Below are 90,580 nucleotides of genomic sequence, written 5' to 3' on the forward strand. Positions count from 1 at the left end.
TCGAACCCCCGATACGTTGCCGTATACACACTTTCCAGGCGTGCTCCTTCAGCCACTCGGACACCTCACCATATTGTTTTGCTGCCTGACCGCGTGGGGGGCAACGGGGCGCTACTATAGGGAGTTGCGCTGACACGGTCAAGCAGATTTTCAGCTTTAGTGCCTGTTCGGTTAAGCAATAATCAGCTCCACGGTTTTTACGCCGCGGAGCAGGGGATTAACGCTGTGAATCGAGCACTTCGCTGTTTTTAACCACTTCCTGTGCTTTGCTGTAGCTTTCGATCAGCAGCTGATAAGCCGGGAAGATGTGGGTGTACACTTCCGCCCACTCCGCCGCATCTTCACGGTTCCAGGTACGCTGGATCTCAGAGGCCACCGCCGCCGTATCCATCGGGACCACACCGGCCTGTACAACGCGCGCCAGCGTGATCTCCTGCGCCATTTTGCTGTAGGTGCCGGAGGCATCAATCACCGCAAACACCTTATACCCGTCCGCCACCGCGCTGATCGACGGGAAGGCCATGCAGACGCTGGTAATGGTACCCGCAATGATCAACGTCTTACGCCCGGTGGCTTTTACCGCCGCCACGAATTCCGGGTTATCCCAGGCGTTGATCTCGCCTTTACGGGCAACATATTGCGCATGCGGCGCGTTGGCGTGGATCTCCGGGATAAGCGGTCCGTTCGGCCCTTGCGGGACGGATGCGGTGGTGATCACCGGGATCTTCGCCAGGGTAGCGATTTTTGCCAGCGCTGCCGCACGGGCACGCAGTTCCGGCATTGGCATATCACCAACGGTCTGGAACAGACCGCTCTGGTGATCGATAAGGAGCATCACAGCATCGTTCACATCGATGACCGGACGGGTTCCATTAAAGTTCGCAGGTGTAGACATGTTCTTCTCCTTTATTACGTTCAGAGCTGGCCGAAGCGGCCGGAATTGAAATCACGAATGGCTTCGTTGATTTCGGTTTTACTGTTCATCACAAACGGGCCATAGCCCACGATCGGTTCATTCAGCGGCTCGCCGGCCATCAGCAGCACTTTTGCATCGCTGTTCGCTTCCAGGTGCAGTTTGTCGCCTTCCTGACTTAACACGACCAGCTGGGCTTCACCCGCCTGAGCGGTACCGTTTACCGTGATGCTGCCTTCAAGCACGACCAGCGCCGTGCTCCAGCCTTCCGGCTGAGCGAGCGTCAGATGGCTTCCCTGGTTCAGCGCGATGTCCCAGACGTTGAGCGGCGAGAAGGTGTGCGCCGGGCCGGTCACCGTGTCGTAGCGACCGGCAATAACCCGCAGCGTTCCACCGTCGTCAGGCAGCGTCACTACCGGGATGTCGGCTTTCGTGATGCTCTGGTAGCCCGGTGCGGCCATCTTGTCTTTCGCCGGCAGGTTGACCCAAAGCTGCATCATTTTGAGTTCTCCGCCTTTTTGCGAGAACGCGCTGGAGTGGAACTCCTCGTGCAAAATGCCTGCGCCGGCGGTCATCCACTGCACGTCGCCGGGGCCAATGACGCCGCCTTTCCCCGTGGAGTCGCGATGCTCCACTTCACCGGCATAGACGAGAGTGACCGTCTCAAAACCCCGGTGAGGGTGTTGGCCGACGCCGCGTTTCGCACCGTCTGCCGGAAAGGTGTACGGGCCCGCGTAGTCCAGCAGCAGGAACGGGCTGAGCGGCTCGCCGTGCGTCTGATAAGAGAACATTGAACGGACCGGGAAACCGTCGCCCACCCAGTGCTGACGTGGCGCGGTATAAACGCCAGTGATGTTTTTCATGATTAACTCCTGATGTTCTGTTGATGTAATTAGCTTATATTCAGGGTTAATATCCCGGTAGATAGTGAAAATGGCATTCACTGTTCTGAAAATAGAACGATGAGGATTTATGCAGGATCTCAATGACTTCGTCTGGTTTGTGAAGGTGGTGGAGTACGGGGGGTTTGCGGCGGCGGGAAGGGCGCTTGACCAACCCAAGTCCAAACTGAGCCGCAGGATTGCGCAGCTGGAGGAGCGGCTTGGCGTACGGTTGATACAGCGCACGACGCGGCAGTTTACGGTGACGGAAGTGGGGCACACTTTCTATCAGCACTGTAAGGCAATGCTGATAGAAGCAGAAGCGGCAGAGGAGGCCGTTGCTGCGCTGCAGGCTGAGCCGCGCGGCGTCGTCAGGATCACCTGTCCCGTCACGTTACTGCACGTCCACGTGGGACCGATGCTGGCGCGGTTTATGGCGCGCTACCCCGGGATTAATCTCCAGCTTGAGGCCACCAATCGTCGGGTCGATCTTGTTGGCGAAGGTATTGATGTGGCTATCCGCGTGCGTCCGCGTCCGTTTGATGACAGCGATCTGGTGTTAAGGGTGCTGGCTGACAGGGGGCATTGCCTGGTGGCAAGTCCGCAGTTGATTGAATGTATGGGTAAACCGCGAATGCCTTCCGAGCTCAGTGAATGGCCTGGATTAAGTATGGGGGCCGGTAAACAGGTGCATAAATGGGAGCTCAGTGGTCCAGAAGGGGCGAAAGCGGAGATCCACTACGCACCGCGCTTTATTACCACCGACATGCTGGCATTGCGGGAAGCAGCGATGGCGGGCGTGGGCGTTGTACAGTTGCCGATATTGATGGTGAAGGATCAGCTTGCGTCAGGGGAACTGGTACGGGTGCTGGACGCGTGGGAACCCCGACGGGAAGTGATTCACGCGGTTTATCCTTCGCGGCGCGGCATGCTGCCGTCGGTCAGGACGCTGGTGGATTTTCTGACTGAAGAGTATGCGAAGATGGTGGAGGAGTAGCTTTTTGTAGGTTGGGTAAGCGCAGCGCCACCCGACATAAAGAGCGCAGGGAGTTTCAAGGTTCGAATTCCCCCCTTTCGGAGAATATAAAAGAAAAAAGCCCGTACTTTCGTACGAGCTCTCATCTCAAATATGGCGGTGAGGGGGGGATTGACTCGCTTCGCTCGCCCTGCGGGCAGCCTGTTCGCGACGCTCACAGTCTGTCCAACTGGCTGTCGCCAGTTGTCGAACCCCGGTCGGGGATTCTCATCCCCCCTGCATGCGTGCAATATGCGAAAAAAAAGCCCGCATTTTCATGCGAGCTCTTCTTTAAATATGGCGGTGAGGGGGGGATTGACTCGCTTCGCTCGCCCTGCGGGCAGCCTGTTCGCGACGCTCACAGTCTGTCCAACTGGCTGTCGCCAGTTGTCGAACCCCGGTCGGGGATTCTCATCCCCCCTGCATGCGTGCAATATGCGAAAAAAAAGCCCGCATTTTCATGCGAGCTCTTCTTTAAATATGGCGGTGAGGGGGGGATTCGAACCCCCGATACGTTGCCGTATACACACTTTCCAGGCGTGCTCCTTCAGCCACTCGGACACCTCACCATATTGTCATCCCGTTGTTGACGGGACGGGCGCTAATGTAAGGAAAAGCCGAACTGCCGTCAACTCACTTTTTCAGTAAATTAGCGCGTTTAGACAAACTTCAGGCAACATGATTCTTAATTGTGCTGAAAGCGTCTTTTTTATCAGCAACACAGCCGCGCAATAAATTTGTTATGCTGACAACCTCGTTAAAAAGCAAAATAAATCAGCGCAATAAAAGGCAGGAATGACTATGGATATACTTTTCTATCACCCCACGTTTGATACGGCCTACTGGATCGAGGCGCTCACGGCAGCTTTACCCGGCGCACGCGTTCGCGAGTGGAAGCGTGGAGATAACGAACATGCTGACTATGCGCTGGTCTGGCATCCGCCGGTAGAAATGCTCCAGGGCCGTAAGCTGAAGGCCGTTTTTGCCCTGGGGGCGGGCGTGGATTCCATTCTGAGCAAGCTGAAGGCGCACCCTGACATGCTGCCGGAAGCGATTCCCCTGTTCCGCCTGGAAGATACCGGCATGGGCCAGCAGATGCAGGAATATGCCGTCAGCCAGGTGCTGCACTGGTTCCGCCGCTTTGATGACTATCAGGCCTTTAAACAGCAGGCCCACTGGGAGCCGCTGCCGGATTACCGTCGCGAAGACTTTACGATCGGCATCCTCGGTGCGGGCGTGCTGGGCTCAAAAGTGGCTGAAGCCCTCGCTCCGTGGGGCTTCCCGCTGCGCTGCTGGAGCCGCAGCCGTAAGGACTATCCGGGCGTAGAGAGCTTTGCCGGAACGGATGAGCTTCCGGCCTTTCTGAACGGCACGCGCGTGCTGATCAACCTGCTGCCCAACACGGCGGAAACGGTAGGGATCATCAATGAAACCTTGCTCAACCAGTTAGCCGATCAGAGCTACCTGATGAACCTGGCGCGCGGGGTGCATCTGGTCGAGCCCGATCTGCTGAAGGCGCTGGACAGCGGAAAGCTAAAAGGCGCCATGCTGGATGTCTATAGCCGTGAGCCGCTGCCGGTGGAAAGCCCACTGTGGGCACATCCGCGCGTGGCGATGACCCCGCACGTGGCCGCCGTGACGCGTCCGGCAGAAGCGGTGGCGTACATATCTCATACCATCAGCGAAATGGAAAAGGGTAACGCGGTCACCGGCCAGGTTGACAGACAGCGCGGCTACTGAGAGAAACCCGGCGTTCGCCGGGTTTTTGCTAATATTCGCCGCTGATAACTGCTATCCTTTGGAAAAACCGCAGAGGAGAGAGAGATGTATCCCGTTGACCTGCATATGCACACCGTCGCCAGTACCCACGCGTATAGTAACCTCCATGATTATATTGCCCAGGCGAAGCTGAAAGGCATTAAGCTGTTCGCGATCACCGATCATGGTCCGGACATGGCGGATGCGCCGCACTACTGGCATTTTGTGAATATGCGGATCTGGCCACGTCTGGTGGACGGCATTGGGATACTGCGCGGCATCGAGGCGAATATCAAAAATACCGACGGTGAGATCGACTGCACCGGGCCGATGCTGACGTCTCTGGATCTTATCCTCGCCGGTTTCCACGAGCCGGTTTTTGCACCTCAGGATAAAGAGACCAACACCGCGGCGATGATTGCCACCATTGCCAGCGGCAATGTGCACATTATCAGCCACCCCGGCAACCCGAAGTACCCGATTGATATTCAGGCTGTCGCGCAGGCGGCAGCGAAGCACCGCGTGGCGCTGGAGATTAACAACTCCTCCTTTGTTCACTCGCGCAAGGGCAGTGAAGCCAACTGCCGCGAAGTGGCCGCCGCCGTACGCGATGCGGGCGGCATGGTGGCGTTGGGTTCGGATTCCCATACCGCCTTTACGCTGGGTGATTTCAGCGAGTGCCTGAAAGTGCTCAATGACGTTAACTTCCCGGAAGCGCAAATCCTGAACGTGACTCCGCGCCGCATGCTCGATTTCCTCGAATCGCGCGGCATGGAGCCGATTGCCGAATTTGCCGATCTTTAATTGTGTAATGGAATAATAAAAATGAACGAGTTTTCCATCCTTTGCCGCGTGCTGGGTACGCTCTATTATCGCCAGCCGCAAGACCCGCTGTTGGTTCCGCTCTTTACGTTGATTCGTGAAGGTAAGCTGGCGGAGAACTGGCCGCTGGAACAGGATGATTTACTGGCGCGTCTGCAAAAAAGCTGCGACATGCAGCAGATTGCGTCCGATTACAATGCGCTGTTCGTCGGCGATGAGTGCCGCGTTTCGCCATACCGTTCTGCCTGGCAGGAAGGGGCGACGGAAGCGGAAGTCCGTGCTTTCCTCTCCACGCGCGGTATGCCGCTGAGCGATACGCCTGCGGATCATATCGGTACGCTGCTGCTGGCCGCTTCCTGGATTGAAGATAACGCCGGGGATGATGAGAACGAAGCCATCGAAACGCTTTTCGAAACGTACCTGCTGCCGTGGGTCGGAACATTCCTTGGGAAAGTCGAAGCCCACGCCGCCTCGCCATTCTGGAGAACGCTGGCACCGCTGACCCGCGACGCAATTGCGGCGATGTGGGATGAGCTGGAAGAAGAGAACGAAGAGTGATTTAGATCACATAAATCCTGCAACGCCGCATTTCAATTTGCACATAATGTGCTTCTGATCGCATTTCTATGGTGCGCTTCTGCTAAGATGCGCGCCATGAACATATTACTTTGTATCGCAATAACAACAGGCATTCTCTCCGGGCTCTGGGGATGGGTGGCCGTGTCTCTCGGATTGCTCAGCTGGGCTGGATTCCTTGGCTGTACGGCCTATTTCGCCTGCCCGCAGGGGGGCGTCAAAGGGCTCTTTATCTCAGGCTGCACGCTAATGAGCGGGGTTATCTGGGCGCTGGTGATCATGAAAGGCAGCGCGCTGGCGCCGCATCTGGAGATGCTGGGGTACATTATGACGGGCGTTGTTGCCTTCCTGATGTGTATTCAGGCTAAGCATCTCCTGCTTTCGTTTGTGCCGGGCACCTTTATCGGGGCGTGCGCGACCTTTGCAGGGCAGGGTGACTGGAAGCTGGTGGTGCCTTCCCTGGCGCTGGGGTTGCTGTTTGGCTATGCCATGAAAAACAGCGGTCTTTGGCTGGCGTCGCGGCGGGAAAAAGCGCAAGACATCACGGCGGTGAGCGAATAAAAAAAGGCGAGATAATCATCTCGCCTTTTTTATGCGCTTCCTGTCAGGATTCCGGAGGGACTGACATATCGCGGTATTTCACCAGTATCGGGTTCTGCACGTCTGCTTTGTTTTGCAGATCCCACAGCCCGCGGTCAATACCGTCGTTGATTAAGAAGATCACGCCGGTTTCAATGGCCGACATCAGACACATCATGACCGGCTCGTTAGAGGTGTAGCCAATTTCACCCTCCAGCAAACGCTGGTAATCGATGAAGCGGAATACCCCTGCCTGAACTTCATAAGACAGGATGGTTTTGCTGGTGTTCACCGAAGAGAGCACTTCGCCTGTACTGACGTTGACCACACGCAGGTTAACGGCGATTTGGTCGAGCTGGTACTGGGTATCCGCACCGATACCGAAGTACCGCGCGCCCGCACCACCCGATTTAACGTTACTTTCGTAACCAATAATCGATCCTTCAATCATCACGTTCGCTGCCGCCAGAGATTCCAGAGGCGTGCGGTTATTGGCCGCGACGGTACCATTCTCCTGTGCGGCACGAATGATTTTCCGTTCATTCAACAGGTTCTGAAGACCCTGACGTTCCAGCGGAATAAACCAGTGCGAATCCTTGAGCGCGGTAACCAGCATCGCGGTGGCACTTTGCGGCACGGCCGTGGAGAAGTTACTTGCCGGGTAAGGCTTAAATTGCCCGGTTTCATCCTGAATGTTGTATACGGAGACAAATATTTTCCCCGTTGGAGCAGGTAAATGCGTTAAATCACGATAACTCTGGGCCCGAGGCATTAATGTTGGTTTTGCAGCTTCTTTAGGTGGAGCAGTTAAACAACCGCTCAATAAGCACACTGCAACAAATATCAGGAAGCGCTGCATGATCGTTGTCCTTATTTAGCTATTGTTTAAAAGTCAGTTGAATTACTTTGTAGACCGGAAACCTGAATAGTGGAGATCCTTCCGGTTTTACGATCGGTCACGTTCAGCTGAAGCTGTCCATCAGTGTTGGCGATATCAACGATAAAATCGTTGGTCACCATCCGGCCGGGTTTGCCGGTATTAATGTTGGTCAGTAACCCGCCTAAAATCTGCGACTGGATAGCCTGAGTGAAGTTGTCCAGTGCGGATGGGGTATCAACGCTAAAATCCTTTAAGCTTGGGTCCTTATAGGAGTTTTGCGCCTGCGCTTCATTCAGCAGAAAGGCGCCGTTGTTAGGGTTACCGCCAAAGTTAGGGTTACGGAACTGAAACGTCATATTTCCGGCCCAGCTTATAGGTGTTATTAGCATTATCGAAACAACTGCATATGCAATACGCATGACAGCCTCCGCATATCGGTTCGCTAGAACTCGTCTTTAGCTAAATCGCTGGTGCTTAATAGGGCTTTATCTATTTGCAGGCGATTAATAGCGTCTTCTGATTGGGCCAGTGCCAGGGCTACGTTTTTATCGAAGTCCATTTTAGTGGGGAATAAAAACGTTTGATAAATAACGTACTGATTGGCCGTTATTGTTATCCAACTTCCCCATCGTGCACTGGGCCGCTCGTTGATTGTTATATTTCCGGTATAAGTACTGTCCCATTTGTCACTGAAGGCTCGATAAAAACTGTGCCCGACCGATGAGACAGTGTGGTCTGTTAACAATCCGGGAACTTCGACCTCGACGGCCTTCAGATTCCCGGCAGCGAGCAGGAAACTCGCTGCGGCGATCCAACTCAACGTGCGCTTCATGTGATTAACGCCTGAGGTTATCGTTTGCCCACGAAACTGCCTGAGTTCGGTTTTTTACAGCTATCTTCTTGAAAAGATTATAAAGGTGCGTCTTTACCGTATTTTCGCTGATAAATAACGAACGGGCGATTTCAATATTTGAAGCACCAATGCGTAACTTATTCAGGATCTCTTTCTCACGGTGCGTGAGCAGTGCTGACTCTGAGCTGTTATAGCGATAATTTCCGGAGTGCGTGATGAGGTAGCTGGCCAGCTTTTGCGAAAAATAACACTCTCCGCGCAATATGCCTTGCAGACCCTCAACTACCCGGTCTTCTTCTTCCGTGACGTAGAACACGCCATTGATATGCGGCCAGCTTTCAATATCCCTGAAAGGATATTCATCAGGCGTATTCAATAATAGCACGCGGATATTATTGTTTTTCCTGCTTAAAATATCTTGCCAGTAATGGATGAGCTTTTTATCAGCCTCCATCATATCGAACAGAATGATGCTGCCAGGTGCAATATCATCAAAAGAACGTTGAATATTATGCAATTTCCCGTTCAGTGATAAAGATTGCTTTAAATGTTGTAATAACGCTGTCGCTTGCAAAGAAGGTTTTGTGATCAACAGTAATGTATGACCATGTAAACTATGGACTTCATTATACATGATGAAACCCCACTTTTTTTTGGCACCTGGCAGCTGTCCTCCTGTTTAATAGAGGACACCAGAAGTACTGACAGATGTTGCACTGCTGTGTGTAGAATCAGACCATAACCTCCACGGGGAGGTAAATATAAAACCAATTTCGTACATCTAATTTCAATCTAGCTTTTACGAAGTTTAAAGCAAGTGTTAAACATGTAACCGAATGTAAAAATCAATATTAATTTGTGAAAATCACTTGTGATGAATGGCGAGAAATGATGAGAAAGTTGTACATCTAAATAGAGATGCACAGTTTTTAAAAATCATACAAATATTTATATATCATTGATTCTTAGGTATATTTATTATTTTATGCGAACGATAAAACAGTATGAGGTACAGATTATTTCTAAGCCCATAAATGCGCGGTTGTCTGGCTTAAGAAAACGGGCTTCGTGTCACGACTGTGAAAAAGTGTCCTTCTGCCGTTACGTTTAAACAACGCGAGAAGACGCGTGGACAGCCTTCGCCTCGTTGTACAACCTGATTGTTGGACAGGGGAAATAAAAAATATAAGCTGGCCTGAGTAAAGTGATTTTTGTCGTAAATTACGACTTTGTGGTGATCCGAAAAATAAAAATAAGCCGCGCGGGTGAGATATTTAAAATGTTTCAGCGGACATACTCTTCACCGTAACGACGCGTTAACACAATACGCATCGTTTTTACAAGTAACACGGTTATAGGTTATGGCGTGATTAAATAACCAGGTCCAGGGTGACAACATGAAATACACATCGTTATTTATGGTGTTTACATTACTGGGTGCGCCTGGATTTGTAACCGCAGCGAATTCAGATTTAGCCAATGCTGAATATAATTTTGCGGTTAACGAATTAAGTCTTTCATCACTCAATCAGGCAGCCATTATTGGTCAACAGGGTGTTTTTAATGACGCTCAGGTTCGCCAGGAAGGTTCAAAACTCTTGTCCATTGTTTCACAGGATGGGGCGGGCAACAGAGCAAGAGTTGATCAATCAGGGAGTTACAATATAGCCTGGATCGATCAGAGCGGTACCGCGAATGATGCAGGTATTACGCAAGAGGGATACGGTAATAGCGCGAAAATTATCCAGAAAGGGTCGGGTAATAGAGCAAATATTACGCAGTACGGTACGCAGAAAACCGCAGTTGTAGTGCAGAAACAGTCGCAAATGGCGATTAACGTTATTCAACATTAGCGCATTCGCGACGATTTTAATCAATCCGATGGGGGTTTACCATGAAATTTCTCAAAGTGGCAGCGCTTGCAGCAATCGTAGTTTCTGGTAGTGCTATGGCGGGTTCTATTAATCAGGGCGGCTGGGGCCATGGGCATGGTCATGGCGGATACAGTGGCCCAAATTCAACCCTGAATATTTATCAGGACGGTGGCGGTAACTCCGCGGTTGCTCTGCAGACAGACGCCAGAAATTCCGTGCTGAATATTACCCAGAAAGGTGGCGGTAACGGCGCTGACGTTGGTCAGGGTTCTGATGACAGTAAAATCAACCTGACCCAGAAAGGATTTGGCAACAGTGCAACACTGGATCAGTGGAACAGCAAAAAATCTGTTATGAACGTTAGCCAGTCCGGCGGCTTTAACGGCGCCCTCGTCGACCAGACTGCCTCTAACTCTACTGTCAACGTTACCCAGATTGGCTTTGGTAACCACGCGACAGCTCATCAGTACTGATACTGAAATCTGTGCTACAAAAAAACAGGGCTGATGCCCTGTTTTTTTTCGGGAGTTCATCATGAATACCTTAATTCTTCTTGCCGCGCTTTCCAGCCAGATAACTTTCAAAACGTCGCAGCAGGAAAATATGACCACCATTATTCCTCAGGTCACCCTGGCGCAGCCGTGTGATTGTCAGGTTCAGATTGTTTCCGTTCGGGAAGGGCAGGGGGGACAAAGTTCGTCCCGACAGCAAAATACCCTTTTTATACCCGCTAATCAGACGATTGATTTAATGCGCCTGAGTTTAAATATTAATGCGGGAGACACGGTAAAAATCGTTGTCACCGTTTCAGACGGTAAATCGCTTCATTTATCACAGCAGTGGTCGCCAGCGGAACGTTCGCTTTAATCATTCATGAAATCAATGTGTTGCGAATGTGGCGGGTCTGTGCCGTTGAGCTATGCTGATATCAGGGATCAGGTCATTATGTTCCTTAACGTGAGACTTCGTTTGTCATAATGAAGTGCGTTTACCCCTCAAGGACGATTTTCATTGAGGAGTACCGATAATGAACCACTCTTTCGCTCGACTCGTGACGGGTCTGGGCCTGATTGTTTCTGTTTTTAGCCTCCCGGTTTATTCGGCTACCATTGTGAACGGTGGCGTTATTCATTTTCGCGGTGCCATTGTTGCAGACCCCTGTGAAGTTACGCCGCAGCAAAGACAGTTTGCTATGTCCTGTCCGGATAATAATCGTATGCAAACGCGCATGGTCAGTTATGAAGAGGCGCTTAATGGCAAAGTGTCCGATTCAGATCTGGTGTCGCTCCGCATGAAATACCTTAACCCTGAAAAAACGCTCGCGGTTGTCGAAATCCAGTATCGATAGCGTTCTCTCTTCCGCTTTGTGCGGAAGAGGATTTTTTCTGATAGTTTTTTCTCCCGGGCAGCCCTGCGATACACTTAATAAAAAGGCGGGTTGCAGAGGGGCTTTATGAAACCGCAAATTGAAGTTATTCATGGTGATATTACGACCATGCACGTCGACGTCATCGTCAATGCGGCCAATTCCTCCCTGATGGGGGGAGGCGGTGTGGACGGCGCTATCCACCGGGCTGCCGGACCGCAGCTGCTGGAAGCCTGCAAAACCGTACGGCAACAGCAGGGCGAATGTCCTCCCGGCCATGCGGTCATTACGCTTGCGGGCGATCTGCCTGCCAAAGCGGTGATCCACGCCGTAGGGCCTGTCTGGCATGGTGGCGATCGGCACGAGGCGAGTATTCTGGAAGAGGCTTACCGGAACTGTCTGCGGCTGGCTGCCGACAACGGCTATAAAACAATGGCGTTCCCGGCCATCAGTACCGGGGTGTATGGCTATCCTAAGGCGGCTGCCGCTACGATCGCCGTCGACACCGTTTACCGCTATCTGTCGCTAAAACCGATGCCTGAGAAAGTTATCTTTGTCTGTTTCGATGAAGAAACCACCCACCTTTATCAACGGTTGCTGACCCAGCGCGGGCAGGAACTGGACACCTGAAGCAACCGCGGCGCACTGAGTGCGCCGCGGTTGTTTATGAGGCTTTTACCTGAGGTTTTCCTGAGAAGAGGAAACGCAAAAGCGGGATCCGCAGGTGGATTTCATAGAGCACGATCGCAATCCCCACGACAAACACCAGACCGGTAAAGAAGCCCAGCGTGTTAGAGGCGATATGCGGGGTGATGTAAGCCCCGAAGAAGAGCGTGAGCGGGTGATGCACCAGATAAATAAACAGCGACGCATTCACGAAGTAGGTCACGCGGCTGGACTTAAAGTTCAGCAGGCGGTGGCCGAGCGCGAATACTACGTTCACCATCCATAAACCCAGCAGCATGGTGATCACGCTTTCCGTTTCGTACATCCAGGCGTCACCGCTCCCGTAGCGCTGGTTCAGCAGATAGGCCGCGAACGCGATGGCCGCACCTACAGCACACCACGGTGACGGGGTAGTAAACAGCGCTTTCAGCTTCGGGTAAATAAACGCCAGCGCGCCAATTAAAAAGAACGGAATGTAGAAAAGGGACTGCATCACCACAAAATTAAACAGGCCGTCGCTCAGTATCGGTGGATAGACGATAAACAGGATGCGTCTCACCGCGGCGTAAGCGATACCCAACAGCAAGAAGAGCACCGACAGTTTGCCCAGCGTAACGGTGGCGAAAAAGGCGTCAGCTCTCGAACTCAGGTGGTGACGCAGGCGGCTGAAAATGAACAGGCTCACCGTAGTGAGCACCACCAGGACCAGCAGGAACCACAGGTGAGACACCAGCTCCCAGACCAGCGTATTGTACTTTTCATACAGTGACAGATTCGGCCAGTTTTCCGCTTTGCCTTTGACGTACTGCAGCATAATGAACTGAGGCAGCGTCAGTAGCGGAATCGCGGTCAGCATGGGGATCCCCACGCGCTCGACGCGCACCTTCCACCAGCGTTTAAGCGGGTATCGCAGAAACAGCATGTAAGAGAAATAGCCGGAGATGACAAAAAACACCTGCATACGGAAGGCGTGAATAAAGTCATTAAACAGCGTCAGCCACCAGGAGGGCATCTGGCTATTCACATGCCAGGTGTGGCTGGAGTAAATCAGTGATATGTGAAAAGGGATCCCCAATAGCATCAGCCATGCCCGGATCGAGTCGAGGAAATATTCACGTTCTGTTGGTGTTGTGCTCATATAACGTTGTGCATTCTCAGACTTTTCGTCTTATCCCTAAGACTCATAATGGTTACATTCGAAAGCAACCCTACACCAAGACCGACACCCTGTCTCCAGGATAAGCACGCAAAGTGAATAATGGGTTCTTTCATTTGCTTAATCCATGAGCCAGCAGCTGAACAAAGCAGTGATAATGTTGTCGGATTGCCTGAGTTTCCATTAAAATGGATCGGATCGATATAAGCACACAAAGGGGGAAGTGCTTACTTATTATGAAACATAAACCACAGATGATGAAAATGCGTTGGTTAGGTGCTGCAGTGGTGTTATCACTGTATACCTCATCGGCACTGGCCTTTAACATCGACGATGTCGCAAAACAGGCAAAATCGATGGCTGGCAAGAGCTACGAAGCGCCGAAAAGTAACTTGCCCTCCGTTTTCCGCGATATGAAATATGCGGACTATCAGCAGATCCAGTTCAATCACGACAAAGCCTACTGGAGCAACATCAAGACCCCGTTCAAGCTTGAGTTTTATCATCAGGGTATGTATTTCGACACGCCTGTTGCCATCAACGAAGTGACGGCCACAGCGGTACGTAAGATCAAATACAGCCCGGATTACTTCAATTTTGGCAATGTGCAACACGATAAAGATACGGTGAAAGACCTGGGCTTCGCAGGCTTTAAGGTGCTTTACCCGATCAACAGCAAAGATAAAAACGACGAAATCGTCAGCATGCTTGGTGCCAGCTATTTCCGCGTGATTGGCGCGGGGCAGGTATACGGGCTTTCTGCGCGCGGACTGGCGATTGATACCGCGCTGCCATCAGGTGAAGAATTCCCACGTTTCCGTGAGTTCTGGATTGAACGTCCAAAACCAACGGATAAACGTCTGACCATTTACGCGCTGCTGGATTCACCGCGTGCGACCGGCGCCTATCGCTTTGTGATTATGCCGGGTCGTGACACCGTGGTTGACGTGCAGTCCAAGGTTTACCTGCGTGATAAAGTGGGCAAACTGGGCGTTGCACCACTGACCAGCATGTTCCTGTTTGGGCCGAACCAGCCGTCTCCGGCCACTAACTTCCGCCCGGAACTGCACGACTCCAACGGTCTGTCTATTCATGCCGGTAACGGAGAGTGGATCTGGCGTCCGCTTAACAACCCGAAACATCTGGCGGTGAGCAGCTTCGCGATGGAAAACCCGCAAGGTTTTGGCCTGCTGCAGCGTGGCCGTCAGTTCTCCCGCTTTGAAGATTTGGACGACCGCTATGACCAGCGTCCAAGCGCCTGGGTCACGCCAAACGGTGACTGGGGTAAAGGTAAGGTTGAGCTGGTTGAGATTCCAACCAACGACGAAACCAACGATAACATCGTGGCTTACTGGACGCCGGATCAGCTGCCGGAAGCCGGTAAAGAGATGAACTTCAAGTACACCATCACCTTCAGCCGCGACGAAGATAAGCTGCATGCGCCGGATAACGCGTATGTGATGCAGACTCGCCGTTCAACGGGTGATGTGAAGCAGTCTAATCTTATCCGTCAGCCTGACGGTACCGTGGCCTTTGTCGTGGACTTTACAGGCCAGGATATGAAGAAACTGTCACCGGACACCGCCGTTGCCGCTCAGGCCAGCATCGGTGATAACGGTGAAATCGTTGAAAATACCGTGCGTTACAACCCGGTAACCAAAGGCTGGCGTCTGACCCTGCGCGTGAAAGTGAAAGATCCGAAACAGACCACTGAAATGCGTGCTGCGCTGGTCAGTAACGATCAGCCGCTGAGTGAAACCTGGAGCTATCAGCTACCTGCCAATGAATAATACATCTGAATATATTGATGCCATGCCGCTGACGGATATCGAAAAAGCGGCACTGCCTAAGAGCGACATCCGCGCGGTTCACACCGCGCTGGATGGTGAACATCGTCAGTTTTCCCGTGATGATGATACGCCGCTGGGGTCAGTAAAGGCACGTCTGGAGCAGGCCTGGCCGGACTCGCTGGCAGAAGGGCAATTGATTAAAGACGACGAAGGGCGCGATCAGCTTCAGGCGATGCCGAAGGCCACGCGTTCCTCAATGTTCCCCGATCCGTGGCGCACCAACCCGGTGGGCCGCTTCTGGGATCGCCTGCGCGGGCGTGATGTGACGCCGCGCTATCTGTCACGCCTGACGAAAGAAGAGCAGGCTTCCGAACAGAAATGGCGTACCGTGGGGACCCTCCGTCGCTACATCCTGCTGCTGTTGACGCTGGCGCAGACGGTCGTCGCGACCTGGTATATGAAAACCATCCTGCCGTATCAGGGCTGGGCGTTCATCAACCCGATGGACATGATGGGCCAGGATCTCTGGGTCTCCTTCATGCAGCTGCTGCCGTATATCCTGCAGAGCGGCATCCTTCTGCTGTTCGCGGTTCTCTTCTGCTGGGTCTCGGCCGGTTTCTGGACCGCGCTGATGGGCTTCCTGCAGCTGCTGATGGGGCGTGACAAATACAGCATTTCGGCGTCAACGGTCGGGGATGAACCCCTCAATCCTGAGCACCGTACCGCGCTGATTATGCCTATCTGTAACGAAGACGTTGACCGCGTGTTTGCGGGCCTGCGTGCCACCTGGGAGTCCGTGAAGGCGACCGGCAACGCGGAGCATTTTGACGTTTACATCCTGAGCGACAGTTACAACCCGGATATCTGCGTGGCAGAACAAAAAGCGTGGATGGAGCTGATTGCAGAAGTGCAGGGCGAAGGGCAGATCTTCTACCGTCGCCGCCGCCGTCGCGTGAAGCGTAAAAGCGGTAACATCGATGACTTCTGCCGCCGCTGGGGTAACCAGTACAGCTACATGGTGGTGCTGGATGCTGACTCCGTCATGAGCGGTGACTGCCTGAGCGGTCTGGTGCGTCTGATGGAAGCCAACCCGAACGCGGGTATCATTCAGTCTTCACCAAAAGCGTCGGGAATGGACACGCTCTATGCGCGCTGTCAGCAGTTCGCCACCCGTGTTTACGGGCCGCTGTTCACGGCAGGTCTGCACTTCTGGCAGCTGGGTGAATCCCACTACTGGGGTCACAACGCCATCATCCGCGTGAAGCCGTTCATTGAGCACTGTGCGCTGGCGCCGCTGCCGGGCGAGGGTTCGTTTGCCGGTTCTATTCTGTCACATGACTTCGTGGAAGCGGCGCTGATGCGTCGTGCTGGCTGGGGCGTCTGGATTGCCTACGACCTGCCGGGATCGTACGAAGAGCTGCCGCCGAACCTGCTGGACGAGCTCAAGCGTGACCGCCGCTGGTGTCACGGTAACCTGATGAACTTCCGCCTGTTCCTGGTGAAAGGGATGCACCCGGTTCACCGCGCGGTGTTCCTGACGGGCGTGATGTCGTATCTCTCCGCACCGCTGTGGTTTATGTTCCTTGCGCTCTCCACAGCGCTGCAGGTCGTCCATGCCCTGACGGAGCCGCAATACTTCCTGCAGCCGCGCCAGCTGTTCCCGGTGTGGCCGCAGTGGCGTCCGGAACTGGCGATTGCGCTGTTTGCCTCCACCATGGTGCTGCTGTTCCTGCCTAAGCTGCTCAGCATCATCCTGATCTGGTGCAAAGGCTCGAAAGAGTACGGCGGTTTCTTCCGCGTGACCCTTTCACTGCTGCTGGAAGTGCTGTTCTCCGTGCTGCTGGCACCGGTGCGTATGCTGTTCCACACCGTTTTCGTGGTCAGTGCGTTCCTGGGCTGGGAAGTGGTCTGGAACTCACCGCAGCGTGATGACGACTCCACGCCGTGGAGCGAAGCCTTTATGCGCCATGGTTCTCAGCTGCTGCTGGGTCTGGTGTGGGCGGCAGGGATGGCGTGGCTGGATCTGCGCTTCCTGTTCTGGCTGGCGCCGATTGTCTTCTCGCTGATCCTGTCGCCGTTTGTCTCCGTCATCTCCAGCCGTTCGACGGTGGGGCTGCGGACCAAACGCTGGAAGCTGTTCCTGATCCCGGAAGAGTATTCCCCGCCGCAGGTGCTGGTAGACACCGATCGTTATCTCGAGCAGAACCGCAATCGCACGCTGGATGACGGCTTTATGCACGCCGTGTTTAACCCGTCATTCAACGCCCTGGCGACGGCAATGGCGACGGCGCGTCACCGTGCCAGCCAGGTGCTGGAGATTGCCCGCGATCGTCACGTTGAGCAGGCGCTGAACGAGACCCCGGAAAAACTCAACCGTGACCGTCGTCTGGTCCTGTTGAGCGACCCGGTTACGATGGCGCGTCTTCACTACCGCGTATGGTCCGCTCCGGAGAGATACTCTTCGTGGGTAAACTACTATAAAGAACTGAAGCTGAACCCGCTGGCGTTGAAGGCGAAGTAAGTGGTTAAGTAGGGCAGGTAAGCGAAGCACCTCCCGCCAACTAAAATACCGGCATAATCGCCGGTATTTTTTTAGAGGTTACTCATGAGAATCATCATCGTCGTTCTGATGGCATGCCTGCTCAGCGGCTGCGGCAGCATCATCAGCCGCACCATTCCAGGGCAGGGCCACGGGAATCAGTATTACCCGGGTGTGAAATGGGATCTCCGAGACTCCGCATGGCGCTACCTCACCGTGCTGGATCTGCCATTCTCGCTAATTTTCGACACGCTGCTGCTGCCGATCGATGCCAGCCACGGCCCTTACGAGTAGCGTAAATTAACGCTCGTCCCACTCATCGGCTGCGGTTTGACCTTCTTCCGTATCCAGCGGTGGCTCGAGCTGAAATTCGCCCTCATCCCACTCGTGCAATGTATTCTCTTCCAGCCATTCCTGCCGCAGTTCGATTTCATCATAGTCGCCATCAAAGACGGCCTGCGCACCATCACCGCTCAGGACCGGCAGGCATTCCCCTTCTTCACCTTCATCGGCAAAGAATTCGGCCTGCCACATAATATCCCCATCCTGCAGAACGTATTTCTGGATATTAAGTTGTTGCACGTCAGCATCTTCTTCTTCAACGCCGGGGTTGTCGGCGAGGAACTCTTCACGAGCGGCATCAATAGCTTCTTCCAGCGTGGCGTACATGGTCATTGGTGTCTCCCTGTTTTCCAGAAGGTTTCAGGGAAAGAATAGCTTAATATCCGATTCTGCAAGTATGAATGCGAAAATAAGCGTCAGGCGTTCGTCTTATTCCGCCACTGGCCGTAGCGCGCGGGATAAACTGAACCACGAATAAATTGCATTAAACAGTACCACGCCCGCCGTCACGATAAAGACGGCGCGAAAACCGAAGCTGGCGGAGATGCTCGCCCCGAGAAGCGGTCCGGTGACGTTACCGATGTCGCGAAATGACTGGTTATAGCTGAAGATCCGCCCGGCAATCTGGTTCGTGGAGTTGTAAACCAGCAGGGTCTGTACGGCGGGCAGCAAGGCCCCGTCTGCGGCACCAAGCAAAAAGCGAAGTAAGCCCAGCTGCCACGGAGAGTGCACCATCGACATGGGGATCAGCAGCAGGACGGAGATCACCAGCGCACAGATCAGAATTTTTTCCGGACCGACGCGGTCCCCCAGTTTCCCCAGCCTCGGCGCGCTAAGCAGCGCCGCCACCCCGGGGACGGACGCAATCAGCCCGCTAATAAACGCGATATTGCTGACGTTGCCCGCCAGATCGCGGATGTACAGCGTGAGGATAGGGGCAATCGATCCGGTTGCGACCTGAATAATCAGGGTCGTCACGAACAGGCTTAGCACCAGTCTGGGATTTTTAAGCGAGGTCAGCACCTCCCTGGCGTGTAGCATCTCTTTCTTCGCAACGGGGGTGAAGTTTTCCCGAATACAGAGCAGGGTGACAACAAAGCACAGGAACAGCACGCAGGCGGTGATAAAGAACACCGGACGCAGGCCATAACTATCGGCCATGAGTCCGCCGGCCAGTGGCCCCAGCAGGGCACCGCTTACGCCGCCGGTTGAGAGTGTGCCCAGCGCCCAGCCGCTCTTATGGCGAGGAATTTGCGTGGCAATCAGGGCATTGGCATTGGGAATAAATCCTCCCAGCAAACCCAGCAACGCACGCAAAATCAGGAACTGCCAGACGTTCTGCGCCACGCCCATCAGCGCCATGATAATGGCCATCCCCAGCGCCGAGCGCAGCAGCATGATTTTACGCCCCTTGCGGTCGGCAAGGCCGCCCCAGAAGGGCGAGGCTATCGCGGAGAACAGGAACGTGATGCTGAATACCAGGCCGGACCACATATTGAGCGCGCTATGGCCCGTCACGCCCAGCTGTTCAACATAGAGCGGCAGAAAAGGCATGACCAGGCTAAACGCCGCGCCGGTGAGAAAACAGCCAAGCCACGCAACCGTGAGGTTACGCTTCCAGTTTATGGGGGCATCTGAAGGTGACATAACAATCCGCATAATGAGGTGCTGGGCACCTGAAGCAAGAAGTAATAAGCCTGCTAATTATGCGCCTGGGTTATGATTGCCGCAATGAGGGGGAGCTTTTAAAGCTAAAACAGGATGCGACCCTGAGGATCGCATCCTGAAAATCAATAGCGGGACGGCGTGCCTTTTGGCCGCGTTTTAAAGCGGCGGTGCAACCACATGTACTGCTCGGGTGCGAGCATGATGCATTTCTCTACGATACCGTTCATCCAGCGCGCGGTGGTTTCTGCATCGTCAAGCGGCGGCGCGAGTTCCGGTTCCAGCATCATCAACTCGTAGCCCGAACCGTCAGGCTTGCGGCGGGGAACAAAGGGTACGATGGCGGCTTTGGACATCCGCGCCAGCATCCAGGTGCCGGTAGTTGTGGCGGCCTCTTCAACGGCGAAGAAGGGGACAAAAACGCTGGCCTGTGGGCCATAGTCGTGGTCGGGGGCATACCAGACCACTTCGCCGGATTTCAGCGCACGGATCATTCCCTTCAGATCTTTACGGTCGATCATGCTTTTGTTGGAGCGCATGCGGCCGTTGGTCTGGATTAAATCGATGACCGGGTTATCGTTAGGGCGATAAACGCCAATGCCGGGCGCCTGCATGCCGAACATACGCGCCCCGATTTCCAGCGTCAGAAAATGGACGCCGATCAGCAGAACGCCCGTCTGGTTGGCCTGAAGCGTATGTACAGGATCCATGCCGGTTCCCGTTACCTCGCTCCAGCGGGCCATGCGTTTGTCCGGCCAGAACCACGCCATGCCGGTTTCCATAAGGCCCATCCCAACGGATTCGAAGTTCTTCGCGACCATATTGTGACGCTCTGAGTCGCTCATCTGCGGAAAACACAGCTCAAGGTTGCGGTACGCGATTCTGGCGCGACGCTTCATAAACAGTTGTGCGAATCGGCCCAGAAATTTACCCAACCGAAAAATAACAGGGTAGGGAAGCTGTACCAGAAGCCATAAAAAGCCGATGCCAAGCCAGGTCAACCAATAGCGGGGATGCAAAAGGGCGGCAGTAAATTTTGGTAACTGGGTCATGTCTTTCCTGTGTTCAAACGTCCTGTTTCGCTAGTGTCTCATTTTTTGAGGCGTAGCCAAAATATCTGCTTTCGAAGCGTGCACGAATACAGCAATTGTTAATCCTGATTAATCAGGGTGTGTGAAATGTAGCGTAAATTGTGTGGATGTAAATTGGTTTTGTTTGCTATATGATGCCGACCGATTTTTCATTCTCTCTAACGACTCCAGGACTGTACACCATGCCAGTGTTACACAACCGCGTTTCGAACGAGATGTTAAAAGCGCGTATGTTGGCTGAAACCGAACCGCGCACAACCATCTCATTCTATAAATACTTCACGATCGACGATCCGCAGGCGACCCGAGATGCGCTTTATCAGGCGTTCACGGCGCTGAACGTCTTCGGCCGCGTCTACCTTGCCCGTGAAGGCATCAACGCGCAGATTAGCGTACCGGAAAGCAAAGTCAGCGCCTTCCGCGACGTACTTTATCAATTTGACCCGGCCCTTAACGGCTTACGCCTGAACATTGCCCTGGATGATGACGGGAAATCCTTCTGGGTGCTGCGCATGAAGGTGCGTGAACGCATCGTGGCGGACGGTATCGACGATCCGGAGTTTAACCCGGCGGACGTCGGTGAATATCTGAAGGCGGCGGAAGTGAATGCGATGCTGGACGATCCGGATGCCGTGTTCATCGATATGCGTAACCACTATGAGTATGAAGTGGGGCATTTCGAGAATGCGATGGAGATTCCGGCTGATACCTTCCGCGAGCAGTTGCCGAAAGCGGTTGAGATGATGCAGGAGCATAAAGATAAAAAGATCGTTATGTACTGCACCGGCGGTATCCGCTGTGAGAAAGCCAGCGCGTGGATGAAGCACAACGGCTTCAATAAAGTCTGGCACATTGAAGGCGGCATTATTGAGTACGCTCGCCGCGCCCGTGAACAGGGGCTGCCGGTACGCTTTATCGGGAAAAACTTTGTCTTTGACGAGCGTATGGGTGAACGTATTTCGGATGACGTCATCGCCCAGTGCCACCAGTGCGGCGCGCCGTGCGATACCCACACCAACTGCAAAAACGACGGTTGTCATCTGCTGTTCATTCAGTGCCCGGCCTGTGCCGAGAAGTTTAACGGTTGCTGTAGCGAGCTGTGCAGTGAAGAGAGCATCCTGCCGGAAGAAGAGCAGCGTCGCCGTCGCGCAGGACGTGAAAACGGCAACAAGATTTTCAATAAATCTCGCGGTCGTCTGAATACCAAACTGGGTATCCCTGACCCGGAATGATAATAACGCCCGGCACGGCAAAAGCCTGCCGGGCGACGTTATTATGATTTCTGCTGTACACCTTCAACGGATATAATCAGCTCCACGTCCTGAGACGCCGGGCCTAAATCCGTTGTGATATTAAAATCTTTCAGGTGAATTTTCCCTGCCGCTTCGAAGCCTGCGCGTTTACCGCCCCACGGATCGTCACCCTGGCCCAGTAATTTCGCATCAAGCGTAACCGGTTTGGTTACGCCGTTAAGCGTCAGGTTGCCGGTAATATTCAGCTTATCACCCTCTTTCTTCACCTCAGTAGAAGTGAAGGTCGCCTGCGGGAATTTCGCGACGTTGAGGAATTCCCCACTGCGCAGGTGTTTATCGCGCTCTGCGTGGTTCGTGTCGACGCTGTTCGTATTAATGGTCACATTGACTTTATCGGCTGCGGGATTTTTTTCGTCAAAGGTGAATGTGCCGTCAAAATCCTTAAAGGTGCCGTACAGCCAGCTATATCCCAGGTGCTGAATACGGAAATTGACGAAAGCGTGCTGGCCCTCTTTATCTATTTTATAATCCGCCGCCACGGCGGAGCCGGCGGTGAATAACAGAGAACCCAGTGCGATACCCAGCAGGTGTTTTTTCATTTTATGCTCCAGAGTCAACTGACGAGCGGCCAAGCATGCGCTTTAGCGTATCGTCTTTATCAATAAAATGGTGTTTGAGGGCGGCAAGCCCGTGCAGCACGGACAGAATCACCACGCTCCAGGCGAGCCAGAGGTGAACAACCCCCGCCGTGTCGGCCTGAACGCCGGCATCGCTAAGGGTTGCCGGAACCTCGAACAGGCCAAAAACGTTAATCGGCTTACCGTCAGCCGTCGAAATGAGATAGCCGCTAATCAGGATGGCAAACAGCAGCGCATAAAGGGCAATATGCGCGGCGACTGCACTGACGCGGGTAAATTTGCTGTGAGTCTTTTGCGCGGCGGGCGGCGGGGAAATGTGCCGCCAGATCACGCGGAAAACCAGCCCCAGCATCAGCAGGACACCAATGCTTTTATGCAACTCCGGCGCCTGGTGATACCAGCCATCGTAATAGCTGAGCGTGACCATCCAGAGTCCAAGTCCAAACATACCGTAGACGGCAAGAGCAAATATCCAGTGCAAACCTATGGATATTATTCCGTAGCGCCGGGAGGAGTTACGCCATTGCATCAGAATGTCCATTTTCAAATTAACCGGAAAGTAAAAATGAACGGGAAGGCGGGATATTGCAACTGAAATAATTGTCTATTGATTTTTATTTTGTTTATTTCAGCAATTTTGAAAAGGATCGCTAGCGCTAATTCAATCTCTTCGTGCAAGATGAAATTATGAGTTTCAATAAAGATAAATTAACGTCAATTATTGTCAGTAAGGCTTTTCAGTAAAATACAATGTAAACAAAATCAATAATGGCCAGCAGCGCCCACAATAAGAGATAGAGCATAAAATGCTCGCGAATATTATTCATCAGAAAGCTAACGATCTTGCGCATAAAGCCCCAACATGCGGTGTGAATGAAGCGGGCCCCGTGACCTCCGGAGCCCGTGCGGATTATCCGTTAAAACGCGAGAGGGAGAAGGGCGTCAGATCAAACTGCGGCGCAATGCCCTGGGCAAACTGCGCGGCGATTTCACCCAGCACGGAAGCAAACTTAAAGCCGTGGCCGCTCAGTCCGGTGATGAGCAGGGTGTTGTCATGCCCCGGCAGTGTATCAATGATAAAGTCTTCATCCGGCGTATTGTCGTAGGTACAGGCCGCGCCATACAGCAAGCCGCCAATGCCCGGAAGAATAGTGCGCAGGAACGAGAAGGCCTCTGAACCATCCTGTGGGAAGGCGCCGAAAGGTTTACGCTCTTCAGGGGAGGAGATCGCCTGGCCGCCGTTGTGTTTACCGATTTTCAGCGCGTCTTTTTCTGACGGGAAGCCGTAGAACTGGTCCCCGTTGGGTAATTCGCCGGTGAAGGCCGGGAATTTATTCTGGGCGCTGTAACGACCATCCGACTGGAACCAGGAGAAGACCTTGCGCACCGGCTGGATCGGCAGATCGGGCAGCAGGCGGGTAACCCAGGTACCTGCGCTGACCAGCAGGCGGGACGCTGAATAATCGCCGTCAATAGTGGTGACCGTGACGCCATTATCATCATGGGTGATGGCCTCTACCGGACAGTTGAACAGCTGCGCGCAGCCTGCCTTCGCAGCAAGCTCGATCCATGTTTTGATCGCCGTTTCGCAATGGAGCACCCCAGAGTGGGCTTCAAAGAGGCCAATATAATCGTCCGGGACGGTAATTTCGGGCCAGCGTGCGGTAATGCCCGTCGCATCCAGCTTCTCAACGTCCAGATTAAACGCTTTCGCGCTGCGTTCGACGCCAGCGAGAAACGCAGAATGTGCCGGACCCAGGTTGATGACGCCCGTACGCTCGAAAATACGATCTTCGGTCTGTTTCGCCAGTTCATCCCACAGCGTCTGGGCGCGAAGCACCAGCGGAACGTAGCGTTCACCTTCACCGTACGCATGGCGGATGAGGCGGGTATCGCCGTGATGGCTGCCTTCCGCATGAGGAGGCAGATGGCTATCGATCATCAGAACCTTCAGACCAGCCTGTGTTGCGTAATAGCCTGCGGCAGATCCTACGGAGCCGCTGCCAATAATGATTAAGTCGTATCTCATATGCATCTCATAAACTGATGTTTTGTTAGCAGAGTAATTAACAACGCGGGGTTAGACAAGGGAGAAATAAATAAGGCACCGCGAGGGTGCCTGTAGAGAGAAAAGTGGGCATAAGCTTAGTGCCGTTTATACTCATTTTCCTGGTAGTCGCCAGATTCTATTTTTGCAATACCTGCTTCTAAAATAGAAATAAACTGACGGGCGACGTCTGTTGTTAGCCACAGCGTCTGTCCAACTTCCGCTTCTTCACGGTTGAGTTGATTTGGGGTCTGGTAGTGCAAACGCAGCATCAGCGCATCGTAGCTATCTACGGTACTGATATCCCAGCCAACGAGTGGATGGGTCTGGATGACTTCACTATTCTTTTCCATTATAACCCCCTTAATGCGTGTTAGAAGACAACGGCTTTGAGGTTCAATGCATGTTTTTCTGAAAGCAACTTCAGTATACCAAGTAATAAGGGTTCCGAAGGGAAAAATAAACAGGTGGCAACACATTTTTCTGCTTTTTAGGATTGTTCGAACAATAAAACACCATCTCGTTCACGATTTTTAAAGAAGATGCCGAATTAATTTGAACTTACGGGATTTTAGGCAAAAAAAAGCCGGGGCGACCCGGCAAAAAACACAATGAGGGAGCAGTGTTAATCCGTGATGAACCAGTCGTCAGCGCTTTCCCACGTTTCCTGCAGGATTTCGCTGATGCGATCTTTGTCTTCTTTTGCGGCACCAATAACGGAAAGGTTGTTTGCCGCGGCGTAACGCACCGTGACGGCACCTGCGTTGTCAGGAAAGGTATTGTTAATACGACGGGATAATTCGCCTGCCAGTGCATCAAGCGCGCCGGCAGGCAGAACGGTAGTTTTGGCTATGGTGACTTCAATACGCATAAATGCCCCCTGTGTAATATACTGTTTATTTATACAGGTATATTGTCAGTTTGACAACAAGGGGCATTGATTTTTTAACGTTTTACCGTCCAGCTTACGGTTTCACCCGCCAGGAATGGGATCAGCGTGTCATCCGTCAGGGCAATGGACTCCTCAACGTGGCTCGCTTTACGCTCCAGTTCGATGAAGGTGTCATTGACCGGCAGGCCGTAGAAGCGCGGGCCGTTAAGAGAGCAGAATGCTTCGAAATGTTCCAGAGCGTTCATCTCTTCAAATACAGTTGCGTAGCTGGCAAGCGCCGTTGGGGCGTTGAAGCAGCCTGCACAGCCGCAGCTTGCCTCTTTACGATGGCGGGCGTGAGGCGCGGAATCGGTACCGAGGAACGCGCGGGAGAACCCGCTGGCGACCAGCTCACGCAGCGCCTGCTGGTGGATGTTGCGCTTGAGGATAGGCAGACAGTAGAGGTGAGGGCGCACCCCGCCCACCAGCATGTGGTTACGGTTAAACATCAGGTGTTGTGGCGTAATGGTGGCGGCGATGAGATCGTTGCCGTCACGCACGTACTCTGCCGCGTCTTTGGTGGTGATATGCTCAAAGACCACCTTCAGCGCGGGCAGGCGCTGGCGCAGAGGCTCCATCACGGTCTCGATAAAACGGGCTTCACGGTCGAAGATGTCAATGTCAGCATGCGTCACTTCACCGTGAACCAGCAGCGGCATACCCAGTTTCTGCATGCGTTCCAGAACCGGCATGATGGCATCAATGCTGGTGACGCCGTGGCTGGAGTTGGTGGTGGCATTTGCCGGGTAGAGTTTCGCTGCCGTAAACACGCCTTCGTTAAAGCCGCGCTCCACTTCGTTCGGATCCAGTGAATCGGTCAGGTAGCAGGTCATCAACGGGGTAAAATCGTGTCCCGCAGGAACGGCGTCGAGGATGCGCTGGCGATAGGCTATCGCGGCATCGACGGTGGTGACTGGTGGCACCAGGTTAGGCATGACAATCGCGCGGCCATAAATTTCGCTGGTATAAGGCACGACGGTTTTCAGCATATCACCATCACGCAGATGAATATGCCAGTCGTCAGGGCGGCGGATTTTAAGAACCTGGGGTTGTGCAGTCATGGAAGCTCCGGCTTGTCAGGAATCAGTCATAAGGATGGCTGTTTTTGCCGGACACAAATCATAAGCGGAAACGTTTTCGTTTGCACACTTTTCCGTGAAAAAAAAGGGCGCCGCAGCGCCCTTCAGATTAATCGGTGAAAGGAATGATAATTTCGCCCGGTTTCACCTCTATGCCTTTTGCATATTTTTTCGCCAGAGCTTCACCCTTGCTTTTGTCTTCGCTTAAGACGTACGCGGGCTGCTGGTTAAAGTAATTCCGCAGCGACTGATTCAGATAGGGCATCAGGGTTTGCAGAACCGGCGCCATCTTGTCCGGAGACACCTTCGCGTCGACCACTTCCATCTCCTGCAGGAAAATCGCCCCTTTCTCTTTGTTGAAAACAGGCAGTGCCTTCAGCTTGAGCTTGATGTTGGCTTTCTGATTGCCAAAGAGGGAGGACATATCGAGGTCCGCATCACCGGCCAGGGTGACTTTGTTTGGCTCTTCACGTCCGATTTGACTGGTGAGGTTTGTGAGCACGATATGCGCATCGGCAAGACCCGGTACGCCAATGTCTTTCGAGAAATTGTTATGTTTTTCCAGCGCCTGATTAATTTCCTGTTCACTGACGGTGTATTGCGTGAGCTGGTTACAGCCAACCAGCAGGCCGCTGACAATCAATGCCGCGGCTAAGACAATTTTCTTCATAGTGTTCCTCAACGAAAAATCGGCGCTTCTGTCCTGTTACGCCAGTATGTCAGCGTGAATGGGCAGAAACCAGCAGAAAAAACTGAGAAGTGGGGCGGGAAGGGCTCCCGCCCGAGGGAAAGGCTACGCGCCAGGCTCGAGCATGCCGCTCGCGCTGCGTTTCTGGCTGAACTGCCACCACAGGGCGAGTAGCGTCATAAAGCCCACCACGCCCAGCATCATCCACGGAAGTTCAGGTTGATTTAACGCTTTGCCAGCATCAAACAACCAGCCGCCGCCGGCGTAACCTAATGCCCCGCCAAGCGCCAGCCCCAGTCGGCTGAACCCCATATAGCTGCCGCGTGCACGCGCATCCGCAAGCGAGGCGCTTAGCGTTTCGCGGGCAGGCTCGGCGATGATCGAGCCAATATAGAACGTGCAAATCAACGTAAACAGCTGCTGGAGCGTGTTCACCAGGCCGATCGGCATCATGCTCAGCGTCATCAGGAACAGTCCGGCCATCAGGCGATGCTCCAGGCGAAAACGCCGCTCGCTCCAGCGGGCAATCGGATAGAGGAGCGTTAACGACAGGCAGGCTTCGATGGCGTACATCCATTTCACCGCCGCAGGGGTACCGGCAATGTCGTTAACCATGATCGGCAGCATCAGCATGACCTGCACGGCCAGCATGTAATATCCCGTCAGGGTCAACACATAGGTGACAAAACGTCTGTCGCGCAGGACGCGGCCCAGCCCTTCGCGAACCGGCGCTTTCACCGTTGACAGTTTCCACGCCGGCAGGAACAGGCCATTAAACAGCGCGCACAGCATAAAGAGCACCGCCCCAGCCGCGCAGACCAGACGGAAATCATACTGCAGCAGCCAGCTTCCCAGCAGGGCGCCGATAACCGCCCCGGCACTGTCCTGCATCATCAGAATCGAGAAGAAACGGCCGCGGTGCTGCGGGCGAATCAGCTTTACCACCAGCGCGGTGCGTGGCGGATCGAACAGCGTGCCCCCGATACCGGAGAGGAAACAGGAGAACCAGAGCAGCCAGGGCTCCTGGGCGACCGCCATCGTGGCAAACCCTGCCGCGCGCAGCAGCATACCGGTGACGATCATCGGTTTCGCGCCAAAGCGGTCGGCGATAGCCCCGCCAAAGACGCCCAGGCCCTGCTGGACAAACTGGCGTAGCCCCAGGGCAATGCCGACCATTAATGCCGCCCAGCCCATCTGATCGACAAAGCGGATCGAAATAAGCGGAAAAACGACAAAAAAGCCGAGCACGACCAGCATGTTATCGACGAGCAGGAAATATTTACCCAGGCTCCTGGCCTGTGATACGCGGGACATTTTCCCTCCAGGGAAAATAAGATGGTGAGCACGCTAACATTCTGCGGTGTCGCCGCGTTTTTTCCCACCCCTGCACGTGACAATATTTTTTTATCAAAAGGGTGCTTTGATAGAGAGTTCTCATCGAAAAATGTGAAAAGAGGTGAAAATGGTATGTCACTGTTTTCACAGACGGCGCAGGCGCAGGTATAGTAAAGCTAATGGGCAAGCTGAAGTGACGGGAAGGAGTGGTATCGATGTTTGGCTATCGCAGTAATGTGCCAAAAGTGCGTCTGACAACGGACAGGCTGGTCGTTCGTCTGGTGCATGAGCGTGATGCCTGGCGTCTGGCGGATTATTACGCCGAGAATCGCCAGTTTTTAAAACCCTGGGAACCCGTTCGGGATGAGAGCCATTGTTACCCTTCCGGCTGGCAGGCGCGCCTCAGCATGATTACGGAATTTCACAAGCAGGGCAGCGCGTTTTATTTCGCGCTGCTGGATCCTGAAGAGAAAGAGATTATCGGGATCGCCAATTTTTCAAACGTGGTGCGGGGATCGTTTCACGCCTGCTATCTGGGCTACTCCATCGGCCAGAAGTGGCAGGGGCAGGGGCTGATGTACGAGGCGCTGACGGTAGCGATCCGCTATATGCAACGCACCCAGCACATTCATCGCATTATGGCGAACTATATGCCGCATAACCAGCGCAGCGGAAATCTGCTGGCGCGTTTAGGGTTCGAGAAAGAGGGTTACGCCAAAGACTATCTGCTGATAGACGGAGAGTGGCGCGACCACGTTCTGACGGCATTAACCACCCGGGACTGGACTGCAGGTCGTTAAGGAGAAAAGATGAAGTATCAGCTAAACGGTACAGAAGCGCGCGTGATTGGGTGCTTACTCGAAAAACAGGTCACCACGCCGGAGCAGTATCCGCTGTCCGTCAACGCCGTGACCATGGCCTGCAACCAGAAGACCAACCACGAGCCGGTGATGAACCTCAGCGAGCATGAGGTTCAGGACGTGCTGGATGCGCTGGTCAAACGCCACTATCTGCGCACCGTCAGCGGCTTCGGCAACCGCGTGACCAAATACGAACAGCGCTTCTGTAACTCCGAATTTGGTGACCTGAAGCTGAGCAGTGCGGAAGTGGCGGTCATCACCACGCTGTTGCTGCGCGGGGCGCAAACGCCGGGAGAACTGCGCACGCGCGCTTCCCGTATGCATGAGTTCAGCGATATGCAGGAGGTCGAGCAGACCCTCGAAGGGCTGGCCGCGCGTGAAGACGGTCCTTACGTGGTGCGTCTGGCGCGCGAGCCGGGCAAGCGTGAAAGCCGCTATATGCACCTGTTCAGCGGTGACGTTGATAGTTCAGTTAAATCCAGCGCAACTGACATAACGGCCGTAGATGATGATTTGGTTGCCCGCGTAGCGGCGCTGGAAGACGAGGTCGCCGGGCTGAAACAGCGTCTGGATGCCCTGCTGGCACATTTGGGAGACTGACGGTGAAAAAATTACGCATTGGCGTAGTAGGGCTGGGCGGTATTGCACAAAAAGCCTGGCTGCCGGTTCTGGGGGCAGCGACGGACTGGACGCTGCAAGGGGCATGGTCACCCACGCGCGAGAAGGCCGAGAGGATCTGCGAAACCTGGCGTATGCCGTATGCGGCGTCGCTTCAGGATCTGGCCCGCGAGTGCGATGCGGTCTTTGTGCATACCTCAACGTCTACCCACTATCAGGTCGTGAGCGAACTGCTCAATGCGGGCGTTCACGTTTGCGTGGATAAACCGCTGGCGGAAAATGTTCCGGACGCGGAACGCCTGATTGAACTGGCGGCGCGTAAAAAACTGACGCTGATGGTCGGCTTCAACCGCCGCTTCGCGCCCCTTTACCAGCAGCTTAAGGCACAGTCGGGCACGCTTGCCTCGCTGCGGATGGATAAACACCGCACGGACAGCATCGGGCCAAACGATCTGCGCTTCACGCTGCTGGATGATTATCTCCACGTTGTGGATACGGCGCTGTGGCTCGCCGGTAGCAACGCGCAGCTGCAAAGTGGCACGCTGCTCACGAACGAGCAGGGTGAAATGGTCTACGCAGAACACCATTTCGCGATTGACCATCTGCAGATCACGACCAGCATGCATCGTCGTGCCGGCAGCCAGCGAGAATGCGTCCAGGCCGTCACCGACGGGGCGTTGTACGACATTACCGACATGCGTGAATGGCGGGAAGAGAAGGGCAGCGGCGTGGTGACGCTCCCCGCGCCTGGCTGGCAGAGCACGCTTGAACAGCGCGGTTTTGCCGGCTGTGCCCGCCACTTCATCACCTGCGTGCAAAATCAGACGGTTCCTGAAACGTCCGGCGAGCAGGCCATCATGGCGCAGCGCATTGTGGAAAGGCTCTGGCGCGAGGCCATGAGTGAATAACTCGCTGTAACATCTGCGGATAGTAATTCGTTGAAATCCGGGTAGACTAAGCGCCGCTTGTAGGCTTTGCCGGGTGGCGCTTACGCTTGCCCGTCCTGGAAATCCGTATGGTTCTGGAAATTCACGTTAATGAACTTATTAAAATCGCTGGCGGCCGTCAGCTCGATGACCATGTTTTCCCGCGTGCTGGGTTTTGCGCGCGACGCCATTGTGGCAAGGGTATTTGGTGCAGGGATGGCCACGGACGCCTTTTTCGTCGCGTTCAAATTACCGAACCTGCTGCGTCGTATTTTTGCGGAGGGGGCGTTTTCTCAGGCATTCGTCCCGATCCTGGCGGAATATAAAAGCAAGCAGGGCGAGGACGCCACGCGCGTCTTTGTGTCTTATGTCTCCGGCCTGCTGACGCTGGCGCTGGCGGTGGTGACCGTCCTCGGGATGCTGGCCGCGCCCTGGGTGATTATGGTGACCGCGCCCGGCTTTGCCGATACGGCCGACAAGTTTGCCCTGACCTCGCAGCTGTTGCGCATTACTTTCCCCTATATTCTGCTGATCTCGCTGGCCTCGCTGGTGGGGGCGATCCTCAATACCTGGAACCGCTTCTCTGTACCGGCGTTTGCGCCGACGTTTCTTAACGTCAGCATGATCGGCTTTGCCCTGTTCGCCGCCCCGCACTTCAACCCGCCGGTGCTGGCGCTGGCCTGGGCGGTCACCGTCGGCGGCGTGCTGCAGCTGGCGTATCAGCTGCCGCACCTGAAAAAAATCGGCATGCTGGTGCTGCCGCGCATCAACTTCAAAGATGCCGGGGCGATGCGCGTCATCAAGCAGATGGGGCCCGCCATTCTCGGCGTCTCCGTCAGCCAGATCTCGCTGATTATCAACACCATCTTTGCCTCGTTCCTGGTGTCCGGCTCGGTTTCCTGGATGTACTATGCCGACCGCCTGATGGAGTTTCCGTCCGGGGTGCTGGGCGTGGCGCTGGGGACCATCCTGCTGCCGTCGCTGTCGAAAAGTTTTGCCAGCGGCAATCATGATGAGTATTGCCGCCTGATGGACTGGGGCCTGCGTCTCTGCTTCCTGCTGGCCCTGCCAAGCGCGGTGGCGCTGGGTCTTCTGGCCAAACCGCTGACGGTGTCGCTCTTCCAGTACGGGAAATTCACCGCCTTCGATGCCGCCATGACCCAGCGCGCGCTGATTGCCTACTCGGTGGGACTGATGGGGCTGATCGTGGTGAAAGTGCTGGCGCCGGGCTTTTACTCGCGTCAGGACATCAAAACGCCGGTAAAAATTGCCATCGTGACGCTGATTATGACGCAGCTGATGAACCTGGCGTTTATTGGTCCGCTGAAACATGCCGGCCTGTCATTATCGATTGGTCTCGCGGCCTGTCTGAATGCCGGGCTGCTGTACTGGCAGCTGCGCAAGCAGGATATTTTCACGCCGCAGCCGGGGTGGGGCAGTTTCCTGGTGCGTCTGATCGTTGCGGTATTGGTGATGTCTGCCGCGCTGCTTGGCATGATGCACGTGATGCCGGAGTGGTCCCTGGGCACGATGCCTTATCGTCTGATGCGCCTGATGGCCGTGGTGTGCGTTGGTGTGGTGGCGTACTTTGCCACGCTCGCGGTGCTGGGTTTCAAAGTCAAAGAGTTTGCCCGCCGGACGGCATAAACGCCAAAAGGGGAGTTCACCTCATGGTGCTCCCCACTGCATGATGAGTCGCTTATGCGTCAAATCGAAATCTTTTTCACACCTGCAATACGCGCCGTCGCCGTCTGACCATCCGCACCGTACAGTCCGGTTTCTTTATGCGGTTTCAACACCTCAAGCGCCTGCTGATTACGCTCAATCTGCCCTTCCAGTAGCCAGCCGTTATGCTGGTTAAGATCGCGCAGGTGCTGAGTTTTTTCGGTAATGGTCTGCCAGCGCTCAATAATATCGTCATTGGCGCTGCGCTTAGGATCTTGCTCAGCGCGTCGCTGCTGCTCCAGATAATCCAGCGTTGCCAGAAGCGAACTTTTGTCTTCAGTAATACGCTGCAGCGCGCTGCCGTTGATGTGACCGGAAGAGAGATGCTGCTGTTCAGCGTCCATTACCGTTTTCAGGTCGTTCAGGACAACCGTCATTTGATCCAGTATTTCTGACAGTCGACTCATACGGTTAGTTACTCTGTAAGAAACTCTGTGCTTCCTGAATCAGGGCGTCAGCGATCTTGCTGGTATCCATTTTCAGCTCACCGTTACGAATAGCCGTTTTCAGCGCTTCAACACGTTCCATATTGATATCGTTGCTGCCCGGCTGCATCAGTTTTGCCTGCGCGTCGCTCAGGGTCACGCTGGTGCTGTTGGACGTTGACGGTTTCTCCAGACGCGTTTTCTGCGCCGTTGCGTCATTCGTTTCGCGAGGTTGTACAGCGCTTACCGGCTTCAGGGCTGATGTACGATCAATGCTCATAGTGTTGTCCTCATCGAGGGTTCGCGGCGTTTGCGCCTGACATCATCATTAGTGGAATATTTATCGGCACGCGCCGCGAAATCTTTAAAAAGATTATAGGTTAATCAGAATATTCCCATCAGCATCGACGGTTCCGCTCACCACCTGGCCTGAGGACATTCTGACGCGGGCGTTTTGCGCCACCGCGGCATTGTTCAACGCTTTCCCTTCACTGTTGATGCTAAAGCCATCTCCGTTGGCCACCACCATCACCTGTTGGCCTGCTTTTACCCGCCATGCCTGACGCAGCATGGAGATCTGTATCGGCTGGCCTGGCGCGACGTCGCGCAGGCTGACGGCGTCCTGTGCCTGGTTGATATCCAGCATGGTGCGTGGCGGCAGCTGATCCAGACGGCCGCGCTTCAAGGTCAAGCTGTTTGTCTGCAGTACGCTGCCGCGCGCAATGGGCACGGCGGCGACAACATAATTGCCCGTCGCCTGAACGGCAACCTGTAAATAGCGTTTTTCGTTGGCGCAGCGTGCCAGCACGTTCACATTCCCCCAGAGCTTTGTGAACCCTACCACGCTGAAGGACGGCTGGTCGCACGTCGGGTACAGATTCGGTGGCGTGCGCACGGTAACGGTCACGTCATCGCTAAAGCCTGCCAGTTTTTCGGCAAAAAAAGCCGTTAGCCGATCCTGTAACCCATCAGCCTGCGCCAGAGGGCTTAACAGCAAGAGCGCCGCCACCAGACCACGTTTTAACGTTTGCATCGCAAGTTCCACCGTTTCCAGAGTTGAACGAATTCTACCTGCAGTGGTTTTGCATCAACGGAATAAATAGCGACGCATTTTGCGCTTATTCCGTCGATAGGGGAGACCGGGTGAGATTTAAGCTGTGAACTGAAATTTTGCCATCAGCGGAGGAGACATGCTCGATAAACTCGACGCCGCGTTACGTTTTCAGCAGGAAGCGCTCAACTTACGCGCCCAGCGGCAGGAGATTTTAGCCGCCAATATCGCTAACGCCGATACCCCGGGGTATCAGGCGCGCGATATTGATTTTTCCAGTGAACTCAAAAAGGTGATGGAGCGTGGACGTGCCGAAGGAACGGGTGTTGCACTTGCCATGACATCCTCTCGCCATATTCCTGCTCAGGCGATGACCGCGCCAGCGACTGATTTACTTTATCGCATTCCCGATCAGCCCTCACTCGACGGTAACACCGTGGATATGGACCGGGAGCGTACCCAGTTTGCCGACAACAGCCTGAAATACCAGACGGGCCTGACCGTACTCGGCGGACAAATCAAAGGCATGATGAACGTCCTGCAGGGGGGGAACTGATAGATGGCCTTGCTGAATATTTTTGATATCGCCGGTTCGGCGTTAACCGCACAGTCCAAGCGCCTGAACGTGGCCGCCAGTAACCTGGCGAACGCCGACAGCGTCACCGGACCCGACGGCCAGCCTTATCGTGCCAAACAGGTTGTCTTTCAGGTCGATGCTGCACCAGGCGCGGCGACGGGCGGCGTGAAGGTCTCGGATGTGGTGGAGAGCCAGGCCCCGGACAGGCTGGTGTATGAGCCGGGTAACCCACTGGCGGATGCCAGCGGATACGTGAAGATGCCAAACGTGGATGTGGTGGGTGAGATGGTGAACTCCATGTCGGCTTCCCGTAGCTACCAGGCCAACGTCGAAGTGCTTAATACCGTGAAGAGCATGATGCTCAAAACACTCACTCTCGGCCAGTAAAGGAGACATGCATGTCCATCGCCGTAAATGTGAATGATCCGACGAACTCGGGTGTTAACAACACAAAGAGTACGACGGGTTCTAACTCCCTGACGGGGAGTAACGCCGCCGATCTTCAGGGCAGCTTTCTGACGCTGCTGGTGGCGCAGCTTAAGAACCAGGATCCCACTAACCCGATGCAGAACAACGAACTGACCACGCAGCTTGCGCAGATCAGCACCGTTAGCGGCATTGAGAAACTCAACACCACCCTTGGTTCCGTCTCTGGACAGATTAATAGCGCCCAGTCTCTGCAGGCGGCAAGCCTGATTGGCCACGGGGTGATGATCCCGGGAACCACGATTCTGGCAGGCACCAGCACTACCGACGGTACATCGACCACCACCACTACGCCGTTCGGCGTTGAATTGCAGCAGGCGGCTGACAAAGTGACGGCGACGATCACCGACTCAACCGGCGCCGTGGTTCGCACCATCGACATCGGCGAGCTGAAGGCGGGCGTTCACACCTTTACCTGGGACGGCAGCCTGACCGACGGCACGAAAGCACCAAACGGTGCTTACAAAGTCGCGATCAGCGCCAGCAACGGGACGACCCAGCTGGTGGCGCAGCCGCTGCAGTTCGCGCTGGTCCAGGGCGTGATTAAAGGAAGCGACGGCAACAAACTGGATTTGGGAACCTCTGGTTCCACCACACTCGACGAAGTTCGGCAGATTATCTAAGCCTTAACACTTATCAGGAGTAAGTCATGGCCTTTTCTCAAGCGGTCAGCGGCCTGAATGCTGCGGCCACCAACCTGGACGTCATTGGCAACAACATCGCCAACTCCGCGACCTATGGTTTTAAATCCGGTTCTGCTTCCTTTGCAGACATGTTTGCCGGTTCCAAAGTCGGCCTGGGCGTGAAAGTTGCGGGCATCACGCAGGACTTTAGCGACGGCACCACCACCAACACCGGTCGTGGCCTGGACGTTGCCATCAGCCAGAACGGTTTCTTCCGTATGGTCGACTCCAACGGCTCTGTATTCTACAGCCGTAACGGCCAGTTCAAGCTGGATGAAAACCGTAACCTGGTGAACATGCAGGGGATGCAGTTAACGGGGTATCCGGTTGCCGGGACGCCATCAACGGTTCAGACCGGGGCGAACCCACAGGTCATTAATATCCCAACCACGTTAATGGCCGCGAAGTCCACCACCACGGCTTCCCAGCAGATTAACCTGAATTCCACCGATACCGCGCCGACCACCGCCTTTGATCCGGCTAACCCGGACACGTACAACAAAAAAGGTACGGTGACCGTCTTTGATAGCCAGGGTAATGCGCACAACATGAACCTGTTTTATGTCAAAGATGCGACCCCGGCTAACTCCTGGAAAGTGTATGCCCAGGACGGTAGCGTCGCAGGCAGCACGGCGGCACTGGCCACCACGCTGACCTTCGATAATAACGGTACGCTGACCGGTGGTGGAAATATCAACATCACTACCGCGACCATCCCAGGTGCGACGCCAGCGACCTTCGCCATGAGTTTTGCTAACTCCATGCAGCAGAACACCGGTGCGAACAATATCGTCGCGACCAGCCAGAATGGTTTTAAACCAGGCGACCTGGTGAGCTACCAAATCAATGACGACGGCACTGTGGTCGGTAACTATTCCAACGAACAGACCCAGGTTCTGGGCCAGATCGTGCTGGCAAACTTCGCCAACAACGAAGGTCTGAAATCGGAAGGCGACAACGTCTGGTCTGCCACCCAGTCCTCCGGCGTGGCGCTGCTGGGTACTGCCGGAAGCGGTAACTTCGGCACGCTGACCAACGGTGCGCTGGAAGCCTCTAACGTCGATCTGAGTAAAGAGCTGGTGAACATGATCGTCGCGCAGCGTAATTATCAGTCGAACGCGCAGACCATCAAAACCCAGGACCAGATCCTCAACACGCTGGTTAACCTGCGTTAAGCGGCTAACAGGAAAGCGCAATGGATCACGCAATATATACCGCGATGGGCGCGGCAAGTCAGACGCTCAATCAGCAGGCCGTTACCGCCAGCAACCTTGCAAACGCCTCAACGCCGGGCTTTCGCGCGCAGCTTAATGCGCTGCGCGCGGTGCCGGTAGAAGGGCTTTCCCTGCCGACCCGTACGCTGGTGACGGCATCAACCCCTGGCGCCGATATGACGCCAGGGCAGATGGATTACACCTCACGCCCGCTGGACGTGGCTCTGCAGCAGGACGGCTGGCTGGCGGTGCAAACGGCGGACGGTAGCGAAGGCTATACCCGTAACGGGAACATCCAGGTGAGCGCGACGGGCCAGCTGACGATTCAGGGGCATCCGGTGATGGGGGAAGCGGGTCCGCTGACCGTACCAGAAGGTTCTGAGCTGACTATCGCTGCGGACGGCACCATTTCGGCGCTCAACCCGGGCGACCCGGCCAATACCGTTGCGCCCGTCGGTCGTCTGAAGCTGGTCAAGGCGGAAGGCAAAGAGGTGCAGCGTGGCGACGACGGTATGTTCCGTCTGACCCAGGCGGCGCAGGCGACGCGGGGTGCCACCTTACAGGCCGATCCGAGCATCCGCGTGATGTCCGGTGTTCTGGAAGGCAGTAACGTCAAGCCGGTCGAAGCCATGACCGACATGATCGCCAGCGCCCGTCGTTTTGAAATGCAGATGAAGATCATCAGCAGCGTCGATGAAAACGCGGGCAAGGCTAACCAACTTCTGGCTATGAGTTAACAGGATTCCTTATGATCAGTTCTTTATGGATCGCGAAAACTGGCCTGGACGCCCAGCAAACCAATATGGACGTGATTGCCAACAACCTGGCAAACGTGAGCACCAATGGTTTCAAGCGTCAGCGCGCCGTTTTCGAAGATTTGCTTTATCAAACCATCCGTCAGCCGGGCGCGCAGTCTTCTGAACAGACGACGCTGCCATCGGGCCTGCAGATCGGTACCGGTGTTCGTCCGGTGGCGACCGAGCGTCTGCACAGCCAGGGCAACCTGTCTCAGACCAACAACAGCAAAGACGTGGCGATCAAAGGCCAGGGCTTCTTCCAGGTGCAGCTGCCTGACGGGACTTCTGCCTACACCCGCGACGGCTCGTTCCAGGTCGATCAGAACGGCCAGCTGGTGACGGCGGGCGGTTTCCAGGTTCAGCCTGCGATTACCATCCCGGCGAACGCCCTGAGCATTACCATCGGACGTGACGGTGTGGTCAGCGTAACCCAGCAGGGGCAGGCTGCGCCGGTTCAGGTTGGGCAGCTCAACCTGACCACCTTCATGAACGATACCGGTCTGGAAAGCATTGGTGAGAACCTCTACACCGAGACGCAATCCTCCGGTACGCCAAATGAGAGCACCCCGGGCCTGAACGGCGCGGGCCTGCTGTATCAGGGCTATGTTGAAACCTCCAACGTGAACGTGGCGGAAGAGCTGGTGAATATGATCCAGGTTCAGCGCGCGTATGAAATTAACAGTAAAGCAGTGTCGACGACCGACCAGATGCTGCAGAAACTGACGCAACTCTAAGGTGTAGCCCGGTGCGGTAAACGCCGCGCCGGCTCCCTGTTTTCGAAGATGAAGGCAATGCAAAAAAACGCGGCGTTTCGTTATCCGATTCTGACTGTTCTGGCCGTCACCCTCAGCGGGTGTGCCTGGATCCCGTCTAAACCTTTGGTCCAGGGTGCGACGACTGCCCAACCCGTTCCTGGCCCTGCGCCAGTAGTCAACGGCTCCATTTTCCAGACCGCGCAGCCGATTAATTACGGCTATCAGCCGCTGTTTGAAGATCGCCGCCCGCGTAACGTCGGCGATACATTGACCATTGTGCTGCAGGAAAACGTCAGCGCGAGCAAGAGCTCGTCGGCGAACGCCAGCCGTGATGGCAAAACGAATTTTGGCTTCGATACCGTCCCGCGCTACCTGCAGGGACTGTTCGGCAACGCGCGTGCTGATGTCGATGCCTCTGGCGGCAACACCTTTAACGGTAAAGGTGGCGCGAACGCCAGCAACACCTTCAGCGGCACGCTGACGGTCACGGTTGACCAGGTACTGGTTAACGGCAACTTACACGTTGTGGGTGAAAAACAGATCGCCATCAACCAGGGCACTGAATTCATTCGCTTCTCGGGCGTGGTTAACCCTCGCACCATCAGCGGCACCAACACCGTTCCGTCCACCCAGGTGGCGGATGCGCGCATTGAGTACGTCGGTAACGGCTACATTAATGAAGCGCAAAATATGGGTTGGCTGCAGCGCTTCTTCCTTAACTTATCGCCGATGTAAGCGAGGTGACCCATGTTTAAATCGATCTTCGCCGTGGCGCTCGCGCTGGTGGCTACCTTTGCCCAGGCTGACCGTATTCGCGATCTCACCAGCGTACAGGGCGTGCGTGAAAACTCGCTGATTGGCTATGGCCTGGTGGTGGGGCTGGACGGTACCGGTGACCAGACGACCCAGACCCCCTTTACCACCCAAAGTCTGAACAACATGCTTTCCCAGCTCGGCATTACCGTGCCGGCGGGAACTAACATGCAGCTGAAAAACGTGGCGGCAGTAATGGTCACCGCATCCTACCCGGCGTTTGCGCGTCAGGGACAGACCATTGACGTGGTAGTCTCCTCAATGGGTAACGCCAAAAGCCTGCGCGGCGGTACGCTGCTGATGACTCCGCTGAAAGGCGTCGACAGCCAGGTTTATGCGCTGGCGCAGGGAAACATTCTGGTCGGCGGTGCGGGTGCATCCGCAGGCGGAAGCAGCGTGCAGGTAAACCAGCTCAACGGCGGACGGATTACCAACGGGGCGATCATTGAGCGTGAACTGCCGACCCAGTTTGGCGCGGGCAACACCATTAACCTGCAGCTCAATAATGAAGACTTCACGATGGCGCAGCAGATTGCCGATACCATCAACCGCAGCCGTGGCTACGGTAATGCCACGGCACTCGATGCGCGCACCGTGCAGATCCGTACCTCCACCGGCAGCAGCAACCAGGTGCGCATGCTGGCCGATATCCAGAATATGGAAGTGAACGTTCCGGTCCAGGATGCGAAGGTGATCATCAACTCCCGTACCGGCTCGGTGGTGATGAACCGGGAAGTGTCGCTCGACAGCTGTGCCGTAGCGCAGGGGAACCTGTCGGTGACGGTGAACCGCTCCGCTAACGTCAGCCAGCCGGACACGCCGTTTGGCGGTGGTCAGACGGTGGTAACCCCGCAAACGCAGATTGATTTACGTCAGAGCGGTGGGTCTTTACAGAGCGTGCGATCAAGCGCCAACCTGAACAGCGTGGTGCGCGCCCTGAACGCCCTGGGCGCAACGCCGATGGATCTGATGTCCATCCTGCAATCGATGCAAAGCGCGGGCTGCCTGCGCGCCAAACTGGAAATCATTTAATGCTGACCGATAGCAAATTGTTGACCAGTGCAGCCTGGGACGCCCAGTCGCTCAACGAACTGAAAACCAAAGCAGGTAAAGACCCGGCGGCGAATATCCGCCCGGTCGCCCGCCAGGTGGAAGGGATGTTTGTACAGATGATGCTGAAGAGCATGCGTGAAACCTTGCCGAAAGACGGGATGTTCAGCAGTGATTCAACACGTCTCTACACCAGCATGTATGACCAGCAGATTGCGCAGCAGATGACCGCCGGGAAAGGCCTCGGTCTGGCTGACATGATTGTCAAGCAGACCGAAGCGGCGCAGGGCATTCAGCCTCAGGATCAGCCGCAGCAGGTACCGATGAAGTTCGACCTGGAAACGGTGACCAGCTATCAGAACCAGGCCCTGACGCAAATGGTGCGTAAAGCGATGCCGAAAGCCACGGGCAGCGGCGATGAGCCGCTCTCCGGTGACAGTAAAGACTTCCTGGCGCAGCTTTCTCTGCCTGCGCGCCTTGCCAGCGAACAAAGCGGCGTGCCGCATCACCTGATTCTGGCGCAGGCCGCGCTGGAGTCGGGCTGGGGTCAGCGCCAGATCCGCAAGGAAAACGGCGAGCCGAGCTTCAACATCTTCGGCGTGAAAGCCACCTCCAGCTGGAAGGGGCCAACAACGGAGATCACGACCACCGAATACGAGAACGGTGCGGCGGTTAAGGTGAAAGCCAAATTCCGCGTCTACAGCTCGTATCTGGAAGCCTTGTCCGATTATGTTGGCCTGCTGAGCCGAAATCCGCGCTATACCGCCGTGACGCAGGCGGCGACGGCGGAGCAGGGCGCTCAGGCGCTGCAAAACGCGGGCTACGCGACCGACCCGAACTATGCGCGTAAGCTCACCAGCATGATCCAGCAGCTGAAATCCATGGGCGAGAAGGTCAGCAAAGCCTATAGCACAGATATTGAAAATCTGTTCTGAAAGTTCTCAAGTCCCGGTGGAGGTTGCCGATAACCTTCATCAGGACTCGTGTCTGAACGTATAAAAGGAACCCCCATGTCCAGTTTGATTAACAGCGCCATGAGTGGCCTCAGTGCTGCGCAGTCGGCACTCAATACCGTCAGTAATAATATTTCAAGCTATAACGTGGCAGGCTATACCCGCCAGACCACGGTGCTGGGCGCATCTAACAGCACGCTGACCGGCGGTGGCTGGGTGGGTAACGGGGTGTATGTCTCCGGTGTCCAGCGTGAGTATGACGCCTTCATCACCAATCAGCTGCGCGCCGCGCAGACGCAGAGCAGCGGCCTGACGACGCGCTATCAGCAGATGTCAAAAATCGACGATGTGCTCTCCGATACCACCAACTCGCTTTCCACCACGCTGCAGGACTTCTTCAAAAGTCTGCAAACCCTGGTGAGCAACGCGGAAGATCCGGCGGCGCGTCAGACGGTGCTGGGTAAAGCGGGCGGTCTGGTCAATCAGTTCAAAACCAACGATCAGTATCTTCGTGACCAGGATACGCAGGTGAATACCGCGATTTCAACCAGCGTGTCGCAGATCAACAACTATGCCAAACAGATTGCCAATCTGAACGATCAGATTTCCCGTCTGACCGGCGTCGGTGCGGGCGCATCGCCTAACGATCTGCTTGACCAGCGCGATCAGCTCGTCACTGAGCTGAACAAAATCGTCGGCGTGGAAGTGTCTGTTCAGGATAGCGGCACGTATAACATCTCTTTCGGCAACGGTTACAGCCTGGTGCAGGGCAGCAAAGCTAACCAGCTGGCGGCCGTGAAGTCCAGCGCCGATCCGTCCCGTACCACCGTGGCCTATGTCGATGACGTGGCCGGGAACGTAGAGATCCCGGAAAAGATGATCACCACCGGTTCTTTGGGCGGTTTACTGACCTTCCGCACGGAAGATCTGGATAAAGCTCGTAACACCCTGAACCAGATGGCGCTGGCCTTTGCCGATTCGATGAACACGCAGCATGAAGCCGGCTTTGACGCTAACGGTGATGCGGGCGGTAAGCTGTTCAACTTTGGTTCTCCGGCGGTGCTGTCCAACAGCAAGAACGGCGGATCGGCGGTTGTTACGGCCTCTGTGACCGACAGCAAACAGGTCCAGGCGACAGACTATAAGCTGCAGTTCAACGGCACTGACTGGACGATCACCCGTACATCAGACAAAACCAGCTTTACGATGAGCCCGGATGCCAGCGGCAACCTGTCGTTTGATGGTCTTAACGTCAACGTGAGCGGCACGGCAAATACCAAAGACAGCTTTACCGTGAAGCCGGTTTCCGACGTCATCATGAACATGGATCTGGCGATCAGCGACGAGTCCAAACTGGCGATGGCGTCAGTGCAGAACGGCGGCGAAAGTGATAACCGTAATGGCCAGAAACTGCTTGATCTTCAAAACGCGAAAGTTGTGGGTGGGAATAAAACCTTTAACGATGCGTATGCCTCTCTCGTCAGTACAGTCGGTAGCTCAACGGCGTCACTGAAGGTGAGCAGCCAGACGAAAGCGAATGTGGAAACACAGTTAACCAAACAACAGCAGTCCATCTCAGGGGTAAACCTCGACGAAGAGTATGGCAATTTGCAGCGTTATCAGCAGTATTACCTTGCCAACGCGCAGGTGTTACAAACTGCCAGTACGCTCTTCGACGCAATTATCAATATTCGCTAAGGTTGAGGTGAACAATGCGTATTAGCACCCAAATGATGTACGACCAGAACATGCGTGGGATCACCGATTCCCAAAGCAAATGGCTAAATTACGGGGAACAAATGTCCACCGGTAAGCGCGTTAATCGTCCGTCGGACGATCCTATCGCGGCGTCTCAGGCGATTGTTCTATCACAGGCTCAGGCGCAGAATAGCCAATTCGATCTTGCGCGTACCTTTGCAACGCAGAAAGTATCGCTTGAGGAGAGTGTCCTTTCACAGGTTACAACGGCCATTCAGAGCGCTCAGGAAAAAGTCGTTTATGCGAGGAATGGGACATTAAGTGACAGCGATCGGGCATCTCTGGCGACAGACCTGCAAGGCATACGCGATCAGCTTATGAACCTCGCCAACAGCACTGACGGTAATGGACGATATATCTTCGCAGGGTATAAGACGGAGAATGTCGCTTTTGACCAAACCAGCGGCAATTATATCGGTGGTACTACCCCAGTTAACCAACAGGTGGATTCTGCACGAAATATGCAAATCAGCCACACTGGCACAGAGGTTTTCGCCACGTTTACCAGCAATGCAACACCGGAGCCGGGTGGTGGAACACCTGAAAAGAATTTATTCAAGATACTGGATAATGCTATCACCTCGTTGAACACACCGGTCGGTGACGATCAAGCGAAGGTCGATCAGGAAAATGCAGCCATTGATGCTGCGAACCGGGGGTTGCGTAACTCGCTTGATAATGTATTAACTGTACGGGCCGATTTGGGTACCAAACTTAACGAACTGGATAAACTGAACACACTGAGTAACGACCGGTCACTCGCACAGACTTCGCAAATGAGTGACCTTGTGGACGTTGACTGGAATGCGGCAATTTCCTCTTACACCATGCAGCAGGCGGCCTTGCAGGCGTCTTATAAAGCGTTTAGCGATATGCAGGGCATGTCTCTGTTTCAGCTGAACAAATAGCATCTTGACCTCTTAGAACATGTCTTGAAACTGGGCATGTTTTGCTGCCCAATCCGTCTGGATTGGGCATTTTTTTTATGCGACTTCTGCCGTTACTGAGGCGACACGCGCGCTTTCTATCAGACGGATGACCAGCGCAATGACGCCACAGACGGTGGCCAGTGCGACCACACCCGTCCAGCCAGCCAGCGAGTAGATATTGCTGCCTAACGCGGACCCCAGCGCCATCCCGATAAAGACGACCGTAAAGAGCAGGGCGTTGAGACGACCACGCGCCTGCGGTTCAAGGCTGTACACCAGGTTCTGATGGGCGACCAGGCTGGACTGCAGGCCCAGGTCGAACCCGACGGCAGAGATGGCGATCAGCATCAGCTGTCCATGAACGCCCAGCGCGGGCATCAGGAACATCAGGGCGAAAGAGACGGTCACAAGAACGGCACCAAGCTGCGTGACTTTTCCTGCCCCCAGTTTGTCCGCCAGACCCCCCGCCAGTGGGGCAGCTAACGCACCCGCGGCACCGGCAATACCAAAACCACCTGCGACGGCACTACCCAGGTGATAGCGTTCCAGCAGCATGACCGCAAGCGTTGACCAGAAGGCGCTAAAGGCAATCGACAGGAAACCCTGAGCCAGCGCCGCGCGGCGCAGCGCCGGGTAGCGACGCCACAGGTGTTCCATCGAGCGCATCAGCGCGGGGTAGCTCAGCGTGGAGTGAATGGCAAAACGGGGAAGTACAAACCACATCATTACCCCGATGAACGCAATGCTCGCCGCTGCCAGCTGGTACATGACGCGCCAGCCAAACGCTTCGCCCACCACGCCGCTCACGGTTCTGGATAATAAGATACCCATCAGCAGCCCGGTCATTACTGTACCTACGGTTTTTCCCTGTTTGCCTTCCGGCGCAAGAATGGCCGCGGCAGGGACGATATCCTGTGCCATGGTGGCGGCCATGCCGATAAGCAGGCTTGCCAGCAGCAGGGAATGGATCTGCCCGGTCAGGCTACAGCCGAGAAGAAACAGCGCAAGCGCCGCGCTTTTGATCAAAATTAACGTCCTGCGGTCGTGGCGATCGCCCAGAGGAAGCAGGAACAGGATGCCAAGCGCGTAGCCTGCCTGCGTTAATGTTGGCACCAGGCCCATACCTTCAATACTCAAATGCAGGTCGGCACCCATCAGCGGCAGCAGGGGCTGCGCGTAATAGATTGATGCCACGCTGAAACCAGCCCCCAGAGCCAGCATAAAGATCACCCAGCGGCTTACAGCATGGGGAGTCGTTGTTGTGTTCATAAGTTGTTCCTCATTCATCGTGTGCGGCTATTTTTTATCAGCACGCCTTGCGACGGTAGCGGGCCCGGTGGTAAAACGCTTATACGTTGAACGTATAAGTGAAAATGCGATGAAAAGAGCTGAGCGTATAGACAGGGTAGAGCTCATGCGGACGTTTGTCCGCATTGTCGAGGCGGGTTCGCTCTCAGCGGCGGCGCGGCAGCTGGCAACAACCCAGGCCACGGTAAGCCGACGGCTGCAGTCGCTTGAAACCATGCTGGGCGTGCGCCTGTTGTTGCGCACCACCCACACGACGCGGCTAACGGATGACGGCGAGCGCTGCTATCAGCACGCCCGTCGGGTGATTGACAGCTGGCTGGCGCTGGAGGATGAGGTGGGGCAGACGGAAGATGAGCCGGTAGGCGTGCTGCGGGTGCGGGCGCCGCACGCGTTTGGTCAGGATCAGCTTCTGAAACCCGTAACCGAATTTTTGCAACGCTATCCGCAGCTTTCGATTGAGTGGATGCTCAACGATCGGTCGGCGGATTTCCTCGGCGACAACCTTGACTGTGCTATTCGGGTGGGCGTGGAGGTCGATCCGGCAACCGTATCCGTACTGCTGGCGGAGGTGCCGCGCTCGGTGGTGGCTTCTCCGGCACTGCTGGCCCGCTTCCCGGCGGTGAATACGCCGGAGGATTTGCAGCAGTTTCCCTGGATAGCCATCAGCTCTTTCTACCAGCGCCACGTGGAGCTTTTTCACGATGCCACGTCCGCCACCGCGCGGATTGCTATTACGCCACGGCTCAGCACCGACAGCCTGTATGTCGCACGCAATACGGCACTTACCGGCCTTGGCGTGGCCGTGGTATCCAGCTGGACGGTACAGGACGATATTCGGGAAGGGCGGCTGGTGCATTTGCTGCCCGAGTGGCAGCCCGCGGCGCTACCGGTACATCTGGTTTATCCCTGGTCCCGTTATTATCCAGCACGCTTGCGGCGATTTCTGGAGTTGATGCGGCAGGTCATGCCGGAGGTGACCGGGATGAGAAAGCCTGTTCAGCAGCCATAAAAAAGCCGACCCAAGGGTCGGCTTTTTACTTCAGTGTCGTTTGTCGTTATTCGACAGACTGTGGACGCGTTGCCGGTGCAGTCGCCTGATGCGTTGCACTGTGACCACCGGCTGCGCCTTTCCCTTCGAAGCTGAAGGCCGGGCGAACCCAGTCGCTGTGACGCGGCGCTTCAGGCACGTAATCCGGCGCCGGGGCGCGGGTCATTGGTGCTGTCGCTACGTGGGCAGCGGCTGGCGCAGAAACAACCGGCTCAGGCTTCACTTCTGGCGCTTTCGGCTCTTCAACAACCGGTTCAACCTGAATCTCAACGTCCTGAACGACCTCTTCAGCGGTGGTTTCGTCGAGAGTTTCAGCGGCTTCTTCTACCGCGGCTACAGGTTCAGCCTCTTCAGCAATTTCCTCAGCCACCACGACATCTTCTTCAGCAATAAGCTGCGGTGCGGCATCAACCTGCGCGGCAATCACTTCCGGATGCGTGGTTTCGACGTCCGCGGCCTGAGGTGCTTCAGTTTCAACAACCTGAGGTTCAACCACGGTTGCCGTTTCAGTCACGACCTCTTCTACCGCTGCTACAGGTGCAATGACCTCTTCCGTTACCGGCTGTTCTTCAACAACCTGCTCCGGGCGAGCAACAGGGTAGCGGATCCAGACTTTGCCGGAAGCCATTTCTGGTGAAGCACAGGCAACGGTCAGCGGCATTGGAGACTGAGTCGGGTACCGCTCGTCACGATAGCGACGACGGCGCTGACCGCTGACGCGCAGATGACGTGGGGAACGACGTGAACGGCGCGGCATACCGGCGTTATCACGGTTTTCACCGTTTTCATCCTGCTCAATATTGTTATCAACGACCGCTGGCAGGTCAACTTTTGCCAGCTGCGTACCGGTTGCGCTCTCGCGAGTTTCAACCGCAACGTTTGCTGTCTCTTCGGTTGCTTCAGAGGCGAAGCGGACTTTCTGAGCAAGCTGGCGCTGCTTACGGCGCGGCATGACCTGAGTACGTTCTTCCTGCTCGCCGTCCTGCTGCTCTACAGGCTCTTCGCGGTTCAGGTTTTTGACTTCCTGCTGTGCCTGACGCTTCTCGTCGTTACGACGACGGTTGCGTTCACGGCGCGGCTGCTGGTCGTCACGCTGTTTGCTCTTCTCAGACTCATCGCCCGCCTGCTGGCGAATTTCACGATCTTCAACATTCTGCTGCTGTTTCTCGCGACGGTTGCGACGGTTGTCTTCGCGTTGCTCACGGCCTTCGTTATTGTCAGAGCGGTTGTCACGGTTGTCACGACGCTCGTTGCGCTCATTACGATCGCTACGGTCATTACGGTCGCGGCGGTTGTTCTGACGCTTACGGCGGTCCTGCTGACGTTCAGGCTTGGCCGCTTTTGGCTCTTCTTTCGGCTGCTCTGGCTGAACTTCCTCACCGGCAAACATCTTCTTCAGCGCGCCGAAGAAGCGGCTCAGCAGACCCGGCTGCGCTGGCTGTGCTTTCGCTGCCGTCGCTTCTGGTTTCTGCGCCGCAGGTTTGGCCGCTGGTTTTTCCAGGGCGGCTTCCGGTGGGGCTTCTGGCATGATGAAGGTCGCTAACGCAGGCTGCTCTGGCAGCTTACGCTCTGCTGGCTCGTCATCAGATGGCAGGGCCATCTCTTCTTCGTGCAGCTTCGGCAGCAGGTAGCTGAGCGTTGACGTCTCTTCACCTTTACGGACACGCAGTACGTGGTAGTGCGGGGTTTCCATCTGATCGTTTGGCACGATGATGCAGCGAACGCCGCCCTGACGCGCTTCAATGGCACTGACCGCAGCACGTTTTTCGTTCAACAGGTAGGACGCAATTGGCACAGGCACAATCGCGTGAACCTCTTTGGTATTCTCTTTCAGCGCTTCTTCTTCAATCAGACGCAGGATAGAGAGGGACAGCGATTCGTTATCACGCACGGTACCGGTGCCGGAGCAGCGTGGGCAGACGTGATGGCTGGACTCACCCAGCGATGGGCTCAGACGCTGACGGGACATCTCCAGCAGGCCAAAGCGTGAGATATGGCTAATCTGAATACGCGCACGATCCTGACGCACCGCTTCGCGCAGACGGTTTTCTACCGCACGCTGGTGACGTACAGGGGTCATGTCGATGAAGTCGATAACAATCAGACCACCCAGGTCGCGCAGGCGGAGCTGGCGGGCGATTTCATCAGCGGCTTCAAGGTTGGTGTTGAAGGCGGTCTCTTCGATGTCGCCGCCGCGGGTTGCACGCGCGGAGTTGATGTCGATAGCGGTCAGCGCTTCAGTGGTATCGATAACGATAGAACCGCCGGATGGCAGACGCACTTCACGCTGGAAGGCGGACTCAATCTGGGATTCGATCTGATAGTGGCTGAACAGCGGGATTTCACCGGTGTAGAGCTTAATTTTGCTGGTGAAATCCGGACGGCCCAGCGCGGCGATGTGCTGGCGCGCCAGCTCAAGCACTTTCGGGTTATCGATCAGAATCTCACCGATGTCCTGACGCAGGTAGTCACGGAAGGCACGCACGATCACGTTGCTTTCCTGGTGGATCAGGAACGGAGCAGGGCGGCTTTCCGCTGCTTTCTGGATGGCTTCCCAGTGCTTCAGACGGAAGCTGAGGTCCCACTGCAGCGCTTCGGCGGATTTCCCGACGCCTGCGGTACGCACGATAAGCCCCATGCCGTCAGGCAGTTCAAGGCTTGCCAGCGCTTCTTTCAGCTCGGTACGGTCATCACCTTCGATACGGCGAGAGATACCACCCGCACGCGGGTTGTTTGGCATCAGCACCAGATAGCTCCCCGCCAGGCTGATAAAGGTTGTCAGTGCGGCACCTTTGTTGCCACGCTCTTCTTTATCAATCTGAACGATAACTTCCTGACCTTCACGCAGAACATCTTTGATGTTTGGGCGGCCATGGGCGTTGTAGTTTGCAGGGAAATATTCGCGGGCGATTTCTTTCAGAGGGAGGAAACCATGACGCTCAGCACCGTAATCGACAAATGCAGCTTCAAGGCTTGGTTCAATGCGGGTGATTTTGCCTTTGTAAATGTTCGCTTTTTTCTGTTCGTGTCCAGGACTTTCGATATCCAGATCGTACAGGCGCTGCCCATCCACAAGGGCGACACGCAACTCTTCTTGCTGAGTTGCGTTGATTAACATTCTTTTCATCGTAACTTACTCGTTATTCTTACATTGACGACAAAGCTGCGGGCAAGGTGACGCTTTCCGGGGTATGAACCGATGGCCTCGTGTCTGTTCACGTCGCCAACCTCACGGTTGTCGCTCGCTTAAGAGGCGCAGAGTGTCGGTTGCCTGTGTTTCATACGGAAACACAGCGCAATTATCAGGGGAATTGCCTGGGTAGAACTCTCCAGAGAACAATCCTTATACCGGGAAGTACTGCAACCCGCAGCCCGCTAACTGCCTGAAAGATCAATACGTCTTACGCCATTGCTGCGTGGATGATCGGTCAGACAAAATTGGTCATTCCGTCGACATCCTTACAAAACCCGGATTTAACGCGGAAAACGACCTCATTATTCCACTGCTCGCCGGGTTATAGCAAGATGACTTTTACCAATTATCACCCGGTTACTCACAGTTTCTTCACCTCAAGGTGGTGATTGGTTTAATAACCACCAAATCGATTGCGTGAAACGGGGCGCAGGCCGGATAAAAGTAAATATAAGCATAGAAAAATGAGTGGCGCTAATGGCTGACGATATTTAGAATCGCCAACCATGAAAACAGAGACTCCAGCCGTAAAAATGGTTGCCATCGCCGAAGATGAAGCGGGGCAACGTATCGATAACTTCTTGCGCACCCAGTTGAAAGGGGTGCCAAAGAGCATGATTTACCGCATCCTGCGTAAGGGCGAAGTGCGGGTGAACAAAAAACGCGTGAAGCCCGAGTACAAACTCGAGGCGGGCGATGAAGTGCGTATTCCGCCGGTGCGCGTGGCAGAGCGTGAAGAAGAGACCGTTTCACCGAAGCTACAGAAAGTGGCGGCCCTGAGCGATGTCATCCTTTACGAAGATGACCACATTCTGGTGCTGAATAAACCGTCAGGAACGGCAGTCCATGGCGGTAGCGGCCTGAGCTTCGGTGTGATTGAAGGGCTCCGCGCCCTGCGCCCGGAAGCGCGTTTCCTTGAACTGGTGCACCGTCTTGACCGTGACACCTCTGGCGTGCTGCTGGTAGCGAAAAAACGTTCTGCGCTGCGTTCCCTGCATGAACAGCTGCGTGAAAAAGGGATGCAGAAAGACTACCTGGCGCTGGTGCGCGGCCAGTGGCAGTCCCATGTAAAAGTGGTGCAGGCGCCGCTGCTGAAGAACATTCTGCAAAGCGGCGAGCGTATTGTCCGCGTCAGCCAGGAAGGGAAACCGTCTGAGACGCGGTTTAAGGTTGAAGAGCGCTATGAGTTTGCCACGCTGGTGCGCTGCAGTCCGGTGACCGGTCGTACCCACCAGATCCGCGTACATACGCAGTTTGCAGGGCACCCCATCGCGTTTGATGACCGCTATGGCGACCGCGAGTTTGATAAGCAGCTGGCGGGGACGGGGCTATCGCGTCTGTTCCTGCATGCGGCAGCGCTGAAATTTACCCACCCAAATACCGGTGAAGTCATCCGTATTGAAGCGCCGCTGGATGAGCAGTTGAAACGCTGCCTGAAGGTTCTGCGCGGCTGATTTTGCCCGGCGGCGCTGCGCTTGCACGGGCCTACGGTTTTGTAGGCCGGGTCAGCGCAGCGCCACCCGGCGAAGGTCACATCGTCAGCGGATTACACTCTTCTCGCCGTAACAACTGACACAAGGCAATCAGCGGTAACCCCACCAGGGTGTTCGGATCCCGACCGTCCAGCTTGTCGAACAGCGCAATCCCCAGCCCCTCACTTTTAAAGCTCCCCGCGCAGTTCAGCGGACGCTCACGACGCACATAATCCATAATCTCTTGCTCGCTGAGATGACGGAAGTGTACGTCGAACGGCTCGCACTCGGTTTGCAGATGGCCTGACGCGGCGTTATAGAGGGCGAGGCCCGTATAGAAGGTCACGATAGTACCGCGCGCGCGCAGAAGCTGCTGGCAGGCATTTTCCTCTGTATGCGGCTTGCCGGTGATTTCGCCGTCCAGCACGCAAACCTGATCGGAGCCTATAATCAAATGCGAAGGATAGCGTGCGGCCAGCGACTGCGCCTTCTCCTTAGCAAGACGCGTCACCAGATGGCGCGGTGACTCGCCCGGCTGTGGCGTCTCATCCACGTCTGGTGCAGCGCATTCAAACGGGATCCCGAGCTTTTCCAGCAGCATTCGGCGGTAGGGAGACGTGGAAGCAAGGACGAGATTTGGCATATTTTTATCACCAGATATAGCGTATCGATGCCAGCCATTTTAAACTACAGGCCGCAATGTGTGCGAATAATTGGCAAAAGGCAGCTCTGGTTGCCTTTTTCTTTGACTCTATGACGTTACAAAGTTAATATGCGCGCCCTATGCAAAAGGTAAAATTACCCCTGACTCTTGATCCGGTACGTACGGCTCAAAAACGCCTCGATTACGAAGGTATCTATACTTCCGATCAGGCTGAGCGTATTGCCGAATCCGTAGTCAGTGTGGACAGTGATGTAGAATGCTCCATGTCGTTCGCTATCGACAATCAGCGCCTCGCCGTGTTAACCGGTGATGCAAAGGTGACGGTAACGCTCGAGTGTCAGCGTTGCGGGAAACCGTTTGTACAGCATGTTCACACAACGTATTGTTTCAGTCCGGTTCGTTCTGACGAACAGGCTGAAGCACTCCCGGAAGCGTATGAGCCGATTGAGGTTAACGAATTCGGTGAAATCGATCTTCTGGCTCTGGTTGAAGATGAAATCATCCTCTCCTTGCCAGTCGTTCCGGTGCATGATTCTGAACACTGTGAAGTGTCCGAGGCGGACATGGTCTTTGGGGAACTGCCTGATGAAGCGCAAAAACCAAACCCATTTGCCGTATTAGCCAGCTTAAAGCGTAAGTAATTGAGGAGTAAGGTCCATGGCCGTACAACAGAATAAACCAACCCGTTCCAAACGTGGCATGCGTCGTTCCCATGACGCGCTGACTGCAGTTACCAGCCTGTCTGTAGACAAGACTTCTGGTGAGAAACACCTGCGTCACCACATCACCGCTGACGGTTTCTACCGCGGCCGCAAGGTTATCACTAAGTAATCACGCGTCAGCGTGATTAGGCTTAGTGAGGAGCTCCCCGTGCAAACGGGGAACTTACCGAACCAGGCTGCGACGATACCTTGACACGTCTAACCCTGGCGTTAGATGTCATGGGGGGAGATTTTGGCCCTTCCGTGACAGTGCCTGCAGCATTGCAGGCACTGAATTCTAATTCGCAACTCACTCTTCTTTTAGTCGGCAATCCCGACGCAATCACGCCATTACTTGCAAAAGCTGACTTTGAACAACGTTCACGTCTGCAGATTATTCCTGCGCAGTCAGTTATTGCCAGTGATGCCCGACCCTCGCAGGCGATTCGCAATAGCCGCGGCAGCTCGATGCGGATAGCGCTGGAGCTGGTGAAAGAAGGACGAGCCCAGGCTTGCGTCAGCGCGGGTAATACCGGCGCGCTGATGGGACTGGCGAAATTGTTGCTCAAACCGATTGACGGTATTGAGCGCCCGGCGCTGGTGACGGTGTTGCCGCATCAGCAGAAGGGCAAGACGGTGGTGCTCGATTTGGGCGCGAACGTCGATTGTGATAGTACAATGCTGGCTCAGTTTGCCGTAATGGGATCGGTGCTGGCAGAAGAAGTGGTCGGGATCAATACTCCCCGTGTTGCGTTACTGAACATTGGTGAAGAAGAGACCAAAGGCCTGGACAGCATTCGCGAAGCAGCTGAATTGCTCAAACAGGTTCCCTCCATCAACTATATTGGTTATCTCGAAGCCAATGAGTTGTTGACGGGTAAAACGGATGTTCTGGTCTGCGATGGCTTCACCGGAAACGTAACGTTGAAGACCATGGAAGGGGTCGTGCGGATGTTTCTTTCTCTGCTGAAATCACAGGGAGAGGGCAAAAAAAGCGCCTGGTGGCTGATTTTATTGAAGCGTTGGTTACAAAAGAGCCTGACGCGGCGATTCAGTCACCTCAACCCCGACCAGTATAATGGCGCCTGTCTGTTAGGATTGCGCGGCATCGTGATTAAGAGTCATGGCGCCGCCAATCAGCGAGCATTTTCTGTCGCCATTGAACAGGCAGTGCAGGCGGTGCAGCGACAAGTCCCTCAGCGGATTGCCGCTCGCCTGGAATCTGTATTAGCTAAAAGTGACTGAGCGTACATGTATACGAAGATTTTAGGTACCGGCAGCTACCTGCCAAAACAAGTGCGTACCAACGCCGATCTGGAAAAAATGGTAGATACGTCTGACGAGTGGATTGTCACGCGCACAGGTATCCGTGAACGTCGTATCGCCGCGCCAGACGAAACCGTGTCCACCATGGGTTACGAAGCCGCACAGCGTGCTATCGAGATGGCGGGCATTGATAAAGAACAGATCGGTTTGATCGTGGTGGCCACGACGTCTGCTACACATGCTTTCCCAAGCGCGGCATGCCAGGTGCAGAATATGCTCGGCATTAAAGGTTGCCCGGCGTTTGACGTTGCCGCTGCGTGCGCAGGTTTTACCTATGCGCTGAGCGTTGCCGATCAGTACGTGAAGTCCGGAGCCGTCAAATATGCGCTGGTGATCGGTGCTGACGTGCTGGCGCGTACCTGCGATCCAACCGATCGCGGAACGATCATTATTTTTGGTGATGGTGCGGGCGCGGTGCTGCTGGGGCAGTCCGAAGAGCCGGGTATCATCTCTACGCATCTGCATGCTGATGGCAGCTACGGTGAGCTTTTGACCCTGCCTAACGCCGATCGCGTTAATCCGGACAACTCGATTTACCTGACCATGGCAGGGAACGAGGTGTTCAAGGTGGCGGTGACTGAGCTTGCGCACATTGTTGATGAAACGCTGGAAGCGAATAACCTTGAGCGCTCCGCGCTCGACTGGCTGGTGCCGCATCAGGCGAACCTGCGTATCATCAGCGCGACCGCGAAAAAGCTGGGCATGTCGATGGATAACGTTGTGGTGACGCTGGATCGTCACGGCAACACCTCTGCGGCGTCAGTACCGTGCGCATTTGATGAAGCGGTACGCGACGGGCGAATCAAACGGGGCCAGCTGGTCTTGCTTGAAGCCTTCGGTGGCGGGTTCACCTGGGGTTCCGCGCTGGTTCGTTTCTAGGATAAGGAATAAAAAATGACGCAATTTGCTTTTGTGTTCCCAGGGCAGGGCTCTCAAACCGTTGGGATGTTGTCTGAAATGGCAGCACACTATCCGGTCATTGAAGAGACTTTCCGTGAAGCTTCTGATGCACTGGGTTATGATTTATGGGCGCTGACCCAGCAGGGCCCGGCCGAAGAACTGAACAAAACCTGGCAGACACAGCCAGCGCTGCTGACAGCGTCCGTTGCGCTGTGGCGTGTCTGGCAGCAGCAGGGCGGTAAAGCGCCAGCGCTGCTCGCGGGCCATAGTCTGGGTGAATACTCAGCGCTGGTCTGTGCCGGTGTGATCGCGTTTGCTGACGCCGTACGTCTGGTGGAACTGCGCGGTAAATTCATGCAGGAAGCGGTGCCAGAAGGCACAGGTGGCATGTCTGCTATCATCGGTCTGGATGATGCTGCGATTGCAAAAGCGTGTGAAGAATCTGCTGAAGGGCAGGTGGTTTCACCGGTTAACTTCAACTCGCCGGGCCAGGTGGTTATCGCTGGTCATAAAGAAGCGGTTGAGCGTGCCGGTGCTGCCTGTAAAGCTGCTGGCGCGAAACGCGCGCTGCCGCTGCCGGTCAGCGTGCCGTCCCACTGTGCGTTAATGAAGCCAGCCGCCGAGAAACTGGCGGTTGAGCTGGAAAAAATTACGTTTAACGCACCGACGATTGCCGTTGTGAACAACGTCGATGTGAAATGCGAAACCGCGCCGGAAGCTATCCGCGACGCACTGGTTCGCCAGCTCTACAGCCCGGTACAGTGGACCAAAACCGTTGAGTTTATGGCCGCTCAGGGCGTTGAGCATCTGTATGAAGTCGGCCCAGGGAAAGTCCTCACCGGTCTGACGAAACGTATTGTTGACACCCTGACAGCCTCGGCGATTAACGAGCCGGAAGCGATGTCAGCGGCACTCTCGCAATAAAAGAGGAATACCATGAGTTTTGAAGGAAAAATCGCCCTGGTGACTGGCGCAAGCCGCGGTATCGGGCGTGCAATTGCTGAAACACTGGTTGCGCGCGGCGCGAAGGTGATTGGTACAGCAACCAGCGAGAATGGCGCGCAGGCCATCAGCGAGTATCTGGGTGCGAACGGTAAAGGTCTGGTACTGAATGTGACCGAACCAGCATCTATCGAATCTGTTCTGGAAAATATTCGCGCAGAGTTTGGTGAAGTGGATATTCTGGTCAATAATGCCGGGATCACTCGCGACAACCTTCTGATGCGAATGAAAGATGACGAGTGGAACGATATTATCGAAACCAACCTGTCATCTGTATTCCGTCTGTCAAAAGCGGTAATGCGCGCTATGATGAAAAAGCGTCATGGTCGTATTATCACTGTTGGTTCTGTGGTTGGTACCATGGGAAATGCTGGTCAGGCTAACTACGCTGCGGCGAAAGCAGGTCTGATCGGTTTCAGTAAATCGCTGGCGCGTGAAGTCGCGTCCCGCGGGATTACTGTAAACGTTGTTGCTCCGGGCTTTATTGAAACGGACATGACGCGTGCGCTGACCGATGAGCAGCGTGCGGGTACACTGGCGGCAGTTCCGGCGGGTCGTCTTGGCGACCCTAAAGAAATCGCCAGTGCGGTTGCATTTTTAGCCTCTGACGAAGCGGGTTACATCACTGGTGAGACCCTCCACGTCAACGGCGGGATGTACATGGTTTAATCACGATCGAAAATATTTGCGTTATTAGGGCAAATGGCCTCAAAATAACGTAAAATCGTGGTAAGACCTGCCGGGATTTAGTTGCAAATTTTTCAACATTTTATACACTACGAAAACCATCGCGAAAGCGAGTTTTGATAGGAAATTTAAGAGTATGAGCACTATCGAAGAACGCGTTAAGAAAATTATCGGCGAACAGCTGGGCGTTAAGCAGGAAGAAGTTGTGAACTCCGCTTCCTTCGTTGAAGACCTGGGCGCAGATTCTCTTGACACCGTTGAGCTGGTAATGGCTCTGGAAGAAGAGTTTGATACTGAGATTCCGGACGAAGAAGCTGAGAAAATCACCACCGTTCAGGCTGCCATTGATTACATCAACGGCCACCAGGCGTAAGTGAACATCTCCAGGCGGTCATTCGACCGCCTGAGTTTTATCTTTTTTAGTCCCACGAATCTCTTTTTTTATCCCTCCCTGGAGGACAAACGTGTCTAAGCGTCGTGTAGTTGTGACCGGACTTGGCATGTTGTCTCCTGTCGGCAATACCGTAGAGTCCACCTGGAAAGCTCTCCTTGCCGGTCAGAGCGGCATCAGCCTAATCGACCATTTCGATACTAGCGCCTATGCAACGAAATTTGCTGGCTTAGTAAAGGATTTTAACTGTGAAGAGATCATCTCGCGCAAAGAACAGCGCAAGATGGATGCCTTCATTCAATATGGAATTGTCGCTGGCGTTCAGGCCATGCAGGATTCTGGCCTTGAGATTACGGAAGAGAACGCAACCCGTATTGGCGCTGCTATCGGCTCCGGTATTGGCGGTCTTGGCCTGATCGAGGAAAACCATACATCGCTGATGAATGGCGGACCGCGTAAGATCAGCCCGTTCTTCGTTCCGTCCACGATTGTTAACATGGTGGCAGGTCACCTGACCATTATGTTCGGCCTGCGTGGGCCAAGCATTTCTATCGCTACCGCGTGTACGTCTGGCGTGCATAACATCGGCCAGGCCGCGCGTATCATTGCGTACGGCGATGCAGATGCTATGGTTGCGGGCGGTGCTGAAAAAGCCAGTACCCCATTGGGTGTCGGTGGCTTTGGTGCAGCGCGTGCGCTTTCTACCCGTAACGATAATCCTCAGGCGGCGAGCCGTCCGTGGGATAAAGACCGCGATGGTTTCGTGTTGGGTGACGGCGCAGGTATGCTCGTGCTGGAAGAGTACGAACATGCGAAAAAACGCGGTGCGAAAATTTATGCTGAAGTCGTTGGCTTTGGTATGAGCAGCGATGCTTATCACATGACCTCTCCTCCGGAGAACGGTGCGGGTGCTGCGCTGGCGATGGAAAACGCGATCCGTGATGCGGGTATTACCCCAGCGCAGATTGGCTACGTTAACGCTCACGGTACCTCTACGCCAGCAGGCGACAAAGCTGAAGCGCAGGCTGTGAAGTCTATCTTCGGCGAGTCTGCCAGCCGCGTACTGGTTAGCTCCACGAAATCTATGACCGGTCACCTGCTGGGCGCGGCGGGTGCAGTAGAGTCCATCTACTCTATCCTTGCGCTGCGCGATCAGGCTGTTCCGCCAACCATCAACCTGGATAACCCGGATGAAGGTTGCGATCTGGACTTCGTTCCTCATGAAGCTCGCCAGGTTAGCGGTATGGAGTACACCCTGTGTAACTCCTTCGGCTTTGGCGGCACGAATGGTTCTCTGATCTTCAAAAAGGTCTGAGCCTGACGGCCCGAAAGCTATAAAAAAAGGTCCGCTTGCCGGGCCTTTTTTATTAAGCCTAATCTTCTTGTCGGTTGCATGGCATCCTGCCAGACTAAACGCCCACGCATAAGGAGCCACCATGTTTTTAATTAATGGCCTTGAGCAAGACACGCTGCCGGCAAGCGACAGGGCGACGCAGTTTGGCGATGGCTGCTTTACGACTGCGCGTATTCTGGAAGGCGACGTGTGCTTGCTTGATGCACACCTCCGCCGTTTACAAGACGCCTGCCAGACGTTACTGATCCCTTTTACGCAGTGGGAAATTCTTGAACATGAGATGCGTCAGCTGGCGTCAGGTAAAACCAGCGGTGTCTTAAAAGTTATCATTAGCCGAGGCAGCGGTGGGCGGGGGTACAGCGGTGCCGCCTGTCAGCATCCAACACGTATTCTCTCTGTTTCAGCTTATCCTGCTCACTATGCGCGCTGGCGTGAAGAGGGCGTGACGTTGACGCTGAGCCCGGTGCGGCTGGGGCGAAACCCGATGCTTGCCGGACTAAAACATCTTAATCGCCTGGAACAAGTGCTTATTCGTACTCATCTTGAACAGACGGACGCCGATGAGGCGCTAGTCCTTGACAGTGAAGGGCGCATTACGGAATGCTGTGCGGCTAATTTATTCTGGCGTAAGGGGCGCGACGTCTTTACGCCTTCGCTGGCGCAGGCTGGCGTTAACGGCATCATGCGCCAGTTTTGTTTACAGCAGCTCGCACGTTCAGACTTTCGCATTGTCGAAGTTTGCGCAGGAGAAGACGCGCTACATACCGCCGATGAAGTCGTTATCTGCAATGCGTTGATGCCTGTTATCGCCGTCCGTGCGTATGACCAACAGCGCTGGTCTTCGCGCGAGCTGTTCCAGTTTTTAGCCCCGATATGTGAGCAAACCAGATAGTCATGAAGAAAATGTTGCGTTTTGTCCTTCTCCTTATTATTGCGCTGGGTATTGCTGGCGGAGCGGGAGTATGGAAAGTCCGCCAGCTGGCGAACAGTAAAATCTTGATTAAAGACGAGACGATTTTTACCCTGAAAGCCGGTACCGGGCGGATGGCGCTGGGCGAGCAGCTTTACGGGGATAAAATCATTAACCGTCCTCGTGTGTTCCAGTGGTTATTGCGTATTGAGCCTGACCTATCTCACTTCAAGGCTGGTACCTACCGCTTTACGCCCGGCATGACAGTCAGAGAGATGCTGCAACTGCTGGAAAGCGGTAAAGAAGCCCAGTTCCCGCTGCGTTTTGTCGAAGGTATGCGCCTGAGCGATTACCTCAAACAGCTGCGCGATGCGCCGTATATCAAACATACCCTGAAGGACGACAGCTACCAGACGGTGGCCGACGTGCTCAAGTTTGAACATCCTGAATGGGTGGAAGGCTGGTTCTGGCCAGATACCTGGATGTATACCGCAGGCACGACCGATGTGGCGATTCTGAAGCGGGCGCACAAAAAAATGGTCGCCGCCGTGGATGCCGCCTGGGAAGGGCGAATGGATGGTTTACCCTATAAAGATAAAAACGAGTTTGTCACCATGGCCTCGATTATCGAAAAAGAAACCGCCGTTGCCGCCGAGCGCGATCGGGTGGCGTCAGTATTTATCAATCGTCTGCGCATTGGTATGCGCCTGCAAACCGACCCTACCGTCATCTACGGCATGGGAGAGAACTATACGGGCAAGATTTCCAGAAAAGATCTGGAAACGCCAACGGCGTATAATACCTACGTGATTAGCGGTTTACCGCCTGGCCCGATTGCCACGCCGAGCGAGGCTTCTCTCAAAGCCGCCGCGCACCCGGCGAAAACACCGTATCTCTATTTTGTGGCTGATGGAAAAGGGGGGCATACCTTTAACACCAACCTTGCCAGCCACAATCGCTCTGTTCAGGACTATCTGAAGGCACTTAAGGAAAAAAATGCGCAGTAAATACATTGTCATTGAGGGACTCGAAGGGGCGGGTAAAACCACTGCCCGCAACGTAGTGGTGGACACGCTGAAATCGCTTGGCGTCGCCGACATGGTCTTCACCCGCGAGCCGGGCGGTACGCAACTTGCGGAGAAACTGCGCAGCCTGGTGCTGGATATTAAATCCGTTGGCGACGAAGTTATCACTGACAAAGCCGAAGTGTTGATGTTTTACGCGGCGCGCGTACAGCTGGTTGAGACGGTGATCAAACCCGCGTTGGCCGAGGGTAAATGGGTGATCGGCGATCGCCACGATCTGTCGACTCAGGCCTACCAGGGCGGGGGACGCGGTATTGACCAGACGATGCTGGCAACGCTGCGCGATGCCGTACTGGGTGATTTTCGCCCCGACCTGACCCTCTATCTGGATGTTACGCCGGAAGTGGGCCTCAAGCGCGCCCGCGCGCGCGGCGAGCTGGACCGCATTGAACAAGAGTCCTTTGATTTCTTTAACCGCACCCGTGCGCGCTATCTTGAGCTGGCGGCACAGGATAGCGCTATTCGTACCATCGATGCGACGCAGTCGCTGGATGACGTCACGCACAACATCCAGCAGACCGTTACGCAGTGGGTACAGGAGCAGCAGGCATGAAATGGTATCCATGGTTGCGTCCGCACTTTGAGCAGCTGATCGGCAGCTATCAGGCGGGGCGGGGGCATCATGCGTTACTGATTCAGGCATTGCCAGGGATGGGGGATGAGGCGCTAATTTATGCCCTCACCCGTTTTCTGATGTGCCAGCAGCCGGAAGGGCACAAAAGCTGTGGTAAGTGCCGCGGCTGCCAGCTGATGCAGGCGGGCACACATCCTGACTACTACACCCTTGAGCCTGAGAAGGGCAAGAGCGCGCTGGGTATTGATGCCGTGCGTGAAGTCAGTGAAAAATTGTACGAACATGCGCGCCTGGGTGGCGCTAAGGTCGTCTTGCTCAAAGACGCCACCCTGCTGACCGAGGCGGCGGCTAACGCCCTGCTTAAGACTCTTGAAGAGCCGCCGGAAAAAACGTGGTTTTTCCTCTCGTGCCGCGATCCGGGACGATTGCTGGCGACGTTGCGCAGCCGCTGCCGTCTTCATCACCTTGCGGTGCCTCAGGAATCATGGGCGCTGAGCTGGCTGGAGCGAGAGGTGACAACGTCACCTGAAAGTGCGCTGTCCGCCTTGCGCCTGAGTAGCGGCGCGCCCGCGGCGGCGCTGGCCTTGCTGCAACCTGACGTCTGGTCACAGCGAGAAGCGCTCTGCCGGGCCGTTGAAGCGGCGCTGAATAACAACGACTGGCTAAGCTTACTCCCGACACTTAACAGCGATAGTGCCGTTGAGCGTCTGCACTGGCTGGCCGCGTTGCTGCTGGATGCCCTTAAAATTCAGCAAGGGGCAACGCTGCTGACTAACCCTGACGCGTGGCCACTGGTGAGTACGCTGGCGAACCGCCTCTCCGGCGCGATTCTTCATGCGATGCTTCATGAAGTTTGCCAGAGCCGCGAACAGCTTTTAACCGTGACGGGTCTTAATCGCGAGCTTTTACTGACCGACCAGTTACTGCGTATTGAACATTACCTGCAACCCGGCGTCACACCGCCAGTTTCCCATCTCTGAGAGAGACATTATGTTTTTAGTCGACTCACACTGCCATCTTGATGGCCTGGATTATCAATCCCTGCATAAAAACGTGGATGACGTGCTGGAAAAAGCCGCTGCCCGCGATGTGAAATTCTGCCTTGCGGTGGCGACGACGCTGCCGGGTTATCGCACCATGCGTGAGCTGGTGGGCGTTCGCGACAACGTAGTGTTCTCCTGCGGCGTGCATCCGCTGAATCAGGACGAGGCGTATGACGTTGAGGAACTGCGCCGACTGGCAGCAGAAGAGGGCGTGGTGGCGATGGGGGAGACGGGCCTGGACTATTTTTACACGCCGGAAACGAAACCGCGGCAGCAGGAGTCCTTCCGCCATCATATCCGCATTGGCCGCGAACTGAACAAGCCGGTCATTGTGCATACCCGTGATGCGCGTGCCGATACCCTGGCGATCCTTCGGGAAGAAAACGTGACGGATTGCGGTGGCGTACTACACTGTTTCACAGAAGACAGAGAAACGGCGGGTAAACTGCTTGATTTAGGGTTTTATATTTCGTTTTCCGGGATCGTGACGTTCCGTAACGCTGAGCAGCTCCGGGATGCCGCGCGTTATGTTCCGCTCGATCGCATTCTGGTGGAGACAGACTCTCCGTATCTGGCCCCGGTACCGCATCGCGGTAAAGAGAACCAACCGGCGATGACGCGAGACGTGGCTGAGTACATGGCCGTACTGAAGGGGGTCAGCATCGAAGAGCTGGCCCGCGTGACCACGGAAAACTTCTCAACGCTGTTCCATATTGACCCCGCCCGCCTGCAATCTGTCTGATACACCTGTTTTTTTTAGGCTCGTAATTAATAAATAAAACGAGTAAAGTTCACCGCCTCATTTGGGGCGGTGAGGGTGTTTTTAGACACATCCGGACATGCTTTTTGTAAATAACTGAAAGTTTTTCGACCGCCTTAAGCTGAAACGTGATAGCCGTCAAACAAACTCAGAGGGAATTATTTTACTCTGTGTAATAAATAAAGGGCGCTTAGATGTCCTGTCCACGGCACGGTACTCCCCCCGGGCCAATGCGTGAAAGCGTAAAAAAAGCACAAATACTCAGGAGCACTCTCAATTATGTTTAAGAATGCATTTGCTAACCTGCAAAAGGTCGGTAAATCGCTGATGCTGCCAGTATCCGTACTGCCTATCGCAGGTATCCTGCTGGGTGTCGGTTCTGCTAACTTCAGCTGGCTGCCAGCCGTAGTGTCCCATGTGATGGCCGAAGCAGGCGGTTCTGTCTTTGCTAACATGCCACTGATCTTCGCGATCGGTGTGGCTCTGGGCTTCACCAATAACGACGGCGTATCTGCGCTGGCTGCAGTGGTTGCTTACGGCATCATGGTGAAAACCATGGCTGTGGTTGCGCCGCTGGTTCTGCATTTACCGGCAGAAGAGATCGCCGCGAAACACCTGGCGGACACCGGTGTTCTGGGCGGTATCATTTCCGGTGCGATTGCAGCGTACATGTTCAACCGCTTCTATCGCATCAAGCTGCCTGAGTACCTGGGCTTCTTCGCGGGCAAGCGTTTCGTTCCGATCATCTCTGGTCTGGCAGCGATTTTCACTGGCGTGATCCTGTCCTTCATCTGGCCACCAATCGGCTCTGCTATCCAGACCTTCTCTCAGTGGGCTGCTTACCAGAACCCGGTTGTGGCGTTTGGTATCTACGGCTTCATCGAGCGTTGCCTGGTGCCATTCGGTCTGCACCACATCTGGAACGTTCCATTCCAGATGCAGATTGGTGAATTCACCAACGCAGCAGGCCAGGTATTCCACGGCGATATCCCACGTTACATGGCGGGTGACCCAACTGCAGGTAAACTGTCTGGTGGCTTCCTGTTCAAAATGTACGGTCTGCCAGCAGCGGCGATTGCTATCTGGCACTCTGCTAAGCCAGAGAATCGTGCAAAAGTGGGCGGTATCATGATCTCCGCAGCGCTGACCTCGTTCCTGACCGGTATCACCGAGCCGATCGAGTTCTCCTTCATGTTCGTTGCGCCGATTCTGTACGTTATCCACGCGATTCTGGCGGGCCTGGCGTTCCCAATCTGTATTCTGCTGGGTATGCGTGACGGTACGTCCTTCTCTCACGGTCTGATCGACTTCATCGTTCTGTCCGGTAACAGCAGCAAACTGTGGCTGTTCCCAATCGTGGGTGCGTGCTACGCCGTTGTTTACTACACCATCTTCCGCGTGCTGATTAAAGCACTGGACCTGAAAACCCCAGGCCGTGAAGATGCGACAGAAGACAGCAAAGCTGGCGCGACCAGTGAAATGGCTCCGGCACTGGTTGCCGCGTTCGGCGGTAAAGAGAACATCACTAACCTGGACGCGTGTATCACTCGTCTGCGTGTGAGCGTTGCCGACGTCGCGAAAGTAGACCAGCCGGGTCTGAAAAAACTGGGCGCAGCGGGCGTGGTTGTTGCAGGTTCTGGTGTACAGGCAATTTTCGGTACTAAATCCGATAACCTGAAAACCGAAATGGATGAATACATCCGCAACAACTAAGCTGTGACCTGGGGAGACTAAGGCAGCCGAATGGCTGCCTTTTTTATTTCTGTCTTAAAAAAATGCAGCAGCACGCTTTAACGGTCACTCTTCGTTCAGCTGATGAACATTCAGGAAAGAAATCGAGGGAGGAGGTTGAAAGGACAGGAGAAACTCGCTCATACTCTTGAATTGTGTCACGCACTCAACCAGAGCGTGTGTTAACAGCAATTGCTCGCGCCAGATTAAACAAAAAAGGAAAAGGTCATGGCTGAAGAAACGATTTTCAGTAAAATTATCCGTCGCGAAATCCCGTCGGATATCGTCTATCAGGATGAACTGGTAACGGCTTTCCGGGATATTTCCCCTCAGGCCCCGACGCACGTCCTTATCATTCCCAATATTCTGATTCCGACCGTAAACGACGTAAAAACCGAGCATGAAGTGGCGTTAGGTCGTATGCTGACGGTGGCCGCGAAAATCGCTGAACAGGAAGGCATTGCAGAAGACGGTTACCGTCTGATCATGAACTGCAACCGTCATGGTGGCCAGGAAGTTTATCATATTCACATGCATCTGCTGGGTGGACGTCCTCTGGGGCCGATGCTGGCACATAAAGGTCTTTGATATGCGTAAAGGGCGTATTGCAGCGCTGGTATTGACGATGATGATTGTGGGGTGCAGCTCGCGCCCGGCGATCCCCGTGAACGATGAGCAGACGCTGGTGATGGAATCCTCCGTGCTTGCCGCGGGCATCACGGCGCAACAACCCGTGCTGACCATCAGTGAAATCAATTCCTCTGCCTCCTCTACGCTCTTTAATGAAAGACATGAACCCGTGACGGTCCACTACCGTTTTTTCTGGTATGACGTAAGAGGTCTTGAAATGCATCCGCTGGAGGCGCCGCGCAGCGTCACCATTCCGGCCAGATCGTCGGTAACGCTCTATGGCAGCGCCAACTATCTGGGTGCGCATAAGGTGAGACTTTATCTTTATCTCTAAGGGGTGAACCTTGATTAAAAACTTGAGCCGCTATGCGCTCGTGACAGCTTTCGCGCTGTTCCTGGCGGGGTGTGTGACCCGAACTGAACAGCCAGCGCCTGTGGAAGAGGCGAAACCGGGCACTGAACAGCCGACACAGCCAACGCAGCCGCAGCCAACCGTGCCGTCTGTGCCGTCTATTCCGTCACAGCCTGGCCCGATTGAGCATCCGGACCAGACGTCGCAGCCCACGCCGCGCGTGCGCCATTACGACTGGAACGGCGCAATGCAGCCCATGGTCGGCAAAATGCTGCAGGCACAGGGCGTGACGGCAGGCAGCGTGTTGTTGGTCGATAGCGTGAACAACCGTACCAACGGTTCGCTGAACGCGGGTGAAGCGACAGAAACGCTGCGCAATGCGCTGGCAAACAACGGTAAGTTTACGCTGGTCTCGGCTCAGCAACTCGCGGTAGCCAAACAGCAGCTGGGCCTGTCGCCGCAGGATAGCCTCGGCACACGCAGCAAGGCGATCGGCATTGCCCGTAACGTTGGCGCACAGTATGTGCTGTACTCTAACGCCACCGGTAACGTGAATACACCGGCCCTGCAGATGCAGCTGATGCTGGTTCAGACAGGCGAAATTATCTGGTCAGGTAAAGGTGCGGTTACGCAACAATGACAGCACGCGTGAAGAGATTCTGACGCGCTATTTTCCCCAGTACCGCCTTATCGCGCCGCAGGCCCACTCCGGGCTTGGCGGCGCGAGTTGCATTATAGCGCAGGGGGAACGACGCCTGGTCTTGCGGCAACATCACGACCCCTATGCGCCTGCCTCCCATTTCCGTCGTCAGTTTCGCGCCCTGAGGCGCCTTCCGTCAGATCTCGTGCCTGCCCCCCGTTTTTTCAGAGAGGGCTGGATGGCCGTCGACTATCTGGACGGTGACGTGAAAAGCGCGCTGCCGGACACGCCGGCGCTCGTGGCAATGCTGTATCATCTGCACCGGCAGCCACGTCTGGGATGGCGAATCACGCTATACCCGCTGCTTGAACGCTACTGGCAGCAGGCCGCGCCTGACAGACGCACTCCAGTGTGGCTGGCACATCTCAAGCGGTTGCGTAAAGCAGGCGAGCCGCAGCCGATTCGGCTATCGCCGCTGCACATGGATGTTCATGCCGGAAATATTGTGCATACGGCAGAGGGCATCAGGCTCATCGACTGGGAATACGCCGGAGATGGCGATGTGGCGCTGGAGCTGGCGGCAGTCTGGACGGAGAGTGACGACGCGCGGCAGACGCTTATCAGGGACTACGCCGAGGTGGCGCACATTGACGCCGACGCGCTGAGGCGTCAGGTCAAACGCTGGCGGCCATGGGTCGTCATGTTAATGGCTGGCTGGTTTGAAATGCGCTATCAGCAGTCAAGAGACAAACATTTTATTGCGCTGGCAGACGATGCCTGGCGTCAGTTATAAACGAAAGGATAAGAGAGGTGGATGTGGGTCCAGTCATGTTGGATGTAGAAGGGTTTGAACTGGATGCGGAGGAGCGTGAAATTCTGGCGCATCCGCTGGTGGGGGGCCTGATCCTGTTTACCCGCAACTATCACGATCCGGCGCAGCTGCGCGAGCTGGTGCGTCAGATCCGCGCCGCGTCGCGCAACCATCTGGTGGTCGCCGTCGATCAGGAAGGCGGACGCGTGCAGCGTTTTCGCGAAGGGTTTACCCGCCTGCCGGCGGCCCAGTCTTTTGCCGCGCTGCTCGGCACGGAAGAGGGCGGGACACTGGCGCAGGAGGCCGGCTGGCTGATGGCCAGTGAAATGATTGCCATGGATATCGACATCAGTTTTGCCCCGGTTCTGGACGTGGGGCATATCAGCGCCGCCATTGGCGAGCGCTCGTACCATGACGATCCGCGCATTGCGCTGGCCATGGCGACCCGCTTCATTGACGGCATGCACGATGCCGGGATGAAAACCACCGGGAAACACTTCCCTGGCCACGGGGCGGTAACGGCGGACTCGCATAAAGAGACCCCGCGCGATCCGCGCCCGGAAGCGGAAATTCGCGCCAAAGATATGTCGGTGTTCAGGTCGCTTATCACCGACAACAAGCTGGATGCCATCATGCCTGCGCACGTGATTTACAGCGACGTTGATCCGCGTCCTGCCAGCGGCTCTCCGCACTGGCTGAAAACCGTTCTGCGTCAGGAGCTGGGCTTCAATGGCGTGATTTTCTCTGACGATCTATCAATGGAAGGGGCGGCGATTATGGGCAGTTACGCTGAACGCGGTCAGGCGTCGCTGGATGCAGGTTGCGATATGATCCTGGTCTGCAATAATCGTAAAGGTGCCGTTAGCGTGCTGGATAACCTGTCGCCGATCAATGCAGAGCGTGTTACACAATTGTATCATAAAGGTTCATTTAGCCGTCAGGAGCTGATGGATTCGGCGCGCTGGAAGACGGTCAACGCCCGGCTTGAAGACCTGAATGAGCGCTGGCAGGCACATAAAGCCAGCCTGTAAACCCTCCCGGAAGGCGTAGCGTGGTGAGAAGACGATGATCATCTATTTACACGGTTTTGACTCAAACAGCCCTGGTAATCATGAGAAGGTACTGCAGCTGCAGTTTATCGATCCGGATGTCCGGTTGATCAGCTACAGCACGCGCCATCCGAAGCATGATATGCAGCATCTGCTCAAAGAGGTGGACAAGATGTTGCAGCTCAACGTGGACGATCGGCCGTTGATTTGCGGCGTGGGGCTGGGCGGCTACTGGGCGGAGCGGATTGGCTTCCTGTGCGACATCCGCCAGGTAGTATTCAATCCCAACCTTTTCCCGAACGAAAACATGGAAGGCAAAATCGACCGCCCGGAAGAGTATGTCGATATTGCGACCAAGTGCGTCAGCAATTTTCGGGAGAAAAACCGTGACCGCTGCCTGGTGATCCTGTCGCGTAACGATGAGGCGCTCAACAGCCACCGGGCGGCAGAACTCCTGCATCATTACTATGAAATTGTCTGGGACGAAGAACAGACCCACAAGTTTAAGAATATCTCCCCGCACCTCCAGCGCATCAAAGCCTTTAAAACGCTGGGCTAAACCACAGCCTGCCACTTCAGAAACCCGGTCGCGAACGCGCACCGGGTTTCTTTTTGTCCAGAATTGTCTACTTTTAAGCCATCAAAACTTGATGCATATCAATTTTGGTATGACCAATGCGCCTGACGTGGTATTCTCAATGCACCTGAATGGTTTCAGTGCTGTAACCTGTTGTTAATTAAGGGTTATTTTTATAACTTTTAATTAACAATTGGTTAATAATTTGAGGGGGTCACGTTGACTACGCCATTGAAAAAGATAGTGATTGTAGGCGGTGGTGCTGGCGGGCTGGAGCTGGCGACACAGTTGGGTAAGAAGCTGGGGCGCGGTAAAAAAGCCAAAATCACGCTGGTGGATCGTAACCACAGCCACCTGTGGAAACCGCTGCTGCACGAAGTAGCGACCGGCTCTCTGGACGAGGGCGTGGACGCGCTCAGCTATCTGGCACACGCGCGCAACCACCATTTCCAGTTCCAGCTGGGCTCGGTGGTGGACATCAATCGTGAAAGCAAAACCATCACTCTGGCAGAACTGCGTGATGAAAAAGGGGAGCTGTTGGTTCCTGAGCGCAAGCTGCCGTACGACACCCTGGTCATGGCGCTGGGCAGTACCTCCAACGACTTCAACACGCCGGGCGTGAAAGAGCACTGTATCTTCCTCGATAACCCGCACCAGGCGCGTCGTTTCCATCAGGAAATGCTGAACCTGTTTCTGAAGTACACCAGCAATATGGGTGCGAACGGTAAGGTCAATATCGCCATTGTCGGCGGCGGTGCGACGGGCGTTGAGCTGTCCGCTGAGCTGCACAATGCGGTGAAGCAGCTGCACAGCTACGGTTATAAAGGGTTAACGAACGAAGCGCTGAACGTCACGCTGGTCGAAGCCGGTGAACGCATTCTGCCTGCGCTGCCTCCGCGTATTTCCGGTGCGGCGCACAATGAACTCACCAAGCTGGGCGTGCGTGTGCTGACGCAGACCATGGTGACCAGCGCCGACGAAGGCGGCCTGCACACCAAAGACGGCGAGTATATCAAAGCGGATCTGATGGTCTGGGCGGCAGGTATCAAAGCGCCTGACTTTATGAAAGATATCGGCGGCCTGGAAACCAACCGCATTAATCAGCTGGTCACGGAGCCAACGCTGCAAACCACGCGTGACCCTGAAATCTTTGCTATTGGTGACTGCGCCTCCTGCGCCCGTCCTGAAGGTGGATTCGTGCCGCCGCGCGCCCAGGCTGCACACCAGATGGCAAGCCTGGTCCTGCACAACATTCTGGCGCAGTACAAAGGCAAGCCAATGAAGGCCTATGTTTACAAAGACCACGGTTCTCTGGTGTCTCTGTCAAACTTCTCAACCGTCGGCAGCCTGATGGGCAACCTGATGCGCGGCTCGATGATGGTAGAAGGGCGCATTGCCCGCTTCGTGTACATCTCCCTGTACCGTATGCACCAGATTGCGCTGCACGGCTACTTCAAAACCGGGCTGATGATGCTGGTGGGCAGAATCAACCGCGTGATCCGTCCGCGTCTGAAGCTGCACTAATCTTTCACTCCCTCCGGGCTCTCCGGAGGGAATTTTTAGCATTTCATGCTGTAGATCACAGTTTGACTGCTTAAGAGTTCTCCTAAATAGAATATATCTCCTCGCTATGCCCCTTTTTTGATCCTTTATCTGATTGGCGAAGCCGTGCCTCCATTGCAAAATTGTTACCAATAGCAACAAAGGAGGAAGTCCCGTGAATAAATCAATGTTGGCGGGTATAGGGATTGGCGTCGCGGCTGCGTTAGGTGTGGCTGCCGTTGCCAGTCTCAACGTATTAGACCGCGGCCCGCAGTATGCGCAGGTGGTTTCTGCTACACCGATTAAAGAAACGGTAAAAACGCCTCGTCAGGAGTGCCGCAATGTCTCCGTGACGCATCGTCGTCCGGTGCAGGATGAAAACCGTATCGCCGGTTCTGTTCTGGGGGCGGTAGCGGGTGGCGTGATTGGTCACCAGTTTGGCGGCGGCCGGGGTAAAGATGTAGCGACCGTGGTCGGCGCGCTGGGTGGCGGCTATGCCGGTAACCAGGTGCAGGGCGCGATGCAGGATAACGATACCTACACCACGACTCAGCAACGCTGCAAAACCGTCTATGACAAGTCGGAAAAAATGCTGGGTTATGACGTGACGTACAAAATTGGCGATCAGCAGGGCAAAATCCGCATGGATAAAGATCCGGGCACGCAAATTCCGCTCGATGGAAATGGCCAGCTGGTTCTGAATAACAAAGTGTAAAAAAGATGTTCTCTGAATTTAGCTCCTCATGCGCTCAGGCTGAGGAGCTTTTTTTTTGCTTCAGATTTTGAGGAGCTCAGGCCACAGCCGCAGCGTGGTGTCGCTGATATTCTGCAGTTTTTCCAGCGTTGCCCCTTCACGGGCGCTGATCGACATCCCCTGCAAAATACAGCTCAGGTATTGCGCCAGTAGCTGAGGGTTGCACTGTGCAGGGATTTCACCGCGCTGCTGCCGCTGAGCCAGAAAGGCGCTCAGCGTCTCCTCCTGCATGGCATGACGCGATTTCACCGTATTGGCAATCTCTTTCGAGGACGCCGCCAGGGTGGCAGAGGTGTTAATCATAAAGCAGCCCGCAGGCGTGTCCTTACTGGTGAAGCAGGTCGCGACGGCGGTGAAGTAATCCCGAAGCGCCTGTTCGACGCTTTTCTCTTCACAAAACAGCTGGGCTTCGTGTTTCGCCGCAAAGCGCGAAATGTATCTGTCCAGCACTGCCCTGAACAGCCCCTCTTTATTGGTAAATTCGGCATAGAGCGTCGGCGCTTTGGCACCGGTGGCTTCTACCAGATCGGAAAGCGAGGTTGCTTCATACCCATGTTGCCAGAAGAGAGTCATGGCCTTATCAAGCGCTGCATCCCTGTCAAACACTTTTGGTCGGCCACGGCTTTTCTTTGCACAACTCGTGACGTCGGTTGTCATGTGCCGTTGGTCCTCTGTTGGTTTGTTGAATGACCATTATAAAAATAAACGCAAGTCACCACCAGCGCTGAATGCTTAAAAATAAATTAATCATATGAGTATGAAAAATAACGACTTTAAAATTAAGTTAACGACCATTATAAAATTATGTTGACGTGTGAGATGGATCACACTTATGATTTACCTATCGATCGTTAACTAAATAGCTAACGACCTCCAAATTCATCTGCTAAAGGTAAACATCATGAAAAACGTAAAAACCCTCATCGCTGCTGCTGTCCTGAGTTCACTCTCTTTCGCAAGCTTTGCGGCTGTACAGGTACAGTCCACCCCGGTCGATCAGCATAAAGTCGGGACGATCTCTGCCTCTGCCGGGACTAACCTGGGTTCACTGGAAGATCAGCTGGCGCAAAAAGCGCAAGAGATGGGTGCAAAATCTTACCGCATCACCTCTGTGACCGGTCCTAACACCCTGCACGGCACCGCCGTCATCTACAAATAAGCCGGGCATAAACCCTCATTTATGCCACTGCAATAAAAAACGCCCTGCTTAGCAGGGCGTTTTTTATTTATGATTTACATCGATTGCTGGATGACATCGTGATGCCGGGTGACATCGGTCGGCATGCCTGAGCGGGCCTCCATTGCGCGCTCCATCACCTCGCTGTTGGTATTCGCATTCGTTTTAAAGCTTACCATCGCGGCATTCAGGTTAATGGGCAGCGTCTGCGGGTCATCGCCAATGTTTTTCGATAGCGGCTGATGAATTTCAACCAGCCGCACGCCGCCCGGCTCCTCAGAAACCTTGATCGGCGTATTGATGATATTGACTTTGGTACCCGGCGTAACGACGTTAAACAGCGTTTTGATATCGTCATCGCGCAGACGAATGCAGCCGGAGCTGACGCGCATGCCGATGCCAAAGTCCGCATTCGTTCCGTGCAGCAGGTAAACGCCGCCGTAGGCCGCCAGACGGATCGCGTGGTGACCCATCGGGTTATCCGGGCCTGCTGGCACCACGGCTGGAAGATCGATGCCCTGAGCTTTATACCGGGCACGAATATTGGCCGTTGGTGTCCAGGTTGGATTCGCGCGTTTATCCGAGACGGTGGTGACCATCGTCGGCGTCAGGGTGTCGCCGCCCAGCTGACCAATACCAATCGGGTAGACGGTCACCTCATTTTTACCCGGCGGGTAATAGTACAGACGCAGCTCCGCCAGATTTATGACGATCCCCTCACGCGGAGCGTCCGGCAGGATAGTCTGTAACGGGATAGTCAATACGCTGCCCGCGCGCGGGACGTAGGGGTCGACGCCAGGGTTCGCCTGCAGCAGGGCCAGAAAACCAACGTTATATTTTTTGGCAATGGCTTCCAGCGAACCGCCATTATTTTCAACCACATGAAAGCGGTTTTCCCCCACCACCTTGCTGCCGGGCGGAGGAAGGGGCCAGGTATTTGCGCGAGCGGGAAGCGCAACCGCAACGGTGGCTGCCAGCGCAAACAGGGTTAACCAGCGAGTCATACGCGAAGAGATCATCACCATAGTCCATGTAAATGATAAGGTTATTGTTTTATAAGGCGTTAACGATAATTATGGCGAATGGGTGTGTCGGGAAGATCGGGTGAAGTGCAAAGAGTTTGTAAATTGTCCCCCGTTAGCGCTGGGCTAACGGGGGAAGGAGGGTCAGGCGATCGCGTTCTCTTCCAGCTGGCGCATAAAGTTACGCACCCAGTCCATGCGGGTTTTGCGCTCCGTCAGCTCCTGGGTAAATTTCAGACGCGTTGGGCCATCCAGACGGAAATGCTGCGGCTGTTTTTGCAGCAGACCGATGAGCCACATCGGGTTGACGTGGTTCTTCTCGGCGAACTCAATCACGCCGCCTTTTTCGTTGCCTTCAAGCTTGCGAATGCCCAGCTTCTGCGCCTGCTGGCGCAGGCGCGCGATATCCAGCAGATTTCGCGCCGCATCGGGCAGCAGACCAAAGCGGTCGATCAGCTCAACCTTAATCTCTTCCAGCTCGCTTTCCGTCTTCGCGCTGGCGATGCGCTTGTAGAACGACAGTCGGGTATTCACGTCCGGAATGAAATCATCCGGCAGCAGGGAAGGCATACGCAACTCGACCTCGGTCTGCTGGCTGGTGAGATCTTCCAGCGACGGCTCGCGCCCGGCCTTCAGGGCATCAACCGCGTTTTCCAGCAGTTCCATATAGAGCGAGAAGCCGATGGTCTCCATCGAGCCGCTCTGGTCCTCACCCAGCAGTTCACCGGCACCGCGGATCTCGAGATCGTGCGTGGCCAGCGCGAAGCCTGCGCCGAGGTCTTCCAGCGAGGCGATGGCTTCCAGACGCTTTTGCGCGTCGGTGGTCATCGCTTTTGGATGCGGCGTCAGCAGCCAGGCGTAGGCCTGATGGTGCGAACGCCCGACGCGGCCGCGCAGCTGGTGAAGCTGCGCCAGGCCAAAGTGATCCGCACGTTCAATGATGATGGTGTTCGCCGTCGGAATGTCGATCCCGGTTTCGATGATGGTGGTACACACCAGCACGTTAAAGCGCTGATGGTGGAAGTCGTTCATCACCCGTTCCAGCTCGCGCTCGCGCATCTGCCCGTGACCGATAGCAATGCGCGCTTCCGGCACCAGCTCCGCCAGCCTGTCGGCCGCTTTCTGGATGTTTTCCACGTCGTTGTACAGGTAATAGACCTGACCCCCGCGCAGCACTTCACGCAGAATGGCCTCACGCACCACCAGATTATCGTATTCGCGGACGAAGGTTTTTACCGCCAGACGGCGCGCCGGCGGCGTGGCAATAATCGACAGATCGCGCATGCCGCTCATCGCCATGTTCAGGGTTCTCGGGATTGGCGTCGCGGTCAGGGTCAGGATATCGACGTCGGCGCGCATCGCTTTGATGCGTTCCTTATGACGCACCCCGAAGCGGTGCTCTTCGTCGACGATCAGCAGCCCCAGATCTTTCCACTTCACGTCGCTTTGCAGCAGCTTGTGGGTACCGATCAGAATGTCAATTTTGCCTTCGCTTGCCTGCTCCAGGATCTGCGTCTGCTCTTTGGTGCTGCGAAAACGTGACAGCATCTCGATGCGTACCGGCCAGTTGGCGAAGCGGTCGCGGAAGTTGTCGAAATGCTGCTGAGCGAGCAGGGTGGTTGGCACCAGCACCGCCACCTGCTTGTTGTTTTCCACCGCAAGGAAGGCGGCGCGCATCGCCACTTCGGTTTTGCCGAAGCCGACGTCGCCGCACACTAAACGGTCCATCGCCAGCGGCTGGCACATGTCGCTCAGCACGGCGTTAATAGCCTGAGCCTGATCCGGCGTGGTTTCAAACGGGAAGCTGTCGCAGAAGAGCTGATACTGTTCCTTATCATGCTTAAAGGCGAAGCCCTCTTTGGCCGCGCGCTGGGCGTAGATATCCAGCAGCTCGGCGGCCACGTCACGCACTTTTTCCGCGGCCTTCTGGCGCGCGCGCGCCCAGGCATCGCCGCCCAGCTTGTGCAGCGGCGCGTTCTCTTCGGCACCGCCCGCGTAGCGGCTGATCAGATGCAGGGACGACACCGGGACATAGAGTTTGGCGTCGTTGGCGTAGGTCAGCATCAGGTATTCACCTTTAATGCCGCCCGCTTCCAGCGTGGTCATCCCCTGATAGCGTCCAACGCCATGCTCCAGGTGAACAATCGGCTGGCCCGGATGCAGTTCGGCCAGGTTGCGGATCAGCGTGTCCGGGTTGATGGTTCGACGGCTGTCCTGACGACGGCGCGCGACGCGCTCGCCCAGCAGGTCGCTTTCGCAAATCAGCGCCAGGTTGTTGAGCGTGTCGATGAACCCGTGCTCGGCGGCGCCAATCATCAGGTAACGGCCGTTTCCGGTCGCCTCGCTCAGGCGCAGGATGCGCTTCGGCGCCACCTTAATACGTCCCAGCAGCTCACCTAACGCTTCGCGACGGCCTTCACTCTCAACGGAGAACACCACCGGGCCGGTAAAGGACTCCAGGAACTTGCGCAGATTATCCAGCGGGGATTTCTGCTGCGCCTGGACGGCCAGGTCCGGCAGCGTCCGGAAGGCGAGGTTGGTGTTGGCGGCCCTATCGGCAAGCGAATCGGTTTTCAGCTGCATGCGCGGCCAGCGCTTCAGCTCGGCGTTGAGCTCGTCGGTACGCAGCCACAGCGCCTCCGGCGGCAGCAGCGGACGCATCGGGTCAACGCCCCGGTTTTCGAAGCGAGCACGGGTTTCGCTTTCAAAGCGGCTGGCGCTGGCGTCGATATCCCCGGTGTTAACAATCAGCGTATTCGCCGGGAAGTAGCTGAACAGGGCAGGCAACGGCTCGCTGAAGAACAGCGGCTGCCAGTATTCAATCCCGGCAGGCAGCGTGCCTTTGCTGACCTGTTGATAAATATGTTCCGCGTCGCGCTTCACCTCGAACTTATCGCGCCACTGGCTGCGGAACAGTTCGATAGCGGTTTTGTCCGTCGGGAACTCATGCGCGGGCAGTAAATTGATGGACTCCACTTCCTCCAGCGTGCGCTGCGTATCGGCGTCGAAGACGCGCAGGCTGTCGATTTCATCATCGAAAAAGTCCAGACGATACGGCTGGTCGCTGCCCATCGGGTAAAGGTCGAGCAGCGCGCCGCGGGTCGCATATTCCCCGTGCTCCATCACCTGATCGACGTGGCGATACCCGGCGCCGTCAAGCTGCGCCCGCAGGGCATCACGGGACAGGCGCTGACCTTTTTTCATTACCAGCGCGTGACCGTGCAGGTAGCTGTGCGGACAGACGCGTTGCATCAGGGTGTTTACCGGCACAATCAGCACGCCGCGCTGCATGGTCGGGAGTTGATACAGCGTCGACAGGCGCGAGGAGATGATCTCCTGGTGCGGAGAGAAGCTGTCATAGGGCAGCGTTTCCCAGTCGGCCAGGCTGAACACCAGATTATCGGTGAACTGGCGAATTTCATCGTGCAGGCGCAGGGCGTTTTGCATATCCGGGGCAACCAGGATCACCGGGCCAGGATGACGCTCAGCAATTTCCGCCACCAGCGTGGCGCACGCTGCGCCCGTGAGTTCACCCAGCTGGCGCTGGTCGCCCGCTTTGACAGGCAAGGAATAACGATAGTGTTCAGGCATGGCTATGTCAGAGTCTCTTATGGATATACCAACAGTATTGGGGCATATCACTGATACGCAATGTCTTTATTATCCTCGATCGTTTTACATAAGCAAATCGTAACCGCACGGCGGGGTTATACGCCCCCGAAAGGGGGCGGAGAGGGCATTAACGGGTGGTCGGCGAGAGCGTAAGCGTCGAAGGCGGAGAAAAGAAAATGTCCCCGAACAGCGCGGTGGAGAGTTTACGCACCCCCAGCCCGGCCAGGGTACAGATAAGCAGGCTGGCAAACGGGTAGACCAGAATTAAGGTGAGTTCAGCCCAGAGCGGCCAGTACGCGGCATTCATCTCGCCAATCAGGAACAGGCTAAAGGCCTCAATGAGGATGCGGTGGGTGGTATAAATCGCAATGGTATTGGAGCCAATCACGTTCAGCAGGTTGTCAGGGTGAACAGCATAGCGCTGCTCAACGCTGTAGAACAGCTTCATGATCAGCACAATCGACAGCAAGGAGAGCAGCAGCGGAACGTTAGCAAACAACAGCACCACGGAGACGGCGGCGAAAGCGCCCGTTGCCAGCCAGGTGCGGCGCAGGTTTAGATTTTTCATCCATGCCATCAGCTCAGCGCCATACCACGCCCCGAGGCTGTAGTAGATCATGTTGCGGACCACGCTGTTCATTCCCCACCACGGCAGCGGCAGGAAGTTGATCGCGATGCTTGCCAGCGCCAGCAGTCCCAGCATCGGCAGCTTCCAGCGGCTCAGCAGTTTACACAACGTGAAGTAGACCACCAGGGCATACAGATACCACAGGCTGGTGCTGGCGGTGAGCATCCCTTGCACAAATCCCAGGAGCGAATCGGCGTAGGCCGCGTTCGACGAGGTGGTAACCTCGCGATCGGGCGCCAGCCAGGCGTTCAGGTGGGTCAGCGCCTGCCATTGCAGAATCCCCCACAGCGCCAGAACCCAGACAATGCTCCAGATTCGCTTGTCGAGGCTGGTTCGCCAGTCCACCTCGTCAATATAACGACGGATCAGATAGCCGGAGATAAAGAAAAAGACCGGCATACGGAAGGGGGCGAGATAGAGATTAAAATAGATCCAGCATTTGGCGAGAAGGCCAGAGAGCGGGTGTTGCAGCCCGATCAGGTGCGGATAAAACGTGATAACTGAATGGTAGATAACCACCAGGCAGATACACAGCCCTTTTATCTGGTTAATCCATAATGCTTTTTGCTTCATTGTTCGCAACTACCTTATTGCCATAGACGAACGAGCAATTGTTGTTAAACGAAACCGGGCTGTAATGGGTAACAGTCTGTATCAGGAGGTTTTTCGGAAAAGGTGGAGGTTACGAGGTGCGGTTTCAGATATTAGTACCCTGATTTATCTGAATTTTTCGGAAAAATGATTACCAAAGCTTACGGTTTCAGTCATTTACGCTTAACGGATTCGCTTATATACTCGTGGGTCTGCTATCAGCAAACAGACGGACTTCATGTATCAACCTGTCGCACTCTTCATAGGCTTACGCTACATGCGTGGGCGCGCCGCGGACCGCTTCGGTCGCTTTGTCTCCTGGCTTTCGACTATTGGCATTACGCTTGGCGTGATGGCACTGGTGACGGTGCTTTCCGTCATGAATGGCTTCGAGCGCGAGCTGCAAAACAACATCCTGGGGCTGATGCCGCAGGCCGTACTCTCATCCACTAACGGTTCGGTTAACCCACAGCAGCTGCCGGAAAGCGCGGCGAAGTTACAGGGCGTCACGCGCGTTGCGCCACTGACCACCGGCGACGTGGTGCTGCAAAGCGCCCGCAGCGTGGCGGTCGGCGTGATGCTGGGTATTGACCCGGCACAAAAAGATCCGCTCACGCCGTATCTCGTTAACGTGAAGCAGACCGATCTGGAAGCCGGAAAATACAATGTGATTCTGGGTGAGCAGCTTGCCGGCCAGCTTGGCGTTAACCGCGGCGACCAGCTCCGCGTGATGGTGCCTTCAGCCAGCCAGTTTACGCCGATGGGGCGCCTGCCAAGCCAGCGCCTGTTCACCGTGATTGGGACCTTTGCCGCCAACAGCGAAGTCGATGGCTACCAAATGCTGGTTAACATTCAGGACGCGTCACGCCTGATGCGCTACCCGGCCGGCAATATCACCGGCTGGCGCCTGTGGCTCGACGCGCCGCTGAAGGTCGATACCCTCAGCCAGCAAAAATTGCCGGACGGCACCAAATGGCAGGACTGGCGCGAGCGTAAAGGCGAGCTGTTCCAGGCCGTGCGGATGGAGAAAAACATGATGGGGCTGCTGCTGAGCCTGATCGTCGCCGTGGCTGCTTTTAACATCATCACCTCGCTGGGGCTGATGGTGATGGAGAAGCAGGGCGAGGTCGCTATCCTGCAAACCCAGGGGCTGACGCCGCGGCAGATCATGGCCGTGTTTATGGTGCAGGGGGCCAGCGCCGGTATCATCGGCGCGCTGCTCGGGGCGGTGCTGGGTGCGCTGCTTGCCAGCCAGCTCAACAATTTAATGCCGATCATCGGCGCGCTGCTTGACGGCGCGGCGCTGCCGGTGGCCATCGAGCCGCTGCAGGTGGTCGGTATTGCGCTGGCCGCGATGGCCATTGCGCTGCTTTCTACGCTTTATCCTTCCTGGCGCGCTGCCGCCACTCAACCCGCTGAGGCTTTACGTTATGAATAAGATCCTGTTGCAATGCGACAACCTGTCCAAACGCTATCAGGAAGGCACTGTGCAAACCGACGTGCTGCACAATGTGAGCTTTAGCGTGGGCGAAGGCGAGATGATGGCGATTGTCGGCAGCTCCGGCTCGGGCAAAAGTACGCTGCTGCACCTGCTGGGCGGGCTGGATACCCCAACCAACGGCGACGTGATTTTCTCCGGCCAGCCGATGAGCAAAATGTCCTCAGCAGCGAAGGCCGAGCTGCGTAACCGCGAGCTGGGCTTTATCTACCAGTTCCACCACCTGCTGCCGGACTTCACGGCGCTGGAAAACGTGGCGATGCCGCTGCTGATTGGCAAAAAGAAACCGGCTGAGATTAACGCCCGCGCCAGCGACATGCTGAAAGCGGTAGGGCTGGGCCATCGCGGAAACCACCGTCCGTCGGAGCTGTCCGGCGGCGAGCGTCAGCGCGTGGCGATTGCCCGTGCGCTGGTCAACAACCCGCGTCTGGTGCTGGCGGATGAGCCTACCGGTAACCTGGACGCGCGCAACGCGGACAGTATTTTCCAGCTTCTGGGCGAGCTGAACGCCTCGCAGGGCACCGCGTTTCTGGTGGTGACCCACGATCTGCAGCTGGCAAAACGCATGGGGCGCCAGCTTGAGATGCGCGACGGCCATCTGAACGCGGAACTGACCCTGATGGGAGCAGAGTAATGGCGTCACCGTTATCGTTACTCATCGGTTTACGTTTTAGCCGCGGCCGCCGTCGCGGCGGCATGGTGTCGCTGATCTCCGTTATCTCGACCATCGGTATTGCGCTGGGTGTGGCGGTGCTGATCGTCGGCCTGAGCGCCATGAACGGCTTCGAGCGCGAGCTGAATAACCGTATTCTGGCGGTGGTGCCGCACGGGGAGATCGAACCGGTTAACCAGCCGTGGACGAACTGGAGCGACGCCCTGAACAAAGTGGAAAAAGTGCCCGGCATCGCCGCGGCTGCGCCCTACATTAACTTTACCGGGCTGGTGGAGAGCGGGGTAAACCTGCGCGCTATCCAAGTGAAAGGGGTGAACCCGGCGCAGGAAGCGCGCCTCAGCGCGCTGCCGAACTACGTGCAGAACGGCGCGTGGGCCAACTTCAGGGCGAGCGAGCAGCAGATCATCATGGGTAAAGGCGTTGCTGATGCCCTGAAGGTGAAGCAGGGCGACTGGGTGTCAATCATGATCCCGAATGCCAGCGCCGATCACAAACTGCAGCAGCCAAAGCGCGTGCGCCTGCACGTTACCGGTATTCTTCAGCTGAGCGGTCAGCTTGACCACAGCTTTGCGATGGTGCCGATGGAGGATGCACGCCAGTATCTCGACATGGGCGACAGCGTGACGGGCATTGCCATTAAGGTGAACGACGTCTTTAATGCTAACAAACTGGTGCGCGACGCGGGCAGCGTGACCAATAACTATGTCTACATCAAAAGCTGGATCGGCACTTACGGCTATATGTACCGTGATATCCAGATGATCCGCGCCATTATGTATCTGGCGATGGTGCTGGTGATCGGTGTCGCGTGCTTTAATATCGTCTCGACGCTGGTGATGGCGGTCAAAGACAAGAGCGGCGACATCGCCGTGCTGCGTACCCTTGGGGCAAAAGACGGTCTTATTCGCGCCATCTTCGTCTGGTACGGTTTGCTGGCGGGGCTGTTCGGCAGCCTGTGCGGCGTGGTGATTGGCGTGGTGGTTTCCCTGCAGCTAACGCCGATTATCAACGGCATTGAAAAGCTTATTGGTCACCAGTTCCTGTCGGGTGATATCTATTTTATTGACTTCCTGCCGTCTGAACTGCACTGGCTGGATGTTTTTTATGTGCTGCTTACAGCACTTTTACTGAGTCTGCTGGCAAGCTGGTATCCGGCGCGTCGCGCAAGCCGAATTGATCCGGCGAGGGTATTAAGTGGCCAGTAATTACGTCACGATCTAGCGGCTTTCGGGTCGCCAGATCGAAAGAGGAATGCGTTATGTATTATGGATTTGATATTGGCGGCACCAAGATTGCGCTCGGCGTGTTTGATAAAGACCTCAAACTGCAGTGGGAAACCCGCGTTCCCACGCCGCGCGACAGCTACGACGAATTTTTAACCGCCATTGCCGCGCTGGTGGCGCAGGCCGATGAACGCTTTGGCGTGAAAGGCAGCGTCGGCATTGGTATTCCGGGCATGCCGGAAACCGACGACGGTACGCTTTACGCGGCCAACGTGCCTGCCGCCAGCGGTAAACCGCTGCGCGCCGATCTCTCCGCGCTCCTTGAACGCGACGTGCGTTTAGATAACGACGCCAACTGCTTTGCGCTCTCCGAAGCCTGGGATGATGAGTTCCGTCACTATCCGCTGGTGATGGGGCTGATCCTCGGTACCGGCGTCGGCGGAGGAATCGTCATCAACGGTAAGCCCATCACCGGCCGCAGCTACATCACCGGCGAGTTTGGTCATATCCGCCTGCCGGTGGATGCGCTGGAGGTCGTCGGCCGTGATTTCCCGCTGACCCGCTGCGGCTGCGGGCAGCACGGCTGTATTGAGAACTACCTGTCAGGCCGCGGGTTTGCATGGCTTTACGAACACTTCTATCATCAGAAACTTGAGGCCCCTCAAATCATTACCCTGTGGGAGCAAGGGGATGCGCAGGCGCGTGAGCACGTCGAGCGCTATCTGGATCTGCTGGCGGTGTGTCTGGGCAATATTCTCACCATCGTCGACCCGGATCTGCTGGTGATCGGGGGAGGGCTCTCAAACTTTACCGCGATTACGGAACGGTTGTCCGGGCGTTTGCCCCGACACTTATTGCCGGTTGCCCGCGTGCCGCGTATTGAACGCGCGCGACACGGGGACGCAGGAGGCATGCGCGGAGCCGCATTCCTTCATCTTACCGATTAGTTTACGAGGTTTCTATGCTGTCGCGTCGCCAGGGTCGACTCAGCCGTTTTCGCAAAAATAAACGCCGCTTGCGTGAGCGCTTGCGCCAGCGGATCTTTTTCAGAGACAGAATGATGCCAGAAGCGATGGATAAACCCAGAGTGGTGGTGCTGACCGGGGCGGGGATCTCCGCCGAGTCAGGAATTCGAACCTTCCGCGCGGCGGACGGGCTGTGGGAAGAGCACCGCGTGGAGGATGTCGCCACGCCGGAAGGCTTTGCCCGCGACCCGGATCTCGTGCAGGCGTTTTACAACGCCCGCCGTCGTCAGCTTCAGCAGCCTGACGTCGCGCCGAATGCCGCGCATCTGGCGCTGGCGAAGCTGGAAGAGGCGCTGGGCGATCGTTTTCTGCTGGTGACGCAGAATATCGACAACCTGCATGAGCGAGCCGGTAACAGGAACATCATCCATATGCACGGCGAGCTGCTCAAGGTTCGCTGCGCATGGAGCGGTCAGGTGCTGGACTGGAAAGAGGACGTGCTGCCGGAGGATAAGTGCCACTGCTGCCAGTTCCCGTCGCGCCTGCGTCCGCACGTGGTCTGGTTCGGCGAAATGCCGCTGGGAATGGATGAGATCTACAGCGCGCTGGCGATGGCCGACGTGTTTATCGCCATCGGCACATCCGGCCATGTTTATCCGGCGGCGGGGTTTGTCCACGAAGCGCGGCTGCACGGTGCGCATACCGTTGAACTCAATCTTGAGCCAAGCCAGGTGGGCAGCGAGTTTGAAGAGAAACACTACGGTCTGGCAAGCACGGTTGTTCCGGAATTTGTCGACAAGCTGCTGAAAGGTCTGTAACGCTCATGGCGTGAAAAGGCACCCGCTGGACGGGTGCCTTTTTATTTAAGAATGAAAGAAGGCCAGCGTCTTCTCCAGCGATTTAGCCTGCTCGTCCAGCGAGAGCGCCGCCGCAGAGATCTGCTGAACCAGAGAGGCATTCTGCTGGGTGGTGCTGTCCATCTGGTTGACGGCGGTACTGACCTGGCTAATCCCCCGATTCTGCTCGTCCAGCGCCTGAACAATGTCGTTGATGACCAGATGCACGTGCGACACCGCCTCAATCACCTGTTTCATCATTACGCCGGTCTCATTGACCAGCTCGACGCCTTTGCTGACGCGGCCTGAGGACTCGGCAATCAGCTGAGAGATCTCTTTGGCCGCGTTAGCGCTTCGCTGGGCAAGGTTGCGTACTTCACCTGCGACTACCGCGAAACCGCGTCCCTGTTCACCTGCGCGCGCCGCTTCAACGGCCGCATTCAGCGCCAGAATATTGGTCTGGAAGGCGATGCCATCGACGATACTGTTTATCTCACCGATCTTGCGCGCGCTCTCATCAATTTCGCCGATCACCACGACCACGTCGTTCACCAGCGTTTCGCCATGCCCCGCAAGACTCGCGGCGCGATCGGTCAGCGTGGTCGCCTTGTGGGCGTTATCGGCATTGTTCTTCACCGTAACCGAAATCTCTTCCATGCTGGCAGCGGTTTCAACAATCGCCGCCGCCTGTTCCTCGGTACGCGAGGCGAGGTCAAGGTTGCCCGCCGAAATTTCGCTGGTCCCGCCGTGCACGGAGTGGCTGGCTTCGCTGATGTTGTCGACGATGCGCTTGAGCTGCGTCTGCATGGTGTGCAGGGCATAAAAAATGCTGTGGGTATCCCCGGATCGCACCGGGATGGTGTTGTTCAGATCCCCGCGGGCGACGGCCAGGGCGATCCCGGCGGCCTCGGAAGGTTCTCCCCCCACCGGACGATCAACCTTGCGGGTAAAGATCTGGGCCATCACCAGGCTAACCGCAACGATGCTTAACACCATCATGACGATGGCCTTCAGTAAAAATGCGCGCGCTTCGGCCATCACTTCGCTGACCGGGGTGATGATGGCGAGTTTCCACGGCGTCTGGCTATTACCGACGGCGATCGCCTGCCAGGTGATAAACACCTCTTCTTTCAGCAGCGGATCGTTTACCCGAGTGACGTCATGTCCTGCAATGTGACCCGCGTAAGGCTTGCCTGCCGCACCTTTGTCCGGGCTGGACACCACGTTATTGCCCGCAGACAGGAGCAGGGCGTAGCCTGTGCCGTTCCACGGTTTAATGGCGCCAATCATGGACTGCAGCGTGGCGAGCGAGAAGTCAGAGGTGACCGAGCCCAGAAACTGACCGTCACGCATGATGGGGGCGGCAATTGAGGTGAGCATCACGTCCACGCCGTTGTAGGGGTAAATATAGGGTTCGATGATCACATCTTTATGCCGCTGTTTCGGCAACAGATAGTAATCACCGCTGCCGGGCGTTTCGATGTCCGTCAGCAGGTGCAATGTCGGTTTGCCGGTGGCATCGCGGTCGACGTAGCGGGCGTAGCGCCCGGCAGGATCTTCACCGCTCTGACCGGCAAAGACGGCATCTTTATCGTCAAACGCGTTGGGCTCAAAGGCCATCGACATGGAGAGAAACGACGGGTGAGCCGAGAGGTAGTGGACGAGCAGCTGGTTCAGGCTCTGGCGGTCGGAAATGCCCGCTTCGCGCAGCGCGAGGGCGCTGTTGCCCATATCCCGGGCGGCAGTCAGGGCAGAATCCAGCTGTTTGCTGACCTGTAAAGCTTGTACCTCGGCTATCTGGCGAATATGGTTTTTGGCCAGCACCTCTTGCTGCGCCATCCATTGCCACATCATAAACCCGATCGTTGCCGTAAAGCCCACCGTCACGGTGAGGAAAATGGACAATAGCATCAACGTCTTGACTCTTATTTTTTGTCTTCGGACCATGGCGTCTTTCATTCTCATCTCCCGTAATGTCGTGCATGTCGGGCAGGCACAAAGTACTTATCGGATATTTCATCCCCTTTCTGTAGAGCGAAGGATATATTTAATTTAAATCCAGACGGTTAATTCCCGTTAATTAGTGTGGATGCTTTTATTTTGTGCATTCAATCAAAATAGTGCTCGATAAAACTCGTTATCGTCGTGTAGAAAGAGGATGCTAATAAATATAAAGTGGTAGAGGAGGATGGGATATGTACGGATTTATCGCGCGACAACCCATTTTTAACCCTGAAATGAATACCGTAGCCTATGAGCTGCTTTTCAGAGACGGGATGACAAATCGTTTTCCGGATGTGTCGGCAGAATATGCCACGTCCAGGATGATATCCGATCAGTTCTTATGTGTGCCGTCCCAGCGCATTGCCGGGGCACATACGTCGTTTATTAATTTCCCTTCAAGGATGGTTATTGACCGCAGTGGAGAAGCGCTTGATAAAGAGAGCGTGGTGATTGAAATCCTTGAAGATGCTGTGCCGGGGGCTGAACTGCTGCAGGCCGTCAGGGAGATGAATGCGCACGGTTATCAGTTTGCGCTTGATGATTTCACCCTTTCGCCAGAATGGGATGTTTTTTTACCCTATATTTCAATCCTGAAATTCGACGTCAGAAATTATACCTTAGCGCAAATTAAAGAGTATCTGAAAGTACGTAAACATCTGACCGGTCATATTAAATATCTTGCTGAAAAAATTGAGACTAAAGAGGAATTCAACCAATACAGAGACGAGGGATTTTCCCTTTTTCAGGGCTATTTTTTCTGCCGTCCAGAGGTCATTAAATATAAACGGCTGTCGCAAAATCAGCTGGCGATTTTTCGGCTGCAAATGGAGGTCGGACGCAATAAACCTGATTTTCGAATCATCGAGTCGTTGATAAAAACCGATCTCACGCTCTCTTATAAAATCATGCGCTATATGAAGCATACGGCGTTTAAGCATGTCGGCGCCTGTAATTTCAGTAAGTTAACCCTGAGCGAGGTGCTCAGGTATCTTGGCGAAAACCAGCTCCGACGGTTTGTTGCCGTCGTGGTCCTCGCCAGTGCGGGCAATGACACCGTCAGCGAGCTTTACCCGCTGAGCATGATGCGCGGCAAATTCTGCGAACTGCTGGCTGAGACGATGAACGAACCTACTCTGGCTGAAAATGCGTTCATGTGCGGCCTGTTTTCTCTGCTCGATACCCTCCTGGAGCTTCCGATGGCAGAGCTGATGAAGCAAATTGCGGTGCCGCAGAGCGTGAGCAACGCGCTGTGCCACCAGGAGGGACGGTTAGCCGACATGATTAACCTCTGCCGTTACTATGAACAGCAGCGGTGGGACGAGGCGACCCGGGTTCGTCAGGCGCTGGGCCTGTCAGATGAAGAGGTGGTTGAGGCGATGCGAAAAGCGACGCTCTGGGCTGGAGAGAATACGGTCAGTTAATCCTTCCTCACGGCGCGCAGGCGGCGTGAGGAAGTACGCGATACCGGTTAGCGGCCCGCTTTTAACTTCTGGTAATACTCTTCGTAGAGCCGGCTGGCGTCGCCGACATCGTTCTGCCACTCACCTTTGCTGATGGTTTCCGCATCCGGGTAGAGCGACTTATCGTTAGCCACTTCAGGCTTCAGCAGCTTGCGTGCGGCCAGGTTTGGCGTCGGGTAGCCAATCGTCTCGGCAACCTGTTTCGCCACGTCCGGGCGCAGCAGGAAGTTAATCAGCTTCAGCGCCCCATCCACATTTTTCGCGTTAGCCGGAATGGAGAGGCTGTCCATCCAGAAGATCCCGCCTTCTTTTGGCCAGACTACCTCAAGCGGCGTACCGGCCTGGCGGGCCACATACGCGGAGCCGTTCCACACCATCCCCAGGTTTACTTCGCCTTCCATATACGGGTTTGCAGGGTTATCAGAGTTGAATGCCGCCACGTTAGGCATCAGTTTTTTCAGCTCGGCATATGCCGCTTCAATCTCTTTAGGATCCGTCGTGTTGCCAGAGTAGCCAAGCTTGCGCAGCGCCACCTGGAAGACTTCGCGCGCGTCGTCGGTCAACAGCAGGCTGCCTTTGTATTGCGGTTTCCACAGATCGGCCCAGCTTGTCACCGATTTCGGATCGACGGCCTCGCTGTTAACGCCAATCGCGGTTGCCCCCCAGATATACGGAATGGAGTAGTCGTTGTTTGGGTCAAACGGCTTGTTGAGCATCTCAGGATCGAGGTTTGAAAAATGGGTTAGCTTCGTTTTGTCGATCTTCTGGATCATGCCTTCTTTGCGCATTTTGTCGACAAAGTAGGTGGAAGGAACCACCAGATCGTACGCGCCATCTTTGTAGGTTTTGAGCTTGGCGTACATGGTTTCATTCGACTCGTAGGTCGAGTAGATCACCTTGATGCCCGTCTCCTTGGTGAACTGCTCCAGCAGGCCCGGCGGCACGTACTCGGTCCAGTTGTAGAAGTAGAGCGTTTTGCTGTCATCAGCGTGTGCGGCACCCATACCAAGCACCAGCGCCGCAGCGGCGAGCATTTTTTTCATTTCATTGTCCCCTGAGATTTTGTTTTATCACGAGCAATAACCTGGCTGGCGATCACCAGAACCAGCGAAAACACCAGCAGAATGGTCGCCAGCGCGTTCACCTCAGGTGAAACGCCGACTTTCACCATCGAATAAATTTTCAACGGCAGAATTTCATAGCTCGGCCCGGTCACGAAGGAGGAGACCACCACGTCATCCATCGACAGGGTAAAGCTCAGCAGCCATCCGGCCGCCACGGCGGGCATCGCCAGCGGCAGGATGATTTTGCGCAGGATGGTCATTTCGCTGGCACCCAGATCTTTCGCCGCCTCCAGCATGCGCACGTCGAACCCTTTCAGGCGCGCAAAGACGGTCACCACCACAAACGGCAGGCAGAAGGTGATATGGGAAAACAGCAGCGACCAGAAGCCAAGCTGTACGCCCAGCAGCATAAACAGCACCAGCAGCGAAATCGCCATCACGATGTCCGGCGACATCATCACCACAAACAGCATGCCGCTGACGAACGGCTTACCGCGAAAGCGATAGCGATAGAGCGCCACGGCGGTCAGGGAGCCAATCAGCGTGGCGAAGGTGGCGGAGAAGATCGCCATCGTCAGCGAGTGCTGAGCGGCCTGCAGCAGGCTGTCGTTGTTCATCAGCAGGCTGTACCAGTCGGTGGTAAAGCCCTGCCAGTTAATCCCAAAGCGCGAGCTGTTAAACGAGTTCACGATCAAAATAATGATCGGGATATACAGGTAAGCGTAAATGGCGGTCATGAAACCGCCGCGAAGCAGTCGACCGATCATTCGAGTTCCACCTTCTTGTTCAGCAACCGTGAGGCGCGCCAGTAAACCAGAAGCATCAGACCCATCACCACCGTCAACGTAATGCTGGTGGCGGAGCCGAACGGCCAGTCGCGAATGTTGAGGAACTGACTCTTGATCACATTCCCAATCAGCAGGTTTTTCGCGCCACCCATCAGGTCCGAAACGTAGAACAGACCCATGGCCGGAAGCATGACCAGCAGGCAGCCCGCGATAATGCCGGGCATGGTCAGCGGAATGATAATGCGGATAAAGGTCTGGAACCTGTTGGCACCCAGATCTTTTGCCGCTTCCAGCAGCGGTTTATCCAGCTTCTCAATGCTGGAGTAGAGCGGCATCACCATAAACGGCAGCAGGATATAGACCAGACCCACAATCACCGCGCTCGGGGTAAACATGATGCGGATCGGCGTATCAATCACCCCCAGCCACAGCAGAAATTCATTGAGGTAGCCTTTGGTGCTGAGGAAGATTTTCAGCCCGTAGATGCGAATCAGCGAGTTGGTCCAGAACGGCACAATCAGCAGAAACAACAGCAGCGGACGCACCTTTTGCGGCAGACCCGCGAGGAACCATGCGAACGGATAACCCAGCACCAGGCAGGCAATGGTGGCAATCAGCGCCATATTGAGCGAATGCAGCAGCACGTCAAAATAGAGCGGATCGAGCAGGCGCGCGTAGTTGTCCAGCGTAAAAACCAGCGAAACGAAGTTTGCGTCGTCACGGGTCAGGAAGCTGGTGGCGATGATCATCAGGTTGGGTAAAAAGACAAACAACACAAGCCAACCGACGATCGTGGCAATCACCACATTCTGGAACTTACTTGTGTTCTTCATCAGCCAGTACAACCTCCCAGCTTTCTACCCAGTTGATAACCATTTTCTGGTCGAGAGAGTGGTCGAAGTCCGGGTCGTCCTCGTTAAAGAACTCGCTGACCATCACCATTTTGCCGTTCTCCAGCTCGACGACAGACTCCAGCGTCATCCCTTTGTAGTTGCGCTCGCGGATATAGCCGATTAACCCTTCGGCCTCGGTATTGCCGTGAATTTCATCGACGCGCAGATCTTCCGGGCGCAGCAGAACGTTGAGCTTTTGTCCCTTTTCGACGGGGAAATTCACCGTGATGACGCACTCGCGTCCTTCGACGCACGCGCGAACGCGCTGGTCGTCCAGGCGCTCAATCACCGTGGCGTCGAAGATATTGATCTCACCAATGAAGCTGGCGACAAACAGATTTTTCGGCTCTTCGTAGATTTCACGCGGCGTGCCGTCCTGCTCGATTTTGCCGTCGCGCATCACCACGATGCGGTCGGACATGGTCAGGGCTTCTTCCTGGTCGTGGGTGACGAAGACAAAGGTAATGCCGAGCTTGCGCTGCAGGGCTTTAAGCTCGTTCTGCATCTGCTTGCGCAGCTTGTAATCCAGCGCGGAGAGGGATTCATCCAGCAGGAGCAGACGCGGCTTGTTGACCACGGCGCGGGCGATGGCCACGCGCTGCTGCTGGCCGCCGGAAAGCTGATGCGGTTTTCGCTGGGCGAACGTCTCAAGCTGTACCATGCGCAGGGCTTCGGTGACGCGCGGTTCGATTTCATTCGCCGGGGTTTTTTGCATCCGCAGGCCAAACGCCACGTTTTCAAACACGGTCATGTGCGGGAAGAGGGCATAGCTCTGAAAGACAGTGTTGACGTGGCGGTCTTCGGCGGGAACCTGGGTGATGTCCTGGTTTTCAAGATGGATATGGCCGTTATCGACGCTCTCCAGCCCGGCGATAAGGCGCAGTACGGTGGTTTTGCCGCAGCCGGAGGGGCCAAGCAGCGTCAGAAACTCACCGTCATTGATGGTGAGAGTGAGGTCGGAAATGACGTCTTTGCCATCAAAACTTTTACGAATTCGTTCCAGTTGCACCAGCGGTGAACGTGAACGGGATTGTGTATTCAATTTTTGCGCTGTCCCATATAGACGCCTCAGGCAGCAGACTGAAGCGGGGTTTGTGTGTAACCACCTTGGTGACTCGTAATGAGGGCGGACATTCTACGGCAATCCCCCGCAATCGCCAATCCTTGTCACTGATTCATAAGCTACATTTACTAACGCACAACGATATAAACGGAATCTATGGTCACTCCCGTTTTTGCAACACCGATTTTGACGATAAGTTGGCTTGCTTGAATCTATCCGGCG

At 55.4% G+C, this 90,580-nt stretch carries 94 protein-coding genes, 1 tRNA gene and 2 other RNA genes; 60 read left to right on the forward strand and 37 right to left on the reverse strand.

The window, feature by feature from the left end; genetic code table 11:
• Positions 1-217: 217 nt before the first annotated feature.
• On the reverse strand, positions 218-895 hold the full coding sequence (locus C6A40_RS19285; protein WP_008503510.1) for an isochorismatase family protein: 678 nt from the start codon (positions 893-895) through the stop codon (positions 218-220).
• A 20-nt stretch (positions 896-915) separates the two neighbouring features.
• Positions 916-1,776, reverse strand: coding sequence for a pirin family protein (locus C6A40_RS19290; protein ID WP_045334690.1), 861 nt, complete (start codon positions 1,774-1,776; stop codon positions 916-918).
• A gap of 109 nt (positions 1,777-1,885) precedes the next feature.
• Here C6A40_RS19290 and C6A40_RS19295 point away from each other — a divergent pair, with 109 nt between their 5' ends.
• Positions 1,886-2,791: a LysR family transcriptional regulator gene (locus C6A40_RS19295; protein ID WP_045334688.1), complete on the forward strand. Its 906-nt coding sequence runs from the start codon at positions 1,886-1,888 to the stop codon at positions 2,789-2,791.
• Positions 2,792-2,924: 133 nt separating this feature from the next.
• Here C6A40_RS19295 and C6A40_RS19300 read toward each other — a convergent pair.
• The 3 genes from C6A40_RS19300 to C6A40_RS19310 all read right to left on the reverse strand — a co-directional run bounded on the left by C6A40_RS19300 (position 2,925) and on the right by C6A40_RS19310 (position 3,378).
• A non-coding RNA gene (locus C6A40_RS19300) (RtT sRNA) lies at positions 2,925-3,061 on the reverse strand.
• Positions 3,062-3,107: 46 nt separating this feature from the next.
• A non-coding RNA gene (locus C6A40_RS19305) (RtT sRNA) lies at positions 3,108-3,244 on the reverse strand.
• A 46-nt stretch (positions 3,245-3,290) separates the two neighbouring features.
• A tRNA-Ser gene (locus C6A40_RS19310) sits at positions 3,291-3,378 on the reverse strand.
• 232 nt (positions 3,379-3,610) lie between these two features.
• Between C6A40_RS19310 and ghrA the strand changes: the two genes are divergently transcribed.
• The 4 genes from ghrA (at position 3,611) to C6A40_RS19330 (ending at position 6,526) form a co-directional block, all read left to right on the forward strand.
• A complete protein-coding gene (gene ghrA, locus C6A40_RS19315; protein WP_021240795.1) occupies positions 3,611-4,549 on the forward strand; it encodes a glyoxylate/hydroxypyruvate reductase GhrA in 939 nt (312 codons plus the stop codon).
• 84 nt (positions 4,550-4,633) lie between these two features.
• A complete protein-coding gene (locus C6A40_RS19320; protein ID WP_008500850.1) occupies positions 4,634-5,371 on the forward strand; it encodes a phosphatase in 738 nt (245 codons plus the stop codon).
• Between the two features lie 21 nt (positions 5,372-5,392).
• Positions 5,393-5,947, forward strand: coding sequence for a TorD/DmsD family molecular chaperone (locus tag C6A40_RS19325; RefSeq protein WP_058657464.1), 555 nt, complete (start codon positions 5,393-5,395; stop codon positions 5,945-5,947).
• Positions 5,948-6,043: 96 nt separating this feature from the next.
• Positions 6,044-6,526: a DUF1097 domain-containing protein gene (locus C6A40_RS19330; RefSeq protein WP_072203727.1), complete on the forward strand. Its 483-nt coding sequence runs from the start codon at positions 6,044-6,046 to the stop codon at positions 6,524-6,526.
• Between the two features lie 43 nt (positions 6,527-6,569).
• On the opposite strand, the gene csgG is transcribed toward C6A40_RS19330, so the two are convergent.
• From csgG to csgD, 4 genes are read right to left on the reverse strand one after another with little or no spacing between them, the layout of a single operon-like run.
• Positions 6,570-7,403, reverse strand: coding sequence for a curli production assembly/transport protein CsgG (gene csgG / locus C6A40_RS19335; protein ID WP_021240792.1), 834 nt, complete (start codon positions 7,401-7,403; stop codon positions 6,570-6,572).
• 26 nt (positions 7,404-7,429) lie between these two features.
• A complete protein-coding gene (gene csgF / locus C6A40_RS19340) occupies positions 7,430-7,843 on the reverse strand; it encodes a curli production assembly/transport protein CsgF (RefSeq protein WP_008500846.1) in 414 nt (137 codons plus the stop codon).
• 23 nt (positions 7,844-7,866) lie between these two features.
• Positions 7,867-8,256: a curli production assembly/transport protein CsgE gene (gene csgE / locus C6A40_RS19345; RefSeq protein WP_008500845.1), complete on the reverse strand. Its 390-nt coding sequence runs from the start codon at positions 8,254-8,256 to the stop codon at positions 7,867-7,869.
• A gap of 4 nt (positions 8,257-8,260) precedes the next feature.
• Positions 8,261-8,911 (reverse strand): biofilm master transcriptional regulator CsgD, encoded by a 651-nt coding sequence (gene csgD, locus C6A40_RS19350; RefSeq protein ID WP_021240790.1) that lies wholly within the window; start codon positions 8,909-8,911, stop codon positions 8,261-8,263.
• Between the two features lie 763 nt (positions 8,912-9,674).
• Between csgD and csgB the strand changes: the two genes are divergently transcribed.
• The 5 genes from csgB to ymdB all read left to right on the forward strand — a co-directional run bounded on the left by csgB (position 9,675) and on the right by ymdB (position 12,147).
• On the forward strand, positions 9,675-10,130 hold the full coding sequence (csgB, locus tag C6A40_RS19355) for a curli minor subunit CsgB (RefSeq protein WP_008500843.1): 456 nt from the start codon (positions 9,675-9,677) through the stop codon (positions 10,128-10,130).
• 41 nt (positions 10,131-10,171) lie between these two features.
• Positions 10,172-10,624, forward strand: a complete 453-nt coding sequence (csgA, locus tag C6A40_RS19360) for a curli major subunit CsgA (RefSeq protein WP_008500842.1) — start codon at positions 10,172-10,174, stop codon at positions 10,622-10,624.
• 61 nt (positions 10,625-10,685) lie between these two features.
• Positions 10,686-11,018 (forward strand): curli assembly chaperone CsgC, encoded by a 333-nt coding sequence (gene csgC, locus C6A40_RS19365; RefSeq protein ID WP_023343744.1) that lies wholly within the window; start codon positions 10,686-10,688, stop codon positions 11,016-11,018.
• Positions 11,019-11,178: 160 nt separating this feature from the next.
• Positions 11,179-11,499: a type 1 fimbrial protein gene (locus C6A40_RS19370; RefSeq protein WP_008500840.1), complete on the forward strand. Its 321-nt coding sequence runs from the start codon at positions 11,179-11,181 to the stop codon at positions 11,497-11,499.
• Positions 11,500-11,604: 105 nt separating this feature from the next.
• Positions 11,605-12,147 (forward strand): O-acetyl-ADP-ribose deacetylase, encoded by a 543-nt coding sequence (gene ymdB, locus C6A40_RS19375; RefSeq protein WP_045334683.1) that lies wholly within the window; start codon positions 11,605-11,607, stop codon positions 12,145-12,147.
• A 34-nt stretch (positions 12,148-12,181) separates the two neighbouring features.
• On the opposite strand, the gene mdoC is transcribed toward ymdB, so the two are convergent.
• Positions 12,182-13,321, reverse strand: a complete 1,140-nt coding sequence (gene mdoC / locus C6A40_RS19380) for a glucans biosynthesis protein MdoC (protein WP_008500838.1) — start codon at positions 13,319-13,321, stop codon at positions 12,182-12,184.
• 254 nt (positions 13,322-13,575) lie between these two features.
• On the opposite strand from mdoC, the gene mdoG reads away from it, so the two are divergent.
• The 3 genes from mdoG (at position 13,576) to C6A40_RS19400 (ending at position 17,962) form a co-directional block, all read left to right on the forward strand.
• A complete protein-coding gene (mdoG, locus tag C6A40_RS19390) occupies positions 13,576-15,129 on the forward strand; it encodes a glucans biosynthesis protein MdoG (RefSeq protein WP_021240787.1) in 1,554 nt (517 codons plus the stop codon).
• The gene (gene mdoH / locus C6A40_RS19395) at positions 15,122-17,650 is read left to right on the forward strand and encodes a glucans biosynthesis glucosyltransferase MdoH (RefSeq protein WP_023292800.1); all 2,529 of its coding nucleotides are present in this window, start codon (positions 15,122-15,124) and stop codon (positions 17,648-17,650) included. Before mdoG ends, mdoH begins: the two co-directional genes overlap by 8 nt.
• Before the next feature lie 84 nt (positions 17,651-17,734).
• On the forward strand, positions 17,735-17,962 hold the full coding sequence (locus tag C6A40_RS19400; protein WP_008500835.1) for a YceK/YidQ family lipoprotein: 228 nt from the start codon (positions 17,735-17,737) through the stop codon (positions 17,960-17,962).
• Positions 17,963-17,968: 6 nt separating this feature from the next.
• Here C6A40_RS19400 and C6A40_RS19405 read toward each other — a convergent pair whose 3' ends face one another.
• The 3 genes from C6A40_RS19405 to C6A40_RS19415 all read right to left on the reverse strand — a co-directional run bounded on the left by C6A40_RS19405 (position 17,969) and on the right by C6A40_RS19415 (position 20,727).
• On the reverse strand, positions 17,969-18,343 hold the full coding sequence (locus tag C6A40_RS19405) for a MysB family protein (protein ID WP_045334681.1): 375 nt from the start codon (positions 18,341-18,343) through the stop codon (positions 17,969-17,971).
• 96 nt (positions 18,344-18,439) lie between these two features.
• Entirely contained in the window at positions 18,440-19,657 is a 1,218-nt protein-coding gene (gene mdtG, locus C6A40_RS19410; protein ID WP_032674519.1) for a multidrug efflux MFS transporter MdtG, read from the reverse strand.
• 143 nt (positions 19,658-19,800) lie between these two features.
• Positions 19,801-20,727 (reverse strand): Kdo(2)-lipid IV(A) acyltransferase, encoded by a 927-nt coding sequence (locus tag C6A40_RS19415; RefSeq protein ID WP_008500832.1) that lies wholly within the window; start codon positions 20,725-20,727, stop codon positions 19,801-19,803.
• Positions 20,728-20,948: 221 nt separating this feature from the next.
• Between C6A40_RS19415 and trhO the strand changes: the two genes are divergently transcribed.
• Positions 20,949-21,998 carry an oxygen-dependent tRNA uridine(34) hydroxylase TrhO gene (gene trhO / locus C6A40_RS19420; protein ID WP_008500831.1) on the forward strand — a complete coding sequence of 350 codons (1,050 nt, stop codon included), beginning with the start codon at positions 20,949-20,951 and terminating at the stop codon, positions 21,996-21,998.
• Between the two features lie 41 nt (positions 21,999-22,039).
• Here trhO and C6A40_RS19425 read toward each other — a convergent pair whose 3' ends face one another.
• The 9 genes from C6A40_RS19425 to mdtH form a co-directional block, all read right to left on the reverse strand.
• A complete protein-coding gene (locus C6A40_RS19425; protein ID WP_008500830.1) occupies positions 22,040-22,618 on the reverse strand; it encodes a YceI family protein in 579 nt (192 codons plus the stop codon).
• A 1-nt stretch (position 22,619) separates the two neighbouring features.
• Positions 22,620-23,186, reverse strand: coding sequence for a cytochrome b (locus tag C6A40_RS19430; protein WP_021240777.1), 567 nt, complete (start codon positions 23,184-23,186; stop codon positions 22,620-22,622).
• Positions 23,187-23,394: 208 nt separating this feature from the next.
• The gene (locus tag C6A40_RS19435; RefSeq protein WP_021240776.1) at positions 23,395-23,508 is read right to left on the reverse strand and encodes a DUF2770 family protein; all 114 of its coding nucleotides are present in this window, start codon (positions 23,506-23,508) and stop codon (positions 23,395-23,397) included.
• A gap of 59 nt (positions 23,509-23,567) precedes the next feature.
• The gene (gene solA, locus C6A40_RS19440) at positions 23,568-24,686 is read right to left on the reverse strand and encodes an N-methyl-L-tryptophan oxidase (RefSeq protein WP_008500828.1); all 1,119 of its coding nucleotides are present in this window, start codon (positions 24,684-24,686) and stop codon (positions 23,568-23,570) included.
• A 116-nt stretch (positions 24,687-24,802) separates the two neighbouring features.
• Positions 24,803-25,057: a biofilm formation regulator BssS gene (gene bssS / locus C6A40_RS19445; protein ID WP_008500827.1), complete on the reverse strand. Its 255-nt coding sequence runs from the start codon at positions 25,055-25,057 to the stop codon at positions 24,803-24,805.
• A 272-nt stretch (positions 25,058-25,329) separates the two neighbouring features.
• Positions 25,330-25,575, reverse strand: coding sequence for a DNA damage-inducible protein I (gene dinI, locus C6A40_RS19450; RefSeq protein ID WP_008500826.1), 246 nt, complete (start codon positions 25,573-25,575; stop codon positions 25,330-25,332).
• Positions 25,576-25,649: 74 nt separating this feature from the next.
• On the reverse strand, positions 25,650-26,696 hold the full coding sequence (pyrC, locus tag C6A40_RS19455) for a dihydroorotase (protein WP_045334677.1): 1,047 nt from the start codon (positions 26,694-26,696) through the stop codon (positions 25,650-25,652).
• A gap of 127 nt (positions 26,697-26,823) precedes the next feature.
• Complete coding sequence (locus tag C6A40_RS19460) at positions 26,824-27,384, reverse strand: lipoprotein (RefSeq protein ID WP_008500824.1); 561 nt, start codon at positions 27,382-27,384, stop codon at positions 26,824-26,826.
• Positions 27,385-27,507: 123 nt separating this feature from the next.
• Positions 27,508-28,716, reverse strand: coding sequence for a multidrug efflux MFS transporter MdtH (mdtH, locus tag C6A40_RS19465; RefSeq protein WP_023292794.1), 1,209 nt, complete (start codon positions 28,714-28,716; stop codon positions 27,508-27,510).
• A 236-nt stretch (positions 28,717-28,952) separates the two neighbouring features.
• Here mdtH and rimJ point away from each other — a divergent pair, with 236 nt between their 5' ends.
• The 4 genes from rimJ to murJ all read left to right on the forward strand — a co-directional run bounded on the left by rimJ (position 28,953) and on the right by murJ (position 32,788).
• Positions 28,953-29,537, forward strand: coding sequence for a ribosomal protein S5-alanine N-acetyltransferase (gene rimJ, locus C6A40_RS19470; RefSeq protein ID WP_008500822.1), 585 nt, complete (start codon positions 28,953-28,955; stop codon positions 29,535-29,537).
• A 9-nt stretch (positions 29,538-29,546) separates the two neighbouring features.
• Positions 29,547-30,197 carry a YceH family protein gene (locus C6A40_RS19475; RefSeq protein WP_114191370.1) on the forward strand — a complete coding sequence of 217 codons (651 nt, stop codon included), beginning with the start codon at positions 29,547-29,549 and terminating at the stop codon, positions 30,195-30,197.
• 2 nt (positions 30,198-30,199) lie between these two features.
• Positions 30,200-31,123, forward strand: coding sequence for a Gfo/Idh/MocA family protein (locus tag C6A40_RS19480; RefSeq protein WP_023327099.1), 924 nt, complete (start codon positions 30,200-30,202; stop codon positions 31,121-31,123).
• Between the two features lie 129 nt (positions 31,124-31,252).
• Positions 31,253-32,788, forward strand: a complete 1,536-nt coding sequence (murJ, locus tag C6A40_RS19485) for a murein biosynthesis integral membrane protein MurJ (RefSeq protein ID WP_045334673.1) — start codon at positions 31,253-31,255, stop codon at positions 32,786-32,788.
• Between the two features lie 59 nt (positions 32,789-32,847).
• Here the strand turns inward: murJ and flgN are convergent, their stop codons facing one another.
• The 3 genes from flgN to flgA form a co-directional block, all read right to left on the reverse strand.
• Entirely contained in the window at positions 32,848-33,273 is a 426-nt protein-coding gene (flgN, locus tag C6A40_RS19490) for a flagella biosynthesis chaperone FlgN (protein ID WP_008500818.1), read from the reverse strand.
• A 4-nt stretch (positions 33,274-33,277) separates the two neighbouring features.
• Positions 33,278-33,571 carry a flagellar biosynthesis anti-sigma factor FlgM gene (flgM, locus tag C6A40_RS19495; RefSeq protein WP_008500817.1) on the reverse strand — a complete coding sequence of 98 codons (294 nt, stop codon included), beginning with the start codon at positions 33,569-33,571 and terminating at the stop codon, positions 33,278-33,280.
• A 93-nt stretch (positions 33,572-33,664) separates the two neighbouring features.
• Entirely contained in the window at positions 33,665-34,324 is a 660-nt protein-coding gene (gene flgA, locus C6A40_RS19500; protein ID WP_045334672.1) for a flagellar basal body P-ring formation chaperone FlgA, read from the reverse strand.
• 157 nt (positions 34,325-34,481) lie between these two features.
• Between flgA and flgB the strand changes: the two genes are divergently transcribed.
• The 11 genes from flgB to flgL all read left to right on the forward strand — a co-directional run bounded on the left by flgB (position 34,482) and on the right by flgL (position 44,336).
• On the forward strand, positions 34,482-34,898 hold the full coding sequence (flgB, locus tag C6A40_RS19510) for a flagellar basal body rod protein FlgB (protein WP_008500815.1): 417 nt from the start codon (positions 34,482-34,484) through the stop codon (positions 34,896-34,898).
• Positions 34,899-34,901: 3 nt separating this feature from the next.
• A complete protein-coding gene (gene flgC / locus C6A40_RS19515; protein ID WP_008500814.1) occupies positions 34,902-35,306 on the forward strand; it encodes a flagellar basal body rod protein FlgC in 405 nt (134 codons plus the stop codon).
• An 11-nt stretch (positions 35,307-35,317) separates the two neighbouring features.
• Complete coding sequence (gene flgD / locus C6A40_RS19520; RefSeq protein WP_023343755.1) at positions 35,318-36,028, forward strand: flagellar hook assembly protein FlgD; 711 nt, start codon at positions 35,318-35,320, stop codon at positions 36,026-36,028.
• A 26-nt stretch (positions 36,029-36,054) separates the two neighbouring features.
• A complete protein-coding gene (gene flgE, locus C6A40_RS19525) occupies positions 36,055-37,263 on the forward strand; it encodes a flagellar hook protein FlgE (RefSeq protein ID WP_008500812.1) in 1,209 nt (402 codons plus the stop codon).
• Between the two features lie 20 nt (positions 37,264-37,283).
• On the forward strand, positions 37,284-38,039 hold the full coding sequence (locus C6A40_RS19530) for a flagellar basal body rod protein FlgF (protein WP_008500811.1): 756 nt from the start codon (positions 37,284-37,286) through the stop codon (positions 38,037-38,039).
• An 11-nt stretch (positions 38,040-38,050) separates the two neighbouring features.
• Positions 38,051-38,833, forward strand: coding sequence for a flagellar basal-body rod protein FlgG (flgG, locus tag C6A40_RS19535; RefSeq protein ID WP_008500810.1), 783 nt, complete (start codon positions 38,051-38,053; stop codon positions 38,831-38,833).
• Between the two features lie 57 nt (positions 38,834-38,890).
• On the forward strand, positions 38,891-39,589 hold the full coding sequence (gene flgH / locus C6A40_RS19540) for a flagellar basal body L-ring protein FlgH (RefSeq protein WP_008500809.1): 699 nt from the start codon (positions 38,891-38,893) through the stop codon (positions 39,587-39,589).
• Between the two features lie 12 nt (positions 39,590-39,601).
• Positions 39,602-40,699, forward strand: coding sequence for a flagellar basal body P-ring protein FlgI (locus C6A40_RS19545; protein WP_008500808.1), 1,098 nt, complete (start codon positions 39,602-39,604; stop codon positions 40,697-40,699).
• Positions 40,699-41,652, forward strand: coding sequence for a flagellar assembly peptidoglycan hydrolase FlgJ (flgJ, locus tag C6A40_RS19550; RefSeq protein ID WP_021240767.1), 954 nt, complete (start codon positions 40,699-40,701; stop codon positions 41,650-41,652). The genes C6A40_RS19545 and flgJ overlap by 1 nt, the downstream gene beginning before the upstream one ends.
• Positions 41,653-41,727: 75 nt before the next feature.
• Complete coding sequence (gene flgK / locus C6A40_RS19555) at positions 41,728-43,368, forward strand: flagellar hook-associated protein FlgK (protein WP_021240766.1); 1,641 nt, start codon at positions 41,728-41,730, stop codon at positions 43,366-43,368.
• Between the two features lie 14 nt (positions 43,369-43,382).
• Positions 43,383-44,336 (forward strand): flagellar hook-associated protein FlgL, encoded by a 954-nt coding sequence (gene flgL / locus C6A40_RS19560; RefSeq protein WP_021240765.1) that lies wholly within the window; start codon positions 43,383-43,385, stop codon positions 44,334-44,336.
• Positions 44,337-44,411: 75 nt separating this feature from the next.
• Here flgL and C6A40_RS19565 read toward each other — a convergent pair whose 3' ends face one another.
• Positions 44,412-45,626: an MFS transporter gene (locus C6A40_RS19565; RefSeq protein WP_008500804.1), complete on the reverse strand. Its 1,215-nt coding sequence runs from the start codon at positions 45,624-45,626 to the stop codon at positions 44,412-44,414.
• 145 nt (positions 45,627-45,771) lie between these two features.
• Here C6A40_RS19565 and C6A40_RS19570 point away from each other — a divergent pair, with 145 nt between their 5' ends.
• Positions 45,772-46,674 (forward strand): LysR family transcriptional regulator, encoded by a 903-nt coding sequence (locus C6A40_RS19570; protein ID WP_072204902.1) that lies wholly within the window; start codon positions 45,772-45,774, stop codon positions 46,672-46,674.
• Between the two features lie 46 nt (positions 46,675-46,720).
• On the opposite strand, the gene rne is transcribed toward C6A40_RS19570, so the two are convergent.
• Positions 46,721-49,840, reverse strand: a complete 3,120-nt coding sequence (gene rne / locus C6A40_RS19575) for a ribonuclease E (protein ID WP_058657463.1) — start codon at positions 49,838-49,840, stop codon at positions 46,721-46,723.
• A 572-nt stretch (positions 49,841-50,412) separates the two neighbouring features.
• Here rne and rluC point away from each other — a divergent pair.
• Entirely contained in the window at positions 50,413-51,360 is a 948-nt protein-coding gene (gene rluC / locus C6A40_RS19585) for a 23S rRNA pseudouridine(955/2504/2580) synthase RluC (RefSeq protein ID WP_021240761.1), read from the forward strand.
• 76 nt (positions 51,361-51,436) lie between these two features.
• On the opposite strand, the gene C6A40_RS19590 is transcribed toward rluC, so the two are convergent.
• A complete protein-coding gene (locus tag C6A40_RS19590) occupies positions 51,437-52,021 on the reverse strand; it encodes a Maf family protein (RefSeq protein ID WP_045334665.1) in 585 nt (194 codons plus the stop codon).
• Positions 52,022-52,161: 140 nt separating this feature from the next.
• On the opposite strand from C6A40_RS19590, the gene yceD reads away from it, so the two are divergent.
• From yceD to C6A40_RS19700, 22 genes are all read left to right on the forward strand, one after another.
• On the forward strand, positions 52,162-52,683 hold the full coding sequence (yceD, locus tag C6A40_RS19595; RefSeq protein ID WP_021240759.1) for a 23S rRNA accumulation protein YceD: 522 nt from the start codon (positions 52,162-52,164) through the stop codon (positions 52,681-52,683).
• 16 nt (positions 52,684-52,699) lie between these two features.
• Positions 52,700-52,873 (forward strand): 50S ribosomal protein L32, encoded by a 174-nt coding sequence (gene rpmF / locus C6A40_RS19600; protein WP_003857964.1) that lies wholly within the window; start codon positions 52,700-52,702, stop codon positions 52,871-52,873.
• Between the two features lie 80 nt (positions 52,874-52,953).
• The gene (plsX, locus tag C6A40_RS19605; protein ID WP_021240758.1) at positions 52,954-53,988 is read left to right on the forward strand and encodes a phosphate acyltransferase PlsX; all 1,035 of its coding nucleotides are present in this window, start codon (positions 52,954-52,956) and stop codon (positions 53,986-53,988) included.
• A gap of 6 nt (positions 53,989-53,994) precedes the next feature.
• On the forward strand, positions 53,995-54,948 hold the full coding sequence (locus C6A40_RS19610) for a beta-ketoacyl-ACP synthase III (protein WP_008500797.1): 954 nt from the start codon (positions 53,995-53,997) through the stop codon (positions 54,946-54,948).
• 15 nt (positions 54,949-54,963) lie between these two features.
• Complete coding sequence (fabD, locus tag C6A40_RS19615; protein WP_008500796.1) at positions 54,964-55,893, forward strand: ACP S-malonyltransferase; 930 nt, start codon at positions 54,964-54,966, stop codon at positions 55,891-55,893.
• A gap of 12 nt (positions 55,894-55,905) precedes the next feature.
• Complete coding sequence (gene fabG, locus C6A40_RS19620; RefSeq protein ID WP_008500795.1) at positions 55,906-56,640, forward strand: 3-oxoacyl-ACP reductase FabG; 735 nt, start codon at positions 55,906-55,908, stop codon at positions 56,638-56,640.
• A gap of 154 nt (positions 56,641-56,794) precedes the next feature.
• Positions 56,795-57,031 (forward strand): acyl carrier protein, encoded by a 237-nt coding sequence (gene acpP, locus C6A40_RS19625; protein ID WP_003857954.1) that lies wholly within the window; start codon positions 56,795-56,797, stop codon positions 57,029-57,031.
• Positions 57,032-57,122: 91 nt separating this feature from the next.
• Complete coding sequence (fabF, locus tag C6A40_RS19630; RefSeq protein ID WP_008500794.1) at positions 57,123-58,364, forward strand: beta-ketoacyl-ACP synthase II; 1,242 nt, start codon at positions 57,123-57,125, stop codon at positions 58,362-58,364.
• Positions 58,365-58,485: 121 nt separating this feature from the next.
• Positions 58,486-59,295 (forward strand): aminodeoxychorismate lyase, encoded by an 810-nt coding sequence (gene pabC, locus C6A40_RS19635; RefSeq protein ID WP_045334663.1) that lies wholly within the window; start codon positions 58,486-58,488, stop codon positions 59,293-59,295.
• Positions 59,296-59,297: 2 nt separating this feature from the next.
• Entirely contained in the window at positions 59,298-60,320 is a 1,023-nt protein-coding gene (gene yceG, locus C6A40_RS19640) for a cell division protein YceG (protein WP_045334661.1), read from the forward strand.
• Positions 60,310-60,951, forward strand: a complete 642-nt coding sequence (gene tmk, locus C6A40_RS19645; RefSeq protein ID WP_008500791.1) for a dTMP kinase — start codon at positions 60,310-60,312, stop codon at positions 60,949-60,951. The genes yceG and tmk overlap by 11 nt, the downstream gene beginning before the upstream one ends.
• Positions 60,948-61,952, forward strand: coding sequence for a DNA polymerase III subunit delta' (holB, locus tag C6A40_RS19650; RefSeq protein ID WP_008500790.1), 1,005 nt, complete (start codon positions 60,948-60,950; stop codon positions 61,950-61,952). The genes tmk and holB overlap by 4 nt, the downstream gene beginning before the upstream one ends.
• Before the next feature lie 10 nt (positions 61,953-61,962).
• Positions 61,963-62,757, forward strand: a complete 795-nt coding sequence (locus tag C6A40_RS19655) for a metal-dependent hydrolase (RefSeq protein ID WP_008500789.1) — start codon at positions 61,963-61,965, stop codon at positions 62,755-62,757.
• A 297-nt stretch (positions 62,758-63,054) separates the two neighbouring features.
• The gene (gene ptsG, locus C6A40_RS19660; RefSeq protein ID WP_008500788.1) at positions 63,055-64,488 is read left to right on the forward strand and encodes a PTS glucose transporter subunit IIBC; all 1,434 of its coding nucleotides are present in this window, start codon (positions 63,055-63,057) and stop codon (positions 64,486-64,488) included.
• Between the two features lie 246 nt (positions 64,489-64,734).
• Positions 64,735-65,094, forward strand: coding sequence for a purine nucleoside phosphoramidase (hinT, locus tag C6A40_RS19665; protein ID WP_008500786.1), 360 nt, complete (start codon positions 64,735-64,737; stop codon positions 65,092-65,094).
• 1 nt (position 65,095) lies between these two features.
• Positions 65,096-65,470, forward strand: a complete 375-nt coding sequence (locus tag C6A40_RS19670) for a YcfL family protein (RefSeq protein WP_008500785.1) — start codon at positions 65,096-65,098, stop codon at positions 65,468-65,470.
• Between the two features lie 10 nt (positions 65,471-65,480).
• Positions 65,481-66,128: a penicillin-binding protein activator LpoB gene (gene lpoB / locus C6A40_RS19675; protein WP_008500784.1), complete on the forward strand. Its 648-nt coding sequence runs from the start codon at positions 65,481-65,483 to the stop codon at positions 66,126-66,128.
• The gene (gene thiK, locus C6A40_RS19680) at positions 66,109-66,921 is read left to right on the forward strand and encodes a thiamine kinase (protein ID WP_045334658.1); all 813 of its coding nucleotides are present in this window, start codon (positions 66,109-66,111) and stop codon (positions 66,919-66,921) included. Before lpoB ends, thiK begins: the two co-directional genes overlap by 20 nt.
• A 23-nt stretch (positions 66,922-66,944) precedes the next feature.
• Positions 66,945-67,970, forward strand: coding sequence for a beta-N-acetylhexosaminidase (nagZ, locus tag C6A40_RS19685; RefSeq protein WP_025911802.1), 1,026 nt, complete (start codon positions 66,945-66,947; stop codon positions 67,968-67,970).
• Between the two features lie 34 nt (positions 67,971-68,004).
• Entirely contained in the window at positions 68,005-68,547 is a 543-nt protein-coding gene (gene ycfP / locus C6A40_RS19690) for an alpha/beta hydrolase YcfP (RefSeq protein WP_008500781.1), read from the forward strand.
• A gap of 237 nt (positions 68,548-68,784) precedes the next feature.
• Complete coding sequence (locus C6A40_RS19695) at positions 68,785-70,089, forward strand: NAD(P)/FAD-dependent oxidoreductase (protein WP_008500780.1); 1,305 nt, start codon at positions 68,785-68,787, stop codon at positions 70,087-70,089.
• A gap of 193 nt (positions 70,090-70,282) precedes the next feature.
• A complete protein-coding gene (locus C6A40_RS19700) occupies positions 70,283-70,822 on the forward strand; it encodes a glycine zipper 2TM domain-containing protein (RefSeq protein ID WP_008500779.1) in 540 nt (179 codons plus the stop codon).
• 60 nt (positions 70,823-70,882) lie between these two features.
• On the opposite strand, the gene comR is transcribed toward C6A40_RS19700, so the two are convergent.
• The gene (gene comR / locus C6A40_RS19705; RefSeq protein WP_008500778.1) at positions 70,883-71,518 is read right to left on the reverse strand and encodes a TetR family copper-responsive transcriptional repressor ComR; all 636 of its coding nucleotides are present in this window, start codon (positions 71,516-71,518) and stop codon (positions 70,883-70,885) included.
• Positions 71,519-71,762: 244 nt separating this feature from the next.
• On the opposite strand from comR, the gene bhsA reads away from it, so the two are divergent.
• Positions 71,763-72,020 carry a multiple stress resistance protein BhsA gene (bhsA, locus tag C6A40_RS19710; protein WP_008500777.1) on the forward strand — a complete coding sequence of 86 codons (258 nt, stop codon included), beginning with the start codon at positions 71,763-71,765 and terminating at the stop codon, positions 72,018-72,020.
• A gap of 74 nt (positions 72,021-72,094) precedes the next feature.
• Here bhsA and ldtC read toward each other — a convergent pair whose 3' ends face one another.
• From ldtC to C6A40_RS19725, 3 genes are all read right to left on the reverse strand, one after another.
• Positions 72,095-73,060 carry a L,D-transpeptidase LdtC gene (ldtC, locus tag C6A40_RS19715; protein WP_025911795.1) on the reverse strand — a complete coding sequence of 322 codons (966 nt, stop codon included), beginning with the start codon at positions 73,058-73,060 and terminating at the stop codon, positions 72,095-72,097.
• Positions 73,061-73,204: 144 nt separating this feature from the next.
• On the reverse strand, positions 73,205-76,651 hold the full coding sequence (gene mfd / locus C6A40_RS19720; RefSeq protein ID WP_008500775.1) for a transcription-repair coupling factor: 3,447 nt from the start codon (positions 76,649-76,651) through the stop codon (positions 73,205-73,207).
• A gap of 148 nt (positions 76,652-76,799) precedes the next feature.
• Positions 76,800-77,873 carry an acyltransferase family protein gene (locus tag C6A40_RS19725; RefSeq protein WP_008500774.1) on the reverse strand — a complete coding sequence of 358 codons (1,074 nt, stop codon included), beginning with the start codon at positions 77,871-77,873 and terminating at the stop codon, positions 76,800-76,802.
• A gap of 256 nt (positions 77,874-78,129) precedes the next feature.
• On the opposite strand from C6A40_RS19725, the gene lolC reads away from it, so the two are divergent.
• Genes lolC through cobB form a run of 5 tightly spaced genes read left to right on the forward strand, consistent with a single transcriptional unit; the run spans position 78,130 to position 83,068 of the window.
• Positions 78,130-79,329 (forward strand): lipoprotein-releasing ABC transporter permease subunit LolC, encoded by a 1,200-nt coding sequence (gene lolC / locus C6A40_RS19730; protein WP_025911790.1) that lies wholly within the window; start codon positions 78,130-78,132, stop codon positions 79,327-79,329.
• Entirely contained in the window at positions 79,322-80,023 is a 702-nt protein-coding gene (gene lolD, locus C6A40_RS19735; RefSeq protein ID WP_008500772.1) for a lipoprotein-releasing ABC transporter ATP-binding protein LolD, read from the forward strand. The genes lolC and lolD overlap by 8 nt, the downstream gene beginning before the upstream one ends.
• Entirely contained in the window at positions 80,023-81,267 is a 1,245-nt protein-coding gene (gene lolE / locus C6A40_RS19740) for a lipoprotein-releasing ABC transporter permease subunit LolE (protein WP_045334655.1), read from the forward strand. The genes lolD and lolE overlap by 1 nt, the downstream gene beginning before the upstream one ends.
• 53 nt (positions 81,268-81,320) lie before the next feature.
• The gene (gene nagK, locus C6A40_RS19745; RefSeq protein ID WP_023327119.1) at positions 81,321-82,232 is read left to right on the forward strand and encodes an N-acetylglucosamine kinase; all 912 of its coding nucleotides are present in this window, start codon (positions 81,321-81,323) and stop codon (positions 82,230-82,232) included.
• Between the two features lie 14 nt (positions 82,233-82,246).
• Entirely contained in the window at positions 82,247-83,068 is an 822-nt protein-coding gene (cobB, locus tag C6A40_RS19750; RefSeq protein WP_008500769.1) for a Sir2 family NAD+-dependent deacetylase, read from the forward strand.
• A 45-nt stretch (positions 83,069-83,113) separates the two neighbouring features.
• Here cobB and C6A40_RS19755 read toward each other — a convergent pair whose 3' ends face one another.
• A complete protein-coding gene (locus C6A40_RS19755) occupies positions 83,114-85,045 on the reverse strand; it encodes a methyl-accepting chemotaxis protein (RefSeq protein WP_045334652.1) in 1,932 nt (643 codons plus the stop codon).
• Positions 85,046-85,281: 236 nt separating this feature from the next.
• Between C6A40_RS19755 and C6A40_RS19760 the strand changes: the two genes are divergently transcribed.
• Positions 85,282-86,511, forward strand: coding sequence for an EAL and HDOD domain-containing protein (locus C6A40_RS19760; RefSeq protein ID WP_045334650.1), 1,230 nt, complete (start codon positions 85,282-85,284; stop codon positions 86,509-86,511).
• A 47-nt stretch (positions 86,512-86,558) separates the two neighbouring features.
• Here C6A40_RS19760 and potD read toward each other — a convergent pair whose 3' ends face one another.
• From potD to potA, 4 genes are read right to left on the reverse strand one after another with little or no spacing between them, the layout of a single operon-like run.
• A complete protein-coding gene (gene potD, locus C6A40_RS19765; RefSeq protein WP_008500766.1) occupies positions 86,559-87,593 on the reverse strand; it encodes a spermidine/putrescine ABC transporter substrate-binding protein PotD in 1,035 nt (344 codons plus the stop codon).
• Complete coding sequence (gene potC, locus C6A40_RS19770; RefSeq protein ID WP_008500765.1) at positions 87,590-88,381, reverse strand: spermidine/putrescine ABC transporter permease PotC; 792 nt, start codon at positions 88,379-88,381, stop codon at positions 87,590-87,592. The genes potD and potC overlap by 4 nt, the downstream gene beginning before the upstream one ends.
• Positions 88,378-89,235, reverse strand: a complete 858-nt coding sequence (gene potB / locus C6A40_RS19775) for a spermidine/putrescine ABC transporter permease PotB (protein ID WP_008500764.1) — start codon at positions 89,233-89,235, stop codon at positions 88,378-88,380. Before potB ends, potC begins: the two co-directional genes overlap by 4 nt.
• On the reverse strand, positions 89,219-90,367 hold the full coding sequence (gene potA, locus C6A40_RS19780) for a spermidine/putrescine ABC transporter ATP-binding protein PotA (RefSeq protein WP_175441128.1): 1,149 nt from the start codon (positions 90,365-90,367) through the stop codon (positions 89,219-89,221). Before potA ends, potB begins: the two co-directional genes overlap by 17 nt.
• Between the last annotated feature and the right edge of the window lie 213 nt (positions 90,368-90,580).

Origin of the sequence: Enterobacter sp. GER_MD16_1505_Eko_090 (genome assembly GCF_003331015.1) — a bacterium.
In the GTDB taxonomy this organism is placed as follows: Bacteria; Pseudomonadota; Gammaproteobacteria; order Enterobacterales; family Enterobacteriaceae; genus Enterobacter; species Enterobacter roggenkampii.

What these genes read in the sequence shown, in the direction of transcription:
- csgB (WP_008500843.1), top strand. Translation starts at nt 9,675, where the DNA reads ATGAAATACACATCGTTATTTATGGTGTTTACATTACTGGGTGCGCCT.
- C6A40_RS19670 (WP_008500785.1), top strand. Translation starts at nt 65,096, where the DNA reads ATGCGTAAAGGGCGTATTGCAGCGCTGGTATTGACGATGATGATTGTG.
- mdoG (WP_021240787.1), top strand. Translation starts at nt 13,576, where the DNA reads ATGAAACATAAACCACAGATGATGAAAATGCGTTGGTTAGGTGCTGCA.
- rpmF (WP_003857964.1), top strand. Translation starts at nt 52,700, where the DNA reads ATGGCCGTACAACAGAATAAACCAACCCGTTCCAAACGTGGCATGCGT.
- lolE (WP_045334655.1), top strand. Translation starts at nt 80,023, where the DNA reads ATGGCGTCACCGTTATCGTTACTCATCGGTTTACGTTTTAGCCGCGGC.
- C6A40_RS19290 (WP_045334690.1), bottom strand. Translation starts at nt 1,776, where the DNA reads ATGAAAAACATCACTGGCGTTTATACCGCGCCACGTCAGCACTGGGTG.
- fabG (WP_008500795.1), top strand. Translation starts at nt 55,906, where the DNA reads ATGAGTTTTGAAGGAAAAATCGCCCTGGTGACTGGCGCAAGCCGCGGT.
- pyrC (WP_045334677.1), bottom strand. Translation starts at nt 26,696, where the DNA reads ATGACTGCACAACCCCAGGTTCTTAAAATCCGCCGCCCTGACGACTGG.
- flgM (WP_008500817.1), bottom strand. Translation starts at nt 33,571, where the DNA reads ATGAGCATTGATCGTACATCAGCCCTGAAGCCGGTAAGCGCTGTACAA.
- bhsA (WP_008500777.1), top strand. Translation starts at nt 71,763, where the DNA reads ATGAAAAACGTAAAAACCCTCATCGCTGCTGCTGTCCTGAGTTCACTC.
- potC (WP_008500765.1), bottom strand. Translation starts at nt 88,381, where the DNA reads ATGATCGGTCGACTGCTTCGCGGCGGTTTCATGACCGCCATTTACGCT.
- ycfP (WP_008500781.1), top strand. Translation starts at nt 68,005, where the DNA reads ATGATCATCTATTTACACGGTTTTGACTCAAACAGCCCTGGTAATCAT.
- murJ (WP_045334673.1), top strand. Translation starts at nt 31,253, where the DNA reads ATGAACTTATTAAAATCGCTGGCGGCCGTCAGCTCGATGACCATGTTT.
- C6A40_RS19530 (WP_008500811.1), top strand. Translation starts at nt 37,284, where the DNA reads ATGGATCACGCAATATATACCGCGATGGGCGCGGCAAGTCAGACGCTC.
- C6A40_RS19565 (WP_008500804.1), bottom strand. Translation starts at nt 45,626, where the DNA reads ATGAACACAACAACGACTCCCCATGCTGTAAGCCGCTGGGTGATCTTT.
- flgL (WP_021240765.1), top strand. Translation starts at nt 43,383, where the DNA reads ATGCGTATTAGCACCCAAATGATGTACGACCAGAACATGCGTGGGATC.
- C6A40_RS19590 (WP_045334665.1), bottom strand. Translation starts at nt 52,021, where the DNA reads ATGCCAAATCTCGTCCTTGCTTCCACGTCTCCCTACCGCCGAATGCTG.
- trhO (WP_008500831.1), top strand. Translation starts at nt 20,949, where the DNA reads ATGCCAGTGTTACACAACCGCGTTTCGAACGAGATGTTAAAAGCGCGT.
- C6A40_RS19655 (WP_008500789.1), top strand. Translation starts at nt 61,963, where the DNA reads ATGTTTTTAGTCGACTCACACTGCCATCTTGATGGCCTGGATTATCAA.
- yceD (WP_021240759.1), top strand. Translation starts at nt 52,162, where the DNA reads ATGCAAAAGGTAAAATTACCCCTGACTCTTGATCCGGTACGTACGGCT.
- mdoC (WP_008500838.1), bottom strand. Translation starts at nt 13,321, where the DNA reads ATGAGCACAACACCAACAGAACGTGAATATTTCCTCGACTCGATCCGG.
- C6A40_RS19370 (WP_008500840.1), top strand. Translation starts at nt 11,179, where the DNA reads ATGAACCACTCTTTCGCTCGACTCGTGACGGGTCTGGGCCTGATTGTT.
- solA (WP_008500828.1), bottom strand. Translation starts at nt 24,686, where the DNA reads ATGAGATACGACTTAATCATTATTGGCAGCGGCTCCGTAGGATCTGCC.
- C6A40_RS19610 (WP_008500797.1), top strand. Translation starts at nt 53,995, where the DNA reads ATGTATACGAAGATTTTAGGTACCGGCAGCTACCTGCCAAAACAAGTG.
- pabC (WP_045334663.1), top strand. Translation starts at nt 58,486, where the DNA reads ATGTTTTTAATTAATGGCCTTGAGCAAGACACGCTGCCGGCAAGCGAC.
- csgC (WP_023343744.1), top strand. Translation starts at nt 10,686, where the DNA reads ATGAATACCTTAATTCTTCTTGCCGCGCTTTCCAGCCAGATAACTTTC.
- mdtG (WP_032674519.1), bottom strand. Translation starts at nt 19,657, where the DNA reads ATGTCACCTTCAGATGCCCCCATAAACTGGAAGCGTAACCTCACGGTT.
- flgH (WP_008500809.1), top strand. Translation starts at nt 38,891, where the DNA reads ATGCAAAAAAACGCGGCGTTTCGTTATCCGATTCTGACTGTTCTGGCC.
- bssS (WP_008500827.1), bottom strand. Translation starts at nt 25,057, where the DNA reads ATGGAAAAGAATAGTGAAGTCATCCAGACCCATCCACTCGTTGGCTGG.
- tmk (WP_008500791.1), top strand. Translation starts at nt 60,310, where the DNA reads ATGCGCAGTAAATACATTGTCATTGAGGGACTCGAAGGGGCGGGTAAA.
- flgC (WP_008500814.1), top strand. Translation starts at nt 34,902, where the DNA reads ATGGCCTTGCTGAATATTTTTGATATCGCCGGTTCGGCGTTAACCGCA.
- ptsG (WP_008500788.1), top strand. Translation starts at nt 63,055, where the DNA reads ATGTTTAAGAATGCATTTGCTAACCTGCAAAAGGTCGGTAAATCGCTG.
- C6A40_RS19285 (WP_008503510.1), bottom strand. Translation starts at nt 895, where the DNA reads ATGTCTACACCTGCGAACTTTAATGGAACCCGTCCGGTCATCGATGTG.
- cobB (WP_008500769.1), top strand. Translation starts at nt 82,247, where the DNA reads ATGCTGTCGCGTCGCCAGGGTCGACTCAGCCGTTTTCGCAAAAATAAA.
- C6A40_RS19325 (WP_058657464.1), top strand. Translation starts at nt 5,393, where the DNA reads ATGAACGAGTTTTCCATCCTTTGCCGCGTGCTGGGTACGCTCTATTAT.
- mdoH (WP_023292800.1), top strand. Translation starts at nt 15,122, where the DNA reads ATGAATAATACATCTGAATATATTGATGCCATGCCGCTGACGGATATC.
- C6A40_RS19425 (WP_008500830.1), bottom strand. Translation starts at nt 22,618, where the DNA reads ATGAAAAAACACCTGCTGGGTATCGCACTGGGTTCTCTGTTATTCACC.
- rluC (WP_021240761.1), top strand. Translation starts at nt 50,413, where the DNA reads ATGAAAACAGAGACTCCAGCCGTAAAAATGGTTGCCATCGCCGAAGAT.
- C6A40_RS19430 (WP_021240777.1), bottom strand. Translation starts at nt 23,186, where the DNA reads ATGCAATGGCGTAACTCCTCCCGGCGCTACGGAATAATATCCATAGGT.
- C6A40_RS19545 (WP_008500808.1), top strand. Translation starts at nt 39,602, where the DNA reads ATGTTTAAATCGATCTTCGCCGTGGCGCTCGCGCTGGTGGCTACCTTT.
- mdtH (WP_023292794.1), bottom strand. Translation starts at nt 28,716, where the DNA reads ATGTCCCGCGTATCACAGGCCAGGAGCCTGGGTAAATATTTCCTGCTC.
- nagK (WP_023327119.1), top strand. Translation starts at nt 81,321, where the DNA reads ATGTATTATGGATTTGATATTGGCGGCACCAAGATTGCGCTCGGCGTG.
- C6A40_RS19460 (WP_008500824.1), bottom strand. Translation starts at nt 27,384, where the DNA reads ATGAAGAAAATTGTCTTAGCCGCGGCATTGATTGTCAGCGGCCTGCTG.
- C6A40_RS19400 (WP_008500835.1), top strand. Translation starts at nt 17,735, where the DNA reads ATGAGAATCATCATCGTCGTTCTGATGGCATGCCTGCTCAGCGGCTGC.
- mfd (WP_008500775.1), bottom strand. Translation starts at nt 76,651, where the DNA reads ATGCCTGAACACTATCGTTATTCCTTGCCTGTCAAAGCGGGCGACCAG.
- rimJ (WP_008500822.1), top strand. Translation starts at nt 28,953, where the DNA reads ATGTTTGGCTATCGCAGTAATGTGCCAAAAGTGCGTCTGACAACGGAC.
- C6A40_RS19320 (WP_008500850.1), top strand. Translation starts at nt 4,634, where the DNA reads ATGTATCCCGTTGACCTGCATATGCACACCGTCGCCAGTACCCACGCG.
- holB (WP_008500790.1), top strand. Translation starts at nt 60,948, where the DNA reads ATGAAATGGTATCCATGGTTGCGTCCGCACTTTGAGCAGCTGATCGGC.
- C6A40_RS19405 (WP_045334681.1), bottom strand. Translation starts at nt 18,343, where the DNA reads ATGACCATGTACGCCACGCTGGAAGAAGCTATTGATGCCGCTCGTGAA.
- flgN (WP_008500818.1), bottom strand. Translation starts at nt 33,273, where the DNA reads ATGAGTCGACTGTCAGAAATACTGGATCAAATGACGGTTGTCCTGAAC.
- flgG (WP_008500810.1), top strand. Translation starts at nt 38,051, where the DNA reads ATGATCAGTTCTTTATGGATCGCGAAAACTGGCCTGGACGCCCAGCAA.
- C6A40_RS19725 (WP_008500774.1), bottom strand. Translation starts at nt 77,873, where the DNA reads ATGAAGCAAAAAGCATTATGGATTAACCAGATAAAAGGGCTGTGTATC.
- csgG (WP_021240792.1), bottom strand. Translation starts at nt 7,403, where the DNA reads ATGCAGCGCTTCCTGATATTTGTTGCAGTGTGCTTATTGAGCGGTTGT.
- C6A40_RS19415 (WP_008500832.1), bottom strand. Translation starts at nt 20,727, where the DNA reads ATGACCCAGTTACCAAAATTTACTGCCGCCCTTTTGCATCCCCGCTAT.
- C6A40_RS19755 (WP_045334652.1), bottom strand. Translation starts at nt 85,045, where the DNA reads ATGAAAGACGCCATGGTCCGAAGACAAAAAATAAGAGTCAAGACGTTG.
- C6A40_RS19760 (WP_045334650.1), top strand. Translation starts at nt 85,282, where the DNA reads ATGTACGGATTTATCGCGCGACAACCCATTTTTAACCCTGAAATGAAT.
- potD (WP_008500766.1), bottom strand. Translation starts at nt 87,593, where the DNA reads ATGAAAAAAATGCTCGCCGCTGCGGCGCTGGTGCTTGGTATGGGTGCC.
- C6A40_RS19295 (WP_045334688.1), top strand. Translation starts at nt 1,886, where the DNA reads ATGCAGGATCTCAATGACTTCGTCTGGTTTGTGAAGGTGGTGGAGTAC.
- lolD (WP_008500772.1), top strand. Translation starts at nt 79,322, where the DNA reads ATGAATAAGATCCTGTTGCAATGCGACAACCTGTCCAAACGCTATCAG.
- yceG (WP_045334661.1), top strand. Translation starts at nt 59,298, where the DNA reads ATGAAGAAAATGTTGCGTTTTGTCCTTCTCCTTATTATTGCGCTGGGT.
- csgA (WP_008500842.1), top strand. Translation starts at nt 10,172, where the DNA reads ATGAAATTTCTCAAAGTGGCAGCGCTTGCAGCAATCGTAGTTTCTGGT.
- potB (WP_008500764.1), bottom strand. Translation starts at nt 89,235, where the DNA reads ATGAAGAACACAAGTAAGTTCCAGAATGTGGTGATTGCCACGATCGTC.
- fabD (WP_008500796.1), top strand. Translation starts at nt 54,964, where the DNA reads ATGACGCAATTTGCTTTTGTGTTCCCAGGGCAGGGCTCTCAAACCGTT.
- comR (WP_008500778.1), bottom strand. Translation starts at nt 71,518, where the DNA reads ATGACAACCGACGTCACGAGTTGTGCAAAGAAAAGCCGTGGCCGACCA.
- flgA (WP_045334672.1), bottom strand. Translation starts at nt 34,324, where the DNA reads ATGCAAACGTTAAAACGTGGTCTGGTGGCGGCGCTCTTGCTGTTAAGC.
- flgJ (WP_021240767.1), top strand. Translation starts at nt 40,699, where the DNA reads ATGCTGACCGATAGCAAATTGTTGACCAGTGCAGCCTGGGACGCCCAG.
- ymdB (WP_045334683.1), top strand. Translation starts at nt 11,605, where the DNA reads ATGAAACCGCAAATTGAAGTTATTCATGGTGATATTACGACCATGCAC.
- rne (WP_058657463.1), bottom strand. Translation starts at nt 49,840, where the DNA reads ATGAAAAGAATGTTAATCAACGCAACTCAGCAAGAAGAGTTGCGTGTC.
- flgE (WP_008500812.1), top strand. Translation starts at nt 36,055, where the DNA reads ATGGCCTTTTCTCAAGCGGTCAGCGGCCTGAATGCTGCGGCCACCAAC.
- C6A40_RS19435 (WP_021240776.1), bottom strand. Translation starts at nt 23,508, where the DNA reads ATGCGCAAGATCGTTAGCTTTCTGATGAATAATATTCGCGAGCATTTT.
- csgE (WP_008500845.1), bottom strand. Translation starts at nt 8,256, where the DNA reads ATGAAGCGCACGTTGAGTTGGATCGCCGCAGCGAGTTTCCTGCTCGCT.
- C6A40_RS19475 (WP_114191370.1), top strand. Translation starts at nt 29,547, where the DNA reads ATGAAGTATCAGCTAAACGGTACAGAAGCGCGCGTGATTGGGTGCTTA.
- C6A40_RS19330 (WP_072203727.1), top strand. Translation starts at nt 6,044, where the DNA reads ATGAACATATTACTTTGTATCGCAATAACAACAGGCATTCTCTCCGGG.
- lolC (WP_025911790.1), top strand. Translation starts at nt 78,130, where the DNA reads ATGTATCAACCTGTCGCACTCTTCATAGGCTTACGCTACATGCGTGGG.
- acpP (WP_003857954.1), top strand. Translation starts at nt 56,795, where the DNA reads ATGAGCACTATCGAAGAACGCGTTAAGAAAATTATCGGCGAACAGCTG.
- hinT (WP_008500786.1), top strand. Translation starts at nt 64,735, where the DNA reads ATGGCTGAAGAAACGATTTTCAGTAAAATTATCCGTCGCGAAATCCCG.
- flgK (WP_021240766.1), top strand. Translation starts at nt 41,728, where the DNA reads ATGTCCAGTTTGATTAACAGCGCCATGAGTGGCCTCAGTGCTGCGCAG.
- C6A40_RS19570 (WP_072204902.1), top strand. Translation starts at nt 45,772, where the DNA reads ATGCGGACGTTTGTCCGCATTGTCGAGGCGGGTTCGCTCTCAGCGGCG.
- csgF (WP_008500846.1), bottom strand. Translation starts at nt 7,843, where the DNA reads ATGCGTATTGCATATGCAGTTGTTTCGATAATGCTAATAACACCTATA.
- flgD (WP_023343755.1), top strand. Translation starts at nt 35,318, where the DNA reads ATGTCCATCGCCGTAAATGTGAATGATCCGACGAACTCGGGTGTTAAC.
- flgB (WP_008500815.1), top strand. Translation starts at nt 34,482, where the DNA reads ATGCTCGATAAACTCGACGCCGCGTTACGTTTTCAGCAGGAAGCGCTC.
- ghrA (WP_021240795.1), top strand. Translation starts at nt 3,611, where the DNA reads ATGGATATACTTTTCTATCACCCCACGTTTGATACGGCCTACTGGATC.
- csgD (WP_021240790.1), bottom strand. Translation starts at nt 8,911, where the DNA reads ATGTATAATGAAGTCCATAGTTTACATGGTCATACATTACTGTTGATC.
- dinI (WP_008500826.1), bottom strand. Translation starts at nt 25,575, where the DNA reads ATGCGTATTGAAGTCACCATAGCCAAAACTACCGTTCTGCCTGCCGGC.